Origin of the sequence: Aeromonas sp. A04 (assembly GCF_047780465.1) — a bacterium.
GTDB lineage: Bacteria > Pseudomonadota > Gammaproteobacteria > Enterobacterales > Aeromonadaceae > Aeromonas > Aeromonas bestiarum.
This window is the reverse complement of sequence record NZ_JBLNHP010000001.1, coordinates 1,365,387-1,476,394: the sequence shown is the minus strand read 5'-3', so window position 1 is coordinate 1,476,394 and position 111,008 is coordinate 1,365,387. Positions and strand designations below refer to the sequence as shown.

General features: G+C 59.0%; 115 protein-coding genes, 2 tRNA genes, 2 pseudogenes and 1 other annotated feature (2 of these 120 cut by a window edge). Of the genes and pseudogenes, 71 read left to right on the top strand and 48 right to left on the bottom strand.

Annotated elements, in window-relative coordinates:
• Both ACM3N8_RS06720 and ACM3N8_RS06715 read right to left on the bottom strand, forming a co-directional pair.
• Positions 1–400, bottom strand: partial view of an iron-containing alcohol dehydrogenase gene (locus ACM3N8_RS06720; RefSeq protein WP_098984898.1) — the start only. Its footprint begins 752 nt before the window's first position; 400 of the gene's 1,152 nt are visible here — the first part of the coding sequence; it begins with the start codon at positions 398–400; its stop codon lies off the left edge, out of view.
• 108 nt (positions 401–508) lie between these two features.
• Entirely contained in the window at positions 509–1,339 is an 831-nt protein-coding gene (locus ACM3N8_RS06715; RefSeq protein ID WP_416015742.1) for a helix-turn-helix domain-containing protein, read from the bottom strand.
• A gap of 295 nt (positions 1,340–1,634) precedes the next feature.
• On the opposite strand from ACM3N8_RS06715, the gene rhaB reads away from it, so the two are divergent.
• The 4 genes from rhaB to rhaM all read left to right on the top strand — a co-directional run bounded on the left by rhaB (position 1,635) and on the right by rhaM (position 5,863).
• A complete protein-coding gene (gene rhaB / locus ACM3N8_RS06710) occupies positions 1,635–3,119 on the top strand; it encodes a rhamnulokinase (protein WP_416015740.1) in 1,485 nt (494 codons plus the stop codon).
• Positions 3,116–4,375: an L-rhamnose isomerase gene (locus ACM3N8_RS06705; protein ID WP_290019773.1), complete on the top strand. Its 1,260-nt coding sequence runs from the start codon at positions 3,116–3,118 to the stop codon at positions 4,373–4,375. Before rhaB ends, ACM3N8_RS06705 begins: the two co-directional genes overlap by 4 nt.
• A gap of 133 nt (positions 4,376–4,508) precedes the next feature.
• Positions 4,509–5,537: an L-rhamnose/proton symporter RhaT gene (rhaT, locus tag ACM3N8_RS06700; RefSeq protein WP_043135025.1), complete on the top strand. Its 1,029-nt coding sequence runs from the start codon at positions 4,509–4,511 to the stop codon at positions 5,535–5,537.
• A gap of 11 nt (positions 5,538–5,548) precedes the next feature.
• The gene (gene rhaM, locus ACM3N8_RS06695; protein WP_098984891.1) at positions 5,549–5,863 is read left to right on the top strand and encodes an L-rhamnose mutarotase; all 315 of its coding nucleotides are present in this window, start codon (positions 5,549–5,551) and stop codon (positions 5,861–5,863) included.
• Positions 5,864–5,936: 73 nt separating this feature from the next.
• Here the strand turns inward: rhaM and ACM3N8_RS06690 are convergent.
• Positions 5,937–6,013 (bottom strand) — tRNA-Arg (locus ACM3N8_RS06690).
• 50 nt (positions 6,014–6,063) lie between these two features.
• The gene (locus ACM3N8_RS06685) at positions 6,064–7,218 is read right to left on the bottom strand and encodes a flagellar assembly protein FlgT (protein ID WP_042867056.1); all 1,155 of its coding nucleotides are present in this window, start codon (positions 7,216–7,218) and stop codon (positions 6,064–6,066) included.
• 192 nt (positions 7,219–7,410) lie between these two features.
• Here ACM3N8_RS06685 and ACM3N8_RS06680 point away from each other — a divergent pair, with 192 nt between their 5' ends.
• Entirely contained in the window at positions 7,411–8,031 is a 621-nt protein-coding gene (locus ACM3N8_RS06680; RefSeq protein ID WP_043139910.1) for a FlgO family outer membrane protein, read from the top strand.
• A gap of 15 nt (positions 8,032–8,046) precedes the next feature.
• Positions 8,047–8,478, top strand: a complete 432-nt coding sequence (locus ACM3N8_RS06675) for an LPP20 family lipoprotein (RefSeq protein WP_043139908.1) — start codon at positions 8,047–8,049, stop codon at positions 8,476–8,478.
• A 60-nt stretch (positions 8,479–8,538) separates the two neighbouring features.
• On the opposite strand, the gene pheA is transcribed toward ACM3N8_RS06675, so the two are convergent.
• A complete protein-coding gene (gene pheA / locus ACM3N8_RS06670) occupies positions 8,539–9,711 on the bottom strand; it encodes a prephenate dehydratase (RefSeq protein ID WP_043139906.1) in 1,173 nt (390 codons plus the stop codon).
• A gap of 38 nt (positions 9,712–9,749) precedes the next feature.
• Positions 9,750–9,872: a sequence feature (Phe leader region), on the bottom strand.
• 170 nt (positions 9,873–10,042) lie between these two features.
• Here pheA and ACM3N8_RS06665 point away from each other — a divergent pair.
• The 21 genes from ACM3N8_RS06665 to galE all read left to right on the top strand — a co-directional run bounded on the left by ACM3N8_RS06665 (position 10,043) and on the right by galE (position 27,806).
• Positions 10,043–10,639: an HAD family hydrolase gene (locus tag ACM3N8_RS06665; protein WP_241325373.1), complete on the top strand. Its 597-nt coding sequence runs from the start codon at positions 10,043–10,045 to the stop codon at positions 10,637–10,639.
• A gap of 31 nt (positions 10,640–10,670) precedes the next feature.
• Positions 10,671–10,949, top strand: coding sequence for a DUF6482 family protein (locus tag ACM3N8_RS06660; protein WP_043134374.1), 279 nt, complete (start codon positions 10,671–10,673; stop codon positions 10,947–10,949).
• A gap of 45 nt (positions 10,950–10,994) precedes the next feature.
• Complete coding sequence (locus ACM3N8_RS06655; protein WP_043134375.1) at positions 10,995–11,867, top strand: hypothetical protein; 873 nt, start codon at positions 10,995–10,997, stop codon at positions 11,865–11,867.
• A 100-nt stretch (positions 11,868–11,967) separates the two neighbouring features.
• On the top strand, positions 11,968–12,516 hold the full coding sequence (locus ACM3N8_RS06650; RefSeq protein ID WP_043134377.1) for a DUF3157 family protein: 549 nt from the start codon (positions 11,968–11,970) through the stop codon (positions 12,514–12,516).
• Positions 12,517–12,723: 207 nt separating this feature from the next.
• Positions 12,724–13,353: an outer membrane beta-barrel protein gene (locus tag ACM3N8_RS06645; RefSeq protein WP_043134379.1), complete on the top strand. Its 630-nt coding sequence runs from the start codon at positions 12,724–12,726 to the stop codon at positions 13,351–13,353.
• 173 nt (positions 13,354–13,526) lie between these two features.
• Positions 13,527–14,471, top strand: a complete 945-nt coding sequence (locus ACM3N8_RS06640) for a YbgA family protein (RefSeq protein WP_043134380.1) — start codon at positions 13,527–13,529, stop codon at positions 14,469–14,471.
• Positions 14,472–14,612: 141 nt separating this feature from the next.
• Entirely contained in the window at positions 14,613–15,500 is an 888-nt protein-coding gene (locus tag ACM3N8_RS06635; protein ID WP_043134382.1) for a MerR family transcriptional regulator, read from the top strand.
• The gene (gene phrB, locus ACM3N8_RS06630; protein ID WP_416015735.1) at positions 15,497–16,918 is read left to right on the top strand and encodes a deoxyribodipyrimidine photo-lyase; all 1,422 of its coding nucleotides are present in this window, start codon (positions 15,497–15,499) and stop codon (positions 16,916–16,918) included. Before ACM3N8_RS06635 ends, phrB begins: the two co-directional genes overlap by 4 nt.
• Before the next feature lies 1 nt (position 16,919).
• Positions 16,920–17,348, top strand: a complete 429-nt coding sequence (locus ACM3N8_RS06625; RefSeq protein WP_043134384.1) for a nuclear transport factor 2 family protein — start codon at positions 16,920–16,922, stop codon at positions 17,346–17,348.
• Positions 17,345–18,079, top strand: coding sequence for an SDR family NAD(P)-dependent oxidoreductase (locus tag ACM3N8_RS06620; protein ID WP_241279175.1), 735 nt, complete (start codon positions 17,345–17,347; stop codon positions 18,077–18,079). Before ACM3N8_RS06625 ends, ACM3N8_RS06620 begins: the two co-directional genes overlap by 4 nt.
• Positions 18,076–19,335: an NAD(P)/FAD-dependent oxidoreductase gene (locus tag ACM3N8_RS06615; RefSeq protein ID WP_290019765.1), complete on the top strand. Its 1,260-nt coding sequence runs from the start codon at positions 18,076–18,078 to the stop codon at positions 19,333–19,335. The genes ACM3N8_RS06620 and ACM3N8_RS06615 overlap by 4 nt, the downstream gene beginning before the upstream one ends.
• Positions 19,332–20,084: a DUF1365 domain-containing protein gene (locus ACM3N8_RS06610; RefSeq protein WP_290019764.1), complete on the top strand. Its 753-nt coding sequence runs from the start codon at positions 19,332–19,334 to the stop codon at positions 20,082–20,084. The genes ACM3N8_RS06615 and ACM3N8_RS06610 overlap by 4 nt, the downstream gene beginning before the upstream one ends.
• Complete coding sequence (locus ACM3N8_RS06605; protein WP_290019763.1) at positions 20,084–21,340, top strand: SAM-dependent methyltransferase; 1,257 nt, start codon at positions 20,084–20,086, stop codon at positions 21,338–21,340. The genes ACM3N8_RS06610 and ACM3N8_RS06605 overlap by 1 nt, the downstream gene beginning before the upstream one ends.
• Positions 21,341–21,342: 2 nt before the next feature.
• Positions 21,343–21,822, top strand: coding sequence for a DUF2878 domain-containing protein (locus tag ACM3N8_RS06600; RefSeq protein ID WP_290019762.1), 480 nt, complete (start codon positions 21,343–21,345; stop codon positions 21,820–21,822).
• Positions 21,819–22,037 (top strand): TIGR02450 family Trp-rich protein, encoded by a 219-nt coding sequence (locus ACM3N8_RS06595; protein WP_043134397.1) that lies wholly within the window; start codon positions 21,819–21,821, stop codon positions 22,035–22,037. The genes ACM3N8_RS06600 and ACM3N8_RS06595 overlap by 4 nt, the downstream gene beginning before the upstream one ends.
• Positions 21,994–22,536 carry a chalcone isomerase family protein gene (locus ACM3N8_RS06590; RefSeq protein WP_290019761.1) on the top strand — a complete coding sequence of 181 codons (543 nt, stop codon included), beginning with the start codon at positions 21,994–21,996 and terminating at the stop codon, positions 22,534–22,536. The genes ACM3N8_RS06595 and ACM3N8_RS06590 overlap by 44 nt, the downstream gene beginning before the upstream one ends.
• Positions 22,537–22,550: 14 nt before the next feature.
• Positions 22,551–23,093 (top strand): DUF3833 domain-containing protein, encoded by a 543-nt coding sequence (locus ACM3N8_RS06585; RefSeq protein ID WP_290019760.1) that lies wholly within the window; start codon positions 22,551–22,553, stop codon positions 23,091–23,093.
• 129 nt (positions 23,094–23,222) lie between these two features.
• Positions 23,223–23,690, top strand: coding sequence for a Dps family protein (locus ACM3N8_RS06580; RefSeq protein ID WP_021140949.1), 468 nt, complete (start codon positions 23,223–23,225; stop codon positions 23,688–23,690).
• A 218-nt stretch (positions 23,691–23,908) separates the two neighbouring features.
• Entirely contained in the window at positions 23,909–25,558 is a 1,650-nt protein-coding gene (gene hcp / locus ACM3N8_RS06575; RefSeq protein WP_290019758.1) for a hydroxylamine reductase, read from the top strand.
• Positions 25,559–25,689: 131 nt separating this feature from the next.
• A complete protein-coding gene (locus tag ACM3N8_RS06570; RefSeq protein WP_416015730.1) occupies positions 25,690–26,697 on the top strand; it encodes an FAD-binding oxidoreductase in 1,008 nt (335 codons plus the stop codon).
• An 83-nt stretch (positions 26,698–26,780) separates the two neighbouring features.
• Positions 26,781–27,806, top strand: coding sequence for a UDP-glucose 4-epimerase GalE (gene galE / locus ACM3N8_RS06565; RefSeq protein ID WP_290019756.1), 1,026 nt, complete (start codon positions 26,781–26,783; stop codon positions 27,804–27,806).
• 179 nt (positions 27,807–27,985) lie between these two features.
• Here the strand turns inward: galE and ACM3N8_RS06560 are convergent, their stop codons facing one another.
• A complete protein-coding gene (locus ACM3N8_RS06560; protein WP_290019755.1) occupies positions 27,986–28,735 on the bottom strand; it encodes a DsbA family protein in 750 nt (249 codons plus the stop codon).
• A gap of 198 nt (positions 28,736–28,933) precedes the next feature.
• Here ACM3N8_RS06560 and ACM3N8_RS06555 point away from each other — a divergent pair.
• The 9 genes and pseudogenes from ACM3N8_RS06555 to ACM3N8_RS06515 all read left to right on the top strand — a co-directional run bounded on the left by ACM3N8_RS06555 (position 28,934) and on the right by ACM3N8_RS06515 (position 37,499).
• Positions 28,934–29,021 (top strand) — tRNA-Ser (locus ACM3N8_RS06555).
• Positions 29,022–29,246: 225 nt separating this feature from the next.
• Positions 29,247–30,017, top strand: coding sequence for a LuxR family transcriptional regulator (locus tag ACM3N8_RS06550; protein ID WP_290019877.1), 771 nt, complete (start codon positions 29,247–29,249; stop codon positions 30,015–30,017).
• A 232-nt stretch (positions 30,018–30,249) separates the two neighbouring features.
• The gene (hcp1, locus tag ACM3N8_RS06545) at positions 30,250–30,768 is read left to right on the top strand and encodes a type VI secretion system effector Hcp1 (RefSeq protein WP_042867131.1); all 519 of its coding nucleotides are present in this window, start codon (positions 30,250–30,252) and stop codon (positions 30,766–30,768) included.
• 189 nt (positions 30,769–30,957) lie between these two features.
• Positions 30,958–31,257 (top strand): type VI secretion system PAAR protein, encoded by a 300-nt coding sequence (locus ACM3N8_RS06540; protein ID WP_290019876.1) that lies wholly within the window; start codon positions 30,958–30,960, stop codon positions 31,255–31,257.
• Positions 31,258–31,268: 11 nt separating this feature from the next.
• Positions 31,269–33,179: pseudogene (locus ACM3N8_RS06535) on the top strand (type VI secretion system tip protein VgrG); the annotation flags it as partial.
• A gap of 72 nt (positions 33,180–33,251) precedes the next feature.
• Positions 33,252–34,055: an ADP-ribosyltransferase gene (locus tag ACM3N8_RS06530; protein ID WP_416015893.1), complete on the top strand. Its 804-nt coding sequence runs from the start codon at positions 33,252–33,254 to the stop codon at positions 34,053–34,055.
• The gene (locus ACM3N8_RS06525) at positions 34,052–34,852 is read left to right on the top strand and encodes a DUF4123 domain-containing protein (protein ID WP_290019875.1); all 801 of its coding nucleotides are present in this window, start codon (positions 34,052–34,054) and stop codon (positions 34,850–34,852) included. Before ACM3N8_RS06530 ends, ACM3N8_RS06525 begins: the two co-directional genes overlap by 4 nt.
• Entirely contained in the window at positions 34,852–36,786 is a 1,935-nt protein-coding gene (locus ACM3N8_RS06520; RefSeq protein WP_290019874.1) for a T6SS phospholipase effector Tle1-like catalytic domain-containing protein, read from the top strand. The genes ACM3N8_RS06525 and ACM3N8_RS06520 overlap by 1 nt, the downstream gene beginning before the upstream one ends.
• Complete coding sequence (locus ACM3N8_RS06515; RefSeq protein WP_241279190.1) at positions 36,786–37,499, top strand: DUF2931 family protein; 714 nt, start codon at positions 36,786–36,788, stop codon at positions 37,497–37,499. The genes ACM3N8_RS06520 and ACM3N8_RS06515 overlap by 1 nt, the downstream gene beginning before the upstream one ends.
• A gap of 127 nt (positions 37,500–37,626) precedes the next feature.
• Here ACM3N8_RS06515 and ACM3N8_RS06510 read toward each other — a convergent pair whose 3' ends face one another.
• A complete protein-coding gene (locus ACM3N8_RS06510) occupies positions 37,627–38,511 on the bottom strand; it encodes a LysR family transcriptional regulator (RefSeq protein WP_290019873.1) in 885 nt (294 codons plus the stop codon).
• Positions 38,512–38,620: 109 nt separating this feature from the next.
• On the opposite strand from ACM3N8_RS06510, the gene budA reads away from it, so the two are divergent.
• Positions 38,621–39,400 carry an acetolactate decarboxylase gene (budA, locus tag ACM3N8_RS06505; protein WP_098984791.1) on the top strand — a complete coding sequence of 260 codons (780 nt, stop codon included), beginning with the start codon at positions 38,621–38,623 and terminating at the stop codon, positions 39,398–39,400.
• A gap of 27 nt (positions 39,401–39,427) precedes the next feature.
• Positions 39,428–41,098 carry an acetolactate synthase AlsS gene (gene alsS / locus ACM3N8_RS06500; protein ID WP_098984790.1) on the top strand — a complete coding sequence of 557 codons (1,671 nt, stop codon included), beginning with the start codon at positions 39,428–39,430 and terminating at the stop codon, positions 41,096–41,098.
• 100 nt (positions 41,099–41,198) lie between these two features.
• On the opposite strand, the gene ACM3N8_RS06495 is transcribed toward alsS, so the two are convergent.
• Together ACM3N8_RS06495 and ACM3N8_RS06490 are read right to left on the bottom strand one after the other, a co-directional pair.
• Positions 41,199–41,774 (bottom strand): DJ-1 family glyoxalase III, encoded by a 576-nt coding sequence (locus ACM3N8_RS06495; protein ID WP_098984789.1) that lies wholly within the window; start codon positions 41,772–41,774, stop codon positions 41,199–41,201.
• A gap of 35 nt (positions 41,775–41,809) precedes the next feature.
• Positions 41,810–42,742, bottom strand: coding sequence for a ketopantoate reductase family protein (locus ACM3N8_RS06490; protein WP_098984788.1), 933 nt, complete (start codon positions 42,740–42,742; stop codon positions 41,810–41,812).
• Positions 42,743–42,943: 201 nt separating this feature from the next.
• Here ACM3N8_RS06490 and ACM3N8_RS06485 point away from each other — a divergent pair, with 201 nt between their 5' ends.
• Positions 42,944–43,426 carry a YajQ family cyclic di-GMP-binding protein gene (locus ACM3N8_RS06485; RefSeq protein ID WP_005311958.1) on the top strand — a complete coding sequence of 161 codons (483 nt, stop codon included), beginning with the start codon at positions 42,944–42,946 and terminating at the stop codon, positions 43,424–43,426.
• Between the two features lie 132 nt (positions 43,427–43,558).
• Here the strand turns inward: ACM3N8_RS06485 and ACM3N8_RS06480 are convergent, their stop codons facing one another.
• From ACM3N8_RS06480 to ACM3N8_RS06455, 6 genes are all read right to left on the bottom strand, one after another.
• Complete coding sequence (locus ACM3N8_RS06480) at positions 43,559–44,401, bottom strand: outer membrane protein OmpK (RefSeq protein ID WP_043134423.1); 843 nt, start codon at positions 44,399–44,401, stop codon at positions 43,559–43,561.
• A gap of 156 nt (positions 44,402–44,557) precedes the next feature.
• The gene (locus ACM3N8_RS06475) at positions 44,558–45,937 is read right to left on the bottom strand and encodes an AmpG family muropeptide MFS transporter (protein ID WP_103471423.1); all 1,380 of its coding nucleotides are present in this window, start codon (positions 45,935–45,937) and stop codon (positions 44,558–44,560) included.
• An 85-nt stretch (positions 45,938–46,022) separates the two neighbouring features.
• Positions 46,023–46,352, bottom strand: a complete 330-nt coding sequence (locus ACM3N8_RS06470) for a hypothetical protein (RefSeq protein ID WP_290019871.1) — start codon at positions 46,350–46,352, stop codon at positions 46,023–46,025.
• Between the two features lie 116 nt (positions 46,353–46,468).
• Positions 46,469–47,020, bottom strand: a complete 552-nt coding sequence (locus ACM3N8_RS06465; RefSeq protein WP_042867155.1) for a peptidylprolyl isomerase — start codon at positions 47,018–47,020, stop codon at positions 46,469–46,471.
• 14 nt (positions 47,021–47,034) lie between these two features.
• The gene (locus tag ACM3N8_RS06460; protein WP_043134428.1) at positions 47,035–47,607 is read right to left on the bottom strand and encodes a YajG family lipoprotein; all 573 of its coding nucleotides are present in this window, start codon (positions 47,605–47,607) and stop codon (positions 47,035–47,037) included.
• A gap of 24 nt (positions 47,608–47,631) precedes the next feature.
• Positions 47,632–48,774 carry a methyltransferase gene (locus tag ACM3N8_RS06455; RefSeq protein ID WP_290019870.1) on the bottom strand — a complete coding sequence of 381 codons (1,143 nt, stop codon included), beginning with the start codon at positions 48,772–48,774 and terminating at the stop codon, positions 47,632–47,634.
• Positions 48,775–48,980: 206 nt separating this feature from the next.
• On the opposite strand from ACM3N8_RS06455, the gene ACM3N8_RS06450 reads away from it, so the two are divergent.
• The 9 genes from ACM3N8_RS06450 (at position 48,981) to nqrM (ending at position 56,827) form a co-directional block, all read left to right on the top strand.
• Positions 48,981–49,289 carry a BolA family protein gene (locus ACM3N8_RS06450; RefSeq protein WP_416015891.1) on the top strand — a complete coding sequence of 103 codons (309 nt, stop codon included), beginning with the start codon at positions 48,981–48,983 and terminating at the stop codon, positions 49,287–49,289.
• A 440-nt stretch (positions 49,290–49,729) separates the two neighbouring features.
• A complete protein-coding gene (locus tag ACM3N8_RS06445; RefSeq protein ID WP_416015723.1) occupies positions 49,730–51,073 on the top strand; it encodes a Na(+)-translocating NADH-quinone reductase subunit A in 1,344 nt (447 codons plus the stop codon).
• Between the two features lie 3 nt (positions 51,074–51,076).
• Positions 51,077–52,306 (top strand): NADH:ubiquinone reductase (Na(+)-transporting) subunit B, encoded by a 1,230-nt coding sequence (locus ACM3N8_RS06440; protein WP_043554758.1) that lies wholly within the window; start codon positions 51,077–51,079, stop codon positions 52,304–52,306.
• A complete protein-coding gene (locus tag ACM3N8_RS06435) occupies positions 52,296–53,084 on the top strand; it encodes a Na(+)-translocating NADH-quinone reductase subunit C (protein WP_043134434.1) in 789 nt (262 codons plus the stop codon). Before ACM3N8_RS06440 ends, ACM3N8_RS06435 begins: the two co-directional genes overlap by 11 nt.
• Positions 53,077–53,709 carry an NADH:ubiquinone reductase (Na(+)-transporting) subunit D gene (locus tag ACM3N8_RS06430; protein WP_042867161.1) on the top strand — a complete coding sequence of 211 codons (633 nt, stop codon included), beginning with the start codon at positions 53,077–53,079 and terminating at the stop codon, positions 53,707–53,709. Before ACM3N8_RS06435 ends, ACM3N8_RS06430 begins: the two co-directional genes overlap by 8 nt.
• Before the next feature lie 3 nt (positions 53,710–53,712).
• Positions 53,713–54,309 (top strand): NADH:ubiquinone reductase (Na(+)-transporting) subunit E, encoded by a 597-nt coding sequence (gene nqrE / locus ACM3N8_RS06425; protein WP_005330713.1) that lies wholly within the window; start codon positions 53,713–53,715, stop codon positions 54,307–54,309.
• A gap of 17 nt (positions 54,310–54,326) precedes the next feature.
• Entirely contained in the window at positions 54,327–55,550 is a 1,224-nt protein-coding gene (gene nqrF, locus ACM3N8_RS06420; protein WP_043134436.1) for an NADH:ubiquinone reductase (Na(+)-transporting) subunit F, read from the top strand.
• Positions 55,551–55,553: 3 nt separating this feature from the next.
• Complete coding sequence (locus ACM3N8_RS06415) at positions 55,554–56,591, top strand: FAD:protein FMN transferase (RefSeq protein WP_043554759.1); 1,038 nt, start codon at positions 55,554–55,556, stop codon at positions 56,589–56,591.
• A gap of 11 nt (positions 56,592–56,602) precedes the next feature.
• Positions 56,603–56,827: a (Na+)-NQR maturation NqrM gene (gene nqrM, locus ACM3N8_RS06410; protein ID WP_042867164.1), complete on the top strand. Its 225-nt coding sequence runs from the start codon at positions 56,603–56,605 to the stop codon at positions 56,825–56,827.
• A 90-nt stretch (positions 56,828–56,917) separates the two neighbouring features.
• On the opposite strand, the gene ACM3N8_RS06405 is transcribed toward nqrM, so the two are convergent.
• Positions 56,918–57,136, bottom strand: a complete 219-nt coding sequence (locus ACM3N8_RS06405) for a hypothetical protein (RefSeq protein ID WP_103471417.1) — start codon at positions 57,134–57,136, stop codon at positions 56,918–56,920.
• 132 nt (positions 57,137–57,268) lie between these two features.
• Between ACM3N8_RS06405 and dinB the strand changes: the two genes are divergently transcribed.
• The 6 genes from dinB (at position 57,269) to rlmM (ending at position 63,935) form a co-directional block, all read left to right on the top strand.
• The gene (gene dinB, locus ACM3N8_RS06400; RefSeq protein ID WP_290017349.1) at positions 57,269–58,321 is read left to right on the top strand and encodes a DNA polymerase IV; all 1,053 of its coding nucleotides are present in this window, start codon (positions 57,269–57,271) and stop codon (positions 58,319–58,321) included.
• A gap of 66 nt (positions 58,322–58,387) precedes the next feature.
• Entirely contained in the window at positions 58,388–60,529 is a 2,142-nt protein-coding gene (locus ACM3N8_RS06395; RefSeq protein WP_290017348.1) for a methyl-accepting chemotaxis protein, read from the top strand.
• A gap of 283 nt (positions 60,530–60,812) precedes the next feature.
• Complete coding sequence (locus tag ACM3N8_RS06390; protein ID WP_043134445.1) at positions 60,813–61,733, top strand: transcriptional regulator GcvA; 921 nt, start codon at positions 60,813–60,815, stop codon at positions 61,731–61,733.
• 46 nt (positions 61,734–61,779) lie between these two features.
• On the top strand, positions 61,780–62,418 hold the full coding sequence (locus tag ACM3N8_RS06385) for an alpha/beta fold hydrolase (protein ID WP_290017347.1): 639 nt from the start codon (positions 61,780–61,782) through the stop codon (positions 62,416–62,418).
• Positions 62,419–62,449: 31 nt separating this feature from the next.
• Positions 62,450–62,848 (top strand): DUF423 domain-containing protein, encoded by a 399-nt coding sequence (locus tag ACM3N8_RS06380; protein ID WP_290017346.1) that lies wholly within the window; start codon positions 62,450–62,452, stop codon positions 62,846–62,848.
• Positions 62,841–63,935: a 23S rRNA (cytidine(2498)-2'-O)-methyltransferase RlmM gene (gene rlmM, locus ACM3N8_RS06375; protein ID WP_043134451.1), complete on the top strand. Its 1,095-nt coding sequence runs from the start codon at positions 62,841–62,843 to the stop codon at positions 63,933–63,935. The genes ACM3N8_RS06380 and rlmM overlap by 8 nt, the downstream gene beginning before the upstream one ends.
• Before the next feature lie 74 nt (positions 63,936–64,009).
• Here rlmM and ACM3N8_RS06370 read toward each other — a convergent pair whose 3' ends face one another.
• From ACM3N8_RS06370 to queF, 7 genes are all read right to left on the bottom strand, one after another.
• Positions 64,010–64,453: a hypothetical protein gene (locus ACM3N8_RS06370; protein ID WP_098984775.1), complete on the bottom strand. Its 444-nt coding sequence runs from the start codon at positions 64,451–64,453 to the stop codon at positions 64,010–64,012.
• Between the two features lie 121 nt (positions 64,454–64,574).
• Entirely contained in the window at positions 64,575–65,582 is a 1,008-nt protein-coding gene (locus ACM3N8_RS06365) for an isocitrate dehydrogenase (RefSeq protein WP_103471411.1), read from the bottom strand.
• A 163-nt stretch (positions 65,583–65,745) separates the two neighbouring features.
• Complete coding sequence (xni, locus tag ACM3N8_RS06360; protein ID WP_290017344.1) at positions 65,746–66,555, bottom strand: flap endonuclease Xni; 810 nt, start codon at positions 66,553–66,555, stop codon at positions 65,746–65,748.
• Positions 66,556–66,691: 136 nt separating this feature from the next.
• Positions 66,692–68,047 carry a nucleotide 5'-monophosphate nucleosidase PpnN gene (gene ppnN, locus ACM3N8_RS06355; protein ID WP_011705076.1) on the bottom strand — a complete coding sequence of 452 codons (1,356 nt, stop codon included), beginning with the start codon at positions 68,045–68,047 and terminating at the stop codon, positions 66,692–66,694.
• A 150-nt stretch (positions 68,048–68,197) separates the two neighbouring features.
• Positions 68,198–69,817 (bottom strand): diguanylate cyclase, encoded by a 1,620-nt coding sequence (locus ACM3N8_RS06350; protein WP_416015716.1) that lies wholly within the window; start codon positions 69,815–69,817, stop codon positions 68,198–68,200.
• A 91-nt stretch (positions 69,818–69,908) separates the two neighbouring features.
• The gene (locus tag ACM3N8_RS06345; RefSeq protein ID WP_416015714.1) at positions 69,909–72,179 is read right to left on the bottom strand and encodes a hypothetical protein; all 2,271 of its coding nucleotides are present in this window, start codon (positions 72,177–72,179) and stop codon (positions 69,909–69,911) included.
• 254 nt (positions 72,180–72,433) lie between these two features.
• Positions 72,434–73,282, bottom strand: a complete 849-nt coding sequence (queF, locus tag ACM3N8_RS06340; protein WP_290017340.1) for an NADPH-dependent 7-cyano-7-deazaguanine reductase QueF — start codon at positions 73,280–73,282, stop codon at positions 72,434–72,436.
• 177 nt (positions 73,283–73,459) lie between these two features.
• Between queF and syd the strand changes: the two genes are divergently transcribed.
• Positions 73,460–74,008: a SecY-interacting protein gene (gene syd / locus ACM3N8_RS06335; RefSeq protein WP_098984771.1), complete on the top strand. Its 549-nt coding sequence runs from the start codon at positions 73,460–73,462 to the stop codon at positions 74,006–74,008.
• An 87-nt stretch (positions 74,009–74,095) separates the two neighbouring features.
• On the opposite strand, the pseudogene ACM3N8_RS06330 reads toward syd, so the two are convergent.
• A pseudogene (locus tag ACM3N8_RS06330) lies at positions 74,096–74,173 on the bottom strand (DUF2310 family Zn-ribbon-containing protein); the annotation flags it as partial.
• Positions 74,174–74,285: 112 nt separating this feature from the next.
• On the opposite strand from ACM3N8_RS06330, the gene ACM3N8_RS06325 reads away from it, so the two are divergent.
• Complete coding sequence (locus ACM3N8_RS06325) at positions 74,286–75,617, top strand: tyrosine-type recombinase/integrase (RefSeq protein WP_043162992.1); 1,332 nt, start codon at positions 74,286–74,288, stop codon at positions 75,615–75,617.
• Between the two features lie 868 nt (positions 75,618–76,485).
• On the opposite strand, the gene ACM3N8_RS06320 is transcribed toward ACM3N8_RS06325, so the two are convergent.
• The 12 genes from ACM3N8_RS06320 to ACM3N8_RS06265 form a co-directional block, all read right to left on the bottom strand.
• The gene (locus ACM3N8_RS06320) at positions 76,486–77,166 is read right to left on the bottom strand and encodes a KilA-N domain-containing protein (RefSeq protein ID WP_416015712.1); all 681 of its coding nucleotides are present in this window, start codon (positions 77,164–77,166) and stop codon (positions 76,486–76,488) included.
• A 274-nt stretch (positions 77,167–77,440) separates the two neighbouring features.
• Positions 77,441–77,911 (bottom strand): ribonuclease H family protein, encoded by a 471-nt coding sequence (locus ACM3N8_RS06315; protein WP_024945727.1) that lies wholly within the window; start codon positions 77,909–77,911, stop codon positions 77,441–77,443.
• Positions 77,908–78,108 carry a hypothetical protein gene (locus tag ACM3N8_RS06310; protein WP_290021020.1) on the bottom strand — a complete coding sequence of 67 codons (201 nt, stop codon included), beginning with the start codon at positions 78,106–78,108 and terminating at the stop codon, positions 77,908–77,910. The genes ACM3N8_RS06315 and ACM3N8_RS06310 overlap by 4 nt, the downstream gene beginning before the upstream one ends.
• Entirely contained in the window at positions 78,108–78,320 is a 213-nt protein-coding gene (locus tag ACM3N8_RS06305; protein ID WP_064338570.1) for a hypothetical protein, read from the bottom strand. Before ACM3N8_RS06305 ends, ACM3N8_RS06310 begins: the two co-directional genes overlap by 1 nt.
• 57 nt (positions 78,321–78,377) lie before the next feature.
• Positions 78,378–78,881, bottom strand: a complete 504-nt coding sequence (locus ACM3N8_RS06300) for a hypothetical protein (RefSeq protein WP_416015709.1) — start codon at positions 78,879–78,881, stop codon at positions 78,378–78,380.
• 110 nt (positions 78,882–78,991) lie between these two features.
• Positions 78,992–79,576 (bottom strand): hypothetical protein, encoded by a 585-nt coding sequence (locus tag ACM3N8_RS06295; protein WP_201892371.1) that lies wholly within the window; start codon positions 79,574–79,576, stop codon positions 78,992–78,994.
• Positions 79,576–79,800, bottom strand: a complete 225-nt coding sequence (locus ACM3N8_RS06290; RefSeq protein ID WP_106843038.1) for a hypothetical protein — start codon at positions 79,798–79,800, stop codon at positions 79,576–79,578. Before ACM3N8_RS06290 ends, ACM3N8_RS06295 begins: the two co-directional genes overlap by 1 nt.
• Before the next feature lie 204 nt (positions 79,801–80,004).
• Complete coding sequence (locus ACM3N8_RS06285; RefSeq protein ID WP_416015707.1) at positions 80,005–81,090, bottom strand: capsid protein; 1,086 nt, start codon at positions 81,088–81,090, stop codon at positions 80,005–80,007.
• Between the two features lie 449 nt (positions 81,091–81,539).
• On the bottom strand, positions 81,540–81,761 hold the full coding sequence (locus ACM3N8_RS06280) for a hypothetical protein (protein ID WP_128835991.1): 222 nt from the start codon (positions 81,759–81,761) through the stop codon (positions 81,540–81,542).
• A gap of 573 nt (positions 81,762–82,334) precedes the next feature.
• A complete protein-coding gene (locus tag ACM3N8_RS06275) occupies positions 82,335–82,544 on the bottom strand; it encodes a helix-turn-helix domain-containing protein (RefSeq protein WP_416015705.1) in 210 nt (69 codons plus the stop codon).
• Positions 82,545–84,831: 2,287 nt separating this feature from the next.
• Positions 84,832–85,404, bottom strand: a complete 573-nt coding sequence (locus ACM3N8_RS06270) for a recombinase family protein (protein ID WP_416015703.1) — start codon at positions 85,402–85,404, stop codon at positions 84,832–84,834.
• Positions 85,405–85,417: 13 nt separating this feature from the next.
• Positions 85,418–85,630, bottom strand: coding sequence for an Hha/YmoA family nucleoid-associated regulatory protein (locus ACM3N8_RS06265; protein WP_024941646.1), 213 nt, complete (start codon positions 85,628–85,630; stop codon positions 85,418–85,420).
• A gap of 451 nt (positions 85,631–86,081) precedes the next feature.
• On the opposite strand from ACM3N8_RS06265, the gene ACM3N8_RS06260 reads away from it, so the two are divergent.
• A complete protein-coding gene (locus ACM3N8_RS06260; protein WP_416015701.1) occupies positions 86,082–86,459 on the top strand; it encodes a hypothetical protein in 378 nt (125 codons plus the stop codon).
• A gap of 33 nt (positions 86,460–86,492) precedes the next feature.
• Positions 86,493–87,317 (top strand): abortive infection family protein, encoded by an 825-nt coding sequence (locus tag ACM3N8_RS06255; protein WP_416015699.1) that lies wholly within the window; start codon positions 86,493–86,495, stop codon positions 87,315–87,317.
• A gap of 264 nt (positions 87,318–87,581) precedes the next feature.
• Here ACM3N8_RS06255 and ACM3N8_RS06250 read toward each other — a convergent pair whose 3' ends face one another.
• From ACM3N8_RS06250 to ACM3N8_RS06215, 8 genes are all read right to left on the bottom strand, one after another.
• Positions 87,582–88,148: a hypothetical protein gene (locus ACM3N8_RS06250; RefSeq protein ID WP_323884237.1), complete on the bottom strand. Its 567-nt coding sequence runs from the start codon at positions 88,146–88,148 to the stop codon at positions 87,582–87,584.
• 195 nt (positions 88,149–88,343) lie between these two features.
• Entirely contained in the window at positions 88,344–88,625 is a 282-nt protein-coding gene (locus ACM3N8_RS06245) for a hypothetical protein (protein WP_323884235.1), read from the bottom strand.
• Positions 88,626–89,128: 503 nt separating this feature from the next.
• Entirely contained in the window at positions 89,129–89,683 is a 555-nt protein-coding gene (locus ACM3N8_RS06240) for a hypothetical protein (protein ID WP_416015698.1), read from the bottom strand.
• Positions 89,684–89,728: 45 nt separating this feature from the next.
• Positions 89,729–90,496, bottom strand: a complete 768-nt coding sequence (locus ACM3N8_RS06235; RefSeq protein WP_416015696.1) for a Zn-ribbon-containing protein — start codon at positions 90,494–90,496, stop codon at positions 89,729–89,731.
• 6 nt (positions 90,497–90,502) lie between these two features.
• Positions 90,503–90,808, bottom strand: a complete 306-nt coding sequence (locus ACM3N8_RS06230) for a hypothetical protein (RefSeq protein WP_290017339.1) — start codon at positions 90,806–90,808, stop codon at positions 90,503–90,505.
• A 99-nt stretch (positions 90,809–90,907) separates the two neighbouring features.
• A complete protein-coding gene (locus ACM3N8_RS06225; RefSeq protein ID WP_043134467.1) occupies positions 90,908–91,144 on the bottom strand; it encodes a DUF2789 domain-containing protein in 237 nt (78 codons plus the stop codon).
• A 135-nt stretch (positions 91,145–91,279) separates the two neighbouring features.
• Entirely contained in the window at positions 91,280–91,579 is a 300-nt protein-coding gene (locus tag ACM3N8_RS06220; RefSeq protein ID WP_043134468.1) for a DUF3301 domain-containing protein, read from the bottom strand.
• Between the two features lie 74 nt (positions 91,580–91,653).
• The gene (locus ACM3N8_RS06215; RefSeq protein ID WP_043134469.1) at positions 91,654–92,682 is read right to left on the bottom strand and encodes a DUF3549 family protein; all 1,029 of its coding nucleotides are present in this window, start codon (positions 92,680–92,682) and stop codon (positions 91,654–91,656) included.
• Positions 92,683–92,982: 300 nt separating this feature from the next.
• On the opposite strand from ACM3N8_RS06215, the gene ACM3N8_RS06210 reads away from it, so the two are divergent.
• The 6 genes from ACM3N8_RS06210 (at position 92,983) to ptsG (ending at position 99,476) form a co-directional block, all read left to right on the top strand.
• Entirely contained in the window at positions 92,983–93,318 is a 336-nt protein-coding gene (locus ACM3N8_RS06210) for a YqcC family protein (protein WP_042867184.1), read from the top strand.
• Positions 93,315–94,169, top strand: coding sequence for a tRNA pseudouridine(65) synthase TruC (gene truC / locus ACM3N8_RS06205; RefSeq protein ID WP_290017338.1), 855 nt, complete (start codon positions 93,315–93,317; stop codon positions 94,167–94,169). Before ACM3N8_RS06210 ends, truC begins: the two co-directional genes overlap by 4 nt.
• A gap of 90 nt (positions 94,170–94,259) precedes the next feature.
• Complete coding sequence (locus ACM3N8_RS06200) at positions 94,260–94,700, top strand: flavodoxin (RefSeq protein ID WP_043134470.1); 441 nt, start codon at positions 94,260–94,262, stop codon at positions 94,698–94,700.
• Between the two features lie 525 nt (positions 94,701–95,225).
• Positions 95,226–96,551, top strand: coding sequence for a maltoporin (locus ACM3N8_RS06195; RefSeq protein WP_290017336.1), 1,326 nt, complete (start codon positions 95,226–95,228; stop codon positions 96,549–96,551).
• A gap of 91 nt (positions 96,552–96,642) precedes the next feature.
• Positions 96,643–97,614 (top strand): MalM family protein, encoded by a 972-nt coding sequence (locus tag ACM3N8_RS06190; RefSeq protein WP_416015692.1) that lies wholly within the window; start codon positions 96,643–96,645, stop codon positions 97,612–97,614.
• Between the two features lie 431 nt (positions 97,615–98,045).
• A complete protein-coding gene (ptsG, locus tag ACM3N8_RS06185) occupies positions 98,046–99,476 on the top strand; it encodes a PTS glucose transporter subunit IIBC (protein WP_043134475.1) in 1,431 nt (476 codons plus the stop codon).
• 254 nt (positions 99,477–99,730) lie between these two features.
• On the opposite strand, the gene ACM3N8_RS06180 is transcribed toward ptsG, so the two are convergent.
• The 4 genes from ACM3N8_RS06180 to map all read right to left on the bottom strand — a co-directional run bounded on the left by ACM3N8_RS06180 (position 99,731) and on the right by map (position 104,876).
• Entirely contained in the window at positions 99,731–100,114 is a 384-nt protein-coding gene (locus tag ACM3N8_RS06180) for a DUF3461 family protein (protein WP_011705091.1), read from the bottom strand.
• A 258-nt stretch (positions 100,115–100,372) separates the two neighbouring features.
• Complete coding sequence (gene dapD / locus ACM3N8_RS06175) at positions 100,373–101,200, bottom strand: 2,3,4,5-tetrahydropyridine-2,6-dicarboxylate N-succinyltransferase (protein WP_042867191.1); 828 nt, start codon at positions 101,198–101,200, stop codon at positions 100,373–100,375.
• Between the two features lie 135 nt (positions 101,201–101,335).
• The gene (glnD, locus tag ACM3N8_RS06170) at positions 101,336–104,023 is read right to left on the bottom strand and encodes a bifunctional uridylyltransferase/uridylyl-removing protein GlnD (RefSeq protein WP_290017334.1); all 2,688 of its coding nucleotides are present in this window, start codon (positions 104,021–104,023) and stop codon (positions 101,336–101,338) included.
• Between the two features lie 64 nt (positions 104,024–104,087).
• Positions 104,088–104,876, bottom strand: coding sequence for a type I methionyl aminopeptidase (map, locus tag ACM3N8_RS06165; protein WP_042867193.1), 789 nt, complete (start codon positions 104,874–104,876; stop codon positions 104,088–104,090).
• A gap of 362 nt (positions 104,877–105,238) precedes the next feature.
• On the opposite strand from map, the gene rpsB reads away from it, so the two are divergent.
• From rpsB to ispC, 7 genes are all read left to right on the top strand, one after another.
• Entirely contained in the window at positions 105,239–105,967 is a 729-nt protein-coding gene (gene rpsB / locus ACM3N8_RS06160; RefSeq protein WP_042867194.1) for a 30S ribosomal protein S2, read from the top strand.
• Between the two features lie 104 nt (positions 105,968–106,071).
• A complete protein-coding gene (gene tsf, locus ACM3N8_RS06155; protein WP_042038148.1) occupies positions 106,072–106,953 on the top strand; it encodes a translation elongation factor Ts in 882 nt (293 codons plus the stop codon).
• A 71-nt stretch (positions 106,954–107,024) separates the two neighbouring features.
• Positions 107,025–107,759, top strand: coding sequence for a UMP kinase (gene pyrH, locus ACM3N8_RS06150; RefSeq protein ID WP_042038153.1), 735 nt, complete (start codon positions 107,025–107,027; stop codon positions 107,757–107,759).
• 102 nt (positions 107,760–107,861) lie between these two features.
• Complete coding sequence (gene frr, locus ACM3N8_RS06145) at positions 107,862–108,419, top strand: ribosome recycling factor (protein WP_043134480.1); 558 nt, start codon at positions 107,862–107,864, stop codon at positions 108,417–108,419.
• 72 nt (positions 108,420–108,491) lie between these two features.
• Positions 108,492–109,268, top strand: a complete 777-nt coding sequence (uppS, locus tag ACM3N8_RS06140; RefSeq protein ID WP_043134482.1) for a polyprenyl diphosphate synthase — start codon at positions 108,492–108,494, stop codon at positions 109,266–109,268.
• 26 nt (positions 109,269–109,294) lie between these two features.
• On the top strand, positions 109,295–110,152 hold the full coding sequence (locus ACM3N8_RS06135) for a phosphatidate cytidylyltransferase (RefSeq protein ID WP_043134484.1): 858 nt from the start codon (positions 109,295–109,297) through the stop codon (positions 110,150–110,152).
• Positions 110,153–110,285: 133 nt separating this feature from the next.
• On the top strand, positions 110,286–111,008 hold the 5' portion of the coding sequence (ispC, locus tag ACM3N8_RS06130; protein ID WP_241324388.1) for a 1-deoxy-D-xylulose-5-phosphate reductoisomerase. It continues 471 nt past the right edge of the window; only the first 723 of its 1,194 coding nucleotides appear in the window; it begins with the start codon at positions 110,286–110,288; its stop codon lies beyond the right edge, outside the window.

The following is a 111,008-nucleotide window of genomic DNA, read 5'->3' as shown; positions in this document are numbered from 1 at the left end:
CCATGAAGGGGCCCGTGTGGACGACCTTGCCGATGCCTTCGAAGTCATGGACCTGTTTGCCCGGGTTGGCAACCAGGGCGCGCACCGCCTTGGCGGTATCCATGGCGCTGCCACCGCCAAAGCCGATGAGTGCATCGCACTGCCCGGCCTGCCAGGTTGCCAGCGCCGCGCTGGCAACCTTATCGGTCGGGTTGGGCTCTACGCCGTCATAAACCTGGGGGGTGAAGCCATGATCACGCAGTGCGCCGAGCAGACCGTCCAGCAGACCAAGCGAGATCAGGGCTCGCTCGGTCACGATCAGCGGACGACGGGCGGGCTGGTTGCACATCAATTGCACCAGATCGTGGATGGCTCCACTGCCGGACAGGCTGATCTGGGGTAGACACAATGCAAAAGCCATCAGATATCCCTCTTCTTTGGATGAAATTAAGGGGATATTAAGCTTGTTGTGGCGGACGGCCTTTAACCTTTGGCCCGTGAGGGAAATATAGTGGCCAAGAATTGAAGTTTATTTATAGCGTTTTCTGTATTGCAGTGGCGTCAGCTCAAAGGCATGGTGAAATTTGCTCGAAAAATAATTGCCATCATTGAATCCATTCTCAAATGCGATATCTGTAACCGATTTATTGGTATGGCTGAGCAACCAAGATGCATGGCAGAGTCGCACTCGTCCGAGATAATTGTTGGGGGTCAAGCCAGTATATTCCTGTATTTTTCGGTTCAGGGTGCGCAGCGGAATGGAAAAGCGTTCAGACAGTTCGCTCCAGTCGATCTCTTCCTGATAGTTTTCATCGAGATAATTAATGAGGGCCAACAGCCTTTCCTGATCTCCTTCCCCCTTGCCGCCCGCTTCCCCTCCTTGCTGACGGGTACGCCAGAGCAGCACTGCCAACTGGGAAAACAGTGCTTCGATCATCACCGGGGAACAGGCATCTCGCCGGCTGTTTTCTGCCGCTATCTGGTTCAGCAGCAGCTCGCTCTGCGGTTGCAGGGAAGGGGGCAGTCGCAGTCCGCCACTGGCCGGATGGCAGCTGGTTTGCAGCAGGGTTTGCAACCCGTCTGCGAAGTGGAATCCCTCCGGCCTGAACAGCACGTTGGTCAGGCAGAGATCCTTCATCTGATCGAACATGTGGGCATCGACTTCGCGCAGGTAGAAGACACTGCCGCGGCGGATATGCACGGCGCTGCCGTCCGTGATGTGGATGGCACAGCCAGATTTGATCAGCACGAGTTCATGAAACGAATGACAGTGCTCCGGAAAGGGTTCCTGCGGAGCGCGTGGCAATACGTTGATGACCTTGTTGTGGTCAAAAAAATCGGTCTGCTGCAGGCGAAACATGGTCGATCTCTTCATGAGGTGATGAGCAGTGAATATGCGCAGGCGCCGGCTCCGGTCAATCAAATAGCACGGGTTTCGTGAGGGTTTTCACAGTTACCTCGCATTTATTTATCAACAAGTCTCGATTGCTTCCTTTTATGCTGTGGCATTATTTGACCTCACTCACACAATTGTCATTCAGTTTCTATTTCTCGATTTTTATGCCAGCTGAGCATATTTATTTGGCCACAACAGAAAGGTTGCCAACCATCAGGGAACCTAGAGTGACGACATCGAAATTTATGGAGTCGGTTCGATGTCAGTCAATATTGCGGCAGTGGATTTAGGCGCCTCCAGCGGGCGGGTAATATGGGCCAGCTATGATCCGGTCAATGACAATATCACCATGCAGGAGATGCATCGCTTTACCAATGGCATGGTGCATAGCAATGGGCATGATTGCTGGGAACCGGAACGGCTCTTTTCCAATATCTTGCTCGGGCTGGAAAAAATTGATGCCGCCGGCATTGCGCTCGATGCGGTGGGTATCGACTCCTGGGGGGGCGATTTTGTACTGCTGGATGCGGCGGGCCAGATGCTCGGTGACGCTGTGGCTTATCGCGATGCCCGCACCGACGGCGTGCCGGAGCGGGTCTGGCAGCAGTTGTCCCGCGATGAGATCTATCGTCGCAGCGGTATCCAGTTCCTCAAGTTCAACAGCCTCTATCAGATCCGGGCCCTGCTCGATGAAAAACCGGCCTGGCTGGACAAGGTCACCCGTCTGCTGCTGATCCCCGATTACCTGCACTATCGGCTGACCGGCCAGTTCAGCTGTGAATTTACCAATGCCTCCACCAGTCAGCTGGTGAATGCCCGCAGCAGGGATTGGGATCCCGAACTGATCGGGTTGATCGGCGAAGGGGGCAAGTGGCTGCAGCCGATCGCCGCCCCCGGCACCTGGCTGGGTCACTGGATCAGCCCCTCCGGCCGTCAGGTCAGCGTCATCTTGCCTGCCACTCACGACACAGGCTCGGCCATAGTCGCCACCCCGCTGAGCGGACGCGGCGCTGCCTATATCAGCTCGGGCACCTGGTCGCTGGTCGGGGTCGAGCGAAAGGCTCCGCTGACCGATGCTGCCGCCCTGGCTGCCAACCTCACCAATGAAGGGGGAGTGGAGGGAACCTGGCGTCTGCTCAAGAACGTCATGGGGTTGTGGCTGGTGCAGGGGCTGCAGGCGCTGTGGCCGCAGCTGGGCTTCGCAGAGTTGGTGGCGCAGGCGGAACAGGCTGAGCCCTTTGCTTACCTCATTCACCCCAACGACGAACGTTTTCTCAATCCCGCCTGCATGCGCAGCGCCATCCAGTATTTCTGTCAGGAGACGGGACAGGGCACGCCACAGAGCCCGGGCGAGCTGGTGCGCTGCGTGCTGGACAGCCTGGCGCTGTGCTACGACCAGGTGCTCAGGGAGCTGGAGAGCGTCACCGGCGAGCCCATCACCAGGTTGCACATCGTAGGCGGCGGCTCCCAGAACCGGTTGCTCAACCAGCTTTGCGCCGACATCTGCCAATGCACAGTGCTCACCGGGCCTGTGGAGGCCTCGGCGCTCGGCAACATCGGCTGGCAGCTCAAGGGGCTGGGCCTTTTACAGGATCTGGCGGACGTGCGCCGCCTGATCCGCCACAACACCCGTATCGACACCCTGCATCCGCATGAGGTCCTGCAGCTGGACCATTACCGGTCGCGCTTTGCCGCGCTCTGCGCGCACACCCATTCAGACACGTTAATCGAGGAAGTTGTATGAACCCGAATATTGAAACCGCCTTTGCCCTGGCCAAACAGCAATATGCCGCCCTCGGCGTCGATGTGGATCAGGCGTTGACTACCCTGGCCACCATTCCCGTCTCCATGCACTGCTGGCAAGGGGACGATGTCGGTGGCTTCGAAGCGGATGCCGGCGCCCTGACCGGCGGCATTCAGGCGACCGGCAACTATCCGGGCAAGGCGCGCGATGCCATCGAGCTGCGTCGCGACCTGGATCTGGCGATGTCACTGATCCCGGGGGCCAAGCGGCTCAACCTGCACGCCATCTATCTGGAGGCGGAGAGCCCGGTTGCGCGGGACAAGATTGAACCCAAGCACTTCGCCAACTGGGTGAGCTGGGCCAAGGAGAGAGGCGTGGGTCTGGACTTCAACCCCAGCTGTTTCTCCCATCCGCTGAGCGCCGATGGCATGACGCTGTCACATCCGGATCCCGAAATCCGCCGCTTCTGGATCGATCACTGCAAGGCGAGCCGTCGTATCTCGGCCTCCTTTGGTCAGGCGCTGGGTACGCCGTCCGTGATGAACATCTGGATCCCGGACGGCATGAAGGATCTGCCCGCCGACCGGCTCGGGCCGCGTCAGCGGCTGATGGCGGCACTGGATGAGGTGCTGGCCGAGCGGATCGACGAGGCGCACCACATAGATGCCGTGGAGAGCAAGTTGTTCGGCATAGGCGCCGAATCCTACACGGTCGGGTCGAACGAGTTCTATCTGGGTTATGCCAGCTCCCGTGACATAGCCCTGTGTCTGGATGCTGGCCATTTTCACCCCACCGAGGTCATCAGCGACAAGATCAGCGCGGCTTCCCTGTTTGTCCGGCACCTGCTGCTGCACGTCAGCCGCCCGGTGCGCTGGGACAGCGACCACGTGGTGCTGCTGGATGACGAAACCCAGGCCATCGCCAATGAAATCATCCGCAATGAGTTGCTGGCGCGGGTGCATATCGGCCTCGACTTCTTCGATGCCTCCATCAACCGCATCGCGGCCTGGGTTATCGGTACCCGCAACATGAAGAAGGCGCTGTTGCGTGCTCTGCTCGAGCCCATTGAGATGCTGCGTCAGGCCGAATGCAAGGGGGATTACTCGACCCGGCTGGCCCTGATGGAGGAGACCCGCAGCCTGCCGTGGCAAGCAGTCTGGGACTACGCCTGCGCCCGTGAAGGGGTCGCGGTGGGCGTCGACTGGCTCGACGCCGTCAAGGAGTACGAGGCGCAGGAGCTGCTCACTCGTCGCTGAGTTCACCCTCTGCTGACGCCCGCCATGTGTGGCGGGCGTCAGAAAAACAACAAAAACAGCGCGGTTGTCATCAAGGACGCTTCCCTCCATCGGGAAGCAAAAACACAATCAAACCTCAAGCAAGGAACATCTCATGTCTGCAATCGTATCGGGAATCGGTTGGCATCTGGTTGGCGCCGCCTCGGCGGCCTCCTTCTATGCGCCCCTCAGCAAGGTCCGGCGCTGGTCGTGGGAAACCACCTGGGCCTTCGCCGGCCTGTTTTCATGGATCCTGTTGCCCTGGCTGGTCACCTCCACGCTGATCGATGACTTCGGCGCCTTCTACAGCGTGGTGGACAGCAAGGCATTCTGGGGCATGTTTCTGTTCGGTGCCATGTGGGGGATAGGCAATGTCAACTATGGCTTGACCATGCGCTATCTGGGCATGTCTCTGGGCATAGGGATCGCCATCGGCGTGACCCTGGTGGTGGGCACCCTGATGCCACCCATATTGCGTGGAGAATTTGGTCAGCTGCTCACCACGGCCAGTGGCCAAATCACCCTGCTCGGTGTCTTTGTCGCATTGATCGGCATAGGCATAGTCACCTGGGCTGGGCATCAGAAAGAGATTGCCCTGGGCACGACTACCCGGGAGTTCAACCTGAAGAAGGGGCTGCTGCTGGCGGTGATGTGCGGCATCTTCTCCTCGGGATTTGCCTTCGGGCTGGAAGCCGCGGCCCCCATCCGGCAGGCATCGCTGGCACTTGGCATCAACCCGCTCTACGCCGTGTTGCCGAGCTACGGCATCATCATGGGCGGTGGGGCCATCGTCAACATGGCCTACTGCTTCATCCGGCTGGCAACTCGCCCCGAACTGTCACTGCGCAATGATCTGGCCCAGCCAGCGCGGAGTTTGCTGCTCAATGGCTTGCTGGCCGCGGCCGGTGGCATCATGTGGTATCTGCAGTTCTTCTTTTATGCCTGGGGCGAAGCCAGCATCCCCGAACACCTCTCCTTCGTGAACTGGATGCTGCACATGAGCGGTTATGTGTTGTGTGGCGGTATCGTGGGGCTGTTGATGGCGGAATGGAAAGGGGTCGGCACTCGTCCGGTGCGGATCCTCTGCATCGGCATGCTGGTGATAGTCGGTGCCGCCAATCTGGTCGGCATGGGCATGGCATAAGGAGCGACAAGATGATCCGCAAGGCGTTCCTGATGTCGGTGCACCCTGGCTGCGAGGTGGAATACCGTCGCCGTCACGATGAACTCTGGCCCGAGCTGGCCGCAACCCTGAAGGCGCACGGGGCAAGCAACTACAGCATCTTTCTCCACCCGGAGAGCTGTCAGCTGTTTGGTTACGTCGAGATTGAAGATGAGGGGCGCTGGCGCGAGGTGGCCAGCACGGCCATCTGCCAGCAGTGGTGGGCTTATATGCAAGAGATAATGCCATCGCACCCCGACAACAGCCCGATCAGCATGGAGCTCTCCTCACTCTTCCATCTGGCCTGATAGCGGGTGTGTCATCCGGCCCAAAAACGACCAAGGGGTTGGCACCATAACGATGCCAACCCCTTGTTTTATATGGTGCTCCCGACTGGAGTCGAACCAGTGGCCTGTCCCTTAGGAGGGGACCGCTCTATCCTACTGAGCTACGGGAGCCTTGTGGCGGGCATTATACAAGAAGCCGCTCCCTTTTAAACCCTTGATTCTTATTCCAATACTGCCAAATCCCCGATCTGGATGTTAAACGGCGAATATTTGTTCTGAGTGCTGATGATGGCGCCGTCCTCGAATACCTGTACCACTTCGAACAGGCCGTCGGCCGGGTTGCGCATCATGCGTGACTTGCCATAGGGGTCGATGAAGTCGGCGCTGTGCTGGATGCGGAACTGATCCCCCAGCCTGACGCCGTTGCGCCGGCCCAGATTGATGTGGGGTCCGCGTTCGTTCTGGCCTATCACCCGGGCGGTGACCGGGGCGCAGTTGAGCTGGGCTACCAGATCCTGCACCGCCTCCTGCAACTGATAGTTCACCTCCTGGCCATAGCTGGACTGCCAGAACTGGCCGCTGCTGCTGCCTATCTGATCCCGCTTGCCGAAGGTCCAGTTGGCGCGGCCCTGATACTCCTTGCGGCTGAGCAGGCTGCCGTTGATGCCGTCGAACAGGTAGAGCTGCATGCGAAAGTTGCGGATGGGATCTTCGTACCAGCTGGTCAGCTGGTTGCCCTGCGGCTCGATGGAGAGGTCATCTATGCTGCCGAGCACCAGATACTGGCTGTCGGTGCGCAGGCTGAGGGCCTTGATCTCCTCGAGGGCGCTGCGATCCCCCTGTTGCAGGTGGAGCGGGTCTATGCGCAAGTTTTCGTCCAGCCACTGGCGCACGGCCACCCCTTGCGGCGCGTTGGCCAGGGTCTCGAACATGCGACGGGACAGGTTGGCGGGCATGTCGTCGAGGGCGCCGTAGCTCGCCTGATCCGGGTAACGCAGTCGCAGCCTTACCAGCGTCAAATCCTTGGCGTAATGCTGGGTCTGGCAGATCTGGCGTTCGGCCTGGATATCGGCCTGTACCGTGATGTACATGCGGCCGTTGCGCACCTCTTCCCGCTTGAGCCGGTACTGGCGGATGTCGCCGCCGGAGCGGATCTGGATCTGCTCGGAGCGCAGGCTGCCGTTCTCCAGACGCTGGATGCTGGAGACGGCGGCGCCGCTCGCCAGCAGGGCCTGGCGCAGGGCGTCGCGGGTCGCCTGCTCACGGGCATAGACCTCGTCGCCCCCCAGGATGGCGGCACTGCCCTGGGCTTCGATAAGCTCTGCCCGGACCGACAGGCTGGCCAGCAGCAGGGTTAACAGCAGCGGTAATTTCATGACAAACACCTTGAATATGCGGGTCGGCCCTCTCACCCCTGTCGAAGTGATGGCGCCGGCCGATACAGACCACAGAACCGTGCGTTGCACAGCACACCGCAAATAATTAGCAAGATCCATGCCTCATTCCCGACTCAAGCTTTGGCCAGCCGAACCGATAACGAATCAGGTGCAGATACAGGAAAGGTATCCATGAACAAACTCTTCACGGCGTTGGCCCTCGCGCTGGCTCTGACCAGCTGTGGTTCCGACCCCATCAACCGGGAACAGGGTGATCCTCGCCAGGCCGCTGCTGGCATGGAGCTCAACTGGCTGGTGGCGCGCATGACCGATCAGCTGATGGAGCGCAAGTCACTCACCACCCTGACCGAGCCCATCGCCGTCTCCTCCTTCGTCGATCTCGATACCCTGCAGGACACCAACTGGATGGGGCAGCAGATCGAGGAGAGCTTTATCTACGAGCTGAACCGACGCGGGGAAGTGGTGGTGGATTTCAAGATGACCGGCAGCATCAAGGTGACCCCGCAGGGTGACTTCGTGATGAGCCGCAACTACCGGGATCTCTCCCCCCGGTTGCCCATCTCCCGCATCCTGACCGGCACCTTCAGCCGCAATGGCAAGGGGATCCTGGTCAATGCCCGCATCATAGATCTACGGACCAAGATGGTGGAGACCACGGCCCAGAGCCTGATCCCGCAACAATATCTGTTCGGCGCCAACAACTCGTTTGGCCGGGCATCCATCAATCGCGGTTACCTGATGCGCGACAGCCAGGCTCGTCCCGGCGGCCATCTGGTCAATCTGACGCCCTGACAAGGAGTGAGCGCAATGAAGATCCTGTTCGGATGCCTGCTGGTCCTGCTGCTGACCGCGTGCAGCGGTGGCAATCGGGTGGTCAACTACGGCGGCGGCAACAACAAGCCCGATGACTTTCCGGTACTCAAGGCAGTGGGTTACGCGGTGATCGACATACAGCCGGGGCCGTCCCAGTCCGAGAAGATGTTGCAGGCCATTCGCGCCTCCAAGATGGATGCCTACCGCGAACTGGCGGAGCAGCTCAATGGCCAGCAGGTGCGGGGCCAGAGCAGCTACAAGGATTTGACCCAGACCTCCAACTCGCTGGATGTGTCCGTGGCCGGCATGGTGCGTGGCGCCCGGGTGGTGGCCTCCTATCCCCGTGGCAACACCTATGCCACCGAGATGGAGCTCGATACCCGCGCCCTCTACAACATCAACCAGTTGATGGCCGGTCAATTCTGACGGCGAGGCAGAAAAACAAAAGGCGAACATCATGTTCGCCTTTTTTGTTGGCAGAAACTGTCAGTTGCCCATCAGTACCGGCGGCACTGTGGTCGGCTTGACGTCTTCGCTCGGGTAACAGCCCAGCACCTTGATGTAGCGGGTGATCTTGGTCAGCTCCATCAGCGCGGCTTGCATGGCCGGGGTCTGCAGGTTGGCGGACACATCCAGATAGAACATCTCTTCCCAGGGGTTGCCCTGTACCGGCCGGGATTCGAGCTTGGTCATGTTGATCTCGTTGTTGCGCAGCACCAGCAGCGCCTCCACCAGGGAGCCGGGCTTCTGGGAGGTGGACATGATGAGGGTGGTCTTGGCCGGAATTTGCGGCGCCACGTCGATGGGCTTGCGCGCCACTACGATGAAGCGGCTGTAGTTCTCCTTCTGGTTGGCGAGCTGCTCGGCCAGCACGTCCAGTCCGTACAGCTCACCGCCAGCCGCGCTGCCGATCGCCGCCGCCTCCGGGCTTGCCAGCTCTTTCACCTTCATCATGGCGCTGGAGGAGGAGTCGCAGATCTCGTGGCGCGCCCCTTCCAGCTTGCTCAGGTAGTGGGAGCACTGCTGGAACACCTGGGGGTGGGCGTAGAAGGTCTTGATGCGGCCCAGCTCGGTCGGCACTGCGGTCAGGATGCAGTGCTCTATGGGGTAGGTCAGCTCGCCGACGATGGAGAGGCTGGTGTGCTGCATCACGTCATACACCTCGTTGATGGAGCCCGAGCTGGTGTTCTCTATGGGCAGCACGCCGAAGGCGGCGCGACCCGACTCCACCGCATCCAGCACCTCGCGAAAGTTCTGGCAGTTTACCTCTATCACCTGATCCTTGTAGCGGGCCAGATACTTGCGAGCCGCCAGGCTGGAGTAGGAACCGCGCGGGCCCAGATAGGCGACGCTGGTCATGGGCTCCTGCTGCTCCGGGTTGAGCAGGCTCTGCAGATAAGCCTGCTGGGAGAGCACGGAATCTTCGATGATGGTGTGATAGATGCGGGTGATGTACTGGGCATCCAGCCCCAACACACGCCCTTTCTGGATCAGGGCGACCAGCAGATCCTGCTCGCGCTGGGTGTCGCGGATGGGACGGGGATTGGCCTGCTTGGCACGGGCGACCTCTATGCTGAGGGTCTTGCGCTTGGCCAGCAGGGCAAGCAGCTCCTGATCCAAGCGGGTGATGTCTTGTCTGATCTCGTCGAGCGTAGCCATGGTGGTTCCCTATCCAAATAATCGAGTGTGGTAGCTGCAAAAAAAAGCCTCCGCTAGGGGAGGCTCGATTCGTCTTTGCTTTCTGTTCATGCGACGACAGGGCCTTCCCTCATGTGGGCCGGATAAACGAGAAAGCAAAGAGGAATGGTGCGTGCATGGGTCTGATCCTTAAAATATCGTCATAACCATTAAGGGATTTGGGCCTGGGATGCAAGTAAAACTTGCCCGGGGGAGGCGAACGGGGCAGGGTGTTTGCGTGTGCCGACGGGGCCATTCAAGCACCAGATTGCGGCGGTTGGCTCAGAGGCAGAGGCATCAGGAGGAGGTAACAATGGCGATTATTTTTGATCTGGGACGGGTGGTGGTGAGCTGGGATCCGGTTGCCATAGTGCGCTCGGTGCGAGGGCCAGACGATGCTGAGGCGCTGGCGGAGCGGCTGTTCAACCACCCGGACTGGTTGGAGGTGGACCGCGGCACCCTCTCGCTGCACACCATGGCCCGCCAGGCACAGGGGCGCACCGGCCTGCCAGCGGCACAGAATCTCGCCATTTTGCAGGCGGTGCCCGCATCGCTCCTGCCGGATCCCGCTATGCTGACCCTGATAGAGACGCTGCATGGGGCGGGCCACCGCCTCTATGCGCTCTCCAACATGGGTCATGCCAGCATCGACTGGCTGGAGCAGCACGCATTCTGGCGCTTCTTCAGCGGCAAGGTGGTGTCGGCGCGGGTACGTATGATGAAGCCGGAGCCGGATATTTATCGCTATCTGCTGGTGTCGTTCGACCTGAAGGCCGACGAGTGCCTGTTCATCGATGACAGCCCCGCCAATGTGGCTGCCGCGCAGGCGCTGGGGATCGGGGGGCTGGTGTTTACCGATGTGCCCAGCTGTCGTCAGCAGCTGCTGTCGCTGGGCTATCTGCCCGGTTGAGCCGACAGTCTGGAGTGCTCAAGGAGACGTTATGGAGCATGGCCGGTTTCGCAATTGGTTGAGTCACTATCCGGATGCCGGCCTGCTGATCGCCTGCCTGGATGGCAGCGGTTACCAGCTCTGTGTCGAGGTCGACGGCGAGATGCAGTGCCTCACCGACAGCGAGGAGGGCAGGCTGACGTTCGGCTCCCTCGAGCAGGCGGAGGGCTTTTTGCGGGCCCATCAGGTGCATCAGGCGAAACTGCGGATTTATGATGCGCAACAGGATGAAAATGAGGGTAATTGGCAGGAGATGATCATTAAATTCTGATTTATCCCTCTCCTTTAAGGGTTTATTCAGGATTGTTGCGGCACAATGGCGACCAATTCATCATCCGGTGTAGTCGTTATGGATGCCAATATAGTTGTGCTGAATCGAGGATACGATCAGACCTTTCAGGCCAGGGAGCAACTGCTTGTCGAGACCCTGGCCAGCTACGGCGAACTGGTGGTCTCCTTCTCCGGCCGACTGGAATCCTGCTACAGCATGGATTTGTGCCGCGCCAGCGGGGTCCGGATCCGGGCCCTCACCCTGGACAGCCCGACTCGCAGCCGCAAGGAGGTGGCGCGGGCCAAACGCTACTGCCAGCGCTACGGTATAGAGCAGAGAGTCATCAAGACCGACGAGATGATCTTCTGCGATCACCTGCGTCACCTCAACGAGGTGATAGACCCGGTACGCTACATCTGTCATCTCACCGCGCTGGAAACCGACTGGAGCCATCTACCCATGCTGCTGCCCGCCCCGGTCGAGGAGTTGCAGGAGTATTTGCGCCGCTTCGGCAGCCTGCCGGCCAACACCCTCTGGCTGTTTGCCAAGCAGGGCATGACCCACAGGGACTTTCGTTACGGCTTCAACAAACGGCAGCTGGGGCGCTGGGGCAAGAGCGCCCATGGCTGCCTGAGCCGTCGCTTCTCCGATCCCGAGCTGGTGGACAAGCGCCATCTGCGCATGGTGGACATGGCGGAGCAGATGCTGGCCGACATGGGGCTGGAGGAGGCGCAGGTGTTCTTTCATACCCTTTCGGATCAGGCGACCACACTGGCACGGGTGCGCGTACCGCTGCGGCTGCGTGCCCAGGCATTCGATCTGCAACCGGACATTCTCAATGCCCTCAAGAGCACAGAGTTCGATCTGGTGACGCTGGACATGGTTCAGGAGGAGGATCGGCAGGAGCTGGCTTGCTGATGGCGGCAGCAGAGGGCAAGAACGTGAGTCGGGTCATAGGCAAGTCGGAGCCGACTCTTTATACTGACGCCCTTTTCCATCGACGCCGAGCCATCACCCTATGAAACCCTTGTCCCGCCTGCTGGTTGCCCTCTGTCTGTCGCCCTTGCTGGCACAGGCTGCGCCCCTGACCCAGGTCACCCTGCCGGATGGCCGCCAGGTGCAGCTCAACGATGACTTCACCTGGGAATACCTGCTGATCAAGCCGACGGCGAGCGGTGAGGTGGTCACGGGTGCGGTGGTTGTCCCCGTGCTGACCGAGCAGGCGATGACCAATCCGGATCTGCTGGCCCAGGCGGTCAAGGACGGGATAAGCGTCAAGCTCGACAAGATTGAGGGCTCGGATCCCCTGTCGCTGCAATTTTTGGTGAGCAACACGGGCAGCCGCAGCGTGGTGCGGGTGCGCGGCAGCGTCACCCTGTTCAGCGAGCAGGGTGCCCAGCTGGTCAAGCAGGAGGCCCGTTTCTGGGTGGGCGAGAACCGCCTGCCGGAGTCCTACCTGCGCAAGGGTCAGCAGCGTCCCTCCCTGGTGCTGGAGATGCCGCGCCCGGCGGGTCTGACCGGCAAGCCCCTGGTGCGGGTCGAGATTGAGGAAGTGGAGTTCCGCTAACCCCTCGCCACACAGACACCAGCTGCCAAACAGGCTCCATCACCGAGCCTGTTTGGGTTCAATTGTTAATCCGGTAACCGCCAGCAACAGTTGCTTACATCTGACATGATTTGGCAACAGCTTGCCGCTCGGCATTCCCCCTCCTGCTCGGCACAATGGTTCCATTCCAGCTAGGTCTCAACTAGCTCAACACGTGGAGTCATCAAAATGAAAAAAGTGGCACTTTCTGTTCTGGTTCTGGCCGGTTTCGCTTCTACTTCCGCTCTGGCACAGGATGCCTTCAGCTACGCCAAGGGCGGCCTGACCTGGGCACACACCAAGTCCGATTACATCGGCGGCAAAGACGGCAACAACCGCGACTTCGGCGGCCTGAGCCTGGATCTCTCCAAGAGCTTCGGTTCCAACTTCTACGGCCGTCTGGGCAGTGAATTCACCTCCCGCAACGATGGCAACGACAGCATGGGCCTCTCCAGCCTGGGTCTGGGTGTCTACACCCCGCTCAGTACCGGTCTGAACCTGTATGGTGAAGCGGGCCTGATGGGTTACACCATGGAGCGTCAGGTGGCTGCCAACGTGAAGGACAGCGGCTGGGATGTGATCACCCGCAAGAACAGCGGCAGCATGTACGGTGAAGTGGGCCTGCGTTACGACATCGGCGCCGTCGAGCTTTCCACCGGCTACCGCTACGCCAACATGACCGACGACATGCACGATTTCAAAGTGGGCGCCGCCTACAAGGTGAGCCAGAACCTGGCCCTCACCGCCGATTACACCTACCGCAAGTGGGACCTGCAACAGGGCTCCATCTCCAGCCTGGGTGTGAAGTACAGCTTCTAATCCTGTTTCCTGTAGTGTCTTCATTTTTGCCCATGACGTTTGTCATGGGCTTTTTCATTTTCTGGTGATCCTGTTTTCGCCCTTGTGCCGTATCAGTCCGCAATAGTTATACAACTTTCTTTTCTTTGTATAACTGCTATAACTGAACTCAGGCTTATACAAGGAGCGTCAACATGTACAAGATTAAAGTCGGTATCAGTGCCTGCCTGCTGGGACAGGAAGTGCGGTTCGACGGGGGCCACAAGCGCTCCAGCTTCTGCGAACGGGATCTTGGCGCTCACTTCGATTACCACCCCGTCTGTCCCGAGATGGCCATCGGCCTGGGAGCGCCGCGCGCCGCCATCCGGCTGGTCAAACGCCATGGCGAAATCCGCGCCGAGGCGAGCAACGGCAGTTTCGATGTCACCGAGCAACTGATCGCCTTCAGCGAGCAGAAGGCTCGCCAGCTCGACTTCATCTCCGGCTATATCCTCTGCGCCAAGTCACCCAGTTGCGGCATGGAGCGGGTGCGCATCTATGGCGCCAACAATGAGGGGAGTGCCAAGGAGGGGATTGGCCTGTTCGCCAAGGCGTTGATGGAAGCCAACCCCCTGCTGCCGGTGGAAGAAGATGGCCGCCTGTGCGACCCCATACTGCGGGAGAACTTCGTGCTGCGGGTCTTTGCCTACCACGACTGGCAGCAGCTCTGCGCCCAGGGGCTCAGTGCCGCGGCGCTCATCCGCTTTCACTCCCGTTACAAGTATCTGGTGCTCTCCCATGCCACTACCCACTATCGGGCGCTCGGCAAGCTGCTGGGCAACCTTGGCAAGGCGAACCTGCAGCAGGTGGCCGACAGCTACATCAAGGGATTGATGGCTGCCCTGACCCTGCGTGCCAATCGCCACAGCCACACCAATGTGCTGATGCACCTGCAGGGTTACTTCAAACGGGTACTGACCCCCTCCCAGAAGCAGGAGCTGGCCGAGACCATAGACAAGTACCGCACCGGCATCTTCCCCTTGCTGGTGCCGCTGACACTGATCCGCCACTACCTGCGGGAATACCCCAATCCCTATCTGTCCGGGCAGGTTTATCTCAATCCTCATCCCGATACGCTCAAGCTGCGCTACGGGCTCTGAAAGTGCGGCTTGGTATGGTCGAGCAGGTCTATCCCGACCTGCATCCCGATACGCTCAAGCTGCGCTACGGGCTCTGATCCCTGTTTTGCGACCCCGGCCCCTTTGGCCGGGGCGCCCATACCCTGTTGAACGGAATTAGCCATGTCAGATTTACCACAAAATGATGCCACCAGGCTGGATGAGGGGATTTACCCCATTCGCGATGTCTCCCGCCTCACAGGTGTCAATGCCGTCACCCTGCGCGCCTGGCAGCGCCGCTACGGGCTGGTGCAGCCGGCCCGCACCGAGAAGGGTCACCGCCTCTATAGCGAGCAGGACATCCGCCAGATAGGCGAGATCCTGAGCTGGCTGGAGCGGGGGGTGAGCATAGGCCAGGTCAAGGGATTGCTGAGCGAGCCCCAATCCCAGCTGGTGAGCGATCACTGGCAGCAGACCCTGGAGCAGCTGTGCCAGTCTGTGCTCGCCCTCAGCCAGCGCAAGGTGGAGGCGCAACTGAATGACCTGCTGGCGAGCTACCCGTTCGAGCTGGTGCGCAGCCGGGTGCTGCAACCCTTGGTGGAGCAGTTACTCGGCCTGTGGCGCGAGCGTCCCGATGGCGAGCTGCTGCAGCAGGTGTGGCTGGGCTGGCTTCATACCCGCTTCGCCCGCCACCTGATCGAGCAGGAGAAGGGCGTGCCGATCACCTTGGCGAGCTGGGGCCAGGTCGGCCCCCTCGATCTGGTCTGGTCTGCCTACGAGCTGATCGGCCAGGGTTATGAGGTGCAGTTGCTGGGGGCGGTCGAGCCGCGCCACCTCGCCCTGCTGGAGGGGCGGGCGACCACTCCCTGGCTGGTGCTGCTGGGGGCCGGGCTTGGCAAGCCGGATCTGGCCACCGGCTGGCCGACAGGCACCCGCTTGTTCGGCGAGCTGGGGCGCCTCTATGACACGGATTGGCTGGCGGCTCACGGCTGGCAGCCCACCCTTGCACAGGTTTCTTTGGACCAACCGGCAGCCCGTGGCGGCGCCGTGCGCGGGAGCAAGACCCCATGAAGCTGGTCTGGTTTCGCAATGATTTGCGCCTCGCCGACAACCCGGCCTTGCGACACGCTTGCGCCGAGACGGGAGAGGTAGCCGCCCTGTTTGTCATCTCCCCGACCCAGTGGCGACAACACAAGATGGCCCCCATCCGTCAGCGCTTTATGCTGGCGCAGGTCGATGCGCTGGGCCGCGAGCTGGCGGCGCTCGGCATCCAGCTCCATCTGCTGCGGGTGGAGACCTTTGCCGAGCTGCCGGCGGCGCTGGCGGCCCTGAGCCGGCAGCTGGGTGTCACTCATCTCTACGCCAATCAGGCCATCGAACTCGATGAACAGCGCCGCGACCGTGCCGTCAGCGCCGTGCTGGCGGAGCAGGAGGCAAGTTGCCATTGGCTCAACGGCTGCTGCGTGTTGCCGCCGGGTCGGGTACTGACAGGTGCAGGGGAGATGTTCAAGGTGTTCACCCCCTTCAGCCGCGCCTGGCTCAAGGCGTTGGAGGAGGATGGCTTCGTCATTCACAGACCTCCCGCGCCACGGGGCGAGCCGCTGTTGTGGCAGCCGCTGGCCGACAGGGCATTTGTCGATGCAGATCTCGGTGAAGTGACGCCGGATCCGCGCTGGCCGGTGGGGGAGGCCGAGGCACTGCGCCGTTTACACGCCTTTCTGGAACAGGCCGTACTCGACTACGGCGAGACCCGGGACTTTCCGGCGCAGGCGGGCACCTCCATCCTCTCGCCTTATCTGGCTGCTGGCATCATAAGCCCGCGCCAGTGCGTGGGGGCGCTGCAGCAGCGGCTCGGTTATCGGCCCCAATCCAAGGCGCAGCCCGGTTTCGTCTGGCTCAACGAGCTTGTCTGGCGCGAATTTTATCGTCACCTGCTGGTGCTGGTGCCGACCCTCTCCATGAACCTGCCGTTCAAACCCGAGACAGCGGCCTTGCCTTGGGGCTGGGATCCGGAGGCCTTGGCCGCCTGGTGTGAGGGGCGGACCGGCTATCCCATCGTCGATGCGGCCATGCGCTGCCTCAACGCCACCGGCTGGATGCACAACCGGCTGCGGATGATAGTGGCGAGCTTCCTGACCAAGGATCTGCACATCCACTGGCGGCTCGGGGAGGATTACTTCATGAGCCAGCTGATTGACGGGGATCTGGCGGCCAACAACGGCGGCTGGCAGTGGGCGGCGGGTACGGGTGCCGATGCGGCCCCCTACTTTCGGGTGTTCAATCCCACCACTCAGGGGCAACGATTTGATCCACAAGGAGACTTTATCCGTACCTGGGTAACTGAACTTGCCGATGTCCCCGCCGCCTATGTGCACCAGCCCCATGACTGGTTGCGACTCAAGGGAGGAAGGGGATATCCGGCACCCATGGTGGATCACGCCGTCGCCCGGGTGAGAGCCATCGAGATGTTTCGACACCTGGAGAAATAGGATGAACGCGCCGCTGGCCCGCTTTATTGCCCTTTACCAGCAACTGGACAAACAGCAGTTGCATCGCTTGCCGGACGTCTACGCCGAGCAGGTGATCTTCATCGATCCGGCCCACCGTATCGAGGGGCTGACGGCGCTCACCGACTATTTTGCCGCCCTCTATCAGCGTCTCGCCGACTGTCGCTTCGAGATCGTCAGCCAGCAGCAACAGGGTCGTGAGGCCTGGATAAGCTGGGTCATGACCTTCTCCCACCCAAGGCTCGGCGGGGGGCGGCCCGTCACTGTGGAGGGGGCGACCCGGCTTGAGTTCGACGCCGCAGACAAGGTGTGTCTGCATCGCGACTACTTCGATCTCGGCGCCATGCTCTACGAGCAGTTGCCGCTGCTCGGATCTCTGGTGCGCACCATCAAGGGGAGACTGGGATCATGAGCGGACGTGTGCTGATCACGGGGGCCAGCTCCGGGCTGGGCCGCCAGCTGGCGCTCGATTACCGGCAGGCGGGCTGGCGGGTGTGGGGCTGCGGTCGCGATGGCGATCGGTTGCTGGCACTGGGTCGCCACGGCATCACCCCATTGCAGTTTGATGGCCGGGATGCGGCTGCCATGGCAGGGGTGGCAGCCAGCCTGCCGCCGCTTGACCTGCTGATCCTCAATGCCGGCAGCTGCGAATACATGGATCTGGCTGAGGGGTTCGATGGCGAGCTGTTTGCCCGGGTGATCGAGACCAATCTCATCGCCACCGGCCAGGCGCTGGCCGCCTTCCTGCCGCTGCTGGAACGCGGTGCCCGGCTCGCCATCGTCGGCTCCTCGGTGAGCTGGTTGCCGCTGCCACGGGCCGAAGCCTATGGCGCTTCCAAGGCGGCCCTCGACTATCTGGCCGATACCCTGCGTCTCGATCTCAGGGCCAGGGGCATAGCCGTGACCCTGATCCGCCCCGGCTTTGTGCAGACGCCGCTCACCGCCAAAAATGATTTTCCCATGCCCTGCCTGGTGACGGTGGAGCAGGCCTCTCGCGCCATCCTGACCGGACTGGCGGCAGGTCGTCACCAGATCCACTTTCCCCGCCGTTTCATCTGGTTGCTGCGCCTGCTTGGCGCACTGCCGGTGGGACTCTGGCTGCGGCTTGGCAGCACGCTTGTTTCGAAAGGACGCCCTTCATGAAGAAAAAAATCGCCATCGTCGGCTCGGGTATCTCCGGGCTTACCGCCGGTTTTCTGCTCCACAAGCGCCACGACATCACCTTGTTCGAGGCGGCCCCCACTCTGGGGGGGCATACCGCCACCGTCGATGTCAGCCTGGCCGGTCGCAGCCATGCCATCGACACAGGTTTTATCGTGTTCAACGATCGCACCTACCCCAACTTCCTGACGCTGCTTGAGCGGATCGGCGTGGCGCGCCAGCCGGCCGAGATGAGCTTTTCGGTGAAGAGCCCGCAGGGGCTCGAGTACAACGGTCACAATCTCGACACCCTGTTTGCCCAGCGCAGCAATCTGCTGAGCCCGCGTTTTTACCGCTTCGTGGCCGAGATACTGCGCTTCAACCGGGAGGCCCGTGCCTGGCTGGCCGACGGCCAACGCCATGGCGAGTGTCCCGCGCTGACTCTGGGGGACTTCTTGCAGGTGGGGGACTTTAGCGACTACTTCGCCCGCCACTACATTCTGCCCATGGGGGCTGCCATCTGGTCCTCCACCCTGGCGGACATGCGAGCCTTCCCGCTGGCCTTCTTCCTGCGCTTCTTTGCCAATCATGGCCTGCTCGATGTGGCCAACCGTCCCCAGTGGTACGTGATCCCGGGCGGCTCGCGGGAGTACATAGGCCCGCTCACCGCAGGCTGGCAGCCGCAGATCCGCCTCGCCTGTCCGGTGCAGGGGATCCGGCGGCTGGCCGAGGGGGTGTCGATCCAGAGCCGCTATGGCGAGGAGCAGTTTGACGAGGTGATCCTCGCCTGCCACAGCGATCAGGCGCTGGCCCTGTTGCAGGATGTCAGCGAGCGGGAGCAGGCGATTTTGGGCGACATGGCCTATCAGGCCAATGACGTCTGGCTGCATACCGATGCCAGCTGCCTGCCCACTCGCCGCAAGGCCTGGGCCAGCTGGAACTATCAGCTGGACGGGGACGATGAGGCGCGGCCGCTGGTGAGCTACAACATGAACATTCTGCAGGGGGTGAGCTCGCCAGTGCCCTTCTGCGTCAGCCTCAATCCCAGGGGCAAGGTGGACGAGAGCAAGGTGCTGCGCCGCTTCGTCTATCACCACCCTGTGTTCAATCAGGCATCCATTGAGGCGCAGCAGGCGCGGCTGGAGATCTGCGGCCAGCAGCACACCCATTTCTGCGGCGCCTACTGGTACAACGGCTTTCACGAGGACGGGGTGCGCAGCGCGCTGGACGTGGCCAGACGGTTCGGGGCCGAGCTATGAGCACTGCCGCCATGGCTCAGACCGTCAGCGCCATCTGGCAGGGCTCGGTGCGCCATCGTCGCTTCGCACCCAGGGCCCATGCCTTCTCCTACAGCCTCTTCATGCTGGGGCTGGATCTGGACGAGCTGCCGAGCCTCGGCCAGGGGCGCTGGTTCGCCGTGGATCGGGCCGGGCTGCTCTCCTTTCACCGCAATGATTACCTCAAAGGCCGCGAGGGAAGCCTCAAGCAGGCGGTGTGGGACAAGGTGACCGAGCTTGGTGGTGCGGCCGAGCCGGACGAGCGCGTCTTGCTGCTCGGCAATGTACGCTGCCTGGGCTTCTATTTCAGCCCGGTCAATTTCTACTTCTGCTACCGGCAGGGGGAGGCGCGCTATCTGCTGGCGGAGGTGTCGAATACCCCCTGGAACGAGCGCCACTACTACCTGCTGGATCTGGCGGCGCTGGCGCCCCACGACAAGGATTTTCACGTATCTCCCTTCATGGGGCTGGCCATGCGCTACCACTGGCGCATTCGCCCGCCGGGGCAGGAGACGCTGATCCATATCGAGAGTCATCCCAGGTCCGGCGAGGCCAAGCTGTTTGACGCCACCCTGGCGCTCCGTCGTGAGCCGCTGTCGCGCAAGGGGCTGGTAGCGCTGCTTGCCCGCTGGCCCTGGATGACCCTGAAGGTGCTGCTCGGGATCTACTGGCAGGCCCTGCGTCTTTTTATCAAACGAACCCCTATCTTCACTCATCCGGAGAGTCGCTAATGGAACTTGTGCAATCAACCCTCTCTGCCTCTTTCATCGACAAAGGCGCGAGGCAACTGCTGCTGAATCTGCTGGGGCGTCTCGAGCATGGTCAACTGCTGCTGCGGGATGGCAGCGAGCGCCACAGTTTCGGTGTGGCCGGCACTGACCTGCACGCCGAGGTGGTGGTGCAGGATCCGGCCTTCTATCGCCGCCTGTTGCTGGGGGGCAGCATAGCTGCCGGTGAAACCTGGGTGGAGGGGCTTTGGACCAGCCCGGATCCGGTGGCGCTGGTGCGGTTGCTGGCCCGCAACCTGCCGCTGCTCGACAGCCTGGAGCGGCGCCTTGGCTGGCTCAGCTTTCCGTTCAACAAGGTGCGCCACTGGCTCAACCGCAATACCCTGACAGGCTCGAGATCCAACATCGCCGCCCACTATGATCTCGGCAATACCCTCTATCAGGGCTTTCTCGATGGCCACATGCAGTATTCGAGTGCCATCTATCCGAGTGCCGACGCAAGCCTGGAGCAGGCGCAGCAGGCCAAGCTGCACACCATCTGCGAGCGGCTGGCACTGAAACCGGACGACCATCTGCTGGAGATAGGCACCGGCTGGGGCGGGCTGGCCATTTATGCCGCTCGCCACTACGGCTGCCGGGTGACCACGACGACCATCTCCCGGGCCCAGCACGACTACGCAAAGGAGTGGATTGCGCGGGAGGGGCTCGACGATCGCATTACCCTGCTGCTGGAGGATTACCGCAAGCTGGAGGGAACCTTCGACAAGCTGGTCTCCATCGAGATGATAGAGGCGGTGGGCCATGCCTTCCTGCCGGACTATTTCCGCCAGTTGTCGCGCCTGCTCAAACCCGGTGGTCGCCTGCTCATTCAGGCCATCACCATAGCCGATCAGCGCCACGCCCAGTATCTGCGCGGGGTCGATTTCATCCAGCGTTACATCTTCCCCGGCGGCTGCCTGCCGAGCGTCTCCCAGATGGCGGGCTTGCTGGCCCGCGAGACCGATATGCAGCTGGTGCGGCTGCACGATCACGGCCACCATTACGCCCGCACCCTGGCGCACTGGTGCGAGCGTTTTCTGGCGCTGGCCCCTGAGCTGCCGAGGCTCGGCTACAGCCAGGATTTCATCCGGCTGTGGCACTTCTACTTTGCCTATTGCGAAGGCGGCTTCTGGGAGCGGGCCATCAGCCTGGTCCAGCTGGAAGCGGCCAAGCCGGGCCCCCTTGGCTGGTCGGGGGATCTGCCAGTAAGCGGTCACTGACCATGTGGCAGTGGGCCCAGCTGCTGGGGTTCAACCTCTACTGGTTGCTGGCGGTAAAGTGGCAGCAGCCGGGCCCACTGCTGCTGATGCTGTTGCTCCACTTTCTCTTCTCCCCCAGCCGCAGGCACGATCTGCGGTTATGGCCGGTGGCCCTGGCCGGCTGTCTGCTCGATGGCTTGCTCTGGCAGCTCGGGTTGTTTCAGTTTTCGGCCGGTTTCCCTCTCTGGCTGGTACTGCTCTGGCTCGGTTTTGCCCTGACGCTGGCCCACGGCATGTGCTGGTTGCGCCCCTTGCCCTGCTGGCAGCAGGGGCTGTTTGGCATGGCGGGTGGCGCTTCCTCCTATGTGGCGGGAGCTGCCATGGGCGCAGTACACTTACCTTGGGGCATCTGGATCAGCACTGCACTGCTGGCGGTGATCTGGATGTGGTGGTTACCCGTACTCCTGTGGGTAACGGTCAAGCTGGAGGGTGAAGCGAGATGAACACCTTTTCGACCGACACCTTGTTGTTTTCCAAGTGGACCAAAGAGAGCCAGCACGAGCTGACCGAGCGCTTCTATCTGGTGGTGTCATGCCAGCGGGATGCGCAGGGGCAGCTGGCCCGCGTGGTGATGCAGGATATCAACACCCTGCTGGAACAGGAGATGGATTGGCATGAACTGGAAGATCCCGCGAGCTGGCACATGGGGTGGAATTAGCCTGCTGATCGTGGCCTTGAGCAGCCCGTGTTCACTGGCCAAAGAGGCCCTTTCCACCCCCTGGCAGCCGCTGCGAGCCGTGGGGCAGGGGGAGATGAGATGGCTCTGGTTCAAGCTCTACGACGCTACCTTCTACAGCGCAAGTGGCCGTTATGAGCCGGGCCATTATCCACAGGCGCTGATCCTCACCTACGCCAGAGATATCAAACGCAGTGATTTGCTCACCGCCACCGACGAGGAGTGGCAGCGACTCGGGCTCGGCAGCGATGCCGATCGCCGGCGCTGGCTCGATCAGCTGGCGGCGCTCTGGCCCGATGTGGGGGCGGGAGACAGACTTGCCTTCTATGTCGACAGGGGCGGCACGGGCCATTTCTGGTGGCACGAACGGCCGCTCGGCAGCCTCGCCGATCCCCAATTCTCCGCGGCCTTTCTGGCCATCTGGCTCGCCGACAACAGTCGTGATCCCGCGCTCACCCGCCGCCTGCGGGGTCAACTCTGATGCTGGAATACTCAATGTCTCTCTATCGTTATTGTCGCTTTCTGCTGCTGTTGTCACTCGTGGTGCTGACGGGGTGTGGCAGCAATCTGGACGACTACCGTGGTCAGGGGCCGAGCTGGGATCTCGCCCGCTTCTTCAACGGCAAGCTGGTGGCCCATGGCCTGGTGACCGACCGCCGCGGCGAAGTGACCAGTCGCTTCCGGGTCGAGATGCAGGGGCATTGGCAGGGTGGCAAGGGGCAATTGTTCGAGCAGTTCTATTTCGATGACGGCCGCCGGCAGACCCGCACCTGGTTCTTGAGCAAGGGGGCGGATGGTCACTGGCGCGGTACCGCATCCGATGTAGTGGGGGAGGCGATAGGCAAGACGGAAGGCTTTGCTCTCAACTGGCGCTATCAACTCGATCTGGCCCTGCCGGACGGGGAAGTGGTGCGGGTGAGCTTCGATGACTGGATGTATCTGCTGGATGAAGATCGCCTGATCAATCGGGCCGAGATCAGCAAGTTCGGCATTCATCTGGGCGAGGTGATCCTCTATATCGAGCGGCGTCCGGGGTGAGACATGCCAGATCATCTGATGGGTGCACTTGGCGATAGCCGCTCGCTATCAATCAGTTAGGCAGCAACTATTACCTTTTGAGTCTGAATGGAGCTAATCTGGCTCCGTCGTCAAATCTGGAGGTGAAACATGAAAAGTCCGATTGGTCTTGATACCGTTCAATCACAAGCCCTGGCCGCCGAGCTGAACAAGTTGCTGGCCAGCTACCAGATCCTCTACATGAACGTCCGTGGCTTCCACTGGAATATCCGCGGCAACCAGTTCTTCGAACTGCACCTGAAATTTGAAGAGATCTACAACGATCTGCTGCTGAAGGTCGATGCCTTGGCCGAGCGCATCCTTACCCTGGATGGCGTGCCCATGCACAGCTTCAGCGACTACCTGAAAGTCTCTGCCATCCCGGAGCAGAAGGGACTGCATGACGGCCGTGCCTGTGTCGAATCCCTGCTTGAGAGCTTCCGCGAGCTGCTGGTCGCCCAGCGCCGGATCCTGGGACAAGCCGCCGAGGCCGGTGACGAGGGGACTGCATCCATCCTCTCCGACTATGTGCAGCAGCAGGAAAAACTGGTCTGGATGCTGCGCGCCTACCTGGCCTGACCCTTTGTTGAAGCGAGTTTTGTTGTAAACCTTTGTTGTAAACCCGAGTTGTCTCTCCTTTTATCCACCCGCTTGCCGCCCTGTTTGGGCGGTTTTTTTGTTTTTGATCTGCATCAATGAAAACTTAATTGGCAAATTGAATGCCTATTAAGTTTTTGGCGAGGGGCATAGAATCGCCACAAAACAAGTAACTGAAATGTCCAATTGGGAGAGGCATGATGTTTTGTGTGCAATGTGAACAGACAATTCGTACCCCGGCAGGCAATGGCTGTGCTTATGCACAAGGCATGTGCGGCAAGACGGCCGAAACTTCGGATCTGCAGGATGTGCTGATCTATGCGCTGCAGGGCCTCAGTGCCTGGGCGCTGGCCGCTCGCGAGCACGGCGTCATCGACAACGAGATCGATGCCTTCGTGCCCAAGGCCTTCTTCGCCACCCTCACCAACGTCAACTTCGATTCCGCCCGCATCGTTGGCTATGTCAACCAGGCGCTGGCTCATCGTCAGCAGCTGGCCGACCGTCTGGCGGCACTGGCGGTGCAAGTCACCGGCTTGCCCGAGGCTGCCGGCTTCGAGCCGGGTGACGAGCTGCTCGCCCAGCTGGCCCATGCGCCGCAAACCGCGGTCAATCGCGGCAAGAGCGAGGTGCACGAAGACATCATGGGGCTGCGTCTGCTCTGCCTCTACGGCCTCAAGGGCGCCGCCGCCTACATGGAGCACGCCCGGGTGCTGGGTCAGCAGGATAGCGCCGTGGCCACCGAGTTCCATCGCATCATGAGCTGGCTCAGCACGGACCCGAGCGAGCTGGATCCCCTGTTCAAATGTGCCATGGAGATCGGCCTGCTCAACTTCAAAATCATGGAGATGCTGGATCTCGGTGAAACCACCGCCTTCGGCCACCCGGAACCGACCCAGGTGCGCGTTACCCCTGTGCCTGGCAAGTGCATCCTGGTCTCCGGCCACGACATGATGGATCTCAAGCTGATCCTGGAGCAGACCGCAGGCACCGGCATCAATGTCTACACCCACGGCGAGATGCTGCCGGCGCTGGCCTACCCCTTCTTCAAGCAGTACCCCCATCTGGTGGGCAACTACGGTTCCGCCTGGCAGAACCAGCAGAAGGAGTTTGCCAACTTCCCCGGCGCCGTTGTGATGACCTCCAACTGCATCATAGATCCGAACGTGGGCGACTACAGCGACCGCATCTTCACCCGTTCCATCGTCGGCTGGCCGGGCGTGACTCACCTGGAAGGGGATGACTTCTCCGCCGTGGTGGCGAAGGCATTAGCGCTGGAAGGTTTCAAGCACACAGAACTCGAGCATTTCATCACCATCGGCTTTGCCCGCAATGCCCTGATGCAGGCGGCACCAGCAGTGATCGACAAGGTGAAAGCCGGTGAGATCAGCCACTTCTTCCTGGTGGGCGGTTGTGACGGCGACAAGGCCGAGCGCGCCTACTTCACCGAGTTTGCCAAGGCAGCCCCGCAAGACAGCCTGCTGCTCACCCTGGGCTGCGGCAAGTACAAGTTCAACAAGCTCGACTTTGGCGACATAGGCGGCATTCCCCGTCTGCTGGACGTGGGTCAGTGCAACGATGCCTACTCCGCCATCCAGCTGGCGCTGGCGCTCTCCGAGGCGTTCGAGTGTGGCGTCAACGACCTGCCGTTGACCCTGGTGCTCTCCTGGTTCGAACAGAAGGCCATCGTCATCCTGCTCACCCTGCTGGCGCTCGGTGTGAAAGACATTCGCACCGGTCCGACCGCACCGGCCTTCCTGACCCCGGCCCTGCTCAAGGTGCTGGAGGAGCAGTTCGGGCTGAAAGGGACCACCACGGCCGAAGCAGATCTCGCCGAGATCCTGGCGGCCTGAATCCGGTGATAGCGCAGGCCGCGCCGGCCTGATCATCTCAGCGTGTTGTAAGCCTTTGGCGAGCCTGATGGCTCGCCTTTTTTCAACGCGTCGTGTTTCAAAAACATGTTTTCAAAATGAGGAGCCTTGTGATGACCTCCACCTCTCTCACCCTGCGTTGCATCGGTCATCGCGCCGACACCCATGATGTGGTGAGCTGGCAGTTCGTGCCGCTTGCAGGCAGTCTGCCCCCCGTGCTGGCCGGCCAGTGCGTGACCCTGCACACAGAGATCGACGGCCAGCCCATGTGCCGTGCCTATACCCTCTCCTCCAGCCCGCAGGACGCCTGCTGGCAAGTCACCATCAAGGATGTGGGGCGGGTCTCCCACCATCTGCACCAGAGCCTGCAGGTGGGGGACGAGATCCGGGTCGACGGCCCCTTCGGCGACTTCAACCTGACGGCGCTGCCCTGCGAGCGACCGCTGCTGCTCAGCGCCGGTTCCGGCATCACCCCCATGTGGGCCATGCTGCGCGACGAGCTGGCCAAGCGCCCCGAGGTGGACATCCGCTTCATTCACAGCGCCCGTTCACCCCAGGATCTGATCTTCGCGGACGAACTGGCTGCGCTGGCCGAGGCTCACCCCGGCGTGCGCCACGCACTGATACTGGAAGAGGCACCGACGGCTTATCCCTGGGTTGGCCGACTCAGCCCGGACATGCTGAGGGAATTGGCACCGGATCTGCTCGCTCGCCACGTCTATCTGTGCGGCCCTGCACCTTACATGACCGCCGTCTGCGCCATGCTGGCGGAGCTGGGGTTGCCAGCGGAGCAGTTGCATCAGGAGTCGTTCGGCCTGCCTGCTGTTACATCGGGCGAGGCGCCGGTTGCGGCCGCCAGCGACCATTTCTGGCTGACCCTCAAGAAAAGCGGCAAGAAGGTGAAGATATTGCCGGGCCAGACCCTGCTGGCCGCCTTGGAAGGGGCTGGCGAGACCATGATGGCTGCCTGCCGCGCCGGAGTGTGTGGCGCCTGTCGCTGTACCACGACTGGCGAGATCGAACGGCAGAGCGTGATGACGCTGAGTGCGCAGGATCTGGAGGGCGGCGTCGCACTGGCCTGCTCCTGTACCGCCAGGGGGGATGTCAGCCTCGATTATTGAGGATGCCATGAACATCTCGGCCTTTTCCCGTTGTGACTGGGCGGGTACACTCAGCCCAGTTTCACCAGAACACGGGATAAAAAATGACAATATTGGTCACGGGCGGCGCCGGTTACATAGGTTCCCATACCCTGGTTGAGCTGCTCAATGCCGGGCAGCAGGTCGTGGTACTGGACAACTTGTCCAACTCTTCCCCCGAGTCCCTCAAGCGGGTCGAGCGGATCACCGGCAAGCCGGTCATCTTCGTGGAAGGGGACGTGCTGGACAGAGCCTGTCTGCAGCAGTTGTTTGCCGCCCACAAGATTGAATCCGTGATCCACTTCGCCGGCCTCAAGGCGGTGGGGGAGTCGAGCCAGATCCCGCTCACCTATTACCAGAACAACATCACAGGTACTCTGGTGCTGTGCGAGGAGATGGCAAAGGCGGGCGTGTTCCGGCTGGTGTTCAGCTCATCCGCCACAGTGTATGGCGATCCGGCCTCTGTGCCGCTGCGGGAAGATTTCCCCACCAGCGCGACCAATCCCTACGGTCGCTCCAAGCTGATGGTGGAAGAGATACTGCGTGACTTGTCCAAATCCGATCCGCGCTGGGCCATAGTGCTGCTGCGCTACTTCAACCCGGTTGGCGCCCACGAGAGCGGCCTCATAGGTGAAGATCCCAACGGCATCCCCAACAACCTGCTGCCCTATATCAGCCAGGTGGGCGTCGGTAAGCTCAAGGAGCTGGGGGTGTTTGGCAACGACTATCCGACCCCGGATGGCACAGGTGTGCGTGACTACATCCACGTGGTGGATCTCGCCCTCGGTCATCTCAAGGCGCTGGCCCGCATCGCTGCCGATACCGGTGTTTTCACCTACAACCTGGGTACCGGTCAGGGCTATTCCGTGCTGCAGATGATCAGGGCGTTCGAGGCGGCCAGCGGCCGCACCATAGCGTACCAGATCAAACCGCGCCGTCCCGGTGACATAGCCGAATGCTGGGCCGAGCCGCACAAGGCCCGTGACGAGCTGGGCTGGCAGGCGGAGCGCGGGCTCGAGCAGATGATGGTGGACACCTGGCGCTGGCAAAGCCAGAACCCGAACGGCTATGGTCCTACTGCGAAGCCGTGATCAAGGATCATGCGCTGCTCGGGAGCCTCATTTATTCATATAAATTCCGGTCCCTGCGCAGCTCTTCGCCTTGCTGACAGCTCCTCGCGACGGCCCATCAGTTCTGAGGGCTAAAGCCTGAATGGCAAAACGCCCCGGTATCGCAATGCCGGGGCGTTCTTTATGTACGAAGGGCTGGGTTACTGAATGCTCTTGCCCGCGCGCACATCCTTGATGAAGCCTTTCAGGCTCGCCAGATCGCGAGGGGCGCCACGCAGTATCTGGTCACCTATGATGAAGGCCGGTGTGCCTGAGATGCTCATGGCTTCGGCCAGCGCCCGGTTGGTGCCGAGGTTCTGGTCTATGCTGCCGTCCTTGATCTTGGCCTCGACCTTGCTCCAGTTCACCCCGGCCGCTTCCGCCAGCTGCTTCACCTGGGCTTCATCAGACAGCGGGCCCTGATGGGCGTACAGCTTCTCGTGGAAGGCCTGGTATTTGTCAGGCTGACCCAGCTGCACCGCCAGCGCCGCACGGGCGGCGAAGTAGGAGGTCTCGCTCAGGATGGGGAACTGCTTGTAGATATAACGGATGTCCTTGTCTTCACCCAGCAGTTGCTTGATCAGCGGATGGGCGCGCTTGCAGTAACCGCAGTTGTAATCGAAGAACTCGACCACGGTCAGGCTGCCCTTGGGGTTGCCGCTCTCGGGATCCTGATTGGCATAGAGCTGCTTGGCGTGTGTCTGGATCAGGCTCTTGTCGTTGGCCGCCTGCTGGCTCTCCTGCTTGGCGCGCAGGGCATTGGACATCTCGACCAGGATCTCCGGATTCTTGACCAGATAGTCGCGCACGATTTGCTCGACATCGCTCTTGGTCAGCTCGCTTGCCTGAACCGGCGCCGCAAGCAGGGTGGCGCCAGTCAGGGCGCAAAGCAGGGCATGTTTGATTCTCATAAGTCCATCTTGCTGGAAATTTCGTGATGGCCACTATAGTGGGTGAGTCTGTTTTCAAGTCAAGTTATCTGGTTGAAAAAGCGCTGCTTATGCCCAGTTTGTCGACTTTATGCGTCATTTAGCCCAATAAATCGGCAAACGCACCGCGAGGGGATTTACAAGCCGGATCGCCATGGGTAATATTCGCCGCACTGTCGCGGAGGGGTGGCAGAGCGGCTGAATGCACCGGTCTTGAAAACCGGCGATGGGCGACCATCCGTGGGTTCAAATCCCACCTCCTCCGCCATTTATTAAGCCAAAAAGGCCATCCGAAAGGATGGCCTTTTTGCTATGTGCTCAGTGCCCTTTCAACGGTGCTTTCATACAGGCATATCTGAATTTGCAGGATAAACTGTGGGCAATCTCCGATTTTGTGAGAGGTCCAAGTGTGCCATCCGTTGACGCTTGTTAACATGCGGTACGTTTCCATGTTTGGCCACCCTACCTTGTGCACGATCCTCATACCCTAGAAATGAACACCCTGCATGCGCTGGATCTCATCGCCCAGTTTGAGACTGCTGCTGATGAGCGCACCATAGTGACCCTGTTGCGTGAACTGACCGCGCACATGGGATTCGATTATTTCAGGCTCGGCCTGATCTTCCCCAGCACTATTCAACGTCCCGATGTCATCATCTTCAACGGTTGCCCGCAAGCCTGGGTGGATACCTACACGGCCAGCGGTTTCTTTGCCATCGATCCCATCGTCAAACGCGGCATGACCCAGAGCACCCCCATTCTGTGGGCCGATGTGGTACGCGATGAAGAGGGTGGTGATGAGCAGGGCCGGGAGGTGATGCAGCTGGCCAGCGAGTTTGGCATTCGCGATGGCGTGACGTTTCCCTGGCACGGAGCCAACGGCCATGTGGGCTTGCTCTCCTTCATCACCAGCGAATCTCGCACCAGGGCGCAGTGGCTCTCTGCGGTGCCTTTTCTCAGCTGGCTCTCCATGCATATTTTCGAGGCGGTGGCCCGGGTTTGTCTGGCTGGCCTGTCACCGCACGATGCGTTGAGTTTGCGGGAGCTGGAGGTGTGCCGCTGGGCTGCGGAGGGCAAGCAGGTGAGCGATATTGCCCAGATATTGGGGATCACCCCTCGTACCGTGACGTTTCACCTGAACAATGTGGTCAGCAAGCTGGGGGCCAGCAGCAAGAGTCAGGCCATCTCATGGGCTCTGAAGCAGGGGATGGTCAGGTTGAACGTGGAGATGGCGCTGGTTGCCAATGTGGATGAGAAACAGTGATTTCATTGGCATTGAGCAAGTAGTTGCGCGATCTGCAAAACATTCAACTGAGTGGGCAACTATTTATGGTGTAAAGGCCGGTAACGCACAACTTATTGCGCTGCATGAGTGAGGTTTGCTTGGGTGTTTTACTTAAGATGCTGAAAAGTAAGGGCTAAAAAGAGTGGCATGGTCGCTGCTAATGGTTTGGTCGAGTGCTATCTCATTTAACCAACCCATCAGGAGCATACACATGCCAACTCCATGTTATATCAGCATCGAAGGTAAAACCCAGGGCAATATCACCGCAGGTGCCTTCACCTCCGATTCCGTCGGCAATATCTTCGTGCAAGGCCATGAAGACGAGATGCTGGTACAAGAGTTCCAACACGTTGTTACCGTGCCGACCGATCCGCAATCCGGTCAGCCTGCCGGCCAGCGCGTCCACAAGCCGTTCAAGTTCACCGTCGCTCTGAACAAGGCCGTACCGCTGATGTACAACTCCCTGGCTTCCGGCGAGATGCTGCCGAAAGTGACCCTGAAATGGTACCGCACCTCGGTCGAAGGCAAGCAGGAGCACTTTTTCTCCACAGTGCTGACTGACTCCACCATAGTCGATATCGACTGCCAGATGCCCCACTGCCAGGATCCGGCGAAGTCTGACTTCACCCAGCTGATCCAGGTCTCTCTGGCCTATCGCAAGATTGACTGGGAGCACACAGTGGCTGGCACCTCCGGCTCTGACGACTGGCGTGCACCTATCGAGGCCTAAGCCCCGAGTCCTTATTGACGTTATTCCTTGTAATGCACCCCAGGGTTCTGGCGTTCACAGTGTCAGTGGTCGCCAGGCCCGTGCAAGCTTTCTCCGGCCTGTTCATCTGGACGTGGTCGGAGCTTTTGTGTTTTGCCATATGGCTGAAGGCATCGACCTTATTGCAAAGCACAACAGAGGTCAGTCGTGATGTGTCCCACTATTGCATTGCCCGGTGACATTGGCACCGACCACGATGGGTTCCACCCATCCCCCGTGATTGCCGCGAGCCCCGATGTGTTCCTCGATGGCAAACCGGTGGCTCGGCAGGGTGATCCGCTGGCCCCTCATGTCAAACCCAACAATCCTCCCCATCCGCGCAGCATCTCGGGGGGCGTCGGCTCCGTGCTGTGCACTTTGCGGTGCAGTGGCAAGCCCATCGCCGTGACCGGCACCGTCATAGGTTGCGGTGGCGTTGTGATTGGCTCTGGCAGCGGACAGGCAGGATAAGGAACAGCGTTATGGCAGACAGCACAGGATTACAATTTACCGTCAAGGTGGGGGCGCTGCCCGAGAGCACCTTCGTGGTGGCCGAGTTTGCGCTGGAAGAGGCGCTGAACGGGCCTTTCCAGCTGCGCTTGGAATTGGCGAGCCCAGAGCCCGACGTCGACTTCGGTGCCGTGCTGGACCAGCCGTGCGAGCTGATGGTGTGGTACAACGGCGAGCTGCAGCGGCGGGTGTGCGGGGTCGTGAGTGATTTTGCGCAAGGGGACAGCGGCTTTCGCCGTACCCGCTATCAGCTCATGGTACAGCCGGCGCTGTGGCGGCTCTCTCTTCGCCACAATTCCCGCATCTTTCAGGCGCAAAAGCCTGACGAAATCCTCTCCATCCTGTTGCAAGAGCACGGCATCACAGACTACGCCTTTGCGCTCAAAAACGAGCATGCCCAGCGGGAATACTGCGTTCAGTATCGCGAAACCGACCTCGCGTTCGTCAACCGGCTTGCCGCCGAAGAGGGGCTCTTCTATTTCCATGAATTCGACGCGGGCAAACACCGCGTCGTGTTTGCCGACGATGCGGCGGCCTTGACCGCCGGCCCCGCGCTCTTCTTCAACCTCGGTAACCGTTCGCTGGAGCAGGGCCCCTATGTGCGCCAGTTCCACTACCGGGAGGCGGTGCGCCCCAGCGACGTGGAGCTCAAAGACTATAGCTTCAAGACCCCGGCCTACGGCCTCTCCCACAAAAAGGTGGGAGCTGAGCTGGAACACCAGCGGGGCACCTACCAGCACTTCGATTTCCCGGGCCGCTACAAGCAGGACGGCAGCGGCAAGGCGTTTGCCCAGCACAGACTCGATGCGCTGCGCAACGACGCCATGGAAGGCAGTGGCAAGTCCAACAGCGCGGCCCTGCTGCCAGGCCAGTATTTTTCGCTGACCGAGCACCCGAATGGCAGTCTGAATACCGACTGGCAAATCGTGCGCATCAGCCACACCGGTTTGCAGCCGCAGGCGCTGGAAGAGGAGGGGGGCAGCAGCCCGACCGTCTACCACAACGAATTTGCGGTGGTCAAAGCCAGCACCAGCTGGCGGGCGCGCATCGGCAGCCCACAGGCCCCTCACAAGCCCATGGTGGATGGCCCGCAAATCGCCACAGTGGTCGGCCCCGAAGGGGAGGAGATTTACTGCGACGAACATGGCCGGGTTAAACTGCAATTCCCGTGGGACAGATACGGCAGTTCCAACGACCAGAGCTCCTGCTGGGTACGGGTATCTCAAGGGTGGGCAGGTGGCCAGTACGGCATGATGGCCATTCCGCGCATTGGCCACGAAGTTATAGTGAGTTTCCTGGAAGGAGACCCCGATCAGCCCATCGTGACCGGCCGCACCTTCCATGCCACCAACCGGCCCCCCTACGAGTTGCCGGCCAACAAGACCCGTACCGTGCTGCGCACCGAAACCCATCAGGGTGAGGGCTTCAACGAGCTGCGCTTCGAAGACCAGGCGGGCAAGGAAGAGATCTATATCCACGGTCAGAAAGACCTGAACGTGCTTATCGAGAACGATGCGGCCTGGCATATCAAACACGACCAGCACAGCGACATCGACAACGAGCGGGTGACTCGCATCAAGGCCAATGACCACTTGACGGTGGAGGGTGAGAAGCGCGACCAGATCAAGGCGGACTATTCGCTGACGGTGGATGCCAGCCTGCATCAGAAGCTGGGCCAGTCCCTCTTGGTTGAGGCGGGCAGCGAAGTGCATCACAAGGCAGGCATGAAAATCGTGATGGAAGCGGGCTCCGAGCTGACCCTGAAAGTCGGTGGCAGCTTCGTCAAGATAGACCCAAGCGGTGTCACCCTCTCCGGTGGTTCCATCAAAATGAACTCGGGTGGCAGCCCGGGTTCTGGCGCCGGTTGGGCAGGCAAGGCGCCCATCCTGCCGGGCAATGTCGAGGTGCCAGCACCACCTCCGGCAACCTTGCCTGCTCCGGCCATTCACAAGAGCATGGAGTCCATGGCGCCGCTGGCCAAGCCTTGTCCGCTCGCGCCACCACCACCCGCCCCACCCCAGTTTGCCGGGGGACCACCAGTGCCACCACCCGCCCCACCCCAGCTTGCCGGAGGGCCATCAATGCCACCGCCGCCACCACCCGTTGCGGCCAAAGGGGAGGGCAAAAAGCCGGCAAAGAAGTGGGCGACGGTAGAGATATCCAAAGCGGATGAAGCGCTCAGATACTATTCGGCGCAGGGATACACGCTGCTCAATAACTATTTGCGGGATCGCCCCTACAAGCAGCGAGAGGCCATCGATACCCTGCTTAGTCGCAGCTATTTGAATGATGAGCCAACATCCGCGAGTGAGTTTGACCAGGCAATAAAGGCCTATGTTGCCGATGTGGAGGCTGGTCTGGCGAAATTGCCGGCCTCACCCGATTTGGACTTCGTGTACCGGGGGTTGGCGCTGGACAAGCCGGAGCTTGCAGCCCTGAAAGATCAGTTTACCGGGGTGGGCAATATCGTTGTTGAGCCAGGATTCATGAGTACCTCACCGGACAAGGCCTGGGTCAACGATACCTTGTTGAGGATCCGCCTGCCTGCCGGTCATGGTGGCCGTCTGCTGGGAGACGCTGCGCACTTCAAGGGGGAAGCGGAAATGCTGTTTCCGACCCAGACCAGACTCAGGGTCGATCGGGTGGTTTCCTCCATGAGCGGAGATTTCGACACCTTGCTCAATACGATTCCAACCTCTGACAATGCATCGGACAACCGCAGCAGGATCAAGCGACTGATTGAGGTTTCCGTATTATGACGTTATCTGATTGGCTCGCTGGCAAGCAAGCGGGTGAAATATATGCCGTCATCGATGGAGCCCTGGCGGCGTCAGCCGTGGCAGATTTCTATACATATGACGGAGAGAATGCCAATCCACTTTTTGCCGGTACCGCTTTCGATGAGCAGTCTGCGTTGGGGCCCTGGTTGCTACCTGCACCTTCCACTGAGTTCATGACTGCCAATCCTGTCCTGAGCGGCTTCTACCTGATCAGCGATCAATCAGTGGCGCTGATCCGTCGCCATTGGCAGAGCCTGATAGAAGCGATCCGTGAGGGAGAAGCTGTCTGGTTTCGTTTCTCTGACCCACGCATTTTCCTGCCCATGCTCAGCGCCATGACCCCTGATGAACGCGATAGTGTGCTGGGGCCCTGTTCCGGGCTCTGGATCCATGGCAAGGCCTTCTCTCGCACGCCTCATGCCCGGTTCCAACCCGCATTGCAAAGCCCCTGGTTTCATATCCGGCCTCATCACCTGGCTGGACTCTACGACGAGAACCGTCATGCCTACATCTTGCGGCGGCGGTTATGGCAGACCATGACGGCTATGATGGAGCGTCATCCCGACCCGGCCGGGACCATTTTACCCACCCTCAAACAGGCCAATCAGGATGGGCTGCAAGAGGATGTGCGGGATGGTGTGGTGGCTGGCGCCTTGACCTTGCAGGCCAATCTGGCTCTTGAAGAGATACGGGAGCCATTGATGCTGACCGACGATGAACTGGTTCAGGTAGCCAACTGGCTGAACAAACATCACGAATTGACAGGAGTATCCTGATGGCGGCAGATCCCCACTGTATCCCTTGCGAACGTTATGATAACTGGATAGAGATAGACGTTCGTGATGAGCACAACTGTTCGTTCAATGGGCTCAAGGCGACTTTGACTGACGAAACAGGCAAGTCAGAGACGGTCACCCTGAAGGATGGACCCACCCTGGTACGAGGGTTTGCAGTTGGCCCGGTGGCTGTAAAAATCGAGACGCCAGCCTGGCTCAAGGCGGCGCAATCCCGTGAGGCCCTCAAGGAGGGTGAGGTCACACAGGTACCCGCCTATACAGACAAGCTCTTCGGGCACTGCGACGTCAAACGAGAGCACATCAAGGTGACCTCAGGCGACCTTTGCCTCACTGAACCAGAGCAGCCACTACCAGGAGGACATCAGGCAGAACAGGCTCAGCCTCCCCGCTTTTTCACCAAGCACTCCTATGTGATTGAGGTGAAGGGCTATCAGATCAATATCTTGCGGATTGGTGTCTTCTTCGATGGTACCTCGAACAACACCTTTAACCATTTGATTGGCAAGGATGGAATAGAGACATTTTTGGAACAATGCGCTGCTCCTGAAGAACGAGAAGCACTGCGCAAACAGTGCGAGGCGGGGGATGTCCCTCTAAAGGTTGCAAGCCAAGCAAATGATGTTACCAATATTGGTAAGGCCCATGATTTATACATTCGCCGCAATAAAGGTGCTCTTAGTGTTGCGGTTTATATTGATGGCATCGGCACTGAGGATGGGGATGGTGACACCGGAGCTGGACAGGGTGCCGATACTGGGAGCACCTCAAGTCTGGCCAAAGTTGAGAAGGCCTGTAAAACCAAGATTGTCGAGGAACTCAAACTACAATTAGGCCCAACGCTCAATACCCTCGACTGTATTCACAAGATCAACTTTGATGTATTTGGTTTTAGCCGAGGTGCCTCGGCTGCTCGGCAATTTGTCAACATGCTCGATCAACAAGCAAACCATCTCTTGGCTGACGCTATCGGAAATAAGAGTACCATCAAGCTAAAAGCAGGCTTTGACTGGGCTAATCGTGAGGATTGCCGTATTAAATTTGTCGGCTTGTTCGATACCGTTTGTACTGCAATGTTCAATAAGCGAAACGTAACGTTAGCCCCCGACTGTGCCGAACGGGTAGTCCATCTCATTGCAGCCGATGAGTGGCGCTATTTCTTTGCCTTGACCCGGATCACTGATGATGTTGCTGGTAACCAGATTGCACCCAATTTTACTGAGGTGCTCATTCCAGGATCTCACTCTGATGTGGGTGGTGGTTACTACAGCCGATGGAGTTTGAGCAATCCCAATAGCGATCCCGCGATTACAGAGCAAGTCTCCATCAAGATTTGTAGAAGTGAAGCATCTGCTATGACATATGACCCTAAAGATAGCAGCGCCTATCGACGAGCTAGGCAGTATGCCGAAGAGCAGGTGGTAAAGGGGTGGGGTAACGAGGTTGTTGACTTACCTAATGTGGCGAGTGCTCCGGTGAGGAATAAGGTCAGCTTGCGAGTGAGGAGCAGCCGACATCCCAAGACAGATAAAATGAGTGTCGAGGTTGAAGTGCTGCTCAATCGCGTAGTCGAAGGTGAATACTCACGCATTCCACTTCACATGATGGTCACAGCTGCTCAGGATGTTGGAGTGCCATTTATCACATGGAAACCAGATGAACGAGCGCTCATGTTGGAAAGTGGTGCACCTAAACTCCCTCGTACCGATCTGGCCAAACTTGATATGCTCTGGGTCAATGCCGCCAAAGAGCGGGGGGTGTCCAAGGATTTAACTAAGCAACTCGATGCTGAGGCCTACCGCCAACTGCGTTTTGAATATCTTCATCACAGCGCTGATACAGGATTGGTGAATAGGTCACATCACCACCGAGGCAAAGAAGCGCGTCATATTTACACTAACCAGGAGGGGGGATAATGAAATTCCGTTGGATCGGCTTGTCACTACTGGTTATGGCTCTACTTGGGTGCAGCAGCAAAGGTATAGCCAATAGCCAAAACACTATGGACTGGCGTTATATGGTGGGTACCAATGCGGATGAAATTTGGAGCAGCAAAGCCAATTTTTATCGAGATGGAAAACCTATTCATGGCTCATCAAATGGGGCGGTATCATCGGTTAGCAAGGAGTCATTGAGGGACAAAGACTACAGTTGGACCATCGGCAAGGGAAGGAGTGCTGAAAATCAACCGATACCCAATGAAGTACAAATAGAGTGGGTCTCGTACCATGATAAAAAGCGCTATGGTATTACCCTGAAACTACCTGTAGACATTGGCACTCAGATGGCCCAGCGTTACTTCATCTCAAATGGCAAAAAACGCGAAGAAACGCAGCGTAATGTCATTGCCGTAGGGATGGCTCCGGGCGGTTATGTCGAGGTGTTCCTGACACAATACAACGTCAAACCAGACATTCTGCTTGTTAGGGGTTTAGCCCATGAAGTAACCGATGATTATTATGACAAGCGAGTTCCCTTGAGCAAGCAATACGGGTTTGACGAGTTTTATCAAAAATATGGTGCAGCCTATCAAAAGTACCCAACCCCCAGTGGAATGGACTGGGCTCCCATCATGGATGCTTATCGTGCTGCCCAACCCGTCACCGATGTGAATCCTGTGTCTGAATAACGATTCTGTTTCATCTCAACCGGCGATAAAGGTGAGCTGAATTATTAAGTAGACCAATATTTGTACGCTATGTAATGCGGCACCAATGCCCCATCAGCTCATGCCGATGGGGTTTTTTGTTTGTCTTTCAATGATGGCCAGGGATCAGCCCAATCAGGTGCTGCAGGCTTTTCTGGCGGGGATGGCGACGGGTGGCGAGGCTGATGCGGGTGGTGAGCGGTTCATCGGCGATGGGGTGATAGCTGACGCCGTGGGGGTGCAGCTCGCTCACCGAGCGTGGGATGATGGCGACCCCGAAACCGGCCTGCACCATGCCGACGGTGGAGATCACTTGCGGGCTCTGGCTGCCGAGGCGGGGGCTGAAGCCGGCCCGCTGGCAGCGCTGGGTGATGGCATCGTACAGGCCGGGCCCGAGCTCGCGGGGGAACAGGATGAAGGGGTCCGCCGCCAGGGCCTCGATGGCGATGGCGTCGCTGCCTGCCAGCGCATGGTGCGGGGGAAGGGCGATCAGCATCTCCTCCTCATCGATGAGGTGGTGGGTCAGTGCCGAGCTGCTGCTGCACGGCAGGCGCAGGATGGCGGCATCCAGCTCCTCGCTCACCAGATCGCGCACCAGGTTGGGCATGCTGTTCTCGATGGGATGCAGGCTCACCTCGGGCCAGGCCTGGCGAAAGTCGTGGATGAGCCGCAGCACGCTCGGGTGCAGCACTGTGGAGCCGGCAAAGCCCAGGCGCAGGGAGCCGAGCTGACCACGGGCGATACGCCTGGCCTTCTGCATGGCCTGCTCGGTTTGTGACAGTATCCCCTTGGCATCCTGATAGAGGCTCAGTCCCGCCTCGGTCAGCTCCACGCTGCGGGTCAGCCGGTGAAACAGCGGCGTGCCCACCTCCTGTTCAAATTTGCGGATCTGCTGGCTGAGCGGTGGCTGGGCCATGCCCAGCGCCTCGGCCGCCTTGGTAAAGCTCTGCTTCTCTGCCACGGCTACCAGGTAGCGCAGGTAACGAAATTCCATATCTGGTACGTCTCGAAGCTGATGGGTTTGGATATTGGTATCAAACTGTGATCTTGGTCACTATTGAATCCTGATTTGCCAACCTAACAGGATTGGAGGTTAAATCCAAATGGAAACCTATACACAGTGTGACTGTGCCATCGAGATCAGCCAGCAGTTTGCCCGCTGGCAGGCCCGTCAGGGGGGCGGCGAGGTCTATCAGAGCTCCTTGATGAGCGCCCTGCTGGCCGGCGTCTATGAGGGCGAGACCACCATGGCCGATCTGCTGCGCCACGGCGACTTTGGCCTTGGCACCTTCAACCGGCTCGATGGCGAGCTGATTGCGTTCGAGCGCCAGATCCACCAGCTCAAGGCCGACGGCTCGGCCCGTCCGGCCCAGGCAGGCCAGAAAACCCCGTTTGCGGTGATGACGCATTTTCGCCCCTGCCTGGAGCGCCGCTTCGATCACCCCCTCAGCCGCGATGAGATCCATCAATGGATCGATCAGCTGGTGGGCACCGACAACGTCTTCGTCGCCTTTCGGCTCGACGGCCTGTTTGAACAGGCGCAGGTACGCACCGTGCCCTGCCAGACCCCGCCCTACAAACCTATGCTGGAAGCCATAGAGGCCCAGCCGCTGTTTTCGTTCAGCCAGCGGCGCGGCACCCTGGTGGGCTTTCGCTGCCCGCCCTTCGTGCAGGGGATCAATGTGGCCGGCTATCACGAGCACTTCATCACCCAGGATCGCCAGGGCGGTGGTCATATCCTCGACTACGCCATGGGCCACGGCCAGCTGCAGTTGTCTGTGGTTCAGCACCTCAACATAGAACTGCCACGCAATCCGGCCTTTCAGCAGGCCGACCTCAATCCCGCCGATCTAGACCGCGCCATCCGCGCCGCCGAAGGCTAATCCCTTCGCTTACAAGGAGTTATTCTCATGGAAAATCAACACTGGGGCTGTGGGGCCGAACTGGTGGTGCGCCACCTGGAGGCACAGGGCGTCAAGCAGGTATTCGGTATTCCGGGGGCCAAGATCGACCGGGTGTTCGATGCGCTGGAAGACTCCCCCATCGACACCATAGTGGTGCGTCACGAGGCGAACGCCGCCTTCATGGCCGCCGCCGTGGGCCGGCTGACCGGCAAGGCCGGGGTGGCGCTGGTGACCTCGGGCCCGGGTTGCGCCAACCTGATCACAGGCCTCGCGACCGCCACCTCGGAAGGGGATGCCATGGTGGCGCTGGGTGGCGCGGTGCGACGGGCCGACGGCCTCAAGCTCACTCACCAGAGCCTGGATACCGTCAGCCTGTGCCGCCCCGTCACCAAGTTCAGCGCCCAGGTGGGCACGGGATCCGCCCTTTCAGAGGTGATGGCCAACGCCTTTCGGTCCGCCGAGCTGGGTCGCCCTGGTGCCGCCTTCGTCAGCCTGCCCATGGACATCATCAACGAGCCGACCGATGGCGCCATCCTGGTGCCCAGAGCCATTCCCGAACCCGGTGCCGCCGATGAGGCGGGCATCGACAGGGCGCTGAGCCTGCTGGCGCAAGCCCGCAAGCCGGTGGTGCTGCTCGGCCTGCTGGCCAGCCGGCCGGAGAACTCCCTCGCGGTGCGCGCCTTTTTGGACAAGAGCCGGTTGCCGGTGACGGGCACCTATCAGGCGGCCGGCGTGGTGGATACCCACCATTTCGATGACTTTGCCGGTCGGGTGGGGCTGTTCAACAACCAGCCGGGGGACAGGTTGCTGCAGGGGGCGGATCTGGTGATCTGCATCGGTTACAGCCCCATCGAATATGACCCTGTGCTGTGGAACGGCACGGGGGAGCGGCAACTGCTGCACATCGATGCCCTGCCGGCGGAGATAGACAGCAGCTACTGCCCGGCGGTGGAGCTGGTGGGCTCCATCAGCGCCAATCTCTATTGCTTGACCAAGATGTTGAACCAGCCGCTGGCACGGGATCCCGCCATCGCCGCCCTGCTCGGGGAGATCCGGGCCCAGCGCCATCAGTTGACCCAGCATGCCCAGCATCTGGGGGGCATGCCCATCCATCCGCTGCGCATCGTCAAGGAGCTGCAGGACATCATAGGGCAGGACATGACCCTGTGCGTGGACATGGGCAGCTTCCACATCTGGATTGCCCGCTACCTCTACAGCTTCCGGGCGCGCCAGGTGCTCATCTCCAACGGCCAGCAGACCATGGGGGTGGCGCTGCCCTGGGCCATAGGTGCGGCCATGGTACGGCCGGGGGAGAAGATCATCTCGGTGTCCGGCGATGGCAGCTTCATGCAGTCGAGCATGGAGCTGGAGACGGCGGTGCGGCTCAAGTCCAACATAGTGCACATCATCTGGGTCGATAACGGCTACAACATGGTGGCGATGCAGGAGGAGAAAAAATACCGCCGCAGCTCGGGGGTGAGCTTCGGGCCCATCAACTTCAAGGCCTATGCCGAGTCCTTTGGGGCGGCCGGGTTTGCGGTCACCTGCGCCGAGGATCTACGGTCGACCCTGCGCGCCGCCATGGCGGTCGTTGGACCAGCCGTGGTGGCCATACCGGTAGATTACAGTGACAACCACCTGCTGATGGAGCAGCTCAGACCCGAGTTGCTGAGCTAGCGAGCGTCCGAGTTGCGCCCGGCCAATAGCAGAGCGCCCCTTGCCGGCAGGCAAGGGGCGCTCTGTCATGACGAGAGGGCATCCGCGATGGCAACAGGGGTCATGGCATGACAGAAGGGGGCATCACCATGGGGCCGGCCACCGCGAGGGCTGTGTCGTCCCCGCGCAGCACCCGCACGATTTCGAGGGCAAATTCGATGGCGGTGCCTGGCCCCTGGCTGGTGATCAGGCGATGAGCCTCATCCGTCACGACCCGCGCCTTACTCAAGTGTGCGGCTGGCAGGCTTGCTTGAAAGCCCGGATGACAGGTGACGCTGGCATCCCCCAGCAGATCGTGGTGTTGCAGCACCACTGCGGGGGCGGCGCAAATGGCTGCTCGCCAGCGGCCGAGCGTCGCCTGCTCCCTGAGCAGGTCGATGGCGAGCGGCGTATCGCGGATCGCTTCGCTGCCGGGCAAACCGCCCGGCACGACTATGGCCTCGAAGTCACGGCTGGTCAGCTCGTCGATATGATAGTCAGCGACGAGTTGCACCCCGCGGGAGGCGCGGATCTGGCGCAGACCGGCAGGACAGCAGGAGGCGAGCAGCACCTCGATGCGGGCGCGCACCAGGGTGTCGACGATGGCGACCGTCTCTATCTCTTCCGAGCCGGGGGCTACCAATACCAGTACTGTCATACTGCACTCCTTAGTTGCCCGCGATCTCGCCAGGCTCAGCTCTTCTCTTTGATGGCCTGATAGAGGCCCTGATTGACCGGTACTGCGATGCCGTGCCGGGCGGCCCTGGCCAGCAGGAAGCCGGTGATGGCCTCGATCTCGGTCTCTCGGCCCAGCTCCATGTCCTGATACATGGAAGAGTAATTGTCGGCGGTGAGCTCCACCACCGTCATGGCGCGGCGCAGCAGCTCATCGTTGCTGGTGGGCTGGCCTTCGGCCTGCATCACGTCCGCCACTTCCACGCAGATCTGTTGCAGGACATCGGCGAAGCGGGGGCCGGCCAGCTCACCATTCTTGAGTTTATAGAGCGCGGTCAGCGGATTGATGGCGCAGTTGATGGCGAGTTTTTGCCACTGGCGAGCCAGGATCTGCTCATCCCAACCGGCCTGGCCGAGGGCGGCACCGAGATCGTCCGCCAGGGAGGCATGGGCCTTGGCCGCCTCATTGACCGGGCCGAGCCAGGTTTCACCCTTGCCGGTATGGCGGAACACGAAGTGGCCGCTTTGCATGGCGCCATGGCTGGTGACACCCGCGATGACAGGGTTATGGGGGAACAGCTGGACCACCTGCTCGGCTATGCCCATGCCGTTGTGCAGCAGCACTATGGGCACGCCTGCCGCCAGCTTGCCCACCAGCGGCGTCAGGGCCGACACCACCTGACCAGCCTTGGTCATCACCAGCAGACGCTTGATCTGGCCGGGCTGGCTGATGAAGCCGCGTTCGATGGCGATCAGCTGGGTATGGCCCTCCAGCGAGGTGAAGTCGATCCCGGGATGCAGGGTCGAACGGTGACGATCGCGCAGCAAGACGCGGGTAGGTTGACCGCTTAGAGTCAGCAGGGAGGCGAAGACGCCACCCAGGGCGCCGCAGCCCAGCAGTGACCATTGGGGGGAGGAGGGCAGTCGGGAACTCTGTAATCCGCTTGGCATGGAGAGACTCAATCAAGGTAGGGGTTGCATTCCGGTCAACCGCCCGCCGGGGATAAGTGAAGATGTTGCGTGGCGGACACTAACGGGTCTCGCCATTCCTGTGCGCAGGGGATTCTAGCAGAGCAACCCCATCGAAATCAGCAAATTTGCCGGTTTTCTGGTAGATTTGCCCCCTTATAGCGCAACATGAGGAGCCCTGACATGCCGTCATTCGATATTGTCTCTGAAGTCAAAATGAACGAGGTGTTGAACGCCGTCGATAACGCCAATCGTGAACTGGCGACCCGTTTCGATTTTCGTGGTGTTGAAGCCAGCTTCGAGCTGAACAAGGAAGAAGTGAAGCTGGAGGCCGATGCCGACTTCCAGCTTAAGCAGATGGTCGAGATCCTGCGCGCAGCCCTGCTCAAGCGCAACATCGAGAACAGCTCAATGGACGTGGGCGACAGCGTTCACTCCGGCAAGCGTTTCCACCTGAACGTCAAGTTCAAGCAGGGGATCGAGAAAGAGATCGCCAAGAAACTGGTGAAGCTGATCAAGGATTCCAAGATCAAGGTGCAGGTCGCCATTCAGGGTGATGAAGTGCGCGTCACCGGCAAGAAGCGTGACGATCTGCAGGAGGCCATGGCGCTGGTACGTGGTGCCGAGCTGGGTCAGCCGATGCAGTTCCAGAATTTCCGCGATTGATGACGGGCGGGAGGGTTCGGCCCTCCCCCTTATGCGACCGCCACGCGGTGCGACAGTAAAAGGTTCGATGACAGAGCCATAAAAAAACCGGAGCAGCTGCTCCGGTTTTTTGTATCCGCATTACCCGTTCTATCAGAACTTGTAGGTAACGGAGAAGTAGTGGCTGAAGCCAGAGCTCTTCCAGGGGGTACCGTCGTAGGCGGTAGAGCCATCTTTGGTGCCGTAGGCATCCATGAAGTACTTCAGGCCGTAACCGACAGCATAGCGGTCAGAGTGCCAGTAGATACCGTGGAAGGTCGCCAGGTTGTCGCTGGTACGGTCGGCACGGTCGTGGGTGTCCAGATCGAAGGCGTAATCCAGGTAGCCCTGGTAGGAGACGAAGCTGCCGTTGCTGAAGGTGTAGAAAGGCTTGAACCAGTTCATGGCGAACCAGTAACCGTTCCACTCACCTTCTTCTTCGGTGAAGAACTGGTTTTCGGTGGCGTGGCGGGCATACAGGTTCATACCCACTTTACCGAACCAAGGCACCTGTACGTCAGCACCCAGACCGATCATGTTTTCCATCTGGTTGTCGCCGATGTTGTTCAGGGAGGCGATGTACACCTCTTGCACCGGGCCGAAGGAGAGATCTTTACCAGTCAGCGCATCCAGAGACATACGCGGCGCAAACTTCATGAAGAGGTTCTGACCCTTGTGCTTGTCGCTGTGACGGGAATCGAAGATGTCGAACACATCGACGTAACCGTACAGGTCAAACAGACCGGAACGACCGCCAAATTCCATTTCGAAGTAGGTGTCGTTGTAATCTTCTGCACCAGTGGTGAAAGGACGTTGGTCGATGGTATGCATGACGTTGAACTGCATCCACTTGTAATCGTTCTTGTGGATGTCACCGCTGTAGTCAGCAGCGAAGGCCGGGGTGGCGGCAGCAGCCAGCAGACCGGCAGCGATCAGAGTCTTGGTAAATTTGGCCATTTTATTGGTCTCTTGTGCGTTAGTTGAGGTTTTCCGTAGCCTGCCCACAAGGAGCGGAAGGGATTCTAGCCAAATAAATTCATCGGAGAAACAAGAGCCGGGGAACTTTATTCGGAAGTGTGAATCTAATCACCCCCAATTTCACGCAAACGCTTGCTATTTATCCTGTTGCGAGAGCAAGTCTCTTCCTCGTTTGGCAACCAGCAAGATCAGGATCAACACAGGAATGCCGAGCAGGCTGGTGCCGATAAAGAAGGTGCTGTAGCCGAACTGTTCGACGAAACGCCCGGAGAAACCCGCCAGCAGCTTGGGCATCAGCAGCATGACGGAGCTGAACAGGGCGTATTGGGTGGCGGAGAAGGCCACGTTGGTCAGGCTCGACAGATAGGTCACGAAGGCGGCTGTCGCTATGCCGGCGCTGAGGTTGTCGACCGAGATGATCAGGGTCAGCAGCTCCAGGTTGTGGCCCACTTCGTTGAGCAGGGCGAACAGCAGATTGGTGCTGGCGGTGAGCAGGGCGCCGAGGAACAGGATGCGCAGGGTGCCAAAGCGCATCACCAGCACGCCCCCCAGGGCGGCCCCCACCAGCGTCATGATGACGCCATACACCTTGGTGATGGTGGCCACTTCCGTCTTGCTGAACTGCAGGTCCACGTAGAAGCTGTTGGACATCACCCCCATCACCACATCCGAGATGCGATAGCAGGCGATGAGCCCCAGGATCAGCATGGCCGAGCCGCCGTAACGGCGGAAGAAATCGGCAAACGGACACCAGATGGCCTCGTAGATCCAGGCGCCGATGCCGGCCAGCGAGGTGGGCCAGCCACGGGAGAGCAGCAGCGCCTTGCGCGCCTCCTGCTGATCGTTCTGACCGGCGAGATCTATGTCCGGTTCGTGGCAGATCAGGGTGGTGATGACGCCGAGGGACATGAGCCCCGCCATCAGCAGATAGGTGAGTTGCCAGCCACGGTAGTCATAGCCGCTGTTGCTGCCGAGCCAGGCCGCCAGTGCCAGCGCCCCCGCGCCGGCCATGATCATCGCCAGTCGGTAACCCGTCATGTAGGAGGCCGCCATGGCCGCCTGCAACCGCTCCGGCGCCGACTCGATGCGATAGGCGTCGATGACTATGTCCTGCGTCGCGGAGCAAAACGCCACCAGCAGGGCAAACAGGGCGAGCTGGGCGAGCTGGGTCTTGGGATCGCAATAGGCCATGCCCACCAGCGAGAGGGCAATCAGCAGCTGGGAGAGCAGCATCCAGCTGCGGCGGCGCCCCAGCCAGCGGGAGAGCAGCGGCAGCGGCATCCGGTCAACCAGCGGCGACCACAGCCATTTGAAGCCATAGGCCAGCGCCACCCAGCTCATGTAGCCGATGTCGGTCAGGCTGACATCGGCCTCGCGCAGCCAGAACGAGAGGGTGCCAAACACCAGCAGCAGAGGCAGGCCGGACGAGAAACCCATGGCAAACAGTATGAGAACCCGAGTCTCAAGGTAGACGGCGAGCGAGTCTCGCCAGCTCGGTGTGCGGACAGTGTTCAAATACCTGACTCCTCTGGGAAAATTGCGCCATTTTGTCAGGTTCGGGGGGGATAGCCAAGGCAAGCCGAGCGTGGCGGGTCTGGATTCAGGGGCGCGAACCCATGCAGTGGCGCGGGCAGGGGCCCTCTGTGGTCAGATAGTTGGCGCATTCCATCAGCTGCAGGCGCAGCCAGACGTCGGCGATGATCTGCTGCTCATCCCACTGATGCAGGCTGTGCAGCAGGTGCCAGAACACCCCTTCCCGGTCGGTAGCCGGTTGTTTGTCTGCGGGTATATGGGGCAAGTCTTGCCAGTGGGAGAGGAGCTGCCAGCTCAAGTCTTTCAACTGCTGATAGGAAATTTCTCGTGCCAGAAAGTGACGAACCGCCCGGGCCAGCGGGACTGTGTGTTGGGCTAGGTACTCGTTGCAGGTCACCGGAACCTCCTTCTCCTCATGTGGGCCATACCCCGGGAACATGGGGCAAGGCCAGAGTATAGAAAGGGGCGCCGGTGACCCGGGCAAAGACGCGGCGGAATGTGATCCGGCCCGCGTTATTTCTCCGCCAGCAACACCACCTTCTTCAGGATGATGGGGCTGGTGGGCACGTCGTTGGCGCGCAGGATGGAGCTGTAACCCGTCTGCACCTGGGCCAGCTTGTCCAGCACCTCCATGCCCTGCACCACCTGGCCGAACACGGTATAACCGGCGCCGGCATTGGCGTTGAGGTTGTTGTTGTCGGTCAGGTTGAAGTAGAACTGGCGGGTGGCGCTGTCCACGGCCTGGGTGCGGGCCATGGCGATGCTGCCACGCTTGTTGGGCAAGCCTCCCTTGGACTCGTTGACCACGGGATCCAGGGTCGGCAGTTGCTGGAACTGCTGGTTATAGCCGCCCCCCTGCACCACGAAGTCCTGGATCACCCGGTGGAACAGGCTGCCGTCATAGCTGCCGTCCGCCACGTAGCGCAGGAAGTTTTTCACCGTCTGCGGCGCCTGCTTGGAGGCCAGCTCCACCACTATGTTGCCGTGGTTGGTCTCCATCCTGACCTTGGGGCCGGCGAACGCCAGCGGGGCGATCAGCATGGCCAGTAACCAGAGTTTTTTCATTTGACTCTCCTCGCTCAGCTCGGCTGACCCTTGAGATAACCACGCAGGGCATTGTCCGCCATGATCTGTTGCAGCAGGCTGCCCAGCTGCTGGTTCAGGATGGATTCCAGCTCGGCCATGGTCGGTTCACCCGGACCTTCCTTGCTGGAGGACATGTTGAACTGCTTGGTCAGCTTGCTGCCCTGGAAGTCGGCCATTACCTGCAGGCTGACGCGGGACTTGGTGACATAGGTGAAGGTTTTCTCTTCCACCGTGACCGCGGCGCTGGAGATGGCCAGGGTCAGGTTGGTGGTACCGCTGTTGCCCACTTCCAGCCCCTGGCTGCGCAGGCCTTCGGCCAGTTTCTCGGCCAGCAGGTTGTTGAGCGGCTGCTCGCTGTTGACCAGCACGGCGGCCTTCTCTTTCTTCTTGATGGAGAAGACGTAGGCGGCTTCACGCTTGTCGACCCCTTCCAGGGTGATGCGGTTGCCCGAGTAGTACTGCTGATTGGAAGGAATCACCTGCGGGTTGAGCAGGGCGGTTTCCGGCCAGTGAGTCGCACAACCACCCAGCGTCAGGGCGGCCAGCAGCAAGAGTGACTTTTTCATCATGGGTTTCCTTTATCTTTCTGTTTAGCGTTTGATGGCTTTCAAAATAACGAATTTGCTGTTCGACGCAACGACTTGTGCATTGGCAAACAGGCGCTTGAGTTTGTTGTGATAATCCAGGTGACGGTTGCCTACTATCCAGAGTTCGCCCCCCTGGGGCAACACCCGGTGGGCATCGCTGAACATCTGCCAGGCGATATGATCGGTGATCGCCTGCAACTGATGGAAGGGCGGGTTGCAGAGGATCCGATCCGCCGAGCCGACTTCCACCCCATCGAGACAGTTGTTGACCATGAAGCGGGCGCGGGGCAGGGCATCCGGCAGATTGTGTTCGACGTTGAGCCGCGCCGAGGCGACCGCCATGTGGGATTCGTCGATGAAGGTCACCTCCACCTCGGCATCCCGCGCCAGCAGCGCCAGCCCCAGCACACCGTTGCCGCAACCCAGATCGATCACGCGTCGTGCGCTATGGATCGGAAGGTTGTCCAGCATAAAGCGGGCGCCTATATCCAGGCTGGTGCGCGAAAACACATTGGCATGGTTGTGGATGAGCATGTCGGTGCCCTCCAGCGGCCAGACCGTGGGGAAGGGATTGGCCAGCACGGGGCGTTCGGCGGGCGTACCGGCCGGGGTGCAGTGAATGAGGCGTGCCTTCTTCCAGGCCAGCGAGGTGCGGGTCGGTCCCAGGTATTTTTCAAACAGCGCCAGAGTGGAGCTGTGAATGTCCTTGGCCTTGCCGGCGGCGAGGATGCGGGTGGCCGGGGTTGCCACCTGGCGCAGGGCCAACAGTTGCTGCTCCAGCAGCGCCTGATACTTGGAGACCTTGATCACCACCAGTGCGGGGGCTGCAGGCAATGGCGCCAGCGCATCCTGCAGCGTGATGGCATGGGGATCCAGCCCGTTCTCCGCGAGGTTGGCCAGGGTGGCCCGCTCGCTGATATGGGAGTCGCTCACACAGACGGGGGCATGGCCGTGCAGGTAGGCGGCCAGGGCCCCGAAGCCGTCGTTCATGATGATGACGGGGCCGGTCTGCTCGAGTGGCGCCTCTGCCAGGGTATTGATCAGGTACTCGTCTGCCGCATCCCAGGCCTGCAACGGATCCTGGCTCTGGCGTGGATAGCGATACAGGGTCAGACGACAATGAGCCGTGTCGAGAAGGGTTTGCATAAGCGAAGCGTCCAGATGATTCATAAAACAGGCGCCGGCGGGGCGCAAAGTGGCGCTATTCTAGCGGGGGCGGAGAATTTCACCAGCCCGGCGGCACCGGGCGAGGGGCAAAACCGCGCCTCTTTTCCCGTGCCGGACGATTTCGTCATACTGCCAACCCTGGCTACAATGGCCGGACATCCATTTTGGGAGTTTTGCTCGTGACCATGCAACAACAGATCGAGGCCAAGCTGGCCGCTGCCTTGTCCCCCAGCCACCTGGAGGTGATCAACGAAAGCTACATGCACAGGGTAGCGCCGGGCTCAGAGAGCCATTTCAAGGTGGTGGTGGTGAGCCAGGACTTCGAGGGTCAGCGACTGCTGGCTCGTCACCGCCAGGTCAATGGGGTGCTGGCCGACGAGCTGGCGGGTGCCATTCATGCACTGGCGTTGCATACCTATACGGAGCAGGAGTGGCAGCAACGGGAACAGGCGCCGACGACCCCGAGTTGTGTCGGCAAGAATGGCCCGGCCTAAGGCTATTGACGAGTTGATTACTCAATCCTCGATTAGTTAACAATTAATAAACGTTTTTTGGCGGCGCCCCGAGTCCTGGCTCGTGGGGTCGCTCTCCTGCCCAGACATCAAAATTTCTAATCTATTTTTGAACATAAACGCCATTACCTATTTTGAGGTATTAATGGCTAACTCGAGGCAAATCCTGAGGTTTAGTGAAGAAATCGGCGTGATTAAATTTCGATGATTTTGTGATAGAGCGGGGATTTTCCCCATTTTGCATGGCAGTAAACTTGCCATAAGTGCTAAACTCAGGCGCTTTTGAATGACCCTGTATGTTGCTGATTTGTTTGTTTCTTCGACATTTTTTCGCAACATGAACGGGCTCATTCAACAACTCGTCGTGATGTATTTCTCGGCGCTAACCAACCTGTCTTCCCTTAACGGTAGTGCAAGTGAGTATGATTACAATTAAAAGAGGACTGGAGATCCCCGTGCTGGGTGCTCCGGAGCAAGTAATCTACGATGGCCCGGCCATCACCCGTGTTGCTACACTCGGCGAAGAGTTCGTGGGGATGCGACCTACTATGTTCGTCAAAGTAGGTGATCGCGTCATTAAAGGTCAGGAGCTCTTCGAAGATAAGAAGAATCCCGGCGTTAAATTCACGGCCCCCGCCACCGGTGTGGTTTCTGAGATCAACCGGGGTGCCAAGCGCATTCTGCAATCTGTCGTCATCGAACTCGATGGGTCCGACGAGCAGGTGACCTTTGAACACTTTGCGTCTGCCGAGCTCGCACAGCTCGCGCGCAGCAAGGTGCAAGAGATCCTGGTCGCGTCAGGCCAATGGACTGCGTTGCGTACCCGCCCATTCAGCAAGGTACCGGCAGTGGGCTCAACCCCGCGCGCCATCTTCGTCACCGCGATGGACACCAACCCGCTGGCCGCCAATAGCGACCTCATCATCAAGGAACAGGCTCAGGCTTTCCTCGATGGTCTGGCGGTATTGACTCGCCTGACCGATGGCGCCGTCCATGTCTGCAAGGGCGAGGCCAGCCTGCCGCACGCTTCCCTGGCGCAAGTCAAAGAGGAAGTGTTCGTCGGCCCGCACCCTGCCGGTCTGCCTGGTACCCACATCCACTTCCTGGATCCGGTCAGCGCCAAGAAGGTGCAGTGGTACATCAACTATCAGGATGTCATCGCTTACGGCAAGCTGTTCACCACAGGCCAGATCTTCACCGACAAGGTGATCTCCCTGGCCGGTCCGAACGTGGTCAAGCCACGCCTGCTGCGCACCCGCATGGGCGCCTGCATCAGCCAGCTGACCAACAACGAGCTGCGTGCGGATGAAAACCGTGTCATTTCCGGTTCCATCCTGAGTGGTGCCAAGGCCGAAGGGGTGCATGACTACCTGGGTCGTTACCACAATCAGGTGAGCGTGCTGGGCGAGGGGCGTGAGAAAGAGTTCCTGGGTTGGGTCAATCCCAGCGCCAGCAAGTTCTCCATCACCCGTACCACCCTCTCTCATCTGATGAAGGGCAAACTCATCAACTTCACTACCACCACCAACGGTAGTGATCGCTCCATGGTGCCTATCGGCAACTATGAGCGCGTGATGCCGCTCGACATCCTGCCGACCCTGCTGCTGCGGGATCTGGTCTCCGGTGACATCGACAGCGCCCAGGCGCTCGGTTGTCTGGAGCTGGATGAGGAAGATTTGGCGCTCTGTACCTTCGTCTGCCCCGGCAAGACAGAATACGGCCCAGTCTTGCGTGAGTGCCTGACCAAGATAGAACTGGAAGGTTAAGCGATGAGTTTCAAGCAACTTCTTGAAAATATGGAACATCACTTCGAGCCGGGCGGCAAGTACTCCAAGTACTATGCCCTGTTCGAGGCGGCGTACACCCTGTTTTATACCCCCGGGTCCGTGACCCGCAATGCTGCCCACGTCCGTGATGCGATCGATCTGAAACGCATGATGATCATGGTGTGGCTGGCCGTGTTCCCGGCCATGTTCTGGGGCATGTTCAACGTCGGCAATCAGGCGATTGCCGCCATTGCCCATCTGGGCACGGCTGCCGGTGCCGACACCTGGCAATATGCGCTGGCGCAACTGCTGGGTGCCTCGCTGGATCCTGCCGTGGCCGGCATCGGCAGCAAGATGCTGATCGGTGCCACTCACTTCCTGCCCATCTACCTGACCGTGTTCCTGGTCGGCGGTTTCTGGGAAGTGCTGTTCGCCATGGTGCGCAAGCACGAGATCAACGAAGGCTTCTTCGTGACCTCCATCCTGTTCGCCCTGATAGTGCCGCCCGAGCTGCCCCTGTGGCAAGCCGCGCTGGGTATCACCTTCGGTGTGGTGCTGGCCAAGGAAGTGTTCGGTGGTACCGGCAAGAACTTCCTGAACCCGGCCCTGGCGGGTCGTGCCTTCCTGTTCTTCGCCTACCCTGGCCAAATCTCAGGTGATGCCGTCTGGGTTGCCGTTGACGGCTACTCGGGCGCGACCGCACTGAGCCAGTGGGCCCAGGGCGGCCAGATGGCGCTGATCAACGGTGCCACCGGTCAGGCCATCAGCTGGATGGATGCCTTCCTCGGCAACCTTCCGGGTTCCATCGGTGAAGTCTCCACCCTGATGATCCTCATCGGTGCCGCCATGATCGTCTACATGCGGATCGCCTCCTGGCGCATCATCGCCGGTGTGATGATCGGCATGGTCGCCACCTCCCTGCTGTTCAACGTCATTGGTTCAGACACCAACCCCATGTTCAACATGCCGTGGCACTGGCATCTGGTGCTGGGCGGCTTCGCCTTTGGCATGGCCTTCATGGCGACCGATCCTGTCTCCGCCGCCTTTACCAACAAGGGCAAGTGGTGGTATGGCGCCCTGATCGGCGTCATGGTGGTGCTGATCCGTGTCGTGAACCCCGCGTTCCCGGAAGGCATGATGCTGGCCATTCTGTTTGCCAACCTGTTTGCCCCCTTGTTTGACCATTTCGTGGCGCAGGCGAACATCAAGCGGAGGATCGCTCGTGGCGTTTAATAAAGACTCTACTGTCGGCACCCTGACGGTTGTAACCGGTCTGTGTCTGGTCTGTTCCATCGTGGTCTCAGTGGCTGCCGTGGGGCTGCGTCCGGCTCAGCTGGAAAACAAGGCGCTGGACAAGCAAAGCAACATACTGTCCGTCGCCGGTGTCGATGTCAGCAGCGTGGCCAAGCGTGATCTGGCCCAGCTGTACGGCGACAAGATTGAAGCGCGTCTGGTGGACCTGACCACGGGTGAGTTCGTTGACGGCGATGCCGACAACTTCGACACCAAGCTGGCAGCGAAAGACCCGGCCAAGAGCATTCGTCTGGCATCTGCCGACGACAAGGCCGGTCTGCGTCAAATCTCCAGACTGATCCCGGTGTTCTTCGCCAAAGATGCCGAGGGCAAGGTCGACAACATCATCCTGCCTATCTACGGCCAGGGTCTGTGGTCCACCATGTATGCCTTCGTCGCCGTGGCGGCTGACGGTCAGACCATCAAGGGCATCACCTACTATGACCACGGTGAAACCCCGGGTCTGGGCGGCGAGATCGAGAACCCGGCCTGGCAAGGTCTGTTCATCGGCAAGAAGCTGTTCGATCAGGACGGCATGCCGGCGTTGCGCGTCATCAAGGGCCATGCTCCGGCAGGTTCCGAGCATGAGATCGATGGTCTGTCCGGTGCCACCCTGACAGGTAACGGTGTACAGCACACGTTCGACTTCTGGATGGGACCCAAGGGCTTCGGTCCTTTCCTGGCCAAGATTCGTGCAGGAGAAATCAACAATGGCTGACAAGAGCGAAATGAAGAAGTTGCTGTTGACGCCTGTGCTCGGCAACAACCCCATCGCACTGCAGGTGCTGGGTGTCTGTTCCGCGCTGGCCGTTACCAGCCAGATGAAGACGGCGTTCGTGATGACGCTGGCGGTGACCGCGGTCACCGCCTTCTCCAACCTGTTCATCTCCCTGATCCGCAACCAGATCCCGAACAGCGTGCGGATCATCGCCCAGATGGCGGTGATTGCCTCACTGGTTATCGTGGTTGACCAGGTGCTCAAGGCGTATGCCTATGACATCTCCAAGCAACTGTCGGTATTCGTGGGTCTGATCATCACCAACTGCATCGTGATGGGTCGTGCCGAAGCCTATGCCATGAAGAGCGCCCCGCTGCCCTCTTTCCTGGACGGTATCGGCAACGGTCTGGGCTATGGCGCCGTGCTGCTGGTCGTGGCGACCGTGCGAGAGATCCTGGGCTCGGGTACCTGGTTCGGTATCGAGCTGCTGCCGCTGGTGAACAATGGTGGCTGGTACGTGCCTAACGGCCTGTTGCTGTTGCCGCCGAGTGCGTTCTTCATCATTGGTCTGATCATCTGGGGCGTTCGCACCAGGGATCCCAAGCAGGTGGAGGCGAAGGATTAAGGTATGGAACACTATCTGAGTCTGTTGATTCGTTCGATTTTCATCGAAAACCTGGCCCTCTCCTTCTTCCTGGGGATGTGTACCTTCCTGGCTGTGTCCAAGAAGGTCAAGACCGCCATGGGTCTGGGGATTGCCGTTATCGTGGTTCAGACCGTTGCCGTTCCGGCCAACAACCTGATCTACAACTACGTCCTCAAAGATGGCGCCCTGGTCTCCGGCCTGGATCTGAGCTTCCTGAGCTTCATCACCTTCATCGGTGTGATTGCGGCCCTGGTGCAGATCCTGGAAATGGCGCTGGACAAGTATTTCCCTGCGCTCTACAACGCGCTTGGCATCTTCCTGCCGCTCATCACGGTGAACTGCGCCATCTTCGGTGGCGTCTCCTTCATGGTGCAGCGTGACTACAACTTCGTGGAGTCCGTGGTCTATGGCGTGGGGTCGGGTGCAGGCTGGATGCTGGCCATAGTCGCGATGGCAGGGATCCGCGAGAAGATGAAGTACTCCGATGTACCGGAAGGCCTGCGTGGTCTGGGCATCACCTTCATCACCGCGGGTCTGATGGCGCTGGGCTTCATGTCCTTCTCTGGTATTTCCCTGTAATCGGAAAGGAAATATAGATGGAAATTATTCTGGGTGTGGTCATGTTCACCGTGATCCTGCTGGCCCTGGTAGCAGTCATTCTGTTCGCCAAGTCCAAGCTGGTGACCGCAGGTGACGTGACAATCAGCATCAACGGCGACCCGGCCAAGGCTGTCACCAGCCCGGCGGGTGGCAAGCTGCTCGGCGTACTGGCCGGCAGCGGTATCTTCGTCTCCTCCGCCTGTGGCGGCGGTGGCTCCTGTGGTCAGTGCAAGGTGCGGGTGAAAGCCGGCGGCGGCGATATTCTGCCGACTGAGCTGGATCACATCAGCAAGGGCGAGGCCCGTCATGGCGAGCGTCTGGCCTGTCAGGTCACTGTGCGTGGCGACATGGACATCGAGCTGCCGGAAGAGATCTTCGGGGTGAAGAAGTGGGACTGTACCGTCATCTCCAATGACAACAAGGCCACCTTCATCAAGGAGCTCAAGCTGCAGATCCCCGATGGCGAGAGCGTCCCGTTCCGCGCCGGTGGTTATATCCAGATCGAAGCCCCTGCTCACCATGTGCAGTACAAGCACTTCGATATCCCCGAGGAGTATCGCGGGGACTGGGATCGCTTCAAGATCTTCGAGCTGGAGTCCAAGGTCAACGAGCCGATCATTCGTGCTTATTCCATGGCCAACTATCCGGAAGAGTTCGGCATCATAATGCTGAACGTGCGGATCGCGACCCCGCCGCCCAGCAACTGGACTGCGCCTCCCGGCCAGATGTCCTCCTACATCTTCAGCCTCAAGGCTGGCGACAAGGTGACCATCTCGGGTCCGTTTGGCGAGTTCTTCGCCAAGGACACAGACGCCGAGATGGTGTTCATCGGTGGTGGTGCGGGTATGGCGCCGATGCGCTCCCATATCTTTGACCAGCTGCGTCGCCTGAAGACCCATCGCAAGATGAGCTTCTGGTACGGTGCCCGTTCCAAACGCGAGATGTTCTATGTCGAAGACTTCGACATGCTGGCCGCCGAGAACGACAACTTCCAGTGGCACGTTGCCCTGTCTGATCCGCAACCGGAAGACAACTGGGATGGTTACACAGGCTTCATCCACAACGTCTTGTTCGAGAACTATCTCAAGAACCACGAGGCGCCGGAAGATTGTGAATTTTACATGTGCGGGCCTCCCGTCATGAACGCTGCCGTCATCAACATGCTGAAAAACCTCGGTGTTGAAGACGAAAACATCTTGCTGGATGACTTTGGTGGTTAATCAATGCACAGTGTTGTAAAGACCTGGCTAGCCTTCGGGCTAGCCTTTTTCTTGACTGGGTGCGGTCAGGAAACGGTCCAATCCAAGCCGGAGATCCACATCACCGGCAGCACCATGGGTACCTACTACTCCATCAAGGTGGCGGACAACGTCATCACGGATCCGGCCAAGTTCCAGGCCGAGGTCGATGTCCTGCTGGAGCGGGTCAACGACCAGATGTCGACCTATCGTCCCGACTCCGAGCTGTCGCGTTTCAACCAGCACCGCAGCTCGACCCCAGTGGTGGTCTCTCGCGATACCGCGCGTGTGGTGACTGAATCCCTGCATCTGGGCCGTGAGAGCCGCGGCGCGCTGGACGTGACCGTCGGTCCCCTGGTCAATCTGTGGGGTTTCGGGCCGGATGCACGTCCGACCAAGATCCCGTCCGAGGAGCTGATCACCCAGACCCGCCAGAAGACAGGGCTGGGCAATCTGCACGTGATCACCTCCGCCGATGCGGATACCCTGCAAAAGGACATTCCGGATCTCTACGTGGATCTCTCCGCCATCGCCAAGGGCTTTGGGGTGGACAAGGTGGCCGAGTATCTGGAAGCCATGGGGTCTCACAACTATCTGGTGGAGATCGGCGGTGAGCTGCGCATCAATGGCGTCAACGGCAAGGGTCACCCCTGGCGCGTAGCCATCGAGAAGCCGACTGCCAATGCCGGTTCCGTTCAGGAAGTGATAGTGGCCGGTGACAACGGGGTTGCCACCTCGGGTGAATACCGCAACTATTACGAGATGGACGGCCAGCGCTTCTCCCACACCATAGATCCCATGACGGGCAAGCCCATCCAGCATCGCATGGTGTCGGTGACCGTGATCCACCCCTCCTGCATGACGGCAGACGGGCTGGCGACCGTGTTCATGGTGCTCGGGCCCGAGAAGAGCCTGGCCTATGCCAAGGAGCGCGGGCTGGCTATCTTCGTGATCACCAAGACGGCCGATGGCTTTGAAGAGGCGTATTCAGATGCCTTCAAACAGTATCTGGTTAGAAAGTAAGAGGCAGTAGCATGCAGATTTTCTTGATCACCTTCGGGGTGTTTCTGGCGGTCGTGGTGGCCATGGCCATAGGTTACATCTTCCAGAAGAAGACCATCTCAGGTTCCTGCGGTGGGCTGGGCACGATCGGCATCGAGAAAGAGTGCGATTGTCCGGAGCCCTGTGACAACCGCAAGAAGAAGATGGCCAAGGAAGAGGCCCGTCGCAAGATGCTGATCGACAACCGGATCATCTGAGCGGGTCGGGGGCCGAAGTCGTATTTGGTCCCATGCTGGATAACAGGCGGGCTGACCTTGTGGTCAGCCCGCTTTTTTATGGCGGTGTGCTCAGTAGTCGTATTGACGACAGGCTTTCTTGTTGAATTCGGCCTGCCAGCGCGCCAGTTCTTCCCGTGTGCCCAGCTCGTCGCCCTGCTTGATGGCCTTTTCCAGTGCCGCTATGCGGTCATACAGCCAGCTGCATTCGGCAGTCGGGTTGTCCTTGCTGCTGCCAGGCTGCGGCAGCAGGCAGAACCCCAGCCCTAATCCCAGCCAGAGTGTTTTCATCTCGTCCTCCTTGACCCATGGGGTGGTGAATGGTGCCTTAAGAGTCTATGCCTGTTCGTCGCTTCATGCCGATGGCAGAAACGGCAGCGCTGGGTTAGCATAGGCAGGTTACCTGTTTATCCGTACAGTGGTATGCGCAAAATCATTCACATCGACATGGACTGCTTCTACGCGGCGGTAGAGATGCGGGACAACCCGGCCCTGCGCGAGGTGCCGCTGGCCATCGGCGGCTCGGCAGACAGGCGCGGCGTCATCTCCACCTGCAACTATGTGGCGCGCCGTTTCGGGGTGCGTTCCGCCATGCCGAGCGGCCTGGCCAAGAAGCTCTGCCCGCCGCTGGTGCTCATTCCCGGCCGGATGGCGCTCTACAAGGAGATCTCCCGCCAGCTGCGCGCCATCTTCCTGCGCTACACCGAGCTGGTGGAGCCGCTTTCCCTCGACGAAGCCTATCTCGACGTCACCGACAGCCCCTGCTGTGGCGGCAGTGCCACCCTGATGGCGGCCGAGATCCGCCACGCCATAGTGGCCGAGCTCGGGTTGACCGCCTCGGCCGGGGTGGCACCGAACAAGTTTCTGGCCAAGCTGGCCTCGGAGCAGCGCAAGCCCGACGGCCTGTTCGTGATAAAGCCGAATGAGGTGGACGAGTTCGTGCGCCAGCTGCCGTTGGCCAAGCTGCCGGGAATTGGGCGCAAGACGGCCGATCGGCTGGAATCCCAGGGGCTTTACTCCTGCGAAGATGCGAGAGTGCTCAGCAGCGAGGAGCTGATCGCCCGATTCGGCAAGCTGGGAGAGATGCTGACGGGGCGGATCTGGGGCCATGACGATCAGCCCGTGCAGGCCCAGCGGGTGCGCAAGACCATAGGCGTGGAGACAACCCTGGCCAGCGACGTGCTGGATGAGGCCGCCTGCTGGCAGGTGCTGAGCCGGCTCATTCCCGAGCTGGAGCAGCGCTTTGCCAAGGCCTGCCCGGCAGAGGCGCTGATGGGGCAGGGGATCAAGCTCAAGTTTGCCGATTTTCAGCAGACCACAGTCTATCGTCGTGGCGGCTATCAGCCTGAGCTGTTTCACGATCTGCTCCATGAGGGGCTGCTGCGGGCACAGGGCAAGCCGATCCGGTTGCTCGGGCTGGTGGTCGGGCTGCCCCGTGACGGAGAAGTTAACCAGCTCAGCCTGGATTTCGCCTGATAGGTTAAGTTTTTGTTTCCAAAACCGATACACTGAGCACATCTGTACGAAGTTAGGAATGGTGGCATGAGTTCTCTTTCTGTTCAGGGGCGCATTACCCTGATCGCCGGTTGTTGTTTGTTGGCCAGTGCCGGTGCCCTGGTCGCCTCTTCTCTCTATAGCGCCGCCAGGATGCAGGATCAGGTGCTGACCTCCACCACTGAGGAGGCGCAGCGTTCGGCCGAAAACTGGATGAAGGCGATGGGATCCGAGCAGGCGGCCAAGGTCACCAGTTATCTGGATGAGGCCTATTTCCGAACCACCCTGCTGGCCCAGGGGATCCTGTTCCAGCGCAAGAATGCGGCCGACAACTTCGGCTCCTCCGAGACGCTGCGTGGCGCCGTCAATCAGCAACTGCACGATGCGGCGGCCTCCTCGGCCAATCTGCTCGGTGTTTATGCGGTGTTCGAGCCGGATCAGCTCGACGGGGAGGACAGCAACTACCATGGCTCCAGTGCGCTTGGGGCCAACGACAAGGGGCGCTTCTCCACCTATTGGGCCCGGGTCGACGGCAAGATAGAAGCCGAGGTGCAAAACGAATCCGTGCTGGCGGACGAGAGTCCGACGGCGGCCGGCGGGGTGGAGAACGAATGGTATCGCTGCAGCATCCGCAGCAAGGCGCTCTGTCTGCTCGAACCTTATCTCGACGATGTGGGGTCGCAGAAGGTGCTGATGACCTCGGTAACAGTCCCCCTGCTGGAGCAGGAGACCCTGCTTGGCATGGTCGGGGTCGATATTTCGCTGGCCACCTTGCAAAACCTGGTCAAGGAGATGGATCAGGCGCTCTATGACGGTCAGGGCAAGGTGCTGCTGGTCAGTCACGAAGGGCGCGCCGCCGGGGTGGATGGTTTTGACGTGACCCTGGGCAGCTCGCTGGGCCAACAATACCAGGCGCTGGCCGGCGATCTGACCGGCTGGCTCGGCCAGGGGCAGACCATGACCCGCTGGAGCCCGGACGGTTCTTTGCTGCAAACCTTCGTGCCGGTCAGGATGCGCGGCACCGCGCAGACATGGGGCATCTATATAGAGCTGCCCCGCAGCGTGGTGCTGGCCTCGGCCCGTCAGTTGCAAGAGGATCTCTCCAGCCAGGCCAATCGCAGCGTGGTCACCCAGCTGGTGATCGGCGGCGTGATCTCGGCGATCGGGCTGCTCTGCATCTGGCTGATGGCTCATCAGATAGTGGCGCCCATCCGCGCCGTGGTGGCCCGCCTCAAGGACATAGCCACCGGGGAGGGGGATCTGACCCAGCGCATCGACTTGCATCGCGATGACGAGATAGGTGAGCTGGCCAAGTGGTTCAACAGCTTCCTCAACAAGTTGCAGACCACCATCAGTCAGGTGATAGACACGGTCGCCGGCACCCGCGCCAGCGCTGAGCAGGCGGCCCAGGTTGCCGAGCGCACCAGCGCCGGCATGCAGGCCCAGTATCAGGAGGTGGATCTGGTGGCGACCGCCTTCGAAGAGCTGAGCGCCACCGCGCTGCAGGTGGCGGGCAACGCCAACTCGGCGGTGGCGGCAGCCAACCAGGCCGATACCTCGGCGCAGGAGGGCAAGTACGTGGTGGCCGATACCCAGGAGGCGATGCGCAAGCTGATGGCGGTGATCAGCGACGCCAAGCCGGTGGTGGAGCGGCTCTCCGCCAACAGCGAGAACATCAACGACATCCTGGTGGTGATCCAGGGGATCGCCGAGCAGACCAACCTGCTGGCGCTGAACGCGGCCATCGAGGCGGCGCGGGCCGGTGAGCAGGGCCGCGGCTTCGCCGTGGTGGCCGACGAGGTGCGCAATCTGGCGGGGCGTACCCAGAACGCCATCGTCGAGATCCAGACCCTCATAGGGCAGTTGCAATCCGGTACCCAGGCCGTGGTCAAGGCGATCATGACGGGCCACAGCCAGGCGGATGTGACGCTGACAAAGGTGGATCTGTCGGTCAGCGTGCTGGAGCAGATCATCCATGCGGTGGCGACCATACATCAGATGAACGAGCAGATTGCCCGGGCGGCGCAGGAGCAGAGCGGGGTGGCGGACGAGATCAATCGCAACGTCAGCAACATTCGTGATGTGAGCCACACCATACGGGCCGAGGCGGCGACCTCCGCCGAAAACGGGCGCGAGTTGTCGGCGCTGGCGGACAAACAGCAGCAGCTGGTGGGGCAGTTCAAGGTATAGGGATAAGAAAAAAGGCGCCATCCAACCGGAGGCGCCAAACACATTCAGATGACAGACTGGGTTAAATCGGTCCGATTTAAGCCCCTCTTCCCGCAGAGGAAGAAACACAACACCACAATCGCAGACCACTGACTCACAAAAATCACATGTAAACCAACATGGAAGAGAAAAAGTGAGCCATATGACAACGGATTGCGAAGCGAATTATGTTTATTCACTGGTCGGCCCGCAACCGACAAATTATAATGCGGCCCATTAGAAAAACTCATCGTCGGCTGGTCTCATGTCTCGTCGTTTACCCCCGCTCAATGCACTGAAAGCATTCGAAGCCGCGGCTCGTCACTTAAGCTTCACCCGGGCTGCGGAAGAACTGTTCGTGACCCAGGCTGCCATCAGTCACCAGATCAAGGCGCTGGAGGAGTATCTCGGCATCAAGCTGTTTCGCCGCAAGAACCGCTCGCTGCTGCTGACCGAAGAGGGGCAGGGCTACTTCCTCGACATCAAGGACATCTTCAGCTCCATCTCGGAGGCGACCGACAAGCTGCTGGCCCGCAGCGCCAAGGGGGCGCTCACCGTCAGTCTGCAGCCGAGTTTTGCCATCCAGTGGCTGGTGCCCAGGCTGGTGAAGTTCAGCGAACGCCATCCGGACATAGACGTGCGGATCAAGGCGGTGGACATGGACGAGGGGTCGCTCACCGACGATGTGGACGTGGCCATCTACTACGGCCGTGGCAACTGGCCTGGGCTGAGATCCGACAAGCTGCACACCGAATACCTGATCCCCGTCTGTTCGCCGCTGCTGCTGACTGGCCCCAAGCCTCTGCGCACCCCGGATGATCTGACCCGTCATACCTTGCTGCACGATACCTCCCGCCGTGACTGGAAGGCCTGGTTTCGCCAGCTCGATATAGATGCCCCCAACGTCAATCAGGGGCCCATCTTCAGCCACTCGACCATGGTGATCCAGGCGGCGATCCACGGCCAGGGGGTAGCGCTCGGCCACAGCGTGCTGGCCCAGCCCGAAATAGAGGCCGGTCGCCTCATCTGCCCGTTCGAACAGGTGCTGGTGAGCAAGAACGCCTTCTACCTGGTATGCCAGGAGCAGCAGTCGGATCAGGGCAAGATAGTGGCCTTCCGCGACTGGATGCTGGAGCTGGTGGAGCAGGAGGAGGCCCGTCGCCGGGCACGGCTCGCCGATGCATGAGGTCTGATGGGTGAGGCACTGAGGTGATTGTGTGAGAGAGGACGTCATGACTGAGGTGATAAGGGAGGGGGCAAGCGATGCCCCCGTTCGCATTTTGCTGGCCCACGGCGCCGGTGCCGGCATGGAACACGCCTTTCTCGCCGAGCTGTCACGCCTGCTGGCGGGGCCCGATGTCGAGGTGGTGCGTTTCAACTTCCCCTACATGAGCAAGCGGGCTCAGGACGGCAAGCGCAGACCGCCGGACAGAGCGCCCGTGTTGCTCGACCATTGGCGTCAGATGGTGCGCGAGTTTGCCCATCCAAGACTGTTTCTGGCGGGCAAGTCCATGGGGGGACGCATGGCGGCAGAGCTGTATCGCGAAGGAGAGGACGAGATGAATGCTGCAGGATTGCTCATTCTCGGGTATCCTTTCCACCCCCCGGCCAAGCCTGACAGCTGGCGGGGCGAAGTGCTCAAGCAGATCAAGACGCCGACCCTGCTGTTGCAAGGGGAGCGCGATACCTTCGGCACGCGCGCCGAACTGGCAGATTTTCCCTTCTCACCCCACGTATCGGTCCACTGGCTGACCGATGGTGACCATGGCTTCAAACCGCGAAAAGCGAGTGGAGTGAGCGAGCAGGAGAACCTGCAACAGGCGGCCGATCGGATAAAGAGCTTTATCGCCTCCACTCGGGTTGAAGCCTGACGGTGGTGAGCGAGACAAGGAGGAGCCAAGGATGCAGAACCAGCGAGAGTTTCAGCGGCATTGGTTGGTGCTGGCGGGCCTGTTTGGCCTGACGGCAACCCTGCTGGGGGCCTACGGTGCCCACGGCCTGGCGGCGAGCGGCATCACGCCTTCGCTGCTGGCGGCGTTCAACACAGCCGTGCAATATCAGTTTTTTCACGCACTGGCCCTGCTGGTGCTGGGTTGGTGCGGTGTGCGCAGCAAGGTGATCACCTTTGCGGGCTTCGCATTTGTGCTGGGGATCCTCGGATTTTCCGGCAGTATTTACGCCATGGTGCTGCTCGGCAGCAAGGGGCTGGGGCTCATTACCCCGGCCGGTGGCCTCTGTTTTATGTTGGGATGGGCGGCTCTGATATGGGCTGGCTGTCGTCTTGGAGGAAAAAATGAATAATCTGCTGCTTTATTGCCGCCCCGGTTTTGAGAAAGAGGCGGCGGCAGAGATCACCGAACGTGCCAGTAACATGCAGTGTTACGGTTTCGCCCGGGTCAAGGACGACAGCGGTTATGTGATATTCGAGCTGTATGACGAGGAGCAGGCCGATCTGCTGGCCCGCAAGCTGCCATTCAAGGAGCTCATCTTCATCCGCCAGATGCTGGTGGTGACCCATGAGCTGAAGGATCTGGATCTCTCCGACCGGATCTCTCCCATCCTGGAGGCGGCCGCCAGCTATACCATCTGCGGCGATCTGCGGGTGGAGACAGCCGACACCAACGAGGCGAAAGAGCTGTCGGCCTTCTGCCGCAAGTTCACAGTGCCGCTTCGTCAGGCGCTGCGCAGCAACGAGTTGCTGACCAAGAAGGAGACGCCGCACCGTCCGGTGTTCCACGCCTTCTTCATGGCCAACGATCACCTGCTGATCGGTTACTCCTACTCGTTCAACAACTCCGAATTCCACATGGGCATACCGCGTCTGCGCTGCCCGCCGGATGCCCCGAGCCGCTCCAGCCTCAAGCTGGAAGAGGCCTTCTACGTGTTCGTGCCACGGGAAGAGTGGGACCTGCGCCTCACCTCCGGCATGAAGGCGGTCGATCTCGGTGCCTGCCCGGGTGGCTGGACGCATCAGCTGGTGCGTCGCGGCATGATGGTGACCGCGGTGGATAACGGCACCATGGCTCCCTCCCTGATGGATACAGGCCAGGTGAAGCACCTGCGTGACGACGGTTTTGTGTGGCGTCCCAGCAAGAAGAACATCTACTGGCTGGTGTGCGACATGGTGGAGAAGCCGGCACGGGTTGTTCACATGATTGCCGACTGGTTCCGCGAGAACGACTGCCAGGAGGCGGTGTTCAACCTCAAGCTGCCGATGAAGAAGCGTTACGCCGAAGCTGTGCACAACATAGAGGTGTTGCGCGGCCTGCTCAAGGAGATCGACAACGCCTTCGTCATCCAGGCCAAGCAGCTCTACCACGATCGCGAAGAGATCACGGTACACGTCTACAACAAGTACTGGGTCTCCAAGCTGGAAGCCAAGGACTGACGTCCGGCGCCTTGCCGTGAACGGAAAACAGGACCGACAGCAGAGATGCTGTCGGTCCTGTCGTTTATGCAGGCCTAGAAGCGATAGTCGAAGCGCAGGGAGGACTCGCCGTCGGTGAGCTTGAGCTCTATGTCGAGGGGGATGGAGCGATCGGTCGGGCTGAACTCCAGCTTGACCCCGTTGCCGCGCAACTTGATGGAGGTGTTCATGCCACCGGCCTTGAACTTGATCCTGGGTTTGTGCTGCTCGAAGGAGAGGCTCACGCTCTTCTCGGCGGTCAGATTCAGCTTCTGATAGGGGGTGACCTGGCTGTTGCCATTGCTGTCGGTCACTATGTCCACCCCGAAGGAGAGCGGTTTGGGCGCCTTGAGCAGCTCGTTGGTATCCATGGTGGAGCGCCAGACCTGGCTGGCTTGCTGGGTGCCGGATGCCGGTAGTTCTTTCCAGGCATTGTCGACCGGTCTGTCTACTGCCATGACACTGCTGCTGATGAGCAGCAGGCTGAAAATAGCGCGCATAATGGATCTCCTTATCCCTTATCTATTGAACATAGTAGCCAATCGATGAGGGGGGTAGCGCGCCGCGAGATAAAACAAAGGGAGCCGAGGCTCCCTTTTAAAATCAATACATTAGACTAGATTACAGCCGATCTATGATGGACTGGGTGAACTCGCTGGTGGAGGCCGAGCCCCCCAGATCCCGGGTGACCCGATCGCCGGATTCTATGGTGGCGCGCACCGCTTCCCGAATGCGTTCAGCCTTGTCCTGCATGCCCAGATATTCCAGCATCTGGATGGAGGCGAGGATCACCGAGGTCGGGTTGGCGATGTTCTTGCCGGCGATATCCGGTGCCGAACCGTGCACCGCTTCGAAGATGGCGGCGCCATCCCCTATGTTGGCGCCCGGCGCCATGCCGAGGCCACCCACCAGACCGGCGCACAGATCAGAGAGGATGTCGCCGAACAGGTTGGTGGTGACCATGACGTCGAACCGCTCCGGGTACATCACCAGGTTCATGCAGGCGGCATCGACGATCATCTCCTCGCTCTGGATATCCGGATAGCGGGCCGCCACTTCACGGGCCACTTCCAGGAACAGGCCCGAGGTGGACTTGAGGATGTTGGCCTTGTGGATGATGGTGACCTTCTTGCGCCCTTCCTGACGGGCCAGCTCGAAGGCGAACTTGACGATGCGCTCGGCCCCGTCGCGGGTGATGATGCTCATCGCCTCGGCGCTCTGGTTGTCATCGCTGCGCTTCTGGCCGGCGCCCGAGTACATGCCCTCGGTGTTCTCCCGTACCGTGATGATGTCGATGTTGTCGTAACGGCTGCGGGTGCCCTTGAAGGAGATGACGGGGCGGACGTTGGCGTAGAGGTTGAATTTCTTGCGCAGGGAGACGTTGATGGAGGTGAAGCCGCCGCCGACCGGGGTGGTGAGCGGGCCTTTCAGGCTGACCTTGTTCTTCTCGATCAGATCCAGGGTGGCCTGGGGCAGCAGCTCGCCGTGCTTCTCCAGCGCGACCAGACCGGCATCCGCATATTCGTATTCGAAGTCACAACCGGCGTGGGTCAGGATCTGGATGGCGGATTCTATGATGCTGGGGCCAATGCCGTCGCCCGGGATGACGGTAATTTTTCTTTTTGACATGAGAGGTATCCACTTCTAGGGAACAGAGGGGGAGGATTCGGCCGTTTTATACCATTTCTACACCTAACCCTCCATGTTTCTTTACATTCTATCTGCTTTTGTCAACAGCAAGGGTGAGTCCCGTCATGATTGGCAGGATTGCTGGGGTATGGGGGGAGGCCTGTCAGGCCTCGCTGTCTGGCACAGGAGGATAGCGTATCTCCCGCAGGTTGAACCCCAATGGAATGTCCCGCTGCAGCTGCACCAGCCGCTGGGCCAGCAGGGCCTCATCCTGGTGCTGGCGCAGCTTGAGCAAGGGTTTGCCGGCACCCTCCTGCTGGCAGGCTGCGAGCAGTGCCGACAAGCTGCCATGTTGTTGCAGCAACTGGGTCGCTGTCTTGGGGCCTATGCCGGGCACCCCCTTGATGTTGGAGCCACCTATACCGGTGAGGGCCCAGAAATCCACCAGTTGCGCCGGCGCCACCCCGTATTGCTGCTCGACGAAGGCGGCATCCAGCCAGCGCTTGTTGAAGTAGTCGCGGATCTGGATCTGCGGGCAGATAAGTTGGCAGAACCCCTTGTCGGTGGAGATGATGGTGGCCCTGGCCCCATGCTGGGCAATGCCGGTGGCCAGGGTGGCGATCAGGTCATCCGCCTCGTCGGTCTGGGAGAGCAGGGCATCCACGCCGCACTCCCAGAACGCATCCTGCAAGCTGTTCAAGCCTTCGCGTAGCTCGACCGGCATGGGGGTTCGCCCCTCCTTGTAGGCCGGATAGACCTCCTTGCGCCAGCTGTGCACCTCGCCGTCAAATACCGCTATGGCGTGGGTCGGCTCGCTTCCGGCCAGCAGCTTGCGGCAGGTGTTGATGAGGTTGGCACGGGTGGCGATCAGCGCCTGGGCCGGGGTCAGCGCCTGCTGGGCTTGCACCGCATGCAGACGACGGATGAGGTTGAGGGCATCTATGATGAGCAGGTGCGGCCTGATAGTTGACATGGGACACTCTTGGCGGTCGAGACGCGCCATTGTAACAAACAGGCCGGTCTGATGGGGGATTGATGGCATTTGCATGCCAGAGGCAGGTAAAATAGGGGCGCCAATGCGCCCCTATTTTCGTCTTGCGATGCCAGCCTTAGCGCACTATCTCGTAACAGGGCACGTACTGGCTACCCGGCAGCTTCATCCGTTGCTGCTTGACGAAGCTCTCCAGCAGCTTGTCCATCAGGTGCATCAGCTCCTTGTCGCCGTGCAGCTTGAAGGGACCCTTCTTCTCGATGGCGCGAATGCCCCCTTCCTTGACGTTGCCGGCGACTATGCCGGAGAAGGCTCGGCGCAGGTTCGCCGCCAGCAGCTGGGGCGGCTGGTTGCGGTGCAGATCCAGGCTGGCCATGTTGGCGTGATCCGGCTCGAACGGCAGCTGGAACTCGGGCTCGATCTTGAGGGACCAGTTGAAGGAGTAGGCATCGCCGACCGACTTGCGATATTCGCGGATCTTGGGCATAGCTTCCTTCATCACCCGGGCCACTTCCGGCGCATCGCCGACGATGATCCGGTAGAGGCTGGTGGCAGGCTCGCCCAGGGTCGCCTTGACGAAGTCATCGATGGCGCGGAAGTAATCGGCGCTCTCCTTCGGACCGGTCAGGATGATCGGCATGGGCTGCCGCTCGTTGGCCGGGTGCATCATGATGCCGAGCAGGTAGAGCAGCTCTTCGGCTGTGCCGACTCCGCCCGGGAATATGATGATGCCGTGGCCCAGACGGACGAAGGCCTCCAGCCGCTTCTCGATATCCGGCAGTATCACCAGCTCGTTGACGATAGGGTTGGGCGGCTCGGCGGCTATGATGGACGGCTCGGTCAGACCTATGTAACGGCCGTTGCGCACCCGCTGCTTGGCGTGGCCGACGGCGGCGCCCTTCATGGGCCCTTCCATGGCACCCGGGCCGCAGCCGGTGCAGATGTTGAGCTCGCGCAGCCCCAGTTCGCTGCCCACCGCGCGGGTGTACTGGTACTCGATCTCGTTGATGGAGTGGCCGCCCCAGCAGACCACCAGGTTGGGATCCGCGCCCGGCAGGATCGCCTTGGCGTTGCGCAGTATGGCGAACACCACGTTGGAGATGTGGGTGGAGCTGGTCAGGTTGACCAGCCGGTTCGACTCCAGCTGGGTCGAGACATAGAGGATGTCGCGCAGCACGGAGAAGAGGTGCTCCTGAATGCCGCGGATGATCTCGCCATCCACAAAGGCGTGTTCGGGGGCATTGAACAGTTCGAGTTTGACCCCGCGCTCGCGCCGGATCACATGAATATCAAAGGATTTGAAGCGCTCCAGTATCTCTTTGGAGCTGTCGGTATGGCTACCTGAGTTGAGCACTGCCAGCGAGCAGTTGCGAAACAGTTGATAGATATCGCTGGAGGCTGTTTGTTTGAGGCGATCCACCTCGAGTTGTGACAGCAAGTCCATGCTGCCGACAGGATTGATGTGCGTAATCATAGGTTCCCCTTTCACTCGCTTGTTATCGTTGTGCTTTTCCCTGGGGAGAAAACGGGATGCCCTGTGGCATCCCTTGAATTTGATAGTAGATGTAAGCGGTGGGGCAGGGGAATAGGGGAGAAGTGCGTTTGCTGCTTTTTTAGCCTGGCATCAGGCCAGATTGACCTGATCCCGGCCCGAGTTCTTGGAGCTGTAGAGCGCCTTGTCGGCCCGCTCGAACGCATCCGTGGTGTGATCCCCTTCCCGGAACAGGGTGGCACCGATGGAGATGGTGATCTCGACCCTGGCATCGCGAAAGCGGAACGGAATGCTCTTGATGGTCTGGCGCAGGGTCTCCAGCGGCTTCTGGTACTTGTCCGGGTTGATGTTCGGCAGCAGCACCACGAACTCCTCACCACCGAAGCGGGCGATGAAGTCGGTGTCACGCAGAGCCCCCTGCAGCGCCTTGGCAACCACCTTCAACGCCTTGTCACCGGCCATGTGGCCGTAGTTGTCGTTGATGTTCTTGAAGTGATCTATGTCGATGATGGCCAGGCACAGCGGCGTGCTGTAGCGCAACCAGCGCTTGTATTCGAGTTCGAGCCGCTCGTCGAGGGCCGCCCGGTTGTGCACCTGGGTCAGGCTGTCGAGGAACAGCTTGTGCTTCTGGATGGTGAGCCGCTTCTTGTATTCGGCGGTCTCCTCCTTCATCAGCCGCAGCTTGGCCTCCATGGTGGAGAGGCGGGTGAGCAGGTGGCGCTCGCGGGCGGCCATGGCTTCCCTGTCCTGCAACAGCAGGTTGATGGCGCCCATGTGGCCCGAGATGGCGCCCTTGAGCTCATCGAGGGAGTCGTGGCTGGCCAGGGTATGATCGATGGCCTTCAGCTCCTTGTCGATGGCCTGACGGGTATCCTGGGTGGCGCTTTGCAGGGCGCGCCCCTCGTCGAGGGATTCGGTGAAGCTGAAATGCACAGCCGAGAGGCTCTCGTTGAGAGTGCTGAGGAAGGCCTGGGAGGATTTTCGCTCCTCGCGGGTGCCCTCTATGATGAGCTCGATGATCTGCAGGCAGATCTCGGCCAGCAGCGGCGGCGTGATGCCACCCAGCAGCTGGCGACGGATATCCGCCAGGCTCTCGCCGACGGCACCGGCAAAGTCCAGCTCGGTGATGAGCCGCTGCAACTCGTCGGCTATGTGGGCGTGGGTCTTGGCATCAAACGGGACGGTTGGCTCGGGGGACGAGAGCTCGGCTATGGCCACGGCCGGCGTGCTGGCAAGGGGGGCCTGCGCCAGCAGGGGCTGGGTCGGCAGCAGCTGGATCTTGATGGCCTGCTGGTAGAACTCCAGCAGCCGGATCACCTTCTTCTGATGATCGCCTATGCCATAGCCATCCGGGCTCGCCAGAAACTCCTTGAGGGACTTGCGGGTATCCTCCGGGAAGCCCTTGATGGACTTGAGCTGCTTGGAGCCAAGGTCGATGGCGGACTTGGTCAGGGTGATGGACTCTTCCAGCGCGTTGCCGTGCTGCTGCAACAGCTTTTCGATGACGGCGAGATCGGCGTCGAGGGCGGAGAGCGGCGGATTGCCATCGAGTTTTTGCTTGAGCTTGGCGAGCTTGTTGTCCAGCTCGCGATCATGGCCGCGACAGGCCTGCATCAACTTGCCGATGAACTGGATGCTGCGGGCGCGCTCGGTGTCGGAGAAAGAGACGATGCCGTCGAGCTCCAGCTGCTTTTGCTGAAGGGATTCCCTGAGTCTGGCCAATTGTCCTGCTACGGCAGCGATATCATTCATTATTCAGGTCGCCCTGTTGTCATTATCGTTTTTGTGTTGGATAGCAACGGCGGTCGAACCCAGTTCCAGACCCAGTTGATTATCTATATCGTCATTGGTCATCCGGCGCTTTCGTCCGTGAAAGTCGAAGCCAATTAACCCATTGCTTTTCATGAGAAGAATTTACTTTTACCAGTCCCTTGTCAATTGCCATCAAGCAGCATTGCCACACATCCCCATTAAAAAACGCGGCCTGTTGGCAATCGATGGCGGCCAGCTCCAGCCAGACACTTTGCTGGTGTTTTTCACTGAGCTGAATGGCTCCGGCCAGTGCCAGATAACAGAGATCGAACAGGCCGTGGTGATCGAGGGCGGTCGCCGCCTTGGGCAGGAAGGGGTGGCTGACGATGCCGAGGCTGATGTGGCGATCCAGCGGGTGCTGGCAGGGGAAGGCGGCAAAGGCCGCGAGCAGATCCTGGGCCAGCCGGTGCAGGTCTTCCACATGGCGCTGGGGCACCACGTAGAGCAGGTGGCCTTCACGCAGATCGTAGATGCGCCCATCCTGCGGCGTCAGCCCGTTGACATAGCTGCCAAAGGCCTGCTCTATCTCGCGGCTCACCTGATAGCCGTGCTGCTCCAGGCTGTTGACCAGGAAGGGCACCCGAAACAGCAGATAGTGCAGCTTGTCGTCAAATTCGCTGGTGGGCAGCTCGCTCAGATACCAGCGCTCTGATTTTTGCTGGCGTCTGGCCATTTCGCGCGGCCAGCGGCTCATCAGCCGCTGCCAGTTGGCAAGGCCGGTACGCGGCTCGATCAAGATGGCTTCACCCAGCTGCTTGCCTTGCAGGCGGGCGACCCTGAGCTTGAGCCAGAGGGTGAAGAACAGATAGATGAACAGGGTCAGCAGCAGGCCCGTGATGACGCTCGACCAGAGGTAGCGATCCTGCTGGTGCCGGCTGGTATCGAGCTGTTGTTCCAGCTCCTTGATCTGCTGTTCCCGCTCCACCTGGACATAGTTGTCGCGGATCGCCTCCTGCTCCAGATCGACCTGCTGCTGGCGCACCTGCTCGCTGCGCTGGTGGAAATTCTTGTAGCTGTCCAGCGCCTGCTTGAGGTAGCCCTTCTGTTCGTAGGCCACAGAGAGCAGCCGGAAGATCTCGAACTGGCGCTGGGCATCGCCGATCTGGTTGGCCAGCGCCAGCGCATTTTCCAACTGCAGGATGGCGATGCCACCCTCCTTCTGCTTGAGGTGCAGCTCACCCAGCAGCAGCAGGGTGTCGATCAGCGGCTCCTTGTCGTCGCCCAGCTCGTGGGACTGGCGGGCCGCTGTGAGGTAGTTGCGGGCCAGGGTCAGGTTGCCGGTTTGCAGATAGGTCTTGCCTATCTCGTACTTGAGATTGGCGATGCGAGTGCGATTGTTGCCCTCGTCCAGCAGGTCCAGCGCATTGAAGAAGTAGACCAGCGCCATGTTCATCTCGCCCTGATCCCGGTTGAGGCGGGCGAGCACGATCAGCGCATCGCTGAGCAGGGAGGGGTTGCCGAGGGCATGAAAGTAGTTGGCGGCCTCATTGGCGTATTGCAGCGCCTTCTGTGGCTCCTGCTCCGCCTGATAGAGGTTCACTATCTGGTTCGACAGCAGCCCGAGGAAGAGGGGATCCTGCAGTCCCCTGGCCTGTTGCTGGGCGTCGATATAGTCACCTAGCGAGAGCTGGGGCTGCCTGAGGGCATGGTAGAGATCGCCGCTCACCGCGCTGACCCAGGCACTGGCCAGCGGCTCCTTGGTCTTGTTCGCCCAGCGCCTAGCCTCGGCCAGCTGGCGTTTGGCCTCGTCGAACTGGTGCGCCTCTATGCTGGCGTTGGTGCGCAGCAAGCGGCTGTAGACCTGCAGCTGGCTCTCTTTGAGGCTGGGATTGCTGAGCAGGGTCTCCAGCTGGCCGAGCAGGCCGGCGCTGGCGCCATGGGAGTGATCCTGCAGATTCTGGCTGCGGATCTTGAGATAGAGGCCGTGAGCCTGCAACTCCAGTTGCTGCTCCTTGGCGGCCATGGCGATGCCCTGATCGAGCGACTTCTGTGCCGCCTGGAACTGGCCCAGTTGCAGCAGACACTCCCCCTTGAGCAGGTGAGCACCTGTGGCCTGGGCGGCCGTACCATAGCTCAGCAATGGCTCGCGATAGCCGTACTCCTGGCGATTGCTGATGACTTGCTTGGGATTATTGGCTGTGCGTGTCAGGAAGGCCGAGGTGATCTGGACACATCTGGCGGGATCGGTGAGCACCAGGGTCTGGGCCTGCTGCAGATCGATAGACAACTGCTCCTTGGCCAGATCCAGATCAGGAGCAGACAGGGAGGACATCATCATTGCCAGAAAAAACAGTTGATTCATTGGATTAAGGACAGCACAGGGGTGTGGGCATGTTATCCAAGCCCCCCCCTGCCCGTCCAGCGTTTACTGGCGGGGATGGAGGAAGGGGTCTGGTATCCAAGCCCCTTGTTGTCAGCCGCGTCCAGCGTTGACTGGCAGTGACAGGGGAAGGGGCCTGGTATTCAAGCCCTTCCTGTCTGCCGCGTTCGACGTTTACTGGCAGGATAGAGGAGGGGCTCGGTATCCAGGCTCCTTCCAGTCAACTGCCCCTGAGTTTACTGGCGGATAAGGCGCAGGTTGGCGGGGGGAACTTCCCAGTCGCTGCGGAACGGGTTGATATCCAGTCCGCCACGGCGGGTATAGCGGGCATAGACGGTCAGCTGGCTCGGGCGACAGAAGTGCTTGAGATCGGTGAAGATCCGCTCGATGCACTGTTCGTGGAACTCGTTGTGCTGGCGAAACGAGATGAGGTAGCGCAGCAGTTTTTCCCGATCAAGGCGCGGGCCGCGATAGTGGATCACCACGGATCCCCAGTCCGGCTGGCTGGTCACCAGACAGTTGGACTTGAGCAGGTGGCTGTGCAGTGTCTCTTCCACCTCCTCGTTGCTCGCTGCCCCCTGCAGCAGCTCGGCATTGAACTCGTAGCAGTCCACCTCTATGTCTTGCTCGTCGATGCACTCCCCCGGCAGGGTCGCAATGTGGTGGGGCGCCTGGGTCAGCGGGAACAGAGTGACGCTCACATCGCTGCCGGCGCAGGCACTCAGATCCTTGACCAGCAGCGTCCGTACCGCTTCCAGCGAGTCGCAACGGGTCTGGTTGAAGGAGTTGAGGTAGAGCTTGAACGACTTGGATTCGATGAGGTTCGCGCTGGTCGCCGGGACTGAAACCTCGCCGACGGCCACCATGGGCTTGCCTTTGGCATTGAGCCAGGAGAGCTCGTACAGGGTCCAGATGTCACAACCCTGGAACGGCAGCGTGCCGGTCAGGCCGAGGTCGTCGCGGTTCAGGCTGCGCGGTACCGGTTGCAGCAGGGCCGGGCTGTACTGGCTGATGTAGGCGGACTGCTGGCCCAGGCTCAGCCCCTGCAAGGCGCTGGCACCTGCGTATCTCTCTTGTTTGCTCATGTGTTTGATGATCCGGACGTTGAATGGGCCATTGCGCTGGCAGCGGCTGGGGCCCTTGCCCCAGGTCGGCGTCGCGGGAGGATAGCCGCCCAGTGGCGACGTCTCGCGCTTCACCTTGTCTGCTCACGGCTTTGATGGTGCAATAGCGGACTTTGGCAGCAATTGTGGGGAATTTCGATGTCGGATCAAGTCTTGTCTGCCCTGGAACACTTTTTTTTACGCTGGCAGCGTGATGGCGAGGCAAGGCGGGGATTGCCCCTGTGTGAATGGGAGGCTGACTGGCGCTCCCCTTGCGAGCTGGATGAGCCCAGAGAGGGACGGGTCGCCTGGCGTCCGCAGCAGCGCAGTGAACCCGCAGACTTCACGGCCATGGCCGATGCGCTGGAGCTGGTGCTGCATCCCGCTGCCCTTGCCCTGTTTGGCCACTGGTTCAGCCGTCCCATCCCTTGTTCCTACAAGGGGTTGCGCCTTGAGTTGATCCTGCCGTGGAACGAGGCGGATCTGGACCTGCTGAGGGAGAACCTCATCGGCCACCTGCTGATGCTGCGCAAGTTGAAGCGTGCGCCATCTATCTTCATCGCCACCACCCGCAACGAGATGACGCTTATTTCCCTTGATAACGAGAGTGGTCAGGTATGGCTCGAGTGGCTCGACTCGGGTCGCCGTCTGGCGCTGGCGCCCTCCCTGCCCGAGTTTCTTGCGCGGCTGGAGACGTTGCCGCAATAAGGGGCCTTGTACAAACCCGAACGAAAAGAGCCTTGCCGCTTGGCAAGGCTCTTTTTCATTGTCCCTTTATCACGGCTGGCGTGGCCCCTAATCCTTGAAGTCCCAGGAGAGGTTGGAGACCAGCCGGCAGGGATCACACTTGAAGTCGAAGATCTCAGTGAATGGTCTGTAAGGTCTTAATTTCCTTACGAAACATGTAGTTAGCAGTGAGTTTTGTTATGCGGACTGACGTTAATCCTGACCTACAGGTTAACACAAACTGCTAGGAAAACACACTATGACCACCAAGAAATCACCCCTCAACAACAGCCTCCTGCTACGGGGAAACATCTGGCACATTCACTGGAACGTACCCAAAGGGCTACGCAATGATCCCCTCTTCAGGGGCAAGGCCATCTACAGCAAATCGCTGAAGACTCGGGACGTCCACGAAGCGCGGAAGATGCGGGATTTACTCGTTGGACAATTCCGTGAGATGGCCGCAGCGTCATCCACACACGCAAGCCGTCGCGCATTCCTGGCTGCTTACAATGAGGCTAGGCAAGCTCGCATAGCGTTGGACAGCCGCAGCGTCTATCTCGACGACAGGGAGCTGACTAACGCCGTGGACGCTCTGGAGTCAGCCTTCAATGTTGACGCAGAGATTGCACGGGGAGACTACGTGAAAGCAGACGCTTTCCTTGCTGCCATCCACGACCAGCCTGAAGTCGCTGACAAGTACGCTATCACCCTCAAGGATGCCGCATGGGAGTTCACCAAGGCGCACGAAGGGAAAGCCGATAGGGTAACGCTAAGTCGCATCAAGAATGCCACAGCGAGCCTTGTGCAGGCCCTTGGTGGGAAGGACATACCCTTGAAGGAGCTGACTAACCGACAGGTCACACGATGGATCACCAGCCTCAGCGCATCGTTGAGCGACAGCACACGCAGGAGCTACATTGTGGCCCTTGAGAAGATGTGGCACTGGGTCTGGTTGAATGAGCATGTGGATGGCGCTAGTCCCTTCAAAGGCACGAAGATTGATCGGCAGGGCGACGGCACCAGCTATGAAGAGTTCACCGTGGAAGAGGTCAAGTCGCTCATTTCCCACGCCAGTCCGGAAGAGTTGGAGCTTATGCGCTACGGCTTGATCACCGGATGCCGCATCAGCGAACTCGTTGAACTCACAGAGGCCAACTTCATCATCTGTGAAGGCGTCCACGTCGTTCAAATCTTTGAGGGTAAGACGAAGGCAGCCAAGCGGCCCATCCCCCTCCCAGAGCACTTGTGGGCGTCCCTGAAGGGCTGTGTCATGTCTGGAGCATGGAATAAGAGGCTCGCAGAGCACTGGTCGCAGAAGTTCGGCAGGCTCAAGCTGAAGGCCACAGGGAAGCGTGACAGGGTGAAGGGCTTCCACTCCTTCCGGCACATGACCGCTACCGCTTACGAACAGGTGCATACGGAGGAACGGATTGTGGCTGTCATCCTCGGCCATAAGCACAAGCGCGGGGAGTCCCTGTCCTACGGCCTCTATTCGTCAGGACTGGCACCGCACCAGTACCTTGAAGCCGTCGAGACCATGCTTGCGTCTGACTACATGTCCCAGTTCCTCAAGTTGTTCAACAAGTAACCACCTCGAAAAAAAAGCCCCCTCGGTGAACATCAGGTAGTCCTGAAGTCCTCCAAGGGGGCTTTGTCGTTTGGTTGAAAGCATACATAGAAGGCACTTCCCCCAAATTAACCCATCGGGGGAGGCGCCTTGAATACATCCTTTACGCAAGATACTGCGGCTTTGGCAATGTGAAGGGATGCTCACCGTAGTCAACAATCTTCACCATCCATCCTTCTTCTGTTTCCAAAAGACTGTAGTGGACGAAGTAGCGGGACGTGAGTCCATTACCAGAAGGCTCGTAAGTGGGAACACCTATGTGGTAGTGATGTAGATTGTTTTCCCGCGCGAACGTGACCTTGTTCTTAAAGTCATCGTCTTTGGGGTCTACATCCCAAGAAGGCTTGTTCCTCCCTTGCAGCTCATTGAATCCCTGAGTTCTGAGGTGCGCAATGAAAGCTTTTATTGCTGCCTGGTCTTGCTCAGGAAAGTGCTTGAACTGTTGAAGAAACAAGCCCCCGAAGCCCACATCTAGGGGACCATCAGGGTACTTGTAGTAAGTCGTAACTATTTGTCTCCGTTGGTTATTAAAGGTGGCTTATTGTGCCAACATCCAACGGAGTATGTCATCAGGATTTGTCAGCGCTTTTGGGAGCTTGACAGTAGGAGAAGATACTTGGCGTTTCATACGCTCAAGATCATAGTTGAAAGGCACGTTGTTGCTTGCCTTTTTGTCGCTATGTACAGTTTGCATGTGACCAGTCGTTTCCTCTAGGGATGGGTCCATAGGTAAAGTCACTTAGTAAAGGCTCTTTACCTGATTAAAATTATTACGCATTACGTCGAGCTGGTCAATTCCACCTTGTGGAATTTATGCTCAACAATGTACTCACTCCTTGCAAAGATACCTCTCATTCTGTGATGTACCCACGTTGAGCATGGCGGCGACCTTGTGATAATCCAGCCCTACCTTCAGACCCCTTGTGATCGTCTCCATGCAAGCGATCAGAGCGTTCATACAGGGGGCGTTGGATACCTGCTTGATGTACTCCTTGGCTGACCCATTCTTGCCAGTCAGGACAGATGGGACATACCCAGTGGCAGCCTTGCAGGCCAGCCGGTAGAAGTTGCCGTAGGCTTTCCCGCACATGTCGATCCCCTTGGCCTTGATTGCATCGTTCATGGCCTTGCGGGTGACGTCGTGCTTCTCCAGCAGTTCAGGGGACACCGCGACAGACTCAGCGATAGCAGCGGCCTGCATGGTGTCGCCTTCGGTCAGCGCAATGAAAGCGTCAATGACGGCAAGCTGGAACTCTCGGGAGCAGTAGGTGGCGTAGAGGATGGCCGCACGTTTACAGCCCCAAGTTTCACCATTACGTCCTCGTTTGGAAATTATCCGAATTTCGGAACATTGAATCATAGCGACAACTTCAGGGTTGTCTTTCCAGTGGCGAAGTTGGCCGCCAGTGTTGCCTTCCGCCAGCCATGCTTTCTCAATGTCGGTCAGTGAGTACAGGCCCTCGGCGTTCTTGCGGATCGGATAGGTGTTACCGTTGAAAGTGATCTTCATAAATGGGTTCCTTATGTTATGCCTCTCATGCCGTTCCCCCTTCAGCAAGCCCCCAATCGCTTAACCCATAGGCAAGCTGAAGCAGCAGAAGAGGCACGACATAAAGATGCGATTGATTGAGTGATTGACGGTCGGGGAATGACCGGATGTATTGCTTAGGTCAGGGAGAAGTGACCTTGGGGAGGCATCGCTGCGTGAAATCTCGGGGTCAATCCCCCAGACTCTTCCGGAAATTTCACGTAGGAGCGCCAATAGTTGAGTGTGTTGATCGGTCTTACATTCCAGCGCGATTCATTCCGGCTACTGCCAGTTGATCCGCTCGTTCGTTCATCGGGTGGCCGCTGTGTCCCTTCACTTTCTTGAAGGTCACTTGGCGGGTGTTCAGCAGGTTATCCAACTGTTCCCAGCGGTCCTTGTTCTGGACTGGCTTGTTGTCTGCCTTCTTCCATCCCTTCGCCTTCCATCCGGCTAACCACTGGGTAGCCCCATTGATCACATAGGCGGAGTCCGTCAGGACCTCGACGACAGAGCCAGGTTTAAGGAGTGACAGCCCTTGAATGACTGCTTCCAGTTCTCCGGTCTGGTTGGACTCCCCAGCGCCCACGCAGTAGCCGCAGCGTTCAACTTTGCGGCCATCGCTACGGACGGCAAGGAAGCCCCAGCCAGCCACACGGACTGACGCTTTGGTGTGGTTGGTGTTGCAAGCGCCATCAGTGGCGAGTGTGTAGGTGTACGGTTGGGTCATTTGGTGTTGTCTCCCGTGGTCTTGATGTAGTGCCTTGCGAGAAGACGCAGACGGCCTTCATTGCAGTTCAGACGCTTTGCTGTAGTCCGGCAGGCTGCCGCGAAGCTGTCCCCTAGGAGTCTCCGATAGGCCACGCAGAAGAGGGCATGGCGGACTTTGGCTTTGCGTATGTGGCTCCAGTCCTCAATGGTGATCATCAGGCGGCCTCCTGTTCGGTTGTCGGGAACAGCTCACGGGCAAGCGCAAGCATCGACTCTCGGTCTGTCCCGTTGGATTGCATGACGTATCGGTTGATTGCGTTCTGCACCTGACCAGTAGAGGGACGGCGGCCAAGGGTCAGAGTGGCGAAGGCTTGGAGGCGCTTCACGAAGTCGCTGGGATGGACAAGAAAGGTTTCATTAGCGGTCATGTGGATAGGTTCCTTGGGTAGAGCAGGGGAGACGCTGGGCCTCCCCCGTGGGTTGCTTTAGGCGGTCAGCAGGGCAGCCAGTTTGGCCTTGACCTTCGGAAGGGTCCGCTGGGCATGTTCGCGGCGGTCCTTGTTGTGTTCTTCAGTCGCACGACTCCACCGCTCCAGATCCTTCAGGGCTTCCAGCAGTTCGTCTTGGGTCGGCTCGTGGTACTTAAAGGTGTGATCACGGCCATGCTCGGAGCCGTTGCGTTCGCAGATAACCAGCCATTCAGTCGCCGCTGCTTTGTTCCACTCTTTCGCATTGGTGAAGTCGAAGCGGGTGGCGTAGACCCAAGCGGCCATCTGTTGGTGATCCTCTTCGTAGGCTTCACGGTTGGCCTTGGCCTTCGCTTCAGCAGCCTTGGCCCGTTGGTGACGCTGGGAGGCTTCCATCTGGAGCACTCGGACTTGACCAGAAGACAGGCCAGCCAGTTCAGCCAGTTTGTTGATAACAGCGCGTTGGCCGTTGATTACGTCCAGCAGTTCTTCGGACAGGTCAGCAATGGTGATTTTGTTCATGTCGGTTTCCTTATGTGTGTGTTGAGACGGGCACAGTGGCCCCTCCAGAAGGCCGCAGAGGCTTTCCGGATGGTTGTGGTATGGGGTAACTAGGGGTTAGAGAAAGTGGGCTATTTGATGGATTGCAGGGCGCGACGCAGGCGATCCCATTTGGTCATCGCGGAGTCGTATTCCCCAGCGATACCGTCAGCGATAGCCTCTCGCAGCAGCTTCAAGCCAGACTGGGAGTTAAGCGAGCGGACGCGGTTGATGTCGTTCTGAAGCTCGTTCATCAGGTAGTCGCTGGGCATTCCTACCTGTGCGGCCATGTCGATCATTACCGCTGTTGCATGGGACTGGATTTCCTCCCGACTCATACCGGAAGAAGAGACCACAGAGTCCATTCGGCTTTCGCCTAGACCCAGCAGCTCGTCAGCGTAGAACTCAGCGACTCCACCGCCTCCCAGCGCGTCATTCACAGCGTTCAACCCTGAAAGAATGGCGTCAGGTAGGGACTCGGTGTCGTTGCCTTGGGAAAGCGAGTGATCGTCCTCGTCGTCGAAGAAGTAGTCCTTGAAGTCCTCGGCCTGTGCCTTGGTCATTTCGATCCCATCCAGTTCATAGAGGGCTTCCCCTTGGTCGTTCACGCCGCTGGAGTAGGAGGGCAGGTCGCAGGTCTCCACGCTGAAGCCGTAGTCAGCTGTCTGGTAGTCCATCACTGCACCTCCACAGCCAGTTCACCTTGAGAGCGCAGCTTGTCGAACTCGCGGTTAATCAGTGCGTTGAGCATCTGGGTGCGAGTCAGGGCAAAGCCTGCTTGCTTGGAGAAATGGAGGGTCAGAGCGTCAGCCTTGGGGATAACATCTTCCCACAGGATTGCAGTGGTGCGGGCTTGGGGTTTCTTTCGTTGCAAGCTCGGGTGTTGAGTTTGAGTAGACATAAAATCTCCTTGTAGTTGGGAAGTAATAGGTCAGAGCAAAGTTATTCAAAGAAGAACCCCCAAGGGCAGCCCCCGTGTTAACCACAGGAACTACGCATGGGGGTCTAAGGAATCGCAACCATGACCGTTAGCTATGCAAATCACCAGAGGAAGAGAGGACCCTGACCGGAAACCTCTCTTCATCCTTTGGTCAGGGAAATCCCCTTACGCTTCCAGCAGAGCGACCGCACAGGCCGGACGCAGGATGTTGTGACCGACGAACATCTTAGCCAGCACGGTGTTACCGACGCGCAGGGGCTCGGGGACCCACTTGGTCGCAATGTCACGGACCTTCACGGTAGCCACGCAGTCCTTCGTGTAGACCAAGCCAAGCAGCTTGGAGAAGTTCCCACGGTACGCAGCGGTACGGCCAGAGCCACCTTCTTCCACGCTCAGGGGTTCCGGTGAGTCGATCAGTCCCTCGCTTTCGTCTTGGTCCGGCAGGTTGTTGGACTCGTAGATCTTTATACCGGCGACACGAAGGCCAGTATCAGCGTTACCATTGGACTTGTCCTCGCCAGTCTGGCCCAAGAAACGGTTATCCAGCCACGCCATGTTGTCGATACCAGCAGCCGCATTGGTCAGGGCCTCGAAGTCGTCCGGCTTCAGGACACACACAGGGATGCCTGGGACGCTTGCCTTGCGGAACTCGGTACGGGCGCGGTAGATGGCGTCCACGATTTGCTGACCACGGGTCATCGGCTGTCCTGCCCCATTGGTGTCACGCAGGGTAATGTTATTGGTGAACGTCTCGTCATCCAGTACGCCGTTCTCACCGAAGCGAGCGATAGCCAGCTCCTTGTTGGTAATGAAGGCAGCGTTGGCGATGGTCCGGAAGACGTTCTTGTCGATCATGTTTGACAGCTCATAGGCCAGCTCACGGGCATAGTGAGAGCGAACCTCGAAGCTGCTCAGGTCTTCGTCTTGTTCTGCCACGAACACAGCAGCTACAGCGACGTCATCGACGGTTACTGTACGCTTGGCGTTCTTAATGCCACCCGCACGGATCAGCTCGCCGGGCTTGTGGTACTTCGCATTGTGGCTCATGCCGATCATCGGGAAATCGTAGGCTTTACCATCCTTCAGGGTCATCACTCGGGTGGTGTCCAAGGAGACGCACTGATTGCGGAACATCGTCAGGACTTCACCAGCGAACAGCTTCATAAAGAGGGCTCGGGTATCGCCTTGACCGTTGTTCTGACCTACATGGGTTACGTTTTGAAAAGTCGGGAAAGTGCCGTAAGCAGACATAGTTGTTTTTCCTTGTTGATAGGTGGATGGCCCTTCGGCCAAAGAGAAAGAGGGAAAGGGAGTCAGGACGTAGAAAAAGGGAGCCCGCAGGTTTCCCCACGGGCTGGTCCTTGAGTTACGCGCTTTGGAGCGTCCTCATACGTTCTTAGGTCAGGGAAATCCGGAGGGAGGCGAGAGGGTGCCCGATTTTGGGGAATCCCGATTTTCGGGCAGGGGGACGCTGGGTTAGTAATTTGGGGGCGAGCCCATTTTTACTAAGTGCGCAAGGACGTCCTCGGGTCTGACGCTAGGTGTGTAGTTTTGCCAGTCTGGCGGATTTACACAGAACTTCAGGGCGTCCTCGGGTCTGGCGTCGGGTGAGTAATTTTGCCCCTAGGGCATTTTTACTCAGAGCTTCAGGACATCCTCGGGTCTGTCGTCGGGTGTGTAATTTGGCGGAATCCGCAGTTTTACACAGCGTTACGCTTGGCCTCGACCTCGCGGTCCACCTCTTCCATCGTTGCGTCGAACTCGGCAGGTGTCAGACCCATAAACCCCCTGACAGCTTCACGATTCAGCTCCCAGCGGTTCTTCAGGTACTTCTCCGGCTCAGTGGTAGTAAGGTGGGAGATCACCCGCAGGCGTTCCTTAACGACTTCAGGATGTACGGTGGTGATAGAGATTGCAGTCATAGCGGCTCCTTGTGAGTTGATAGGTGTATCGCTATGGGCAGGGAGAAAGGGGAGGTGCGCAGATTTGTTACGCTAACATTTTTGCGAAGGTAGACGCATGGGCGACAGATTTAGCGGATTCCGCATTTTCTGTCAGGTAGACGCAGGGGTGCGGCATTTTGCGGAATCCGCATTTTTCCGCAGGTAGACGCAGGGGAGGATGCGCAGATTTGGGGCGAGACCATTTCCGCGCAGGTAGACGCAGTGGGGAGTTACCAATTTTCGGGATTCCCGATTTTCGGTAAGTGGACGCAGGGGGGCGCGGATTCCCCAATTTGGGATTTTCGCTCAGGCAGATGGGGTGAGCGGTTTTGCGGATTCCGCTAGTCCGCTCAGGGTCACATGGGGCTACCGGATTTGTCCTCGGGCCATTTTCGGTAAGGGGACGCAGGGTCATCCTCGGGACAACAGAGGGACTGACCTCGGGGGTGGGTAATTTTCCTGATTCAGGATTTTTACCCAGTGCGTCTTCAGGTCGTCCTCGGGTCTGACTTAGAAATTTGTCCCAAGGGCATTTTTCTAAGTGGTGCGTCTTCAGGAACGGGCGTCCTCGCGGGTCTCGGAGCGGTCTTCAGTGGATGCCATCGGGACGGCGGAGGTGGAAGACTCGGGGGTGCCGATTTTTGCCCCGAGGGCATTTTTCGGCAGGCTATTGGTGGTAATAAACTTACGTGCAGTGTCATTGCCCAAGCCAAGCGCCTTGTCGATCTCACGGAAGCTCTTTCCTTCGTTATGCAGCTCCATAATCGCGGCGTCCCGCTTCTCCTTCAGTTGTACAGAGAGGGCTGGGGGAGACCTCGGGGTTGGGATTTTTGCCTCAAGGGCATTTCTCCCAAGGCGGCTTCAGGTCGTCCTCGGGACCTCTTCCGGTTTTTGGGGCGGTCCCATTTTCCGGAACCTGAAGGAGGGACCTCGGGACCTTTTCCGTTTTTGCCGCAAGGGCATTTCCGGAAACGCAAGGATGGGCCTCGGGACTACGCCGGATTTGGGTCAGTCCCATTTTCGGCGTATCGCAAGGATGGACCTCGGGACTACGCCGGATTTGCCCCAAGGGCATTTTCGTCGCTCACCAAGACAGACCTCGGGCTACTGACGGATTTGGGTCAGTCCCATTTTCGTCATTCACCAAGGCGGACCTCGGGGTGGTGCTAAAAGCCGTTAGGGCGTTTCGCACAACCTCAAGACACTCCTCGGGGGTGTCCAAATGTCGTATCAGCATTTGGTGACCCCCTCGGGTGGACCCAAAAGTGGGCTCGACGTTTGGGACCACCTCCAGATGGACCTCGGGGGACACATTTTCCGGATTCCGGATTTTGAGCCCCCCCTCCAGATGGACCTCGGGGGTCACTAAAAGGGGGCGTCCCGTTTCGTTACCCCTCCTTCCAGATTTCCCTGTGCATAGGGGCCACAGGATAAGTACCCACAGATTACCTATAGATAACTCCCTCTCCTGCCCTTGCTTGGATGGACAATGTTGATAGGCGATGAAGGGGAGAGCGGAGGGAGACGCTGGGAGGTGGCCGGATTTGCCCTCGGGGCATTTTCGGACAGTCCCAAGGTCAGACGCTGGGTGCTGCATTTTGTCCTTGAGACATTTTGCAGCAGGTGATCCTCGGGTCATCCTCGGGCCAGACGCTGGGTGGAGATTTTTGCCTCAAGGGCATTTTTCTCCAGTCCCAAGGTCAGACTCTGGGTGGTAAGTTTCCCCAATTCGGGATTATTTACCAGCCCCAAGGTCAGTCGCTGGGAGGTGTCCAGATTTGCCCTCGGGCCATTTTTGGACAGTCCCAAGGTCAGTCGCTGGGGAGGTGGTCGGATTACCGGATTCCGGATTTTCGACCAGCCCTCGGGTCAGTCGTTGGGTGGTGGTCGGATTTGCCCTCGGGCCATTTTCGACCAGTCCCAAGGTCAGTCGCTAGGTTATGCAATTTGCCCTTGGGACATTTTGCATAAGGTCATCCCATTGAGCTTCATAAGGAACTCACTATGTTCAACCAACGGATACTCTCACTTGATCATCCTTACTAGCTATCTGTCCTGAAGTTATCACTCGGTTGTCCTGGGGATGGTCAGTGGGAAGTCCTGGGGAAGCCTGGAGGAAGCGACAACAGGACAGCCCGTAGGCCATCCTGAAGGAGTCGTTGGGTAGACCTTGGGTAGTCTGTAGGTATTGAGTAGCTAGGGAGAAGCAAGCAAGGTAGACCTGAAGAAGCGACAACAGGACAGCCATTGAGGCGTCCTTGGGTAGACCTTGGGTAGTCTTAAAGATACCTATAGTAAGTAGAGTATAGAGAGATAGTATCTAGGGTATCTAATAGATGTCTTATAGATAGTCTTAGGGACGGGCGGAGGGAAGGAGAGAGAGGGGACCGGTCTTTCATTTCATTCAATGGTCAGGGTTTATTGTCTGCTGAAAGACGGTGTCTTTGCGAGATAATCCTCTGTTGACTTTGGGTGTCTTAGAGATTTTAACTGGTGGTTGTATGCCGGATGTAATCGGTATGTGTTCCGTTGGTTATCGTCGGGATGGACCTCGGGAATGCTGGCCTCGGGATTGACCTCGGGATTGACCTCGGGACAACAAACAGGGGCACTCAGACGAACAAGCCCAGAGTCAGCCCCACAGTCCCCCTCTGCTCCCCTCCAGATAGCCCCTCAGACGACCTCTGTGCTCACCTTACGCCTTCCCCTATGCAACCCCACAGGCTCACCCCTGCACGATCTCAGAGATCCACAGAGAAAGCCTGAAGACAGCAGGGACAAGGATGGAAGGGAGAAGGGAGGCAAGGAGAAGGGACCAGAGGGAGACGGCAAGAGACACACGGGCCATCGTCGAGTCCTCCAAACGAAAAACCCCCAAGGTGTCGCAGTGAACAGCCTCGGGGGTCGATTGAAAGATTCGATCAAAGTGGGTCACTCGATCAGTTCTTTCTATTGGTCAGGGTAAATTAGCTTTCTCTAATGTACTTTGGGACAGACCCAGTGATCGGTCCTTTCGATGGTCCCAGGCTCAACCGATAGACACACTCGATCAACTCAGCTCTCCATCCTCTCGCATCTTTGTTGATAGGCGATGGACAGTCGCTCGGCTGACTCCATGAAGCGCAGCGATTTCCCGCAGAGACTTGCCGCCTTCCAGCAGGGTCGCCTTGATTGCATCCTCGTCGATACTCTTCGGCCTGCCGGTATACTTCCCCGCAGCCTTGGCCTTGGCAATCCCTTCCATCTGACGCTCCTTGCGTAGAGCCGTCTCGAACTCAGCAAAGGCGCCCAGCATGGTGAACATCAGCTTCCCTTGGGCTGTCGTCGTTTCTAGGTTCTGGTCCAGTACACGCAGGGTCACACCCTTGGCTTCCAGTTGTTCCGTAATGTCCAGCAGGTCAGCGAGAGAACGGCCCAGACGGTCCAGCTTGGTGATCACCACATCGTCCCCCTCTCGGACATACCGCAGGAGTTCGGCTAGTTGCTCACGGCCATCTGTGCTGGTCCCTGATGCCTTCTCTTGGTACACACGCTCACAACCGGCTTTTGTCAGCTTATCCAGTTGAACATCCAGCGACTGACCGACAGATGACACTCGCGCATAACCGATAACCTGTCCCATCACTCTCTCCTACTCAATCCACCAATGCCCAAGCTGTCATAGGGACTTTCCCCGCGTCGTAATGCTTTCCAGCAGCTATCTCTGCTTGCCGGTGGTCAATCGCAGCGATGACCTTCAGTTCCTCTTGGAAGCCCGTAGCAGCAGCCTTATCAAGCATCCTTGGGGCGACTCTATCCAGTGACTTCCTGTCCTTGAATCGGCGAAGCCTGATAACCAAGTCATTCATGCGGAAATCTCCTTCATCTTCTTCCTATTGCTTCAACGTGAGTCCTTGTCGGTGTCACGCTGTCACATTAAGGTCTTAATCCGATGGGACTTAGATTATGAAACAGAAATGAGACAGTCAATACCCTCATGTGAAAGAAGTCCATTAGGGTATACCTCAAAGGGACAAAGAGGCAGAGAGAGACAGCAGGAGGCAATAGGAAGGCGCAGGTGCTCGCTTGTATGTTAGCAATAGGATGGTTTGGGGCTGGGACAAGGAGGGACAGGCTGGCGCTTGGACGGTGAGAGAAAGAGGACGGGAGGGCTGTCTAATGGCTGGTTCTTGTGGGGGGGACGGGGGGAAATCGCGGGCGCTTAATCACTGAAGAGGACATTCAGATTTTTTCCAGAATTTACCGAAGGGTCCCTATTGGGTAAGATGCAATTTTGTCCAGATCAGACTGAGAACCCACATGGATCAAGCCGCGAATACCTTGATAGCCCTTGGTGGGGGACTGCTAATTGCTCTGCTAGGGTGGGCCTTTTCATCCTCTAAAGTCGAAACTCAAGTGGTTGATGCCGACGATGCTTGGTCTCGATTTGATGGGGTTACTTCTTTCCAGCTCACCTTCTATCGACAATCAGGGAATACCCATCGTGTCGTGCAAATTCATGGCACCCGAGAGGACGTAGAGGCAGAAATCAGGAAGGTGTTCAACCGTGCAGGAATAAGAGACCAGTACATGGTGGGAACACGAGGGGATACAATTGATTACTGCCGTGCGTACCATAACCACCGTGGCTCAAACGAAGGTAAGAAAGTCGGCGGCTGCTTAGTATCGGCCCTGTAAGATCACCATTCTACAAGACGAGGAGTTGTTTTGATGTCCGATCTGAGCGGTAGCGAGCGCAGAAAATTAGAAAAGCTCTTTGGTATGGGAGGAGGGTTCGTCCTTGATTTTTCTGACCGTACATTCGGTGAGTTTTTTGATGAGTACCGCGTAGAGATTGACGCACCACAATACAAAGCTAAGGGGACATCAAAAGCAAATCGGTTGCGCACTTTTTGGCAAATAGATAGCAATTATTCTGTTGGGCGGTCTATTACTGGAATGATTGAACACGGCTCTGATACAGATAGCTTTGGCGACAGTTCTCCGCTACTCATTGATGATTGCCGTAAAATTGCACAAAGGCTCCTCATGGATCAGCCCGTTGCTGAAATTGATGCCCTTACAGCAATTTCGGATGAACGTGATTTTGAAGTTGTCGCGGAACATGTCCGTGATGCTATTGAGAAGAATCAACCAGAGGGGGGGCTTGACCGTTTACATACCTTTGTAAACAAGTTCATCCGTATCTCTTGTGAACCGCATGGCATAACCATAACTCGTGAAAAGCCGTTGCACAGTGTTTTTGGTGAGTATGTGAAGGCATTACGTGAGGGGGGACACCTTGAGTCCACCATGACTGAACGCATTCTGAAATCTAGTATTTCTGTCTTAGAAGCATTCAACGATGTCCGAAATAACAAAAGCCTTGCACACGATAATCCAATTTTAAACTACGAGGAAAGCCTGCTGATCTTCAACCATGTTGCTAGCTCCATTAGATTTATCAAGTCGTTGGAAACGAAGAACCAGGCTCAGAAGAAAGCTAGGGAGCAACAAAATAGACTGGAGATGTGGGGGAATGACATGCCATTTTAGAATTAGTACCTCTGACCGTACCCTGCTTGAAATCTTGATCTGTATGGTTGTGTACAAATAGATCTGATAGTAAGACAAAGAGGAGACAGGGTGGTCGAATGGTTGACGAATGGACCCCCTACAGGGGGAACTCAGGGGCCCTTTAATGCAGAAGAGGCCCTTCAGATTTTCCAGAATTTACCAAGGCGCGTGCTACATGGTTCTCCGGTGTCGTTATGCTTCAGCACAAACACTATCGCTGCAACCACAGATGTTTGTTCGTATTCAGAAAGGAAGAACTGACTTCGATACGCATTTGCAGTCGGGTTCATAGCCCGGCCAAGTGTTTTTTCCGTTCAGGTTGAGCCCATCAGCAATTTTATACTTCTGCCCGTCAGCAAGACGATGGGCTTCATCTCTGCATTTGGACTCTTCGTCAGTCGAGCTTCTAGCCCTACATGGTGCGCCAGAATACTGCCAAATGGCTTCCGTAATCCCAAGCTCGATTCGCTTGTCGCGAGTCATCAGTGCACTAGCTCTATTAGCCAACCACAAACTAAGCCATGTCGCCCGCTGCTTTTGTATCCCCAAACTTATCAAAGCCTCTGTCATTTCAAAAAGGTCACGAGTCACTGCTGTCCGTAATGCAACCTCATAAGCGAGCTTTGCTGATTCCTCAGGGATGTCCACAGTCTGGGAGATGGCTTGCCATAAGTCAGCCTTGACTGCTTCTGTAACCTGAGAGGGATCAACCTTTACTACCGGAATGCTAGTCTTCGTCGTCTGTGCTGGCTGCTCTGTCGTGGTTGCCAAATCTGATTTTCCTTTAAAAAACCGTTCAAACAATGACATGGCCTAATCCTTCATTCAGTTACTGGGAGGGGGGGATGGATTGTGAGCAGGTGACTTGTTTTGCCTCGGAGACAAATCTTTGATCATGTCTTGCGGTGCAACAATAGCGGATGATCAGACGACAGAAAGTGGTCGCTGAAAGGCCATAGTTTGGAAAAATTCAATAAGACAACCTTGCTCGAATTTGAAACCACTTTACGACCAGTATGATAACCATACAATGGCGCCAAAACCTTCAGAGAGTAACCTGCCGCTATAGCAGAAACAGTCCTCAATTTTGCGCATCAACTCCTCCTGAGTTGCTGTGATTAGCTCTTTGGGGCCAATACTCTCAATAGTGACTGTGTCACCTTTGACTATGGCCCGTAGCTGAAAGCCTTCTATCTCGTTCTCAATGCGGCGAATAGCTGTATCAAGGGCTAGCTCGAAGGTTTCTTGGTCTACATTGTTTTTTTTGATTACTTTGAGTTGGTACATTTTAGCTACTCCACATGGACCCGTGTGCCTAAAAATAACTATGTATTGATGTCGGTTCAATTGGGAAAATCTATTTTGTAATCAGGCTCTTACTCAGGGTTGTTGTTCACCCTACTAGGTCAAACCTCGGGCCTGTCTTCCAGCCCTGCACACGGCCAGACCGCTTGTTCACCTTCCGGTACACACCGCCCAGCAGTATCTCCCACACACTCCCATTCTCTCCCAGCACAGGGAATACCAGCCCTTCAGCAACCCCCAGCCCAGCCTCCACGCATACCAGAGTTTTACGCTCGGTCATCATTTCCGCTTACTCCGCTTGATACGACTCGGCCTTGGCTTCCGCTTCTTCTTCGGTGCCCGTGTGTCGTCGATAATGACGCAGTGATTGGAACCTCCTGCCAGCTCTAGGAGGGCAGGGAGTAGGGCTAAATCCACGTCATTCAGTCCGGATTGCTCGGGGTTCGCTAGGGCTTCCTGTATGCGCTCAACGTCGAACGTGATCTTCATGGCTGCCCCCTCCCGAACAGAGCCTTCAGCTTCTCAAGGGCGCTCCTGTTGTGTTCTTGGCTGGCCTTCTGGCTGGCTTCCCATTCCTCCGGTGTCCTGTTGACCCTCTTCCGGTCGAACATGGCGAACTTATCCACAGACGAAGAAACGGGAGCGTGATCCTTGTTACTTTGTTTCTGTTTAAAAGAAGTCGAAGACTTAGCCGGACGCTTGGTGCTGGGGGTACGGAAAAGGGCTAGGAGTGCCGACCCGATGCGGTACACAGAGGCCAGATTCCAGTTGGCTATCTGGGTGTGTTTCCGAAACTCGGTCTTGAAGAAGCTGATGGCCTCCAGACGACGCAGAGAGTTACGGACTGTACGGGTGGTGCAACCGATACCCTCAGCGATGGTCCGCAGGTAGAGACTCGCAGCCCAGCCTTGGGCCTTGTTCAGGTGTCGTGCGATGAAGAGGGCGACTTCTTTGGTGTAGTGGGTCCCGAAGGTGGACACCGGCTGCTTGGCAAGGGTGGCGACAAGCTGATCGCTGTGTTGTAGAATCGTAACTGACATAGGCACTGCTTTTTGTTATGCGTCCGCTACGTAACCACAGCGTAACTATCTGATTCTATTCACTTTCTCCTGACGTTTCTTGAAGTCGAAGATCTCGTGCAGCGGTTCGGTTAGCGCCCATTCACCGCCACAGCCGGGGCAGGGGCGAGCCTTCTCTTCGGCGGCGCTCAGCCCGCCGACCCGGTAGAGGTAGTAATAGGTAGGAATGCCGCTCAGGGCCTCCAGCCGCTTGCCGAGATCGCTGCCGCGGCGTTGCAGTCGGCTGCCTACCTCGCCGATTTCGTGCAATGCCGCGTGTTCGGCGATGGAGCCGTTCATCTGCAGCTGATCACACGCCTCCCAATCCTCTTGCCACTTGATGATCTGCTTGTGGTCGCCGTTGGCGATGGCCGGCAGCCGGTAGAGCGGTATGGGGGCGAAGTGGTCGCCACAACGCAGTGGCGAGCAGGTGTGCAGGAAGCTGGTGTAGAGCAGCATCCAGCTCGGCCGCTCGTCGGTGTGGCCGCAAGGATCCGTGCTGTCGGAGAGCAGATCCACCCCTTGCAGCTGGAGTTTTGGCGCGAGCAGTCCCGCCTGATTGAGCTGCTGTTCAGCCAGTGCCACCTGTTCGCTCTGGTTGTCCGGGTGCAGGCTGTCTTGCTCGGGGCAGACCACCCGGCTGATGAACTGACCCTGCTGCATGCTGGTGGGAAACTCCCGGCCAAGGATCTGGCCCTGATAGCGCAGCATGTCCAGGTAGTTGACTATGGCCCGCTCGGCCTCACCGAGGGAGGTATCGCGATAGCATTCAAAGCTGAGTTCGAGAATGTACATGGGGGCTCAGTCTGGCTGGCGTTGAAGCAGCAGGGCGGTCAGGCGATCGACCTTCTGCTCGAGCCGGTTGAGCTGCTCGCTCAACTGCTGCAGGTTGATGGCATCGGCCGCCATCTCGGGCTTGGCAACCGCAGGCGTGGTGGTTGCGGATGGCTCGGTGGGCTGGGGTTGCTGTTTCCACTGGCTCAGCACTTTGAGCAGCTCGGCCATGGGCACGGGCTGGCTGAGGCGAGCCTTGACCATGGCGGTGGAGGGGGCGATCCCCTTCGCGGCCAGTTCGTTGGCAATGCGGATGATCTCTTGGGCGGACATGGGGCTCCTGCGCAGGATGGCGGTGATACGGGCTGGACGGGGCACAGAGCTTAACCAAACCGCCTTCGTCTGGAAAGCGGGCTGGCGAGAGGAGGAGGCTCAATCGGTCTGGCGCAGCAGCACATCCAGCTGATCGATGGCTTCCGACCAGTCCGAATCATCCCAGAGCGCATCGCGCAGGAAGTTGGCCTGGGACTGGGTCCAGAAAGCGGCCTCGGGCAGCAGGGTCTGATTGTCCAGCCTGTGTTCGTGAATGAAGCGGTGCAGGTTCAGCTCGTCGTTGGCCAGGCCCAGCTGGGCAAACAGGGCGGACAGGTCGTGGGTCAGGAATTCCATCTCATCTCTCCCGGGGGACATTCCTGAAAATTATAGGCCCGGATCCGTGCCGGCTTGCTATTGCGATGGCATGGGCACGATGCGGGGTAGCTGGCCTGAGGTGGTCTTGGGCCAGCGGGAGTCGCGCTGGCTGGCTTACTGGGATGGCATGCGATGGGGTGGCAGATCGACGCCGACTATGTGCAGCCCCTGCATGCGCAACTGTCCCTGATAGTGGCTCTCGCCGTCGCTGGAAAATTCAAACTCGTAGTAGGTCAACAGTCGCAGTGGCTGATGGGCCAGTGCACGGTGGCTGCGCGCCAGCGACAGCAGTTGCAGATCGTGATGCTGGCAGTAGCGGCGCATGTATTGCCAGGCGAGTTCGGCCTGGCGGCGCTGATGCCAGAAGGCAGCGCCGATGAGGATAAGCAGCAAGATACCGAGCATTTCACCCATCGAGGGCTCCTTCCTTGTGATGTGGCCTGGTGTGGACCGAGTGGCGAGCCACCCGGCCGTTATTCCATCAGATGTTACGCCGCGGCAAACAGACGGCCTATGGCCTGACCGAGCGCATCGCTACGCGCCGGATCCCGCAATCTGGCCAGCATATCATCGCGCAGGGCCGGCAGGGTCACCAGTTCGGCAAACACCTGATTGAAGAACTGGGGCGGTTGCAGCGCCAGCTGCTCCAGGAACAGGCCGAGCAGGCTCGGCTCCTTCAGATCGGGCCAGAGGCGACCGGCGATGGCGAGCAGCAGGGCCGGGCTCGGCTGGGTTTGCAGCAGGGTCAGCAGCTTGTTGGTGCGCATGGCATTGCCGTTGCAAGAGGCCAGCGCCCGGCACAGGTAGGCCAGGGTTTCCGGGTTGGGCTCGGCGCTCTCCTGCTCCTTGCCGATGCGCTCGAACAGGGCACCCTGCACGGCCGGTGGTAGCGGGACATTTTCCAGGCTCTGGCACAGGGCGTAGAGCGGCGCCTGGGGCAGCCTTGGCAACGCCTTGCACACCAGCGCCAGATTGCGCTCGTCCTGCAGCCGCTCGGCCATGTCGGCGAAGCCTTGCAGGCCCAGCGCCTGCCAGCCTTCATCACCGGGTGCCGCCAGATAGTGGCACAGGGCGTCGTAGTAGGCGGAAGGGGCCTGTTCCAGCTGGCGGGCCAGCTTGGCATGCAGGCTGGCCATCTTGGCCTCGGCCGGGCGGAAGGTGTAGGGGTTGTCGGCCAGTCGCTGGGCTTTCTCTTCATCCAGATCGCCGGTCAGCTTGTAGCCCAGGGTCTCGACCACCTGATCCATGAAGAGCTTGGGGCCGCTGCCGATGAGCAGACCGCGCTCATCGAGCGCAAACTTGAGGAACCAGAGGTAGTGTCTGGACTCCGCCGGCTGGAAGAAGTGAACGCCGAGCCAGGCGTGCTGTTGCAGGGGCCAGGGATAGGGTTCTTGCTGCTGCTCGATGCGCACGAAGGTATCGCTCGCCAGCGGTCGCACCTGGCGACCCATGTCGAACAGTTGAAACTGGGTATCGGCCTGGGTCAGAAACTCGGTCAGCGTGTTGATGGTAGACATGATGTGATCCGGCTAAGGGTGATGCGGGCCGATTATAAAGCGGTTGTATCAGATAGCCAGCAGGGGTACCAAGAGCGCTTTGTTACAAGCTGAGAAGGGCGCTGCGGGTCAATCTGTATAAAGCGGTTGCATCAGATAGCCTGTGGGGGCTCGGCTCTGCGTCCCGCCTGCCAATGGAACATGGCAGAGGGGGAGGGGGACGGTGTATAATCGCGCCCTTTTTTGATGAGCCCGGCCAGCCTGTGTCCGTTTTACCGGGGAGGCTGACCGGTATGTGGTCATGAGCAAGAGGACGACAAGATGAATCAATATTTGCTGGTAGCCGGCCTGTTGGGTGAACTCACCGCCGAGTTGCAGCGCCTGGAGCGCTGGCAAGATGAGCATCCGGGTGAAGAGGCCCTGGCGAGCGAGCTGCCGTTCTGTGTCGATACCCTGAGCTTCGATCAGTGGCTGCAGTTCGTGCTGATCCCGCGCATGGAGCAACTGGTCATGCTGCAAGCGCCGCTGCCCACCAGCGTCTCCCTCTATCCCATGGCGAGCGAAGTTTACAAAGAAGAGCTGGCCGACGTGGAAGCCCTGCTGCGGTTGATCGCCCGCTTCGATCTGCTGCTCTCCGGCAAAGTGGTTGAGCAATGATGAGTGAGCAGGCAAAGGAAGAAAACGCCTTGCAACTGACCCTGCCCTATCAGAAGGAAACGCCGGTTGGCGGTAGCTCCAATGGTTGCCGTACTAACGACGGCGGCGCGATGAAGCTGACTCTGCTCTATCAGGATGACTGGCTGGTGGCGGTCAACAAGCCGTCGGGCCTGCTGGTGCACCGCAGCTGGCTCGACAAGGCCGAGACCCGCTTCGCCATGCAGATGACCCGGGATCTCATCGGCGGCCGCCACGTCTACCCCGTGCATCGCCTCGATCGCCCAACCTCAGGCGTACTGCTGTTTGCACTGGATCCTGCGGTTGCCCGCACCCTGACCGAGGCGTTTGCCGCCCGTCGGGTGCACAAGGAGTATCTGGCGCTGGTGCGGGGCTGGGCCCCTGAGCAGGGGGTGATCGATTACCCCCTAAAGGAGCAGCTGGACAAGATAGCCGATGCCATGAGCTCCCCGGATCGCCCGGCTCAGGAGGCGGTCACCGCATTTCATCGCCTGCACCAGGTCGAGCTGCCCCATGCGGTTTCCAAGAAGCACCCCACCAGTCGTTACAGCCTGGTCAGGCTGTTCCCGAAAACCGGTCGCAAGCATCAGCTGCGCCGCCATCTGGCCCACCTGTTCCACCCCATAGTCGGGGATACCAGCCATGGTGACGGCCGCCACAACCGCTTCTTTCGCGAGCAGCTGGGGTGCGAACGCCTGCTGCTGGTGGCCCGCAGACTCAGTTTCGAGCACCCGATCCTCAAAGTCCCGATGCGGATCCAGGCGCCGCTGGGGTCGGACGTCTTGCAGCTGTTTGCCGAGCTGGGCTGGCCCGCCAGCGAGAGCGACTACTGATCTTCACCTGGCCTGCTCACTCACGGCCGGGTGTTGCCTTCGACCGGGTTGTGGCATGCTGTAAAGCCACGCCAGTCAAAGGAATCCGTTATGGCTCAGATAGATATAGTGGTGGGAACCGTTTATGGCGCGGCCATGCTGGTTGCCGAGACGCTGTCAGCGCAGTTGCAGCAGGCCGGACATGAGTGCCAGATCTTCGATGAGGCCGTGCTGGAAGACCTGGACGCCTCCCGCTTCCTGCTGGTGATCACAGCCACCACGGGGCAGGGCGATATTCCGCCCAATCTGCAACCCTTAGCCGCCGCCCTGGCCGATCGGGCTCCCTATATGAAAGGGTGGCGTTATGCGCTCATCGCCATGGGTGACAGCAGCTATGAGCACTTTTGCGGTGCCGGCCGTCAGCTTGACGGCCTGTTGCAGGAGCTGGGGGCCAGGGCTCTGTTGCCCCGTCTGGAGATAGATGCCACTGTCGACGATGAACCGGAAAAAGTGGCGCTGGCCTGGCTAACCGGCTGGGAAAATACACTCTAGTTTTCCCCTCCTTGTGTTCTTTATTTGTCCCCCGTTGGTTTGCCCATGGGGGATGTTTATTTCCGGGCCAGATCAGTCTCAACTGACCATATTTCCCACTTTTTATCCGGTTATTTTTCTGGCATCCCTTCGTTTGGCCGAGCATTTATTTCTGTCATGACCGACATGCAAGAAAATTAAAAGTTCCGCATTGAAAGCGATTTCAGTCATGTTTTTGTCATTGATTTGGGTGTTTTCAACTTAATCAGCGAAGCGAATTAATGCTTGATAGCGCTTTCAAGCTATGTTTTTTGCTTTTTTGTGTTTTTAATGGGTGAGTTATTGCTAATTTATTGCTTCCCATGCCCTATAAAACCCTCTTGAGTGTTGGGTGGGCGATTTGTCGCCATTTTGTGAATCAGCTCATGTTTGTCCCGAAATTGGCTACCTATAATCGGCCTCGGTTATCACCTAAACGTTTTTATGGTGATAAGAACTTGGATATTCAGGATCACACTCCTCTCAGCGGGAATAAGGAAAATGAAAATGAAAGCAAAGTGGCTCCCGATCGCTGCAGCAGTAACCGCAGCCCTGGCTTCCCAAGCCGCCTTCGCCGTTGATTTCCACGGCTACTTCCGTTCAGGTGTTGGCGTTTCCGGTGACGGAGACATGGTTAAATACAACGTGAACAAGGTTGGTCGTCTGGGTAACGAAAATGATACCTACGGCGAAGTTCAGCTGGGTCAGGAAGTATTCAACAAGGATGGCAAGACTTTCTACGTTGATTCCATGTTCGCCATGGCTTCCAACGGTTCAAACGACTGGGAAGGTACCGGTACCGTTTGTAACTTCGATGCCAAACAGTGCAACGGTGATTCCGATTTCGCCCTGCGCCAGTTCAACGTCCAGGCCAAGGGCCTGCTGGGTTTCGCACCGGAAGCCACCCTGTGGGCCGGTAAGCGTTACTACCAACGTCACGACATCCACATCTCCGACTTCTACTACTGGAACATCTCCGGTGCCGGTGCCGGTATCGAAGGCATCCAGGCCGGTCCTGGCAAGATCTCCTTCGCCTGGGTTCGCAACGACCGCAGCGCGGCCGATGTGTTCGGTCAGTACAACCAGATTGGAACAGACCCGACTACCGGTAATCCAATCTATCGTAAAAACGAAGACCTGAACGTCAACACGCTGGATCTGCGTTATGCCGGTATCCCGCTGTGGAGCGAAGCGTCTCTGGAAGTTGGCGTAGACTACGCACTGGTTAATGAGACCGAAGCGCAGAAACCGCTGAAAAACAACAACATGAAAGACGGCGTCATGCTGACTGCCGAACTGACCCAAGGCATCCTGGGTGGCTTCAACAAGACTGTGCTGCAGTACGGTACTGAAGGTTACTCCAAGACCATGGCCTTCTACGGTGACGGCTCTTGGTACGGTGCCGAAGCCAAAGACGGTGCTGATGGTTTCCGCATCATCAACTGGGGTGTTGTTCCCATGGGCAACAACTTCGAGATGGGTCACCAGCTGGTCTACGGTGTAGGCAACGAGATGTGGGATGGCAACGACAAGGTTGAAGCCATGTCCGCCGTTGTTCGCCCCATGTACAAGTGGGATGACTTCAACAAGACCATCTTCGAAGGCGGCTACTTCAAGGACAAGACCAAGTCCACCAACGGTACCTCTGTTGATGACTCCGGTTACAAGCTGACCCTGGCTCAAGCCTGGTCTGCCGGCTCCAGCTTCTGGGCCCGTCCTGAAATCCGTGTGTTCGCCTCTTACCTGGCCAACGACGAAGATCAGAAAGTCTTCGAAAGCGGCACCTCCAAAGACACCTACCAAGTGGGTGTGCAAGCGGAAGCTTGGTGGTAAGCAGCTGTTTAAGTTAAGTTAGTCACTGCCCCCGTATGGGGGCAGTTTTGTTTCGCCGGGTAACGGCAACCGGGTTATGGAGATAAGAAGAATGAAACTGGTAAAGATGTCTATCGCAGCCGTGGTTACTGCGCTGTTGGCCGGTTGTTCCGGTAGCATGTTGATCCCCGTGCAGGATCACGCATCCATCCTGAGTAATGCCGAACAGGCCAAGCAGGCGCTCTCACAGGCAACCAGCTGCTGCGCTGCTTTCAACGATTTCAATTATGTGAGCTTGCCGGAAGGCGATACCTTGCTGGCCCTCGATGGCAAGCAACCCAGTTTTCAGTTTGACGAGGGGATGAGCTACTTTGCGGCTTATCGCCTGCCAGCCAACACCGGCAACCTGGCCATCAAGGTCGCCTCCCAGGTGAGCAAGACAGTACTGGTGCCTCAGGTCATCATGCTGGATGCCCAGTTCAAGGTGACTCGCGTGCTGGGTGAGTCGGTATTCAGCTACCAGCCAGCCCATCTGCTGGACAACGATCGCATCGAAGGCAAGGTGTTTGTCGATCGCAGCATGCCGGGCAACCCGGCGGCTGAAACCTACATGATTGTCTATGCCCCGGCCAACCAGCTGGCGGGCAGTACCACCATATTGCATCCCTCCAAGGCGTTTGCCCGTGCGAATGGCACGGTCGAGCCGGATATCAAGGATCCCGTGATCCCGCACTCCCCATGGGGCCTGGTGAAGATCGAAGTCGTCGACATGGCCAAGGGGCAGGGTCTTGAGGCCGTCTTCAAACCCGAGTACGCAGACAAGGTGGCGATGAGCAAGGCCGCACCGGCGACCGCCGCCGTGGCGGCTGGCACTGTGACGGCTGCAGCCGTTGCTGCGCCCAGCAAACCCGCACCCGCCATGCTGGCCGAAACCGAGGCTTTCTATCAGTCCCAGATCGAGAAAGCGGTGAAAGCCGGTGATATCGACAAGGCGATGCAACTGGTCAATGAGGCCGAGCGTGCCGGCTCGACCAAGGCGAAATCCGTCTTTATTGATGCGGTCAAGCGTTCGCAGAAAGGCTGAATATTGCCCAGTCTTTAAAAGATAATATTTATTTGAGGCCTCCCTTGTTGGAGGCCTTTTTAATCGGTAGACTAAAATAGAAAAAACAGCAAATAGTTACATTAAGTTACAATGCGTTTCTTTCGGCATTAATATGATTGGTTAAAATACAATGCGAAACAGCACTTTTCATATTTGTGGCGTAGCATGAAAATGCCGAAATATATCTGTAATCTCCCCGAATTTTCCCTCAGAATTATCTTGTGATCTCCCCTCCAAATTTTTTATTCCCTTGCGCCTGATGGAAGAAATTTCCGATCTGCTGGGTTATATTCAACAGGTCAAAATAAACAACCCCCAATCGAATTCATGCCGATGAAGATGATGCTCGTGATCGTCTATCAATTGGACTGAACCGTTTACGGGAAGACAATTCATTCAGGAGCGCACACATGTTTAAAAATGCTTTCTCTAATCTGCAAAAGGTCGGTAAGGCGCTGATGCTGCCAGTATCGGTCTTGCCAGTTGCAGGTATTCTGCTGGGGGTGGGCGCCGCTCACTTCAGCTGGTTGCCAGAAATTGTCTCCCAATTGATGGAGCAAGCTGGTGGTTCCGTATTTGGTCAGATGGCCCTGCTGTTCGCAGTGGGTGTTGCCCTCGGCTTTACCAATAACGACGGCGTATCTGGTCTGTCAGCCATCGTTGGCTACGGCATCATGACCGCTACTCTGAAGGTGATGGCACCTGTGATGGGTGTTGAAACCATCGAGACCGGCGTACTGGGCGGTATCCTCGCCGGTGGTGTGGCTGCCTGGGCGTTCAACCGTTTCTACAAGATCCAGTTGCCAGAGTATCTGGGCTTCTTCGCCGGCAAGCGTGCCGTGCCCATCATCACAGGTTTCGTGTCCATCGGTCTGGGTGTGATCCTGTCCGTGATTTGGCCGCCAGTTGGTTCCGCCATCGGTGCCTTCTCCGACTGGGCTGCCAACCAGAACCCGGTACTGGCCTTCGGTATCTACGGCGTGGTTGAGCGCTCCCTGATCCCGTTCGGTCTGCACCACATCTGGAACGTGCCTTTCTTCTATCAGGCGGGTACCTGTGTCAACGGCGCCGGTGAAACTGTTCACGGCATCATGACCTGCTTCCTGACTGCCGATGACGCTTCCCGCGCTGCCGGTAACGGCTTCGGTCAGCTGGCCGGCGGCTACCTGTTCAAGATGTTCGGTCTGCCTGCTGCTGCGTTTGCCATCGCTCACGCCGCCAAGCCGGAAAACCGCGCCAAGATCGTAGGTATCATGGCCTCTGCCGCCCTGACCTCTTTCCTGACCGGTATCACCGAGCCGATTGAGTTCTCCTTCCTGTTCATCGCTCCTGTGCTGTACGCGATTCACGCCGTACTGGCTGGTCTGGCCTATGTGCTGACCAACTCCCTGGGCGTGGTACACGGTCACACCTTCTCCAACGGTTTCATCGACTTCGTGGTGCAATCACCCCGTGCCGACAACATGTTGCTGCTGGTGGGTCTGGGTCTGGTCTACGCGGTCATCTACTACGTAGTGTTCAGCTTCGTAATCCGTGCCATGAACCTGAAAACCCCGGGTCGTGAAGACGAGACTGCTGAAGAGACAGTCAGCCAAAGCAAGGACGAGATGTCTGCTGCCCTGGTCACTGCCTTCGGTGGTAAAGAGAACATCGCTTCTCTGGATGCCTGCATCACCCGTCTGCGGGTTGGCGTGAAAGACGTTGCCAAGGTTGACCAGGCTGGTCTGAAGAAACTGGGTGCTGCCGGTGTGGTCGTAGCTGGTTCCGGCGTACAAGCCATCTTCGGTACCAAGTCAGACAACCTGAAAACCGACATGGATATCTGGATGAAGAGCAACTAATCCTGTTGCCTGAATATCAGAGTTCTTGAAGAGGGAGGCGAAAGCCTCCCTTTTTGCTGGGCGAGTGTCAGGGTGATGGCGGGCAGGGACCGGGTCTGTCGAGTTGCTCATCCTGTTGCACCCAAAGGAGTGGGGGTGAGGGGGGCGTTAATGGCCTGCTGCCCCCACCAGATGTTGACCCGCCCATGGCATGCGGATCCCGCACAAAGAAAAGGGGCGCCTGACGGGCGCCCCTCGTTGTTGCCGGATCGGGCTTACAACTTCTCCAGATCCCGCTCTATTTCACTGATCTTGTTTTGCACCACTTTTTCCAGGTGGCGCAGGTCACGCAGTATCTTCTGCTTGATATCCGGGTCGGCCTGGACGTGCACGCCCTGGGTCAGGTTATCCAGCTCATCCACCACGTACTTGAGATTGGCGTTGATCTCGGTGACATCCTTGTACTCATGGGTACCCGAGTCGACCAGCATGGTCTTGCGCTGGCGGGGATATTTGAATTTGACACTCTTGGCGAAGAACTCGCCTTTCTGCTTCTTGAAGTAGATCTTGAGGATGTCGTGATTGGCTTCCTGGCGCAAGGTATAGCTGTCCACTGAGGTGGGTTCCTGGATCCCCAGGCTCTTCAGATTCTCGTACATCGGGCTTCCTCGGTTTGAAACGATCCTGACCCATCTATCTTAACCGAGTCTGTGTGGCTTGCCTGTGACAGGGGCGCCAAAATCAAAAGGGGCCCAAAAGGCCCCTCTTGCCATGATGGCTGGTCGATCACTTATCGATGGCGCGCAGCAGGGCGCTGTTACCGACAGCCTGGGCCGCGGGACATTCCTATCATCAGGATGTCGATGCAATCATAAAAAAGGGCGCCTCGAGGCGCCCTTGCAGCAAGCAGTTGGCCATTACTCGTCGATGGAGCGCAGCAGGGCGTTGATCCCTACCTTGGCACGGGTCTTGGCATCCACCTTCTTGACGATCACGGCGGCGTACAGGCTGTACTTGCCGCACTTGGAGGGCAGAGAGCCGGAGACGACCACGGAACCCGCAGGTACGCGACCGTAGTGGATTTCGCCGGTTTCGCGATCATAGATGCGGGTGGACTGGCCGATGAAGACGCCCATGGAGATGACGGAGCCTTCCTCGACGATCACACCCTCAACCACTTCGGAGCGGGCACCGATGAAACAGTTGTCTTCGATGATGGTCGGGTTGGCCTGCAGCGGCTCCAGCACGCCGCCGATGCCGACGCCGCCAGAGAGGTGCACGTTCTTGCCGATCTGGGCGCAGGAACCGACGGTGGCCCAGGTGTCGACCATGGTGCCTTCGTCAACGAAGGCGCCTATGTTGACGTAGGAGGGCATCAGCACTGTATTGGGAGCGATGAAGGAGCCTTTGCGGGCGGTTGCCGGCGGCACCACGCGCACACCCGCTTCCTTGAACTGCTCGGCTGTGTAGTCGGAGAACTTGAGAGGAACCTTGTCGTAGTACTGGGCATCATCGCCCTTGATGATGCCGTTGTCATTGATGCGGAAGTAGAGCAGTACCGCTTTCTTCAACCACTGGTGTACCACCCACTCGCCGGCAATCTTCTCGGCGACACGGGCCTTGCCGGAATCCAGCAGGTCGATGGCTTGCAGGATGGCGGCCTTGGTGGCGGCATCGACTGAGCCGGGAGTGATGGAATCACGGCGCTCGAAGGCCGCTTCGATGATCTGTTGCAACTCGGTCATGACAGGTTTCCTTTAAAAAATTCCGTTTGTTGTATCACACTTTTCCAATTGTTTTTAAGGGCTCAAGCCGATTTCTTCGGGAGAACGCTGATTTATTGTGCTTGAGTGGTCCAACCATTTGTTCTGCTTGATAAATCAGGATGATGAAAGGCGCCTTGTGAGGCCTTTCGCCGGCTTGTCGCTGCCCTCATCATCGGCCGACTCCTGGGGATTGAGCTGATTCACCAGCCGCTCCTCCAGCGCCAGCTGTTCGTCCTGGGTCAAGGGTTCGCCCGCGAGAGTGGTGAGACTGAAGAAGTCCTCCACCCGCTCGCCTATGGTGGTGATCTTGGCGGCATGGAGCGACAGGCCGCACTGCTGGAACACGGCACCGATGCGGGCCAGCAGCCCCGGGGTATCCAGCGCCGTCAGCTCCAGCAGGGTGTGGCGGGTCTCGCCCTTGTGGGGCAAAAACACCGCCCGGGTTGGTACGCTGAACTGGCGGTGGCGCCGTGACAGCGGTTTGTTGCGCAGCACCAGCTTGCCCGGCTCCTGCAAGGCCTTCTCCAGCGCCTTCTTGATGGTGGCGGTACGGTTGGGGCTGATGGGCTCGCCGCTCGGCTCCAGCACCACGAAGGTATCCAGCACATAGTCGCTGCGCGAATTCATGATCTGGGCATCGTGGATGTTGAGGTTCTTCTGATCCAGCGCCGAGGCCACGGTGGCGAACAGATTCGGGGTGTCGCGGCAGTAGATGAACACCTCGCTGCCCCCCCGGGTCGGATGCTTGCCGATGATCACCAGCGGGGCCGGGTTGTCGCCATGTTCGATGATCTTGCGACAGTGCCAGGCGATCTGCTCCGGGCTGTGGCGCAGGAAGTAGTCGGCCTTGAAGTCGCTCCACAGCTGGTTGATGGCCTCTTCCGGTACGTCCCGCTGGGCCAGGATCTGCTTGGCCTGGCGCTGGTTCTCACGAATGCGCAGCCGCATGTCGGGCGGGTTCTCCAGCCCCTGGCGCAGCGCCTTCTGGGTGGCGAAGTAGAGTTCGCGCAGCAGGGTGCCTTTCCAGTCGTTCCAGAGGGTGTCGTTGGTGGCGCAGATGTCGGCTACCGTCAGGCAGTAAATAAGGTCGAGATGCTGCTCGTCGCGCACCTTCTGGGCAAAGTCGGTGACCACTTCGGGGTCGTAGATGTCGCGGCGCTGGGCGGTGACCGACATCAGCAGGTGGTGGCGCACCAGCCAGGCGACCAGTCGGCTCTCGTAGCGATCCAGGCCGTGCAGCTGGCAGAACTCCAGCGCATCCACGGCGCCGAGTTCGGAGTGATCCCCGCGCCGGCCCTTGGCGATGTCGTGAAACAGGGCGGCGATGCTGAGCAGCTCCGGCTTGCGCAGCCGGGTGAACACCTCGTGGCAGAGCGGGTGGGTCTGGCGGCTGGCCGGATTGGGGAACTGGTGGATGTTCTTGAGCAGCCGGTGGGTGTGCTCATCGACCGTGTAGGCGTGGAACATGTCGAATTGCATCTGGCCGACGATGAGGTTCCACTGGGGCAAATAGGCCGCGAGGATCCCGTATTTGTGCATCAGGGAGAGCGGCTGGCCTATGCCATTGGGATGGCGCAGCAGCGCCATGAACAGGCGGCGGCACTCGGGCAGGTCCTGCAGCCAGCAGTTGAGCTTGCGGCGCGCCTCGCGCAGCTGGCGCAGGGTGGCGGAGTGGATGCCGGCAATCTCGGGATGCTGGGCTATCTGGTAGAAAAGTCGCAGTATGGCGGCGGGCTCGCGGCCAAACAGCTCGGAATCCACCGCATCGATGAGACGACCGCGCAGCTGGAATTCGTCGGAGAGGCGGCGCACGTCCATGGCGGTGTTGCCGAGAATAGCCTCGTCAAACAGCTGCAACAGCATCTCGTTGAGCTCCGAGACCCGCCGCACCGTCTGATAGAAGCGTTTCATCATCTGCTCGACCGGGCTGTTGCCGTCCCCCTCGAACCCCAGCATCTGGGCCACGGTGCGCTGGCGGTCGAACAGCAGCCGGTTGTCGCCCTTGTTGATGGCCATGTGCAGGGCGAAGCGCACCTTCCACAGGAAATTCTGGCAGTCGAGCAGCTCGCGGTATTCGGCCCGGTTGAGAAAGCCGTGGCTGGTCATCTCGAACAAGGTGGTGGCGCCGAAGTGGCGGCGGGCGACCCAGGCCAGGGTCTGGATGTCTCGCAGGCCGCCGGGGTTGCTCTTGAGATCCGGCTCCAGCTTGTAGGCGGTCCCCTGAAATTGCTGGTGGCGCAGGGCCTGCTCCTCGCGCTTGGCCTGGAAGAACTGCTCGCTCGGCCAGAAGAGCTGGGGGCCGGTCGCCTCCTTGAGTTGCTGGAAACCCGCCTGGCGGCCCGTGATATAGCGCGCCTCGATCAGGTTGGTGGCGACCGTGATGTCGGCGCGGCCCTGCTCGATGCATTCGGCCACGTTGCGTACCGCCTGGCCCACCTCCAGCTTGAGATCCCACAGCAAGGTGATGAACTCGCCGATGCGCAGTCCCAGCACCTCGTCCAGCTCTTCTCCTTCATAGAGGATCAGCAGGTCTATGTCGGAGTGGGGGTGCAGCTCGCCCCGGCCATAACCGCCCACCGCGATCAGGGTGAGCGCCGTCTTGTCGAAGCCGAACTTCTGCCACAGCCGGGTCAGCAGCTCATCCATGTATTCGGAGCGGGTGGCCACCAGTTCTATGATGTTGTCACCGGCATCGAAACGGGCGTGCAGCCAGCCGAGAAAACGGCTCAGATACTCTTTGCAGTTCTCGCGGGTGAGCTGATCGTCGGGTAACAGATGGGGGGAAAGCAGGCTGGCATCCATGGCATCTCACACTCTCGGTCTGGCCGGATAAAGATCAACCCCGGCGTGTGGCCGGGGCTGAATGTCAAACGTGGCGGATAACGCGGTCGATGGTGTCATCGGGGCGCAGGGTGAGCACCTCGCAGCCATCCTCGGTCACCAGCAGGGTGTGTTCCCACTGGGCTGAGTCGCCGCCATCCTTGGTGGTCACGGTCCAGCCGTCTTTCGGATTGATGCGGCAGTGATACTTCTTGCTGTTGACCATGGGCTCTATGGTGAAGCACATGCCCGGCTTGAGCTCCTGCTTGCCGCCGTTGCGGTAGTGCAGGATCTGCGGTTCTTCGTGGAATTCGCTGCCGATGCCGTGGCCACAGTAGTCGCGCACCACCGAGAAGCCGGCCTTCTCGACGATGGGCTGGATCAGGGCGCCAATCTCTGTGATGCACATGCCTGGGCGCACCTGCTTGATGGCGGCGTACAGGCTCTCCTGGGCGACCTTGCACAGCTGGCGACGCAGCGGTGTGGTCTCACCCACGATGAACATGGCGGAGGTGTCGCCGTGGTAGCCATCCTTGATGACTGTGATGTCCAGGTTGATGATGTCCCCTTCCCGCAATTTCTTGTGGTTGGGGATGCCGTGACAGATGACGTCGTTCACCGAGGTGCAGATGGACTTGGGGAAGCCGTGGTAGTTGAGCGGGGCCGGGATCGCCTGCTGCACGTCGACGATATAGTCGTGGCACAGGGTGTTCAGCTCGTCTGTGGTGACGCCTGCCTTGACGTGGGGGGCTATCATGATCAGCACATCGGCGGCCAGCTGGCCGGCAACGCGCATCTTTTCAATCTCTTCCGGTGTCTTGATTTTAATGGACATGGGATCTCTCTTGGGGCCTGACTGCGCATCCTGTCGATGCCCAACAATCAGGTAATGAAAAATAGATGCGTTTGCAATCAGGCCAAAATTTTATCCCCAACCCCCGTTTACTTCCAGTGTGATTGTCATCACAACGTCAAATCCTCTGCCCTGCATCCACTACAGGGATCCATTTTTAGCACCCCGGCCGGTGGTGTCCTGACCAAAGTTATGGTATAAAGCGCGCCGGAATGGGGAACTTGCGTCCGCATTTCATCACCCTTACTCAATAACACACACACATCGACACCTGTACCGGGGTGCCCCTTTGGGGTCGGTTACATGGGATGTGTGGAGGCCTAACCCCAATACAGAGGTATAAAATGGCTAAAGTTTCTATGCGCGACATGCTGCAAGCCGGCGTTCACTTCGGTCACCAGACTCGTTACTGGAACCCGAAAATGAAGTCCTACATCTTCGGTGCCCGCAGCAAGGTTCACATCATCAACTTGGAAAAAACCGTTCCGATGTTTGACGATGCCATGAACTTCATCAGCTCCGTAGCTGCCAAGAAAGGCAAGGTACTGTTCGTAGGTACCAAGCGTGCCGCGTCTGAAGCCGTAAAAGATGCCGCTGATCGTTGCGACCAGTTCTATGTCAACCACCGCTGGTTGGGTGGCATGCTGACCAACTGGAAAACCGTTCGTCAGTCCATCAAGCGCCTGAAAGATCTGGAAACCCAGAGCCAGGACGGTACCTTCGAAAAGCTGACCAAGAAAGAGGCGCTGATGCGTACTCGCGAAATGGACAAGCTGGAGAAGAGCCTGGGTGGTATCAAGAACATGGGCGGCCTGCCTGACGTGCTGTTCGTTGTCGATGCCGACCACGAGCACATCGCTATCAAAGAAGCCAACAACCTGGGTATCCCGGTAGTTTCCATCGTTGATACCAACTCCAACCCGGACGGCGTTGATTACGTCATCCCGGGTAACGACGATGCTATCCGTGCCGTACAGCTGTATCTGAATGCTGCTGCTGACACCGTACTGGAAGCTCGCGCTCAGGACATCGTTGTTCAAGCCGAACAAGATGGCTTCGTTGAAGCTGAGTAATTGATAAGGACTGAAAAGCCCTTATTAACCAAGCTGATGTAATTGGTTAGCAGGGGCCCTTGTGGCCCCTGTTTCTTGTCAATTCAAGACCGAGGATACTGGACATGGCTAACGTTACTGCCGCCCTGGTAAAAGAACTGCGCGAGCGCACCGCCGCTGGCATGATGGATTGCAAAAAAGCACTGGAAGAAGCTGCTGGTGATATCGAGCTGGCAATCGAGAACATGCGCAAATCCGGTCAGGCCAAAGCCGCCAAGAAAGCAGGCCGTATCGCTGCTGAAGGCGTGATTTTCGCCCGTACCGAAGGCAACATTGCTGCCATGATCGAGCTGAACAGCGAAACCGACTTCGTCGCCAAAGATGCCAGCTTCATGGCAATGGGCCAGAAGATCGCCGATATCGCCGCGACCCAGAAAATTGCTGACGTCGACGCCCTGAAAGCGACCGATTTCGGCAACGGTGAGTCCATCGAGCTGACCATCACCAACCTGATCGCCAAGATCGGTGAGAACATGAACCTGCGTCGCGTGATGCTGGTTGAAGGTGACAACCTGGGCACCTACGTTCACGGCTCCCGCATTGGTGTTATCACCAAGCTGACCGGTGGTTCCGCCGAGCTGGCCAAAGATCTGGCCATGCACGTTGCAGCCAACAGCCCGCAATTCGTCAAGCCTGAAGACGTGTCTGCTGAAGTCGTTGCCAAAGAGCGCGAAATTCAGATCGACATCGCCATCAACTCCGGCAAGCCGAAAGAGATCGCCGAAAAGATGGTTGAAGGCCGCATGAAGAAGTTCACCGGTGAGGTTTCCCTGACTGGTCAGCCGTTCGTGAAGGATCCTTCCATGACGGTTGCCGAGCTGCTGAAGAAAGAAGGCGCTGACGTTGTCTCCTTCACCCGTTTCGAAGTGGGCGAAGGCATCGAGAAGCAAGAGACCGATTTCGCTGCTGAAGTGGCAGCCCAAATCGCGGCCGCTCAGAAGGCCTAACCGAACCGGTTTTTCCGTTTCCCCAGACCGCGACTTATGTCGCGGTCTTTATATGACCAGGAATCAGTGACATGAGTACCAATCCCAAGCCTGCATACAGACGTGTTCTTCTGAAGTTGAGTGGTGAAGCCCTGCAAGGATCCGAGGGTTTTGGCATTGATCCGGCGGTGCTGGAGCGGATGGCCCAAGAGATCAAGGAACTGGTTGAGCTGGGTGTTCAGGTCGGTCTGGTCATCGGTGGCGGCAACCTGTTCCGTGGTGCCGGTCTTGCCAAAGCGGGCATGAACCGCGTGGTGGGCGACCACATGGGTATGCTGGCCACCGTGATGAACGGTCTGGCCATGCGTGATGCCCTGCATCGTGCTTATGTGAATGCCCGTCTGATGTCTGCCATCTCCCTGCAGGGCGTCTGCGATTCCTATAGCTGGGCCGAGGCCATCAGCCAGTTGCGCGCCGGCAAGGTAGTGATCTTCTCTGCCGGTACCGGCAACCCCTTCTTTACCACCGACTCCGCGGCCTGCCTGCGCGGGATCGAGATCGAAGCCGACGTGGTGCTGAAAGCCACCAAGGTCGATGGCGTATTCACGGATGATCCGGTCAAGAACCCGGATGCCGTGCTGTACCATGAATTGAGTTATGATGAAGTTCTTGAAAAAGAACTCAAAGTGATGGATCTTGCTGCTTTTACTCTGGCCCGTGACCATGATCTGCCGATCCGCGTGTTCAACATGAACAAACCGGGTGCGCTGCGTCGGGTTATCATGGGTGAGCCGGAAGGCACCCTGATCCACCACATCGGCAAGTAAGACAAGAGATCAGGCTGGAAGGCGCTCTTATTCATTACGCCAGCAAATAAATATGATAGACACGAGCCGCGTGGCGGCTCGTTCGCCAAAAGGAAAACCACTGTGATCAACGAGATTAAAAACGACGCCAAGGACCGCATGGCCAAGAGCGTAGAGTCGCTCAAGACCCAGATGTCCAAGATCCGTACCGGCCGCGCTCACCCGAGCCTGCTCGACGGTATCCAGGTTGAGTATTACGGTGCTGCCACTCCTCTGAAACAGTTGGCCAACGTGGTGGCAGAAGATGCTCGTACCCTGTCCATCTCCATTTTTGACCGCTCCATGATCCAGGCGGTAGAAAAGGCAATCCTGACCTCGGATCTGGGCCTGAACCCGTCCAGCAACGGCCAGACCCTGCGCGTGCCGCTGCCGCCGCTGACCGAAGAGCGTCGCCGCGATCTGACCAAGATCGTCCGTGCCGAAGCCGAAGGTGCCCGTGTGGCCGTGCGCAACATCCGTCGCGATGCCAACGCCGACTTCAAAGCGCTGCTCAAGGACAAAGAGATCTCCGAAGACGACGACCGTCGTGCCCAGGAAGAGATCCAGAAACTCACCGATGCCTTCATCAAGCTGGTGGATGACGCCCTGGCCGCGAAGGAAAAGGAGCTAATGGAAATCTAAGCCTCTGACAGGTATATTACGAGCGCCGTGTAGTGCCCCTGCACGGCGCTTTTGTCTTTGTGGGAGAAATGAATGTCGCTTTTGGCAGCGTTAGGTGATTGTGCCAACTCGTCCTTGCCTCGTCATGTGGCCATCATCATGGATGGCAACGGACGCTGGGCTCAGAACCGTGGCAAGATGCGGGTCTATGGTCACAAGGCGGGCGTGAAGTCCGTTCGTGAGGCGGTGACCTTTGCCGCGCGCGCCAAGATAGAGGCGTTGACCCTGTTTGCCTTCTCCAGTGAGAACTGGCGGCGGCCGGAAGGGGAGGTCAGTGCCCTGATGGAGCTGTTCCTGACCGTGCTGGGCCGTGAGGTCAAGAAACTGCACAGCAACGGGATCCGGCTCAAGGTGATCGGTGATACCGCCCGCTTCAGCGACCGCTTGCAGGCCAAGATCGCCAAGGCCGAGGCCCTGACTGCCGACAACCAGGGGCTGACCCTCAATATTGCCGCCAATTATGGTGGCCAGTGGGATATCGCCCAGGCGGCCCGTAAACTGGCCCGTGCCGTGGCGGCGGGCGAGCTGGACGCCGATGCCATCGATGAATCCCTGCTGGCCGGGCAAGTCTGCATGGCCGACCTGCCCCCCGTGGATCTGTTGATCCGGACCGGTGGCGATCATCGCATCAGCAATTTTGTGTTATGGCAGCTCGCCTATGCCGAGCTCTATTTTACCCCGGTATTGTGGCCCGATTTCAACGAGGCCGAGTTCAGTGAGGCCGTTGCCTCTTTCGTTGCCCGCGAGCGTCGCTTCGGGTGTACGGGTGAACAGATACGGGAATTGATCGCCGAGCATCAGACCGGCTAAACCCCCTCCCAAGAGAGAGGTTTCTTTTGCTAAAACAACGAATTATTACCGCATTGCTACTGGTTCCCCTGGTGTTGGGGGCGTTATTTTTTCTGCCGTTGAAATTCTTTGCCCTGTTGGCAGCCCTGGTGTTTCTGTTGGCCAGCCGCGAGTGGAGCGGCTTCGTCTCTGCCCAGCCGCAGCAATGGCTGCCGCTGGTGTTCTGTCTGTTGCTCGGTGCCAGCCTGTTCTGGCTGCCGGTCGAGCAGCTGTGGACCCCGCACTTGCATCCGCTGGTGATGGGCGTGCTCTGGACCGCGGTCAGCTGGTGGCTGCTGGGGCTGCTGCTGGTATTGCGTTATCCCCAGAGTGCCAAGCTGTGGAAAGAGTCCATCTGGCTCAAATCCCTGTTCGGTCTGGTGACCCTGGTGCCCTTCTTCTGGTCCCTGGTGGCCATCCGTGGTTACAACTTCTATCACGACCCCATGATGGGGGCCTGGATCCTGTTGTTCGTCATGGGGCTGGTCTGGGCGGCAGATTCTGGCGCGTACTTTTTCGGCAAGGCCTTTGGCAAACACAAGCTGGCACCGGCCGTCAGCCCCGGCAAAACCATCGAAGGCATGGTTGGCGGCCTGTTTACCGCCAGCCTGCTGGCCGTTGCCGTGACCTGGTTCATGGGCTTCGTGCCCGCCAAGATGGCCATAGTGCTGTTCTGCTCCCTGCTGGCTGTGCTGGCGTCCGTGCTCGGCGATCTGACCGAGAGCATGTTCAAGCGGGAGGCGGGCATCAAGGATTCCGGCACCCTGCTGCCCGGTCATGGCGGTATTCTCGACCGGATCGACAGCCTGACCGCCGCCCTGCCGGTATTCCTGCTCAGCTATCTGTTGCTCAGCCAGGAATTCTGATGCCTCGCATCGCTGATGATCCCGGGAACATCCGGCTCCGTCAGTCTGTTACTCGTTCAGGAGTCTTGATGGATAGTCTGATGATCTTGAAGGCTTTCGGCTCCATTCATTCGTTAGCAAGTCGGGAGTGTTGATGCATAACCTGGTGATCCTGGGAGCTTCCGGCTCCATCGGTCAGAGCACCCTCAAGGTACTGCGGCAGAATCCGGGCCGTTGGCAAGTTCTGGCGCTGACGGCGGCCCGCAGCGTGGACGCCATGCTGCGCGATTGTCTCGAATTCTCCCCCCGCTTCGCCGTCATGGTGGATGAAGATGCGGCCGCCATGCTGGCAGGCCGGCTCAAGAGCCATGGCAGCGTGACCCGGGTACTGTCCGGTCAGGCCGCCCTGTGCGAGGTGGCAGCCCATCCCGATGTTCACAGCGTGATGGCTGCCATCGTCGGTGCTGCGGGCCTGGCGCCCACCATGGCAGCGGTGCGCGCCGGCAAGCGCATCCTGCTGGCCAACAAGGAGGCGCTGGTGATGTCCGGCGCTTTCTTCATGGAGGCGGTGCGCGAGCATGGCGCCGAGCTGCTGCCCATCGACAGCGAGCACAACGCGATTTTCCAGTGCCTGCCCGAAGCCATTCAGCGTCAGCCCGGTTTCTGCGATCTGGCGGGAGCGGGCATCAGCAAGATACTGCTGACCGGCTCCGGCGGCCCGTTCCGCTACACCGACATTCAGGAACTGGCGCGGGTCACGCCGGCCCAGGCCATCGCCCACCCGAACTGGTCCATGGGGGCCAAGATCTCGGTGGACTCCGCCACCATGATCAACAAGGGGCTGGAGTACATAGAGGCGCGCTGGCTGTTCAATGCG

Bases quoted from the DNA above. Each gene is read 5' to 3' on its own strand.
- ACM3N8_RS06295 (WP_201892371.1), bottom strand. From the start codon at position 79,576: ATGGACTACCAGACAGCTGACTACGGCTTCAGCGTGGAGACCTGCGAC.
- queF (WP_290017340.1), bottom strand. From the start codon at position 73,282: ATGAGCAAACAAGAGAGATACGCAGGTGCCAGCGCCTTGCAGGGGCTG.
- ACM3N8_RS06230 (WP_290017339.1), bottom strand. From the start codon at position 90,808: ATGTCCGCCCAAGAGATCATCCGCATTGCCAACGAACTGGCCGCGAAG.
- hcp (WP_290019758.1), top strand. From the start codon at position 23,909: ATGTTTTGTGTGCAATGTGAACAGACAATTCGTACCCCGGCAGGCAAT.
- ACM3N8_RS06285 (WP_416015707.1), bottom strand. From the start codon at position 81,090: ATGTCTGCTTACGGCACTTTCCCGACTTTTCAAAACGTAACCCATGTA.
- ACM3N8_RS06240 (WP_416015698.1), bottom strand. From the start codon at position 89,683: ATGTCAGTTACGATTCTACAACACAGCGATCAGCTTGTCGCCACCCTT.
- ACM3N8_RS06345 (WP_416015714.1), bottom strand. From the start codon at position 72,179: ATGAATCAACTGTTTTTTCTGGCAATGATGATGTCCTCCCTGTCTGCT.
- ACM3N8_RS06200 (WP_043134470.1), top strand. From the start codon at position 94,260: ATGGCTCAGATAGATATAGTGGTGGGAACCGTTTATGGCGCGGCCATG.
- galE (WP_290019756.1), top strand. From the start codon at position 26,781: ATGACAATATTGGTCACGGGCGGCGCCGGTTACATAGGTTCCCATACC.
- ACM3N8_RS06440 (WP_043554758.1), top strand. From the start codon at position 51,077: ATGAGTTTCAAGCAACTTCTTGAAAATATGGAACATCACTTCGAGCCG.
- ACM3N8_RS06595 (WP_043134397.1), top strand. From the start codon at position 21,819: ATGAACACCTTTTCGACCGACACCTTGTTGTTTTCCAAGTGGACCAAA.
- ACM3N8_RS06220 (WP_043134468.1), bottom strand. From the start codon at position 91,579: ATGGGTGAAATGCTCGGTATCTTGCTGCTTATCCTCATCGGCGCTGCC.
- budA (WP_098984791.1), top strand. From the start codon at position 38,621: ATGGAAACCTATACACAGTGTGACTGTGCCATCGAGATCAGCCAGCAG.
- nqrE (WP_005330713.1), top strand. From the start codon at position 53,713: ATGGAACACTATCTGAGTCTGTTGATTCGTTCGATTTTCATCGAAAAC.
- ACM3N8_RS06180 (WP_011705091.1), bottom strand. From the start codon at position 100,114: ATGTACGAGAATCTGAAGAGCCTGGGGATCCAGGAACCCACCTCAGTG.
- rhaB (WP_416015740.1), top strand. From the start codon at position 1,635: ATGTCAGTCAATATTGCGGCAGTGGATTTAGGCGCCTCCAGCGGGCGG.
- ACM3N8_RS06195 (WP_290017336.1), top strand. From the start codon at position 95,226: ATGAAAGCAAAGTGGCTCCCGATCGCTGCAGCAGTAACCGCAGCCCTG.
- ACM3N8_RS06605 (WP_290019763.1), top strand. From the start codon at position 20,084: ATGGAACTTGTGCAATCAACCCTCTCTGCCTCTTTCATCGACAAAGGC.
- syd (WP_098984771.1), top strand. From the start codon at position 73,460: ATGTCGGATCAAGTCTTGTCTGCCCTGGAACACTTTTTTTTACGCTGG.
- ACM3N8_RS06660 (WP_043134374.1), top strand. From the start codon at position 10,671: ATGGAGCATGGCCGGTTTCGCAATTGGTTGAGTCACTATCCGGATGCC.
- ACM3N8_RS06395 (WP_290017348.1), top strand. From the start codon at position 58,388: ATGAGTTCTCTTTCTGTTCAGGGGCGCATTACCCTGATCGCCGGTTGT.
- ACM3N8_RS06190 (WP_416015692.1), top strand. From the start codon at position 96,643: ATGAAACTGGTAAAGATGTCTATCGCAGCCGTGGTTACTGCGCTGTTG.
- ACM3N8_RS06665 (WP_241325373.1), top strand. From the start codon at position 10,043: ATGGCGATTATTTTTGATCTGGGACGGGTGGTGGTGAGCTGGGATCCG.
- ACM3N8_RS06310 (WP_290021020.1), bottom strand. From the start codon at position 78,108: ATGATCACCATTGAGGACTGGAGCCACATACGCAAAGCCAAAGTCCGC.
- rhaM (WP_098984891.1), top strand. From the start codon at position 5,549: ATGATCCGCAAGGCGTTCCTGATGTCGGTGCACCCTGGCTGCGAGGTG.
- ACM3N8_RS06625 (WP_043134384.1), top strand. From the start codon at position 16,920: ATGAACGCGCCGCTGGCCCGCTTTATTGCCCTTTACCAGCAACTGGAC.
- ACM3N8_RS06445 (WP_416015723.1), top strand. From the start codon at position 49,730: ATGATTACAATTAAAAGAGGACTGGAGATCCCCGTGCTGGGTGCTCCG.
- ACM3N8_RS06405 (WP_103471417.1), bottom strand. From the start codon at position 57,136: ATGAAAACACTCTGGCTGGGATTAGGGCTGGGGTTCTGCCTGCTGCCG.
- ACM3N8_RS06210 (WP_042867184.1), top strand. From the start codon at position 92,983: ATGAATCAATATTTGCTGGTAGCCGGCCTGTTGGGTGAACTCACCGCC.
- ptsG (WP_043134475.1), top strand. From the start codon at position 98,046: ATGTTTAAAAATGCTTTCTCTAATCTGCAAAAGGTCGGTAAGGCGCTG.
- ACM3N8_RS06260 (WP_416015701.1), top strand. From the start codon at position 86,082: ATGGATCAAGCCGCGAATACCTTGATAGCCCTTGGTGGGGGACTGCTA.
- ACM3N8_RS06250 (WP_323884237.1), bottom strand. From the start codon at position 88,148: ATGTCATTGTTTGAACGGTTTTTTAAAGGAAAATCAGATTTGGCAACC.
- ACM3N8_RS06560 (WP_290019755.1), bottom strand. From the start codon at position 28,735: ATGAGAATCAAACATGCCCTGCTTTGCGCCCTGACTGGCGCCACCCTG.
- ACM3N8_RS06510 (WP_290019873.1), bottom strand. From the start codon at position 38,511: ATGGAATTTCGTTACCTGCGCTACCTGGTAGCCGTGGCAGAGAAGCAG.
- ACM3N8_RS06580 (WP_021140949.1), top strand. From the start codon at position 23,223: ATGAAAAGTCCGATTGGTCTTGATACCGTTCAATCACAAGCCCTGGCC.
- ACM3N8_RS06325 (WP_043162992.1), top strand. From the start codon at position 74,286: ATGACCACCAAGAAATCACCCCTCAACAACAGCCTCCTGCTACGGGGA.
- ppnN (WP_011705076.1), bottom strand. From the start codon at position 68,047: ATGATTACGCACATCAATCCTGTCGGCAGCATGGACTTGCTGTCACAA.
- ACM3N8_RS06655 (WP_043134375.1), top strand. From the start codon at position 10,995: ATGGCGACCAATTCATCATCCGGTGTAGTCGTTATGGATGCCAATATA.
- dinB (WP_290017349.1), top strand. From the start codon at position 57,269: ATGCGCAAAATCATTCACATCGACATGGACTGCTTCTACGCGGCGGTA.
- ACM3N8_RS06235 (WP_416015696.1), bottom strand. From the start codon at position 90,496: ATGTACATTCTCGAACTCAGCTTTGAATGCTATCGCGATACCTCCCTC.
- ACM3N8_RS06570 (WP_416015730.1), top strand. From the start codon at position 25,690: ATGACCTCCACCTCTCTCACCCTGCGTTGCATCGGTCATCGCGCCGAC.
- ACM3N8_RS06590 (WP_290019761.1), top strand. From the start codon at position 21,994: ATGAACTGGAAGATCCCGCGAGCTGGCACATGGGGTGGAATTAGCCTG.
- ACM3N8_RS06245 (WP_323884235.1), bottom strand. From the start codon at position 88,625: ATGTACCAACTCAAAGTAATCAAAAAAAACAATGTAGACCAAGAAACC.
- ACM3N8_RS06450 (WP_416015891.1), top strand. From the start codon at position 48,981: ATGCAACAACAGATCGAGGCCAAGCTGGCCGCTGCCTTGTCCCCCAGC.
- ACM3N8_RS06610 (WP_290019764.1), top strand. From the start codon at position 19,332: ATGAGCACTGCCGCCATGGCTCAGACCGTCAGCGCCATCTGGCAGGGC.
- ACM3N8_RS06530 (WP_416015893.1), top strand. From the start codon at position 33,252: ATGGAGTCCATGGCGCCGCTGGCCAAGCCTTGTCCGCTCGCGCCACCA.
- alsS (WP_098984790.1), top strand. From the start codon at position 39,428: ATGGAAAATCAACACTGGGGCTGTGGGGCCGAACTGGTGGTGCGCCAC.
- ACM3N8_RS06315 (WP_024945727.1), bottom strand. From the start codon at position 77,911: ATGACCCAACCGTACACCTACACACTCGCCACTGATGGCGCTTGCAAC.
- dapD (WP_042867191.1), bottom strand. From the start codon at position 101,200: ATGACCGAGTTGCAACAGATCATCGAAGCGGCCTTCGAGCGCCGTGAT.
- ACM3N8_RS06615 (WP_290019765.1), top strand. From the start codon at position 18,076: ATGAAGAAAAAAATCGCCATCGTCGGCTCGGGTATCTCCGGGCTTACC.
- tsf (WP_042038148.1), top strand. From the start codon at position 106,072: ATGGCTAACGTTACTGCCGCCCTGGTAAAAGAACTGCGCGAGCGCACC.
- ACM3N8_RS06680 (WP_043139910.1), top strand. From the start codon at position 7,411: ATGAACAAACTCTTCACGGCGTTGGCCCTCGCGCTGGCTCTGACCAGC.
- ACM3N8_RS06515 (WP_241279190.1), top strand. From the start codon at position 36,786: ATGAAATTCCGTTGGATCGGCTTGTCACTACTGGTTATGGCTCTACTT.
- ACM3N8_RS06390 (WP_043134445.1), top strand. From the start codon at position 60,813: ATGTCTCGTCGTTTACCCCCGCTCAATGCACTGAAAGCATTCGAAGCC.
- rlmM (WP_043134451.1), top strand. From the start codon at position 62,841: ATGAATAATCTGCTGCTTTATTGCCGCCCCGGTTTTGAGAAAGAGGCG.
- ACM3N8_RS06280 (WP_128835991.1), bottom strand. From the start codon at position 81,761: ATGACTGCAATCTCTATCACCACCGTACATCCTGAAGTCGTTAAGGAA.
- rpsB (WP_042867194.1), top strand. From the start codon at position 105,239: ATGGCTAAAGTTTCTATGCGCGACATGCTGCAAGCCGGCGTTCACTTC.
- ACM3N8_RS06675 (WP_043139908.1), top strand. From the start codon at position 8,047: ATGAAGATCCTGTTCGGATGCCTGCTGGTCCTGCTGCTGACCGCGTGC.
- ACM3N8_RS06585 (WP_290019760.1), top strand. From the start codon at position 22,551: ATGTCTCTCTATCGTTATTGTCGCTTTCTGCTGCTGTTGTCACTCGTG.
- hcp1 (WP_042867131.1), top strand. From the start codon at position 30,250: ATGCCAACTCCATGTTATATCAGCATCGAAGGTAAAACCCAGGGCAAT.
- ACM3N8_RS06620 (WP_241279175.1), top strand. From the start codon at position 17,345: ATGAGCGGACGTGTGCTGATCACGGGGGCCAGCTCCGGGCTGGGCCGC.
- ACM3N8_RS06415 (WP_043554759.1), top strand. From the start codon at position 55,554: ATGCACAGTGTTGTAAAGACCTGGCTAGCCTTCGGGCTAGCCTTTTTC.
- ACM3N8_RS06370 (WP_098984775.1), bottom strand. From the start codon at position 64,453: ATGCGCGCTATTTTCAGCCTGCTGCTCATCAGCAGCAGTGTCATGGCA.
- ACM3N8_RS06290 (WP_106843038.1), bottom strand. From the start codon at position 79,800: ATGTCTACTCAAACTCAACACCCGAGCTTGCAACGAAAGAAACCCCAA.
- pyrH (WP_042038153.1), top strand. From the start codon at position 107,025: ATGAGTACCAATCCCAAGCCTGCATACAGACGTGTTCTTCTGAAGTTG.
- ACM3N8_RS06215 (WP_043134469.1), bottom strand. From the start codon at position 92,682: ATGTCTACCATCAACACGCTGACCGAGTTTCTGACCCAGGCCGATACC.
- ACM3N8_RS06255 (WP_416015699.1), top strand. From the start codon at position 86,493: ATGTCCGATCTGAGCGGTAGCGAGCGCAGAAAATTAGAAAAGCTCTTT.
- ACM3N8_RS06300 (WP_416015709.1), bottom strand. From the start codon at position 78,881: ATGAACAAAATCACCATTGCTGACCTGTCCGAAGAACTGCTGGACGTA.
- truC (WP_290017338.1), top strand. From the start codon at position 93,315: ATGATGAGTGAGCAGGCAAAGGAAGAAAACGCCTTGCAACTGACCCTG.
- ACM3N8_RS06525 (WP_290019875.1), top strand. From the start codon at position 34,052: ATGACGTTATCTGATTGGCTCGCTGGCAAGCAAGCGGGTGAAATATAT.
- ACM3N8_RS06490 (WP_098984788.1), bottom strand. From the start codon at position 42,742: ATGCCAAGCGGATTACAGAGTTCCCGACTGCCCTCCTCCCCCCAATGG.
- ACM3N8_RS06520 (WP_290019874.1), top strand. From the start codon at position 34,852: ATGGCGGCAGATCCCCACTGTATCCCTTGCGAACGTTATGATAACTGG.
- ACM3N8_RS06635 (WP_043134382.1), top strand. From the start codon at position 14,613: ATGTCAGATTTACCACAAAATGATGCCACCAGGCTGGATGAGGGGATT.
- rhaT (WP_043135025.1), top strand. From the start codon at position 4,509: ATGTCTGCAATCGTATCGGGAATCGGTTGGCATCTGGTTGGCGCCGCC.
- ACM3N8_RS06320 (WP_416015712.1), bottom strand. From the start codon at position 77,166: ATGAAGATCACTTTCAACGGTAACACCTATCCGATCCGCAAGAACGCC.
- ACM3N8_RS06715 (WP_416015742.1), bottom strand. From the start codon at position 1,339: ATGTTTCGCCTGCAGCAGACCGATTTTTTTGACCACAACAAGGTCATC.
- ACM3N8_RS06540 (WP_290019876.1), top strand. From the start codon at position 30,958: ATGTGTCCCACTATTGCATTGCCCGGTGACATTGGCACCGACCACGAT.
- ACM3N8_RS06480 (WP_043134423.1), bottom strand. From the start codon at position 44,401: ATGGCCAAATTTACCAAGACTCTGATCGCTGCCGGTCTGCTGGCTGCT.
- ACM3N8_RS06645 (WP_043134379.1), top strand. From the start codon at position 12,724: ATGAAAAAAGTGGCACTTTCTGTTCTGGTTCTGGCCGGTTTCGCTTCT.
- ACM3N8_RS06305 (WP_064338570.1), bottom strand. From the start codon at position 78,320: ATGACCGCTAATGAAACCTTTCTTGTCCATCCCAGCGACTTCGTGAAG.
- ACM3N8_RS06460 (WP_043134428.1), bottom strand. From the start codon at position 47,607: ATGAAAAAGTCACTCTTGCTGCTGGCCGCCCTGACGCTGGGTGGTTGT.
- ACM3N8_RS06465 (WP_042867155.1), bottom strand. From the start codon at position 47,020: ATGAAAAAACTCTGGTTACTGGCCATGCTGATCGCCCCGCTGGCGTTC.
- glnD (WP_290017334.1), bottom strand. From the start codon at position 104,023: ATGGATGCCAGCCTGCTTTCCCCCCATCTGTTACCCGACGATCAGCTC.
- pheA (WP_043139906.1), bottom strand. From the start codon at position 9,711: ATGGCTACGCTCGACGAGATCAGACAAGACATCACCCGCTTGGATCAG.
- ACM3N8_RS06640 (WP_043134380.1), top strand. From the start codon at position 13,527: ATGTACAAGATTAAAGTCGGTATCAGTGCCTGCCTGCTGGGACAGGAA.
- ACM3N8_RS06550 (WP_290019877.1), top strand. From the start codon at position 29,247: ATGAACACCCTGCATGCGCTGGATCTCATCGCCCAGTTTGAGACTGCT.
- ACM3N8_RS06455 (WP_290019870.1), bottom strand. From the start codon at position 48,774: ATGCAAACCCTTCTCGACACGGCTCATTGTCGTCTGACCCTGTATCGC.
- ACM3N8_RS06650 (WP_043134377.1), top strand. From the start codon at position 11,968: ATGAAACCCTTGTCCCGCCTGCTGGTTGCCCTCTGTCTGTCGCCCTTG.
- ACM3N8_RS06385 (WP_290017347.1), top strand. From the start codon at position 61,780: ATGACTGAGGTGATAAGGGAGGGGGCAAGCGATGCCCCCGTTCGCATT.
- map (WP_042867193.1), bottom strand. From the start codon at position 104,876: ATGTCCATTAAAATCAAGACACCGGAAGAGATTGAAAAGATGCGCGTT.
- ACM3N8_RS06600 (WP_290019762.1), top strand. From the start codon at position 21,343: ATGTGGCAGTGGGCCCAGCTGCTGGGGTTCAACCTCTACTGGTTGCTG.
- ACM3N8_RS06485 (WP_005311958.1), top strand. From the start codon at position 42,944: ATGCCGTCATTCGATATTGTCTCTGAAGTCAAAATGAACGAGGTGTTG.
- ACM3N8_RS06495 (WP_098984789.1), bottom strand. From the start codon at position 41,774: ATGACAGTACTGGTATTGGTAGCCCCCGGCTCGGAAGAGATAGAGACG.
- ACM3N8_RS06705 (WP_290019773.1), top strand. From the start codon at position 3,116: ATGAACCCGAATATTGAAACCGCCTTTGCCCTGGCCAAACAGCAATAT.
- xni (WP_290017344.1), bottom strand. From the start codon at position 66,555: ATGTCAACTATCAGGCCGCACCTGCTCATCATAGATGCCCTCAACCTC.
- nqrF (WP_043134436.1), top strand. From the start codon at position 54,327: ATGGAAATTATTCTGGGTGTGGTCATGTTCACCGTGATCCTGCTGGCC.
- ACM3N8_RS06265 (WP_024941646.1), bottom strand. From the start codon at position 85,630: ATGAATGACTTGGTTATCAGGCTTCGCCGATTCAAGGACAGGAAGTCA.
- ACM3N8_RS06225 (WP_043134467.1), bottom strand. From the start codon at position 91,144: ATGGAATTCCTGACCCACGACCTGTCCGCCCTGTTTGCCCAGCTGGGC.
- ACM3N8_RS06685 (WP_042867056.1), bottom strand. From the start codon at position 7,218: ATGAAATTACCGCTGCTGTTAACCCTGCTGCTGGCCAGCCTGTCGGTC.
- phrB (WP_416015735.1), top strand. From the start codon at position 15,497: ATGAAGCTGGTCTGGTTTCGCAATGATTTGCGCCTCGCCGACAACCCG.
- ACM3N8_RS06365 (WP_103471411.1), bottom strand. From the start codon at position 65,582: ATGTCAAAAAGAAAAATTACCGTCATCCCGGGCGACGGCATTGGCCCC.
- ACM3N8_RS06350 (WP_416015716.1), bottom strand. From the start codon at position 69,817: ATGAATGATATCGCTGCCGTAGCAGGACAATTGGCCAGACTCAGGGAA.
- nqrM (WP_042867164.1), top strand. From the start codon at position 56,603: ATGCAGATTTTCTTGATCACCTTCGGGGTGTTTCTGGCGGTCGTGGTG.
- ACM3N8_RS06430 (WP_042867161.1), top strand. From the start codon at position 53,077: ATGGCTGACAAGAGCGAAATGAAGAAGTTGCTGTTGACGCCTGTGCTC.
- ACM3N8_RS06275 (WP_416015705.1), bottom strand. From the start codon at position 82,544: ATGGAGCTGCATAACGAAGGAAAGAGCTTCCGTGAGATCGACAAGGCG.
- uppS (WP_043134482.1), top strand. From the start codon at position 108,492: ATGTCGCTTTTGGCAGCGTTAGGTGATTGTGCCAACTCGTCCTTGCCT.
- ACM3N8_RS06380 (WP_290017346.1), top strand. From the start codon at position 62,450: ATGCAGAACCAGCGAGAGTTTCAGCGGCATTGGTTGGTGCTGGCGGGC.
- ACM3N8_RS06270 (WP_416015703.1), bottom strand. From the start codon at position 85,404: ATGGGACAGGTTATCGGTTATGCGCGAGTGTCATCTGTCGGTCAGTCG.